Origin of the sequence: Ideonella sp. (genome assembly GCF_041287625.1) — a bacterium.
GTDB lineage: Bacteria > Pseudomonadota > Gammaproteobacteria > Burkholderiales > Burkholderiaceae_C > Ideonella.
On record NZ_JBGGNH010000068.1, the window covers coordinates 112,116 to 205,498 of the forward strand.

The 93,383-nt window shown below is 68.8% G+C and carries 82 protein-coding genes; 36 read left to right on the forward strand and 46 right to left on the reverse strand.

Features of this window, described 5'->3' with window-relative positions; translation table 11 throughout:
- Window positions 1–82: 82 nt before the first annotated feature.
- From ACAH41_RS25435 to ACAH41_RS25445, 3 genes are read right to left on the reverse strand one after another with little or no spacing between them, the layout of a single operon-like run.
- Window positions 83–1,534 carry an efflux transporter outer membrane subunit gene (locus ACAH41_RS25435; protein ID WP_325650833.1) on the reverse strand — a complete coding sequence of 484 codons (1,452 nt, stop codon included), beginning with the start codon at window positions 1,532–1,534 and terminating at the stop codon, window positions 83–85.
- Between the two features lie 23 nt (window positions 1,535–1,557).
- Window positions 1,558–3,150, reverse strand: coding sequence for an MDR family MFS transporter (locus tag ACAH41_RS25440; RefSeq protein WP_325650831.1), 1,593 nt, complete (start codon window positions 3,148–3,150; stop codon window positions 1,558–1,560).
- Complete coding sequence (locus ACAH41_RS25445; protein ID WP_325650829.1) at window positions 3,143–4,237, reverse strand: HlyD family secretion protein; 1,095 nt, start codon at window positions 4,235–4,237, stop codon at window positions 3,143–3,145. Before ACAH41_RS25445 ends, ACAH41_RS25440 begins: the two co-directional genes overlap by 8 nt.
- A 75-nt stretch (window positions 4,238–4,312) precedes the next feature.
- On the opposite strand from ACAH41_RS25445, the gene ACAH41_RS25450 reads away from it, so the two are divergent.
- Window positions 4,313–5,041, forward strand: a complete 729-nt coding sequence (locus tag ACAH41_RS25450) for a CerR family C-terminal domain-containing protein (RefSeq protein ID WP_325650828.1) — start codon at window positions 4,313–4,315, stop codon at window positions 5,039–5,041.
- On the opposite strand, the gene ACAH41_RS25455 is transcribed toward ACAH41_RS25450, so the two are convergent.
- On the reverse strand, window positions 5,038–6,087 hold the full coding sequence (locus ACAH41_RS25455; protein WP_325650827.1) for an aldo/keto reductase: 1,050 nt from the start codon (window positions 6,085–6,087) through the stop codon (window positions 5,038–5,040). The genes ACAH41_RS25450 and ACAH41_RS25455 overlap by 4 nt on opposite strands.
- A 34-nt stretch (window positions 6,088–6,121) precedes the next feature.
- Complete coding sequence (locus ACAH41_RS25460; RefSeq protein WP_370538591.1) at window positions 6,122–7,342, reverse strand: MFS transporter; 1,221 nt, start codon at window positions 7,340–7,342, stop codon at window positions 6,122–6,124.
- 88 nt (window positions 7,343–7,430) lie between these two features.
- On the opposite strand from ACAH41_RS25460, the gene ACAH41_RS25465 reads away from it, so the two are divergent.
- A complete protein-coding gene (locus tag ACAH41_RS25465; RefSeq protein ID WP_325650823.1) occupies window positions 7,431–8,372 on the forward strand; it encodes a LysR family transcriptional regulator in 942 nt (313 codons plus the stop codon).
- Here ACAH41_RS25465 and ACAH41_RS25470 read toward each other — a convergent pair.
- The gene (locus ACAH41_RS25470) at window positions 8,359–9,327 is read right to left on the reverse strand and encodes a tripartite tricarboxylate transporter substrate binding protein (RefSeq protein ID WP_325650822.1); all 969 of its coding nucleotides are present in this window, start codon (window positions 9,325–9,327) and stop codon (window positions 8,359–8,361) included. The genes ACAH41_RS25465 and ACAH41_RS25470 overlap by 14 nt on opposite strands.
- Window positions 9,328–9,370: 43 nt before the next feature.
- Window positions 9,371–10,528, reverse strand: a complete 1,158-nt coding sequence (locus ACAH41_RS25475) for a mandelate racemase/muconate lactonizing enzyme family protein (RefSeq protein ID WP_370538592.1) — start codon at window positions 10,526–10,528, stop codon at window positions 9,371–9,373.
- A 216-nt stretch (window positions 10,529–10,744) separates the two neighbouring features.
- Here ACAH41_RS25475 and ACAH41_RS25480 point away from each other — a divergent pair, with 216 nt between their 5' ends.
- Complete coding sequence (locus ACAH41_RS25480) at window positions 10,745–11,773, forward strand: LacI family DNA-binding transcriptional regulator (protein WP_325650820.1); 1,029 nt, start codon at window positions 10,745–10,747, stop codon at window positions 11,771–11,773.
- A 287-nt stretch (window positions 11,774–12,060) separates the two neighbouring features.
- Window positions 12,061–12,429 carry a hypothetical protein gene (locus tag ACAH41_RS25485; protein WP_325650818.1) on the forward strand — a complete coding sequence of 123 codons (369 nt, stop codon included), beginning with the start codon at window positions 12,061–12,063 and terminating at the stop codon, window positions 12,427–12,429.
- Here the strand turns inward: ACAH41_RS25485 and ACAH41_RS25490 are convergent.
- The 4 genes from ACAH41_RS25490 to ACAH41_RS25505 form a co-directional block, all read right to left on the reverse strand.
- On the reverse strand, window positions 12,426–12,707 hold the full coding sequence (locus ACAH41_RS25490; RefSeq protein WP_325650816.1) for a hypothetical protein: 282 nt from the start codon (window positions 12,705–12,707) through the stop codon (window positions 12,426–12,428). The genes ACAH41_RS25485 and ACAH41_RS25490 overlap by 4 nt on opposite strands.
- Before the next feature lie 134 nt (window positions 12,708–12,841).
- Complete coding sequence (locus ACAH41_RS25495) at window positions 12,842–13,141, reverse strand: hypothetical protein (protein ID WP_325650814.1); 300 nt, start codon at window positions 13,139–13,141, stop codon at window positions 12,842–12,844.
- 23 nt (window positions 13,142–13,164) lie between these two features.
- A complete protein-coding gene (locus ACAH41_RS25500) occupies window positions 13,165–13,689 on the reverse strand; it encodes a hemerythrin domain-containing protein (RefSeq protein ID WP_325650812.1) in 525 nt (174 codons plus the stop codon).
- A gap of 233 nt (window positions 13,690–13,922) precedes the next feature.
- Window positions 13,923–14,900: a LysR family transcriptional regulator gene (locus ACAH41_RS25505; RefSeq protein ID WP_325650810.1), complete on the reverse strand. Its 978-nt coding sequence runs from the start codon at window positions 14,898–14,900 to the stop codon at window positions 13,923–13,925.
- Window positions 14,901–14,989: 89 nt separating this feature from the next.
- Here ACAH41_RS25505 and ACAH41_RS25510 point away from each other — a divergent pair, with 89 nt between their 5' ends.
- The 7 genes from ACAH41_RS25510 (at window position 14,990) to ACAH41_RS25540 (ending at window position 23,940) form a co-directional block, all read left to right on the forward strand.
- On the forward strand, window positions 14,990–15,598 hold the full coding sequence (locus ACAH41_RS25510) for a short chain dehydrogenase (protein ID WP_325650808.1): 609 nt from the start codon (window positions 14,990–14,992) through the stop codon (window positions 15,596–15,598).
- Window positions 15,599–15,826: 228 nt separating this feature from the next.
- Entirely contained in the window at window positions 15,827–15,919 is a 93-nt protein-coding gene (gene kdpF / locus ACAH41_RS25515; protein ID WP_325650806.1) for a K(+)-transporting ATPase subunit F, read from the forward strand.
- Window positions 15,920–15,977: 58 nt separating this feature from the next.
- Window positions 15,978–17,768: a potassium-transporting ATPase subunit KdpA gene (gene kdpA / locus ACAH41_RS25520; RefSeq protein WP_325650804.1), complete on the forward strand. Its 1,791-nt coding sequence runs from the start codon at window positions 15,978–15,980 to the stop codon at window positions 17,766–17,768.
- 11 nt (window positions 17,769–17,779) lie between these two features.
- Complete coding sequence (kdpB, locus tag ACAH41_RS25525; RefSeq protein WP_325650803.1) at window positions 17,780–19,864, forward strand: potassium-transporting ATPase subunit KdpB; 2,085 nt, start codon at window positions 17,780–17,782, stop codon at window positions 19,862–19,864.
- 17 nt (window positions 19,865–19,881) lie between these two features.
- Window positions 19,882–20,463, forward strand: coding sequence for a potassium-transporting ATPase subunit KdpC (gene kdpC / locus ACAH41_RS25530; RefSeq protein WP_325650801.1), 582 nt, complete (start codon window positions 19,882–19,884; stop codon window positions 20,461–20,463).
- A gap of 49 nt (window positions 20,464–20,512) precedes the next feature.
- The gene (locus tag ACAH41_RS25535) at window positions 20,513–23,239 is read left to right on the forward strand and encodes a DUF4118 domain-containing protein (RefSeq protein ID WP_325650799.1); all 2,727 of its coding nucleotides are present in this window, start codon (window positions 20,513–20,515) and stop codon (window positions 23,237–23,239) included.
- Window positions 23,236–23,940: a response regulator gene (locus ACAH41_RS25540; RefSeq protein ID WP_325650797.1), complete on the forward strand. Its 705-nt coding sequence runs from the start codon at window positions 23,236–23,238 to the stop codon at window positions 23,938–23,940. Before ACAH41_RS25535 ends, ACAH41_RS25540 begins: the two co-directional genes overlap by 4 nt.
- 19 nt (window positions 23,941–23,959) lie before the next feature.
- On the opposite strand, the gene ACAH41_RS25545 is transcribed toward ACAH41_RS25540, so the two are convergent.
- Window positions 23,960–24,733: a DeoR/GlpR family DNA-binding transcription regulator gene (locus ACAH41_RS25545; protein ID WP_325650795.1), complete on the reverse strand. Its 774-nt coding sequence runs from the start codon at window positions 24,731–24,733 to the stop codon at window positions 23,960–23,962.
- Between the two features lie 99 nt (window positions 24,734–24,832).
- Between ACAH41_RS25545 and ACAH41_RS25550 the strand changes: the two genes are divergently transcribed.
- The 3 genes from ACAH41_RS25550 (at window position 24,833) to ACAH41_RS25560 (ending at window position 27,120) form a co-directional block, all read left to right on the forward strand.
- Window positions 24,833–26,011, forward strand: a complete 1,179-nt coding sequence (locus ACAH41_RS25550) for an MFS transporter (RefSeq protein ID WP_325650793.1) — start codon at window positions 24,833–24,835, stop codon at window positions 26,009–26,011.
- 95 nt (window positions 26,012–26,106) lie between these two features.
- The gene (locus ACAH41_RS25555; protein ID WP_325650791.1) at window positions 26,107–26,817 is read left to right on the forward strand and encodes a YebC/PmpR family DNA-binding transcriptional regulator; all 711 of its coding nucleotides are present in this window, start codon (window positions 26,107–26,109) and stop codon (window positions 26,815–26,817) included.
- A 27-nt stretch (window positions 26,818–26,844) separates the two neighbouring features.
- On the forward strand, window positions 26,845–27,120 hold the full coding sequence (locus ACAH41_RS25560) for a DUF3297 family protein (protein WP_325650789.1): 276 nt from the start codon (window positions 26,845–26,847) through the stop codon (window positions 27,118–27,120).
- 16 nt (window positions 27,121–27,136) lie between these two features.
- Here ACAH41_RS25560 and ACAH41_RS25565 read toward each other — a convergent pair whose 3' ends face one another.
- Together ACAH41_RS25565 and rtcR are read right to left on the reverse strand one after the other, a co-directional pair.
- A complete protein-coding gene (locus tag ACAH41_RS25565) occupies window positions 27,137–28,228 on the reverse strand; it encodes a lactonase family protein (RefSeq protein WP_325650787.1) in 1,092 nt (363 codons plus the stop codon).
- 122 nt (window positions 28,229–28,350) lie between these two features.
- Window positions 28,351–29,961 (reverse strand): RNA repair transcriptional activator RtcR, encoded by a 1,611-nt coding sequence (rtcR, locus tag ACAH41_RS25570; protein ID WP_325650785.1) that lies wholly within the window; start codon window positions 29,959–29,961, stop codon window positions 28,351–28,353.
- 215 nt (window positions 29,962–30,176) lie between these two features.
- Between rtcR and ACAH41_RS25575 the strand changes: the two genes are divergently transcribed.
- The 6 genes from ACAH41_RS25575 to ACAH41_RS25600 all read left to right on the forward strand — a co-directional run bounded on the left by ACAH41_RS25575 (window position 30,177) and on the right by ACAH41_RS25600 (window position 38,155).
- The gene (locus ACAH41_RS25575) at window positions 30,177–31,751 is read left to right on the forward strand and encodes an RNA-binding protein (RefSeq protein WP_325650783.1); all 1,575 of its coding nucleotides are present in this window, start codon (window positions 30,177–30,179) and stop codon (window positions 31,749–31,751) included.
- A gap of 464 nt (window positions 31,752–32,215) precedes the next feature.
- Window positions 32,216–33,433, forward strand: a complete 1,218-nt coding sequence (locus tag ACAH41_RS25580; RefSeq protein ID WP_325650781.1) for an RtcB family protein — start codon at window positions 32,216–32,218, stop codon at window positions 33,431–33,433.
- Window positions 33,434–33,487: 54 nt separating this feature from the next.
- Window positions 33,488–34,882 carry a hypothetical protein gene (locus tag ACAH41_RS25585; RefSeq protein ID WP_325650779.1) on the forward strand — a complete coding sequence of 465 codons (1,395 nt, stop codon included), beginning with the start codon at window positions 33,488–33,490 and terminating at the stop codon, window positions 34,880–34,882.
- A gap of 64 nt (window positions 34,883–34,946) precedes the next feature.
- The gene (gene rtcA / locus ACAH41_RS25590) at window positions 34,947–36,023 is read left to right on the forward strand and encodes an RNA 3'-terminal phosphate cyclase (RefSeq protein WP_325651389.1); all 1,077 of its coding nucleotides are present in this window, start codon (window positions 34,947–34,949) and stop codon (window positions 36,021–36,023) included.
- Between the two features lie 48 nt (window positions 36,024–36,071).
- Window positions 36,072–36,746 (forward strand): response regulator transcription factor, encoded by a 675-nt coding sequence (locus tag ACAH41_RS25595; RefSeq protein WP_325650777.1) that lies wholly within the window; start codon window positions 36,072–36,074, stop codon window positions 36,744–36,746.
- Window positions 36,743–38,155 (forward strand): sensor histidine kinase N-terminal domain-containing protein, encoded by a 1,413-nt coding sequence (locus tag ACAH41_RS25600; protein WP_325650775.1) that lies wholly within the window; start codon window positions 36,743–36,745, stop codon window positions 38,153–38,155. Before ACAH41_RS25595 ends, ACAH41_RS25600 begins: the two co-directional genes overlap by 4 nt.
- 75 nt (window positions 38,156–38,230) lie before the next feature.
- Here ACAH41_RS25600 and ACAH41_RS25605 read toward each other — a convergent pair whose 3' ends face one another.
- From ACAH41_RS25605 to ACAH41_RS25620, 4 genes are all read right to left on the reverse strand, one after another.
- On the reverse strand, window positions 38,231–39,769 hold the full coding sequence (locus tag ACAH41_RS25605; protein WP_325650773.1) for a tripartite tricarboxylate transporter permease: 1,539 nt from the start codon (window positions 39,767–39,769) through the stop codon (window positions 38,231–38,233).
- Window positions 39,769–40,194: a tripartite tricarboxylate transporter TctB family protein gene (locus ACAH41_RS25610; RefSeq protein WP_325650771.1), complete on the reverse strand. Its 426-nt coding sequence runs from the start codon at window positions 40,192–40,194 to the stop codon at window positions 39,769–39,771. Before ACAH41_RS25610 ends, ACAH41_RS25605 begins: the two co-directional genes overlap by 1 nt.
- 135 nt (window positions 40,195–40,329) lie before the next feature.
- Window positions 40,330–43,269 carry a serine/threonine-protein kinase gene (locus tag ACAH41_RS25615; protein WP_325650769.1) on the reverse strand — a complete coding sequence of 980 codons (2,940 nt, stop codon included), beginning with the start codon at window positions 43,267–43,269 and terminating at the stop codon, window positions 40,330–40,332.
- A gap of 13 nt (window positions 43,270–43,282) precedes the next feature.
- Window positions 43,283–43,663: a c-type cytochrome gene (locus ACAH41_RS25620; protein WP_325650768.1), complete on the reverse strand. Its 381-nt coding sequence runs from the start codon at window positions 43,661–43,663 to the stop codon at window positions 43,283–43,285.
- A 55-nt stretch (window positions 43,664–43,718) separates the two neighbouring features.
- Between ACAH41_RS25620 and ACAH41_RS25625 the strand changes: the two genes are divergently transcribed.
- Window positions 43,719–44,570: a YihY family inner membrane protein gene (locus ACAH41_RS25625; RefSeq protein WP_325650766.1), complete on the forward strand. Its 852-nt coding sequence runs from the start codon at window positions 43,719–43,721 to the stop codon at window positions 44,568–44,570.
- A 2-nt stretch (window positions 44,571–44,572) separates the two neighbouring features.
- Here ACAH41_RS25625 and ACAH41_RS25630 read toward each other — a convergent pair whose 3' ends face one another.
- Window positions 44,573–45,334: a glucose 1-dehydrogenase gene (locus ACAH41_RS25630; protein WP_325650764.1), complete on the reverse strand. Its 762-nt coding sequence runs from the start codon at window positions 45,332–45,334 to the stop codon at window positions 44,573–44,575.
- Window positions 45,335–45,438: 104 nt separating this feature from the next.
- On the opposite strand from ACAH41_RS25630, the gene ACAH41_RS25635 reads away from it, so the two are divergent.
- The gene (locus ACAH41_RS25635; RefSeq protein ID WP_325650763.1) at window positions 45,439–46,365 is read left to right on the forward strand and encodes a LysR family transcriptional regulator; all 927 of its coding nucleotides are present in this window, start codon (window positions 45,439–45,441) and stop codon (window positions 46,363–46,365) included.
- Here ACAH41_RS25635 and ACAH41_RS25640 read toward each other — a convergent pair.
- Window positions 46,362–47,309, reverse strand: coding sequence for a class I SAM-dependent methyltransferase (locus tag ACAH41_RS25640; RefSeq protein WP_325650762.1), 948 nt, complete (start codon window positions 47,307–47,309; stop codon window positions 46,362–46,364). The two genes, ACAH41_RS25635 and ACAH41_RS25640, sit on opposite strands and share 4 nt — an antisense overlap.
- Before the next feature lie 57 nt (window positions 47,310–47,366).
- Window positions 47,367–48,113: an SDR family oxidoreductase gene (locus tag ACAH41_RS25645; RefSeq protein ID WP_325650761.1), complete on the reverse strand. Its 747-nt coding sequence runs from the start codon at window positions 48,111–48,113 to the stop codon at window positions 47,367–47,369.
- 108 nt (window positions 48,114–48,221) lie between these two features.
- Between ACAH41_RS25645 and ACAH41_RS25650 the strand changes: the two genes are divergently transcribed.
- Entirely contained in the window at window positions 48,222–49,136 is a 915-nt protein-coding gene (locus ACAH41_RS25650) for an AraC family transcriptional regulator (RefSeq protein ID WP_325650760.1), read from the forward strand.
- 12 nt (window positions 49,137–49,148) lie between these two features.
- Here the strand turns inward: ACAH41_RS25650 and ACAH41_RS25655 are convergent, their stop codons facing one another.
- Window positions 49,149–51,161 carry an AAA domain-containing protein gene (locus ACAH41_RS25655; RefSeq protein ID WP_325650758.1) on the reverse strand — a complete coding sequence of 671 codons (2,013 nt, stop codon included), beginning with the start codon at window positions 51,159–51,161 and terminating at the stop codon, window positions 49,149–49,151.
- Between the two features lie 198 nt (window positions 51,162–51,359).
- Between ACAH41_RS25655 and ACAH41_RS25660 the strand changes: the two genes are divergently transcribed.
- Window positions 51,360–51,596, forward strand: a complete 237-nt coding sequence (locus ACAH41_RS25660) for a hypothetical protein (protein ID WP_325650756.1) — start codon at window positions 51,360–51,362, stop codon at window positions 51,594–51,596.
- Window positions 51,597–51,739: 143 nt separating this feature from the next.
- Here the strand turns inward: ACAH41_RS25660 and ACAH41_RS25665 are convergent, their stop codons facing one another.
- Window positions 51,740–53,272 (reverse strand): methyl-accepting chemotaxis protein, encoded by a 1,533-nt coding sequence (locus ACAH41_RS25665; protein WP_325650755.1) that lies wholly within the window; start codon window positions 53,270–53,272, stop codon window positions 51,740–51,742.
- A gap of 277 nt (window positions 53,273–53,549) precedes the next feature.
- On the opposite strand from ACAH41_RS25665, the gene ACAH41_RS25670 reads away from it, so the two are divergent.
- The 4 genes from ACAH41_RS25670 (at window position 53,550) to ACAH41_RS25685 (ending at window position 57,700) form a co-directional block, all read left to right on the forward strand.
- A complete protein-coding gene (locus tag ACAH41_RS25670; RefSeq protein WP_325650753.1) occupies window positions 53,550–53,786 on the forward strand; it encodes a hypothetical protein in 237 nt (78 codons plus the stop codon).
- A gap of 193 nt (window positions 53,787–53,979) precedes the next feature.
- Complete coding sequence (locus tag ACAH41_RS25675) at window positions 53,980–55,476, forward strand: serine hydrolase domain-containing protein (RefSeq protein ID WP_325650751.1); 1,497 nt, start codon at window positions 53,980–53,982, stop codon at window positions 55,474–55,476.
- Window positions 55,477–55,703: 227 nt separating this feature from the next.
- Complete coding sequence (locus ACAH41_RS25680) at window positions 55,704–55,940, forward strand: hypothetical protein (protein ID WP_325650749.1); 237 nt, start codon at window positions 55,704–55,706, stop codon at window positions 55,938–55,940.
- A gap of 386 nt (window positions 55,941–56,326) precedes the next feature.
- Window positions 56,327–57,700: an ATP-binding protein gene (locus ACAH41_RS25685; protein ID WP_325650747.1), complete on the forward strand. Its 1,374-nt coding sequence runs from the start codon at window positions 56,327–56,329 to the stop codon at window positions 57,698–57,700.
- Here the strand turns inward: ACAH41_RS25685 and ACAH41_RS25690 are convergent.
- The 8 genes from ACAH41_RS25690 to ACAH41_RS25725 form a co-directional block, all read right to left on the reverse strand.
- Complete coding sequence (locus ACAH41_RS25690; RefSeq protein ID WP_325650745.1) at window positions 57,697–59,079, reverse strand: FGGY family carbohydrate kinase; 1,383 nt, start codon at window positions 59,077–59,079, stop codon at window positions 57,697–57,699. The genes ACAH41_RS25685 and ACAH41_RS25690 overlap by 4 nt on opposite strands.
- A 327-nt stretch (window positions 59,080–59,406) precedes the next feature.
- Entirely contained in the window at window positions 59,407–59,730 is a 324-nt protein-coding gene (locus tag ACAH41_RS25695; RefSeq protein ID WP_325650743.1) for an L-rhamnose mutarotase, read from the reverse strand.
- 4 nt (window positions 59,731–59,734) lie between these two features.
- The gene (locus ACAH41_RS25700) at window positions 59,735–60,718 is read right to left on the reverse strand and encodes an ABC transporter permease (protein WP_325650742.1); all 984 of its coding nucleotides are present in this window, start codon (window positions 60,716–60,718) and stop codon (window positions 59,735–59,737) included.
- Entirely contained in the window at window positions 60,715–61,722 is a 1,008-nt protein-coding gene (locus ACAH41_RS25705; RefSeq protein WP_325650739.1) for an ABC transporter permease, read from the reverse strand. The genes ACAH41_RS25700 and ACAH41_RS25705 overlap by 4 nt, the downstream gene beginning before the upstream one ends.
- Window positions 61,719–63,308: a sugar ABC transporter ATP-binding protein gene (locus ACAH41_RS25710; protein WP_325650737.1), complete on the reverse strand. Its 1,590-nt coding sequence runs from the start codon at window positions 63,306–63,308 to the stop codon at window positions 61,719–61,721. The genes ACAH41_RS25705 and ACAH41_RS25710 overlap by 4 nt, the downstream gene beginning before the upstream one ends.
- A 291-nt stretch (window positions 63,309–63,599) precedes the next feature.
- Window positions 63,600–64,589 (reverse strand): rhamnose ABC transporter substrate-binding protein, encoded by a 990-nt coding sequence (rhaS, locus tag ACAH41_RS25715; protein WP_325650735.1) that lies wholly within the window; start codon window positions 64,587–64,589, stop codon window positions 63,600–63,602.
- Between the two features lie 289 nt (window positions 64,590–64,878).
- Window positions 64,879–66,168: an L-rhamnose catabolism isomerase gene (gene rhaI, locus ACAH41_RS25720; RefSeq protein ID WP_325650733.1), complete on the reverse strand. Its 1,290-nt coding sequence runs from the start codon at window positions 66,166–66,168 to the stop codon at window positions 64,879–64,881.
- 34 nt (window positions 66,169–66,202) lie between these two features.
- The gene (locus ACAH41_RS25725; RefSeq protein ID WP_325650731.1) at window positions 66,203–68,308 is read right to left on the reverse strand and encodes a bifunctional rhamnulose-1-phosphate aldolase/short-chain dehydrogenase; all 2,106 of its coding nucleotides are present in this window, start codon (window positions 68,306–68,308) and stop codon (window positions 66,203–66,205) included.
- Between the two features lie 214 nt (window positions 68,309–68,522).
- Here ACAH41_RS25725 and ACAH41_RS25730 point away from each other — a divergent pair, with 214 nt between their 5' ends.
- Window positions 68,523–69,452: a LysR family transcriptional regulator gene (locus ACAH41_RS25730; RefSeq protein ID WP_325650730.1), complete on the forward strand. Its 930-nt coding sequence runs from the start codon at window positions 68,523–68,525 to the stop codon at window positions 69,450–69,452.
- An 18-nt stretch (window positions 69,453–69,470) separates the two neighbouring features.
- Here ACAH41_RS25730 and ACAH41_RS25735 read toward each other — a convergent pair whose 3' ends face one another.
- From ACAH41_RS25735 to ACAH41_RS25750, 4 genes are all read right to left on the reverse strand, one after another.
- The gene (locus tag ACAH41_RS25735; protein WP_325650729.1) at window positions 69,471–71,045 is read right to left on the reverse strand and encodes a peroxidase; all 1,575 of its coding nucleotides are present in this window, start codon (window positions 71,043–71,045) and stop codon (window positions 69,471–69,473) included.
- A gap of 39 nt (window positions 71,046–71,084) precedes the next feature.
- Entirely contained in the window at window positions 71,085–71,786 is a 702-nt protein-coding gene (locus ACAH41_RS25740) for a hypothetical protein (protein ID WP_325650728.1), read from the reverse strand.
- Entirely contained in the window at window positions 71,776–72,450 is a 675-nt protein-coding gene (locus ACAH41_RS25745) for a hypothetical protein (protein ID WP_325650727.1), read from the reverse strand. Before ACAH41_RS25745 ends, ACAH41_RS25740 begins: the two co-directional genes overlap by 11 nt.
- Window positions 72,451–72,675: 225 nt before the next feature.
- Window positions 72,676–73,536 (reverse strand): methyltransferase, encoded by an 861-nt coding sequence (locus tag ACAH41_RS25750; RefSeq protein WP_325650725.1) that lies wholly within the window; start codon window positions 73,534–73,536, stop codon window positions 72,676–72,678.
- 134 nt (window positions 73,537–73,670) lie between these two features.
- Here ACAH41_RS25750 and ACAH41_RS25755 point away from each other — a divergent pair, with 134 nt between their 5' ends.
- Complete coding sequence (locus ACAH41_RS25755) at window positions 73,671–74,756, forward strand: RNA methyltransferase (protein ID WP_325650724.1); 1,086 nt, start codon at window positions 73,671–73,673, stop codon at window positions 74,754–74,756.
- On the opposite strand, the gene ftrA is transcribed toward ACAH41_RS25755, so the two are convergent.
- Window positions 74,753–75,712, reverse strand: a complete 960-nt coding sequence (gene ftrA, locus ACAH41_RS25760; protein ID WP_325650722.1) for a transcriptional regulator FtrA — start codon at window positions 75,710–75,712, stop codon at window positions 74,753–74,755. The genes ACAH41_RS25755 and ftrA overlap by 4 nt on opposite strands.
- A gap of 97 nt (window positions 75,713–75,809) precedes the next feature.
- Here ftrA and ACAH41_RS25765 point away from each other — a divergent pair, with 97 nt between their 5' ends.
- The gene (locus tag ACAH41_RS25765) at window positions 75,810–76,223 is read left to right on the forward strand and encodes a rhodanese-like domain-containing protein (RefSeq protein ID WP_325650720.1); all 414 of its coding nucleotides are present in this window, start codon (window positions 75,810–75,812) and stop codon (window positions 76,221–76,223) included.
- On the opposite strand, the gene ACAH41_RS25770 is transcribed toward ACAH41_RS25765, so the two are convergent.
- The 4 genes from ACAH41_RS25770 to ACAH41_RS25785 form a co-directional block, all read right to left on the reverse strand.
- The gene (locus tag ACAH41_RS25770) at window positions 76,211–77,395 is read right to left on the reverse strand and encodes a lipid-transfer protein (protein ID WP_325650718.1); all 1,185 of its coding nucleotides are present in this window, start codon (window positions 77,393–77,395) and stop codon (window positions 76,211–76,213) included. The two genes, ACAH41_RS25765 and ACAH41_RS25770, sit on opposite strands and share 13 nt — an antisense overlap.
- A gap of 8 nt (window positions 77,396–77,403) precedes the next feature.
- Entirely contained in the window at window positions 77,404–78,951 is a 1,548-nt protein-coding gene (locus ACAH41_RS25775) for an AMP-binding protein (protein ID WP_325650716.1), read from the reverse strand.
- 97 nt (window positions 78,952–79,048) lie between these two features.
- Window positions 79,049–80,182: a DUF5938 domain-containing protein gene (locus ACAH41_RS25780; protein WP_325650714.1), complete on the reverse strand. Its 1,134-nt coding sequence runs from the start codon at window positions 80,180–80,182 to the stop codon at window positions 79,049–79,051.
- Between the two features lie 27 nt (window positions 80,183–80,209).
- Window positions 80,210–81,013 (reverse strand): SDR family NAD(P)-dependent oxidoreductase, encoded by an 804-nt coding sequence (locus tag ACAH41_RS25785; RefSeq protein WP_325650712.1) that lies wholly within the window; start codon window positions 81,011–81,013, stop codon window positions 80,210–80,212.
- A gap of 165 nt (window positions 81,014–81,178) precedes the next feature.
- On the opposite strand from ACAH41_RS25785, the gene ACAH41_RS25790 reads away from it, so the two are divergent.
- Entirely contained in the window at window positions 81,179–81,829 is a 651-nt protein-coding gene (locus ACAH41_RS25790) for a TetR/AcrR family transcriptional regulator (protein WP_325650711.1), read from the forward strand.
- Here ACAH41_RS25790 and ACAH41_RS25795 read toward each other — a convergent pair.
- A complete protein-coding gene (locus tag ACAH41_RS25795) occupies window positions 81,714–82,754 on the reverse strand; it encodes a DMT family transporter (protein WP_325650710.1) in 1,041 nt (346 codons plus the stop codon). The genes ACAH41_RS25790 and ACAH41_RS25795 overlap by 116 nt on opposite strands.
- A gap of 93 nt (window positions 82,755–82,847) precedes the next feature.
- On the opposite strand from ACAH41_RS25795, the gene ACAH41_RS25800 reads away from it, so the two are divergent.
- The 3 genes from ACAH41_RS25800 (at window position 82,848) to ACAH41_RS25810 (ending at window position 87,918) form a co-directional block, all read left to right on the forward strand.
- Complete coding sequence (locus tag ACAH41_RS25800; RefSeq protein ID WP_325650708.1) at window positions 82,848–83,711, forward strand: LysR substrate-binding domain-containing protein; 864 nt, start codon at window positions 82,848–82,850, stop codon at window positions 83,709–83,711.
- 48 nt (window positions 83,712–83,759) lie between these two features.
- Window positions 83,760–84,884: a LacI family DNA-binding transcriptional regulator gene (locus ACAH41_RS25805; protein WP_325650706.1), complete on the forward strand. Its 1,125-nt coding sequence runs from the start codon at window positions 83,760–83,762 to the stop codon at window positions 84,882–84,884.
- Between the two features lie 205 nt (window positions 84,885–85,089).
- A complete protein-coding gene (locus tag ACAH41_RS25810; protein WP_325650704.1) occupies window positions 85,090–87,918 on the forward strand; it encodes an AbfB domain-containing protein in 2,829 nt (942 codons plus the stop codon).
- A 74-nt stretch (window positions 87,919–87,992) separates the two neighbouring features.
- On the opposite strand, the gene ACAH41_RS25815 is transcribed toward ACAH41_RS25810, so the two are convergent.
- Both ACAH41_RS25815 and ACAH41_RS25820 read right to left on the reverse strand, forming a co-directional pair.
- Window positions 87,993–88,442, reverse strand: a complete 450-nt coding sequence (locus ACAH41_RS25815) for a hypothetical protein (RefSeq protein ID WP_325650702.1) — start codon at window positions 88,440–88,442, stop codon at window positions 87,993–87,995.
- Window positions 88,443–88,494: 52 nt separating this feature from the next.
- Window positions 88,495–89,373: a lysostaphin resistance A-like protein gene (locus ACAH41_RS25820; protein ID WP_370538593.1), complete on the reverse strand. Its 879-nt coding sequence runs from the start codon at window positions 89,371–89,373 to the stop codon at window positions 88,495–88,497.
- 149 nt (window positions 89,374–89,522) lie between these two features.
- Here ACAH41_RS25820 and ACAH41_RS25825 point away from each other — a divergent pair, with 149 nt between their 5' ends.
- Window positions 89,523–91,610 carry a S46 family peptidase gene (locus tag ACAH41_RS25825; RefSeq protein WP_325650698.1) on the forward strand — a complete coding sequence of 696 codons (2,088 nt, stop codon included), beginning with the start codon at window positions 89,523–89,525 and terminating at the stop codon, window positions 91,608–91,610.
- Between the two features lie 118 nt (window positions 91,611–91,728).
- Here the strand turns inward: ACAH41_RS25825 and ACAH41_RS25830 are convergent, their stop codons facing one another.
- From ACAH41_RS25830 to ACAH41_RS25840, 3 genes are all read right to left on the reverse strand, one after another.
- A complete protein-coding gene (locus tag ACAH41_RS25830; protein WP_325650696.1) occupies window positions 91,729–91,914 on the reverse strand; it encodes a CsbD family protein in 186 nt (61 codons plus the stop codon).
- Between the two features lie 129 nt (window positions 91,915–92,043).
- The gene (locus ACAH41_RS25835; protein ID WP_325650694.1) at window positions 92,044–92,529 is read right to left on the reverse strand and encodes a hypothetical protein; all 486 of its coding nucleotides are present in this window, start codon (window positions 92,527–92,529) and stop codon (window positions 92,044–92,046) included.
- Between the two features lie 138 nt (window positions 92,530–92,667).
- The coding region (locus ACAH41_RS25840) for a Cj0069 family protein (RefSeq protein ID WP_370538594.1) at window positions 92,668–93,383 on the reverse strand (716 nt) is incomplete at its 5' end.

Below are 93,383 nucleotides of genomic sequence, written 5' to 3' on the forward strand. Positions count from 1 at the left end.
TCGTTCCAAGTCCTCGGGGTGAAGGTTCGCCCGTCGGCGCCCGGGACTTGCGATGGCGAGTGCCAGGCCGTTGAGAATCAAGTCAGTCGATGGCGTTTGCGATGGCTGCAGGCGCCGCGTCCCACCCCAACCCCAAACTCTTGTGCAAGGCTGCAAAGTCCTGCAGCAGCGCGGCTTCAGCGGCCAGGCTGTCGCGGCGGGCGTCGATCTGGGTGCGTTGGGCGTCCTGCAAGTCCAACTGGCTGGCGGTGCCGGCCTGGCGGCGTTGGGTGGTGAGTTTCAGGCTGCGTTCGGCGGAGGCCTGCTGGGCCAGCAGGCTGCGCAGGGAGTTGCGCTGGTGGCCGTAGCGGGTGAGGGCGAGGTTGGCGTCGCGCAGGGCTTGCAGCACGGTGGACTCGTATTTGGCCAGGGCTTCATCGCGGCCGGCTTCGGCCTTGCGCACGGCGGCTGCGGTGCGGCCGAAGTCCAGCACGTTCCAGGACAGGTAGGGCGCACCCAGCAGCACCAGGCTGTTTTGCTTGAGCAACTGGCCGGGCTCGGTGGCGCCCAGGCCAATGTCGCCCAGCAAGCTCAGCTTGGGGAAGTAGCCGGCCTGCTGTTGGCCGATCTGCGCGGTGCTGGCGGCCAGGCGGCGCTCGGCGGCGCGGATGTCCGGGCGGTGTTGCAGCAGGGCGGTGACGTCGCCGACTGCCAGCTCGCGCGGCACCTGCGGCAGCGTGGCCGGCACAGACAGCTGCGCGTCCAGCGTGCCCGGCGCCTGGCCGCACAGCAGCGCCAGCCGGTCCAGCGTTTCTGTGACGGCGCCTTCGGCTTCCTGCACGCCGCGCCGCGTGGCCTGCTCGCGGCCGAGCTGGCGCTCCACGTCCAGCATGTTGGCCACGCCGCGTTCCTGGCGTTGGCGGGTCAGTGCCAGCGACTGCCCGTCCAATGCGGCGGCCTCGCGCGAGAGAAGCACGCGTTGCTGGCCGGCGCGCAGCTCGGCGTAGGCCTGTACCACTTCGGCGGCGAGCGAGACCTGGGCATCGGCGAACTCGGCCTGCACCTGGCCGGACTGCGCCTCGGCGGCTTCCACCGCGCGGCGCGTGCCGCCGAACAGGTCGATCTCCCAGCTGGCATCGAAGCCCACGTTGTAGAAGTGCAGGTCTTGCGCGGCCGAGGTGTTCGGCGCGCTGCTCAGGCCGAGTGCGAGTGCGCTGGCCGAGCCCTTGGGCTGGGCGTTGGCCTGCTGCTGGTTCAGGCTGGCGCGAGCCTGGCGCAGCCGGGCTTGGGCGGCGCGCAGGTCAGGGCTGTTGGCCAGTGCCTGGTCGACCAGCGTGTCCAGCGTCGCGTCGCCCAGGCTGCGCCACCAGGGCGCGGCTGCGGGCGTGGTGCCGCTGGCGCCTGCCTGCGCGGCGCGCACCAGCGGGCCGGGCCTGGCGGACGGCAACGCCGGCGCGCCGGCATAGTCCGGGCCAACTGTGGCGCAGGCGGTGAGCAGCAACGCGGCGGCCAGGGCCACGCTGCGCGGAGGGAAAGGCAGAGGTCGAAGCGACATCGCGTTCTTTCTGAAAAGGTGCCTCAATGTGCGGCCTCCGCGGCCGGCGCCGGCGTGCGGGGCGTCTTGATCAGCAGCGCCAGCGGCACGCACAGCAGCATCACCAGGCCCAGCGCGTAGAAGGTCTCGGAGTAGGTCATGACCAGCGCTTCCAGCCGGATCTGGCCGGCCAGCTCGGCCAGGGCCTGCAGCTGGGCGTGGGCGAAGTCGCCGACCTGGGCCAGGTGGCCGGCGGTGCTGGCGGCGATGCGTGACTGCGTGATCTCGGCATTGGCACTCACCGAGCTGTTGATCACGTCGACATGGAAGGCATCGCGCCGGTCGATGAAGGTGCCGATCAAGGCCAGGCCGACCGAGCCGCCGAGGTTGCGCGCCATGTTGTACAGGCCTGCGGCGTCGCCCGATTCCTCGCGCGCTACCGAGGCCATCGCGGCCTGGTTCAGCGGCATCATCGCCAGGATCTGGCCCAGGCCGCGCAGCAGCTGCGACCAGGTGAACTCGCCCGCGGCGCTCTGGGCCGTGAGGCTGCTGTCCAGCCAGCAACTGCCGAAGATGAGCAGCAAGCCTGCGATGACCAGCACCGAGAAGCGCATGCGGCCCAGCAGGCGCGGCAGCATCGGCATCATCAGGATGGCCGGGATGCCGCTGAGCAGCATCACCGCACCGGCCTGCTGCGCGTTGTAGCCTGAGATCTGCGCCAGGAACTGCGGCACCAGGTAGGACACGCCGTAGAACGCCGCGCCCACGGTGAAGACGATGAAGATCACGCTGGCGTAGCTCTTGTTGCGCAGCAGGCTCAGCCGCAGGATGGGCCGCGCAGCCAGCCGCTGCGAGAGCGCCACCATCGCCATGCCGATGGCCGACGCCAGGCTGAGCACGATGATGAGGTCGGACTCGAACCAGCGCTCGCGCTGGCCTTCTTCCAGCACCGCGGTGAGCGTGCTCAGGCCCAGCGCCAGGCCGGCGATGCCCAGCCAGTCGGCGCCGACGAATTCGCCCAGGTGCGGCTTGTCGGCCGGCAGGCCCCACAGCAGCAGCCCGACCAGGCCCACGCAGATCGGCACGTTGATGAAAAAGCACCAATGCCAGCTGATGTTCTCGGTCAGCCAGCCGCCGATGACCGGGCCCAGCAGCGGCCCGAGCAGCACCGTGAGACCGAACAGCGTCATGCCGGCCGGCAGCTGGTGGCGCGGCAGCCGGGTGCGCACGATGGTCTGTGCCGTGGGGATCATCGCGCCACCGGTCAGCCCCTGGCCGATGCGCGCGGCGATCAGCATGCCCAGGCTGGTCGACAGGCCGCACAGCGCCGAGAACAGCGTGAACAGCAGCGCCACGCCGACCAGGAAGTTGCGCAGGCCAAAGACCCGCGTGAGCCAGGCCGAGAGCGGGATCACGACGATCTCGGCCATCAGGTAGCCGGTCGAGATCCAGGTGCCTTCGGTGCCGGTGGCGCCGATGGAGCCCTGCACCTGCGGCAGCGCCGAGTTGGTGATGGAAATGTCCAGCACGGCCATCAGCGCGCCCAAAGCGCCGGCCGTCACCGCGATCCAGTCGTTCAGGCTGGCGTTGGGTTCACGGGCTGGCGCGGGCGGCGCCGCCACGGCCTCTTCAGCCATGGTCTGCGGCTCCGCGGGTGTCCACGTCGGCCGTCACCGACAGGCCGGGCAGCAGGCGGGCGCGCTGCCTGGTGTCCAGGTCCAGCCGGATGCGCACCGGCACGCGCTGCACGATCTTGGTGAAGTTGCCGGTGGCGTTTTCTGGTGGCAGCAGCGCGAACTGCGCGCCGGTGCCGGGCGAGAAGCTTTCCACCACGCCGCGCAGCGTCTCGCCAGGCCAGGCGTCCACATGCAGCTGCACCGGCTGGCCGGCCTGCATGCGGCCGATCTGGGTTTCCTTGAAATTCGCCACCAGGTAGGTCTGCTGCACCGGCACGATGCTCATCAGCCGCGTGCCGGGCTGCGCGAACTGGCCCACGCGCACCGACAGGTCGCCCACGCGGCCGGCCTGCGCGCTGCGCAGCAGCGTGTCGTCCACGTCCAGCGTGCTCTGCCGGCGCGAGGCCTCGGCCGCGCGGGACTGGGCCTCGGCCTGCGCGACCTGGGCCTGGCTGGTGCCGAGCTTGCTGCGCGCGGCTTTCAGCGCGGCGCTGGCCGAGACGAGGTTGGCCTGGGCCTGCGCCAGCGTGTTGCGCAGCTCGGCCAGGCGTTCGTCGGTGGCGGCGCCGGTGGTGACCAGCGGGGCGTAGCGCTCGACCTCGTCGTGCGCATGGTGTTCGGCCAGCCGCGCCACGGTCTCCTGGGCCTGCGCCTGCTCGATCTGTGCCTGCTGCTGCACCAGCTCGGCCTTCACGCGCTGCAGGTCGGCCTCGCGGGCTTCGAGCTGGGCCTTGGCCTGGTCGAACAGCGCCTCGTACTGGCGCCGGTCCAGCCTCACCAGCGGCGTGCCCTGCTGCACCACCTGGTTGGCCTGCACCAGCACCTCGGCCACGTAGCCGCCGACCTTGGGCGTGACGACCACCGCGTCAGCCTTCAGGTAGGCGTCGTCGGTGCTTTCGATGAATCGGCCGACCTGCCACCAGTGCAGGCCCCAGGCACCGCCGGCCAGCAGCGCGCCCAGGCCGAACACCCAGGCCACAACGCGGCCGCGCATCTTTCTTGGCGGTTTCGAGGCGGCGGCCGGCTTGGGCTGGTCAGGCGTGGACATGCGGAACTCCAAATTCGTACGGTTGATAGATTTTTTCCAGATGGAAGAAATCTGTCAACTGCTATATTTTTGGAAATGGCCAAGCCAGACGTTCCCGCCACCCCAGAACCGGCCCGACCGCGCCACCGCGCCGACGGGGGCTACGCGCGCGGCGAGGAAACGCGCCAGCGCTTGATCGAAGCGGCCATCCGGTTGTTCGGCGAGCGGGGTTATGAAGGCGCGTCCACGCGCGACATCGCGCGCATGGCCGGCGTCAATGCGCCGGCGCTGCAGTACTACTTCGACAGCAAGGAAGGCCTGTACAAGGCCTGCATGGCGGACCTGTCCTGCAGCGCAGAGGCGCATTTCGCACCCGCTCTGGCGGCGATGGAGGCCGCGCTGGCGGACCCTAAGGCATCACGCGAGACGCTGATGGAAGCCTTCTTCCTGATGCAGGACGCGACGGCCGACCGGCTGCTGCTGAGCGACGAAGCCCAGCACCGCCGCCTGTTCATCGCCCAGGACCAGGCCGGGCGCGGTGCGCTGGCCGAAGTGCAGGAAAGCCCGGGCAAGCAGCGCCTGAAGCGGGCTGTGGCCGAGGTGGTGGCCCGCCTCAGCGGCCGGCCTGCCAACGATCCGCTGACCCTGCTGCGCATGATGACGGCGCAGGGGCAGCTGCTGGTCTTCCACGTGGTGCCGAAGACCGCACTGCAGTCGCTCGGCTGGGTGCAACTGGACGGCGAGCACCTCGCGCTGCTCAAGCAAACGGTGCGCGACCAGACGCGGGCGCTGATCGACAGCTGGGCGCCGCCGCGCGGCGATTAACCCGCGGCGCGTTGCAGCGCCAGCACCGGCGCGCGCTCGGCGAACATGCCGTTCCAGTATGGATAGTGCGGATAAGGTGGTGTGGTCGCACTGGCGGTGGTCAGCTTGTCCATCTGCGCCGCGCTCAACTGCCAGCCCAGCGCGCCCAGGTTCTGCTTCAGCTGTTCCTCGGTGCGTGCACCGATCAGCACGCTGCTGACGGTGGGCCGCTGCAGCAGCCAGTTCAAGGCGATCTGCGGCAGCGTCTTGCCGGTTTCCTCTGCCACCTCGCTCATCGCGTCGATCACGCGGTAGAGCCGCTCGTCCTCCACCGGCGGCGCGAAGCCGGCGGTCTCGTGCAGGCGGCTGCCTTCGGGCAAGGGCTGGCCGCGGCGGATCTTGCCGGTCAGGCGGCCCCAGCCCAGCGGGCTCCAGACGATGGCGCCCACGCCCTGGTCCTGGCCCAGCGGCATCAGCTCGTGCTCGTAGTCGCGGCCAATCAGCGAGTAGTACGCCTGGTTGGCCACGTAGCGCTGCAGGCCCAGGCGCTCGGACGCGGCGAGGGACTTCATCAGCTGCCAGCCCGCGAAGTTGGACACGCCGAGGTAGCGCACCTTGCCGCTGCGCACCAGGTCGTCCAGCGTGCGCAGCACCTGCTCGACTGGGGTCATCGCGTCGAAGGCATGCAGTTGCAGGATGTCGATGTGATCGGTGTCCAGCCGCTTCAGCGCGGCGTTCACGCCTTCGATCAAATGGTGGCGCGACGAGCCGGCGTCGTTCGGGCCGTCGCCACTGCGCAGCGACAGCTTGGTCGACAGGATGGCCTGGTGGCGCCGGCCTTTCAGCGCGGCGCCGAGGATGGTTTCGGACGCGCCGTTGGAATACACGTCAGCCGTGTCGAACAGGTTCACGCCGGCGTCCAGGCAGATGTCGATGATGCGGCGGGCGCCGTCCACGTCGGTGTTGCCCCAGGCGCTGAACAGCGGGCCCTGGCCGCCGAAGGTGCCGGCGCCAAAACCGAGGGCCGGCACCTTGAAGCCGGAGTTGCCGAGAAAGCGGTGTTCCATTTGAGATTCCTGAATGAGAGAGAAAAGATGGGACTCAGGCCGCGCGCGAGAGCCGCGCCGGAACCGGCCGGCCGCGCTGTTCCAGCCGGCGGCTGATGAGCGCCAGACCCAGCCCGGCCAGCGTCAGCAGCGCGGCCACGCCGCCCAGCGAGCGCAGGCCGGGGCCGTGCGTCAGCGCCACGCCGCCCAGCCAGGCGCCCAGCGCGTTGCCGAGGTTGAAGGCGGCGATGTTCAGGCTGGCGGCCAGGTTCTGCCCGGCGCCTGCGGCCTGCTCCAGCACGCGCATTTGCAGCGGCGCCACCGTGGCGAAAGCGGCCACGCCAAACACTGCGATGAAGCCGGTCACCGCGATGGGGTTGTCGATGAACAGCGGCGTGGCGAGCAGCACCACCGCCAGCGCTGCCAAGCTGCCCAGCACCGCAGGCATCAGCGCCCGGTCGGCTAGCTTGCCGCCCAGCAGGTTGCCGGCGGCCAGGCCGCCGCCGAAGACCAGCAGCAGGGCCGAGACGGTGGTGTCCGACACGCCGGTGACCTGCGTCAGCAGCGGCTGGATGTAGGTGAACAGCGCAAACACGCCGGCAAAGCCCAGCACCGTCATCGCCAGGCCCAACAGCACCTGCGGGCGGGCCAGCACAGCGACCTCGTCACGCAGCTTCACCGGCTCGGCATTGGCGTCTTCACCCGCCTTGGCCGGCACGAAGAGCGCGATGACGGCGAAGGCCAGCATGCCGATCACGGTCACGGCCCAGCAGGTGGCGCGCCCGCCGAACTGCAGGCCCAGCCAGGCACCGGCCGGCACGCCCAGCAGCGTGGCGGCGGTGAGGCCGGTGAACATGATGGCGATGGCCGAGGCGCGGCGCTGCGGCGGCACCAGGCCGGTGGCCACCACCGAGCCGACGCCGAAGAAGGTGCCGTGCGCCAGCGCGGTGAGCACCCGCGCGGCCATCAGCCAGCCGTAGCCGGGCGCCAGCGCGCAGGCCAGGTTGCCCAGCGTGAAGATGGCCATCAGCGCCAGCAGCACGGTCTTGCGCGGCAGGCTGCGGGTGGCCAGCGTGAGCAGCGGCGCGCCAACGGCCACGCCCAGCGCATAGCCGGAGATGAGCAGGCCGGCGCCGGCGACGGTGACATGCAGGTCCGCCGAGACCTGCAGCAGCAGGCCCATGATGACGAACTCGGTGGTGCCGATGCCAAAGGCGCCGGCTGTCAATGCCAGCAAGGCAATCGGCAGGCGAGGGGAGGTGGAAGCGGTTTTCATGGTGAGGCAACTTTGCTGCATCGCCGCATCGTTGACTAGAATGCCGCTCGGACAATCACCTGTGATTTGAATTCACATCACTCGCCCGATGCCACGCCTCGATGTCAACCGCTCCGGCGAAATGGAAGCCTTTGTGCAGGTGGTCGAGCGCGGCGGCTTTTCGGCCGCGGCGCGCGTGCTGGGCATGACGCCTTCGGCCATCAGCAAGCTGGTCGGCCGGCTCGAAGCGCGGCTGGGCACGCAGCTGGTGCATCGCTCCACGCGCAAGCTGCAGCTCAGCGCCGAGGGTCAGCAGTTCTACGAGCGCGCGGTGCAGGTGCTGGCCGACCTGGACGAGGCCGAGCGCGCGGCCGGGGCCGACGCCGAGCCGCGTGGCCGCGTCACGCTGAACACCAGCGTGTCCTTCGGCACCCATGTGCTGGTGCCGCTGGTGCCCAGGTTCCTGGCGCAGCATCCGCAGCTCTCGCTGGACGTGGCGTTGACCGACCGCGTGATCGACCTGATGGACGAGCGGGCCGACATCGCGATCCGCTGGGGCCCGCTGCCGGCGTCCGACCTGGTGGCGCGCCGCCTGGGCGAAACCGGCCAGGTCATCGTCGGCTCGCCGGCCTACCTGGCCGAGCGCGGCACGCCGCAACAACCCGCCGATCTGGCCGCGCACCACTTGCTGGACTTCAGCTACCGCCGCCGCATGCCGGACTGGCCGCTGCTGCTGGGCAGCAAGCCGCTGGATGTGCCGGTGCGCGGCCGCATCCGCGCCAGCGACGGTGAAACCCTGCGCAACCTGGCGCTGGCCGGTGCCGGCCTGGCGCGGCTGTCCCGGTACCACATCCAGCACGACCTGGATGCCGGCCGCCTCATCCCCGTGCTGGAGCGCTTCAACCCCGACGAGCGTGCGCCCATCCACGCCGTCTACCTGGGCCGCAGCGAGCGCCTGCCTGCGCGGGTGCGCGCGGTGCTGGCCTTCCTGGTCGAGCACGTCGGCTGCGACCCTCGCTTCACGACCAAGCCGCCGCTCAATCCGCGGTGATGTGCCCGGTGTCGATGACCTTCTTCCAGCGCGCGAACTCGGTCGCCTGGAAGGCGGTGAACTGCTCGGGCGTGTTGGCGACGATCTCGAAGCCCAGGTCCAGCAGGCCGGCCTTGACCTGCGGATCGTTCAGCGCCTTGACGATGCCGTCGCGCAGCCTGGCCTTGATGTCTGCCGGCAGGCCTTTGGGCGCGGCCACGGCCTGCCAGGAATAGACGGTGACGCCGGGCAGGCCCAGCTCGGTCATCGTCGGCACCTGGGGCAGCACCGGCGAGCGCTGGTTGCTGGTGATGGCCAGGGCGCGCAGCTTGCCGGCCTTGATGTGCGGCACGGCGGTGTTGACGTTCATGAAGGTTGCGTCCACCTGGCCGCCGATCAGGTCAGACATGGCCGGCGCGCCGCCCTTGTAGGGCACGTGCACCGCTTCGGTGGCCGTCTGCTGCCAGAACAGCTCGGCGGTGAGGTGGTCGCTGGTGCCGTTGCCGGCCGAGGCGAAGCTCATCTTGCCGGGGTGGGCCTTCTCGTAGGCGATGACTTCGGCCACGCTCTTGAACGGCGAGTTCGCCGGCACGGCCAGCACGTTGGGCGACTGCACGGCAACGGTGACGTAGTCGAAGTCCTTCAGCGCGTCGTAGCTCACGCCTTTCTGCAGGTGCGGCGCGATCACGAACGGCCCCAGCGACGCGACCAGCAGCGTGTAGCCGTCCGGCGCCGCGCGCTTGGCCTGGCCGGCACCGATGGTGCCGGCGGCACCGGCCTTGTTGTCGACCACGAAGGTCGCGCCCAGGCTTTGCTGCAGCTGGGCGCCGAGCAGGCGCGCGATGTTGTCGGTCGAGCCGCCGGGCGGGAAGGGCACCAGCAGCGTGACGGGCTTGTCCGGCCAGGCGGCCGAGGCGGGAGCGATGCCGGCGGCCAGGCCGAGCAGCAAGCCGGCGAAGGTGTGCTTGAGGTTCATGAGGCTTGTCTCCGTTGATGTGTTTTGTGAAGGAAGAGCTCGCTCAATGGCGCTGGCCGAGCTCGACCCTCTCCCGCGTCCAGGCCCGTGCCTGCTCGCTCAGGCTGATGCCCAGGCCGGGCCGCTTGGGCACCCGCATGCGGCCGCGCGCTATCTCCAGCCGTTCGTTGAACAGCGGCTCCAGCCAGTCGAAGTGCTCGACCCAGGGCTCGCGCGGGTAGGCCGCGGCCAGGTGCACGTGCAGCTCCATCGCGAAGTGCGGCGCCAGCATCAGGCCTGCGTGTTCGGCTTGCGCCGCCACCTTCAGGAAGGGCGTGATGCCGCCCACGCGCGGCGCGTCCGGCATCAGGTAGTCGGCCGCGCGGTGGCGGATCAGGTCGCCGTGCTCGGCGGCGCTGGTCAGCATCTCGCCGGGTGCAATCGGCGTGTCGAACGCGGCGGCCAGCGCGGTGTGGCCTTCGTGGTCGTAGGCATCATGAGGCTCCTCAATCCACACCAGGTCGAAGGACTCGAAGATGCGGCACATGCGCTGCGCGGTCGGCCGGTCCCATTGCTGGTTGGCGTCCACCATGATGGGCACGCCGTCGCCCAGGTGCTTGCGCACGGCTTCCACGCGGCGGATGTCCAGCGCACGGTCCGGCTGGCCGACCTTCAGCTTGATGCCGCCGATGCCGCGTTCCACCGAGGCCGCGGCGTTCACCAGCAGCTGTTCCAGGGGGGTGTGCAGGAAGCCGCCCGAGGTGTTGTAGCAGCGCACCGAGTCGCGGTGCGCGCCCAGCAGCTTGGCCAGCGGCAGGCCGGCACGGCGGGCCTTCAGGTCCCACAGCGCCACGTCGAACGCGCCGATGGCTTGCGTGGACAGGCCGCTGCGGCCGACCGACGCGCCGGCCCAGCAAAGCTTGTCCCACAGCTTGCCGATGTCGCTCGGGTCTTCGCCGAGCAGCGCCGGGGCGATCTCGCAGGCATGGGCGAACTGGCCCGGCCCGCCAGCCCGCTTCGAGTAGCTGAAGCCCAGGCCTTCGGCGCCCTGTTCGGTCTGCAGCTCGACGAACAGCATCGCCACCTCGGTCATCGGTTTTTGCCGGCCGGTCAGCACCTTGGCGTCGCTGATGGGCGTGGCCAGCGGCAGGTAGCAGGAGGAGATGCGCAGCCAGGCGATGCGGTCGTCGGCGGCCAGGACGGGGAGTGCAGAAGCGTTCATGGGCGGGAAGTGAATCAAATTGGTAACGTTGTCATTTCGAGCGGTAAGATTTCGACATTCCGGTCGCTGCCATCGCCATCTGGTCAACAGTCATGGCAAGGTCGGGCCAAGACCGAAGATTGAAGCGCTCGCTTGGCAAAATGGTAACGTTGTCATTTAGGCGAGTCAAGCGACCCATCGGAGGTGTCGGACAATGCGCAGGCTCACGCCGCCGCCATGCCCAACGCCTTTTCCGCTTCCGACACCACGCCCGCCTCGCCACGTGCCGCCACGCTGCACGACGTGGCGCGCTCGGCAGGTGTGTCGCTGATCACCGCGTCCCGCGCGCTGGGCAACCCGGACCTGGTCTCCGAGAAGACCATCGCGAAGGTGCGCCAGGCCGTCGAGGCGACCGGCTACATCCCCAACTTGCTGGCCGGCGGCCTGAAGTCGCGCCGCAGCATGACGGTCGCGGCACTGGTGCCGGCGATCTCGGTCGCGCAGTTCCTGCCCACGGTGCAGACGCTCACCGAAACCCTGGCCGCCGCGGGCTACCAGCTGATCCTCGGCCAGAGCGGCTACGACCATGCGCGCGAAGAAGCGCTGGTGAACACGCTGGCCAGCCGCCGGCCGGACGGCATCGTCTTCGCCGGCCTGGTGCATTCGCCCAAGGCGCGCGAGCAACTGCGCCGGCTGGGCACGCCGGTGGTCGAGATCTGGGACCTGAGCGAGCGGCCGGTCGACATGATGGTCGGCTTCTCGCACCTCAAGGTGGGGGCCGCGGTCGCCGGCTATTTCCTCGCCAGGGGCTGGCAGCAGGTCGGCATCGCGACCGGGGACGACCAGCGCGCTTCGGTGCGGCGCGAAGGTTTTCTCTCCGTCATCGGGCGCGAGGTGCCCACGGTGGTGGTGCCGGCGCCCAGCAGCCTGGCGCTGGGGCGGCGCGCGCTGGGCGAGCTGTTGCAGCAGTCGCCCGGCGTGCGCGCCATCTACTGCAGTTCGGACCAGCTCGCGCAAGGCGTGTTGACCGAAGCCGCCGTGCGCGGCCTGCGCGTGCCGCGGGACCTGGCCGTCTGCGGCTTTGGCGACGCTGACTTCGCCGCCCACATGGCGCCTTCGTTGACCACCGTGCAGGTCGACGGCCCGGCCATCGGCCGCCAGGCCGCCGAGCTGCTGCTGGCCCGTTGCCGCGGCGAAACCCCGGCCCGGCCGGTGGTGGACGTGGGCTTCCGCATCGTCGAGCGCGAGTCCACCGGCGGCGCTTGAAAGCAAGGCTGCGGGAGCGGGCCGGTGGCAGCTGACGGCCGCAGCTAAATAAATTGGGGCTGGCAGCGCCTGGGCTTTGGCGTGATGGAAGCCGCCGTAGGACCAGAGCCGGTGAAGCCGATGCGCGCCGGGTCCTGCGCGGGCACGCCACCTGCCCGGCTGAAACAAGCCCACTGTTGACGGAGACTCCCATGAGGATGCCTGGCCGGAAGATCCGCACCCATTCGCCCCTGCCGCCCCATCTGCAGGCTCCTCTCCACGCGCACTTGCCGCCAACCGAGCCGACGATGCCCCCGCCGCCCGAAATCCCGCCCGCGCCGCCACCCATCGGCGACCCGCCACCTTACGGTGTGCCACCCATTGCGCCGCCGCCGCCCATGCCGAGTCCGCCGGCCCAGCCGCCGATGCTGGTGCTGGACGGGGACGCGGGCGTGCGCGGCTGCGACGGCACAAGCTGCGGCACGAATTGCCGCGCCGGCCAGCCGGTGCAAGCGCCCGGATCGGCCGCGCCCAAGGGCTTGCCGCGGCGCATGGCGCTGATGGCGATTGCGCTGGCCGGCTGCGATCCGAAGCAGCCGAAGACCGACCCTCGCGGCACCGCGGGTCAAAGCCGGGAAGGCCTTGCCACCGGCAAGGCGCATGCCTGGAGGTCCTAGACCAGGCCTTGCGCGCTGCCTTCGTGGCGCGTGTCGTGGCCTGCCGCGTCGTCCACGCGGCGCAGGCCGTAGGCGTTGGCGTCGTCAGGCACCACGTGGCGGCTGTCCCAGGGCTCGGTGTCGCGCGACATGCACAGCCGGCCCTCCGTCTGGACCTGTTCGTTGCAGGTCATGCAGGGCGCCTGCCGGGCCTGCGTGGCCTGCGCCGCGTCCGGTACAGCGACTGGCGCGGCAAATGGCGTCGGCGCGATGGGCGCGGACGGGGGGCGCTGCATCATGGGACGGTCTCCTGTCTGATGACCAAAGAGATAGCCGAAGATGGCCGGACACGGGCCGGACGGCCTTGACTCTACGCCGCCCGGCACCGCTTGGGCAGCGTTGGCCCGTCCGGCGACGGGTCTTGTGCGGCCCTTCAGTAGGCGCCGCGCTTGGACTCCACCGCCTCGCCCTTTTCGGCCTGGCGGCGCCCGGTCTGGCCCAGCGGGGGCGTGAACCGGTCCGGATCCTGGCTGGCCAGCGGCACGCCTTGCGGCTGGCCTTTGTCGCCGGCTGGCTTCTGAGTGCGTTCGTCCAGCCATTCGCGCGGGCTTTCGCTGTCGGGCAGCGTGGTGGTCGCCGGGTCCGGGCCGACCGAGGTGCTGGTGCCGGGGCCGCCAGCGCCTGCGTGGTCCGAGCCGCCGGGGGCGTGGCAGCGGGGAGGCAATCGGTTCATGGGCAACTCCTTCGGTGCCGGCGTCAGTGCGAAGCCATCAGCTCGGCCTTGCGGGCAGCCAGCTGGGCGCCCACGGCCTTGGTGTCCATGCCGGCCTTCTTGACCTTGGGGAACATCTCGTCCTGCTCTTCCTTGACATGGTGGTCGATCAGCTCGCCCAGCACCTTGACCTTGGCGTCGTACAGCGCGTCGTCCGGCTTGCCGGCCTCGATCTGCGCGATCAGGTCCTTGGCGCTGGCATGTTCCACGGTGGCTTCGTCCACCAGATCGCCTTCGGGCAGCACTTCGCGGGCGGCGGGATAAAAGATCTCTTCTTCGATCTGGGCGTGCACCGTCAGCATCTCGCAGATGCTCAGCGCCATGCTGCTGCGATCCTCGGCCGGGGCTTCGGCCTTGGCCAGCTTCTCGTATTCCTTGAACAGCTTCTTGACCTCGGCGTGGTCAGCACGCAGCAGCGTGATCGCGTCAGGCGCGCGGCCAGTGGTCTTGCCGGCAGCGGGTGAGCGCGACTTGGCGGGGCTGGCAGTGTGGCTGGCGGTGGTGCGCATGGGAAGAACTCCAGTTGGCGGAACTTGCATCGCGGTTCCTGGGTTGATGAGAGTGCCCCCAGACCTGCCGCTGAGCGTCAGGCCCCCCGAGGGGTGAGGAAACTCGGGACGGCCCGGCGTTTCCTCATGAGGCAGTGGGGCCACTCTAGGGCGCATTGGCAGGCCATGGCGCGATTGGGGCCACGGTTGCGACACCGGCTGACGCGGGCGCTTCGCCTGGGCCTACAGGAGGCTCAGGCGCGAGCTCGCCGCCTCGGGGCAGCGGATGCGGCCGCCGCATCCAGCAGGGCAGCGGCACTGCGCTGCAGCAGCTCGCGCAGCCAGCGCAGCGCAGGGTCGCCATCGTGGCGGGCGTGCCAGACGCAGGACAGCGTGTAGTCAGGCAGCTTCAGCGGCGGCGCTGCCGCCTGCAGCCCGAAGCGCTGGCGCCAGCCCGGCACCAGCAGCTCCGGCACCGTGGCCACCACCGGCAGGCGGGCCAGCAGCCCCGGCAGCGAGCCGAAGTGCGGGGTGGAATACAGCACCCTGCGTTGCGCGCCGAGGGCCGCCAGCGCGGTGTCGACCTGGCCTTCGAAGTCCCCCTGGTAGGAGATGAACAGGTGCGGCAGCCGCAGGAAGTGCGCCAGCGTCAGCCGGCCCGAGAGCGGCAACTTCACCTGATCGGGGTGGTAGACGCAGCGGTAGTTGCGCGTGGCCAGTGCGGCCATGCGTTGCCAGGCCGGGCCGGGGTCGAACACCGACAGGCCCAGGTCCATCTCGCCGGCTTCCAGCATGCGGCTGGCGCGGGAGCGGTCCGACGCGCGCACCGCCAGCCGCACGCCCGGGGCCTGCTGCGCCACCTCGGCCAGCACGCCGGGCATCAGCCAGGCCTCCATCCAGTCGGGCATGCCCAGGCGGAAGCTGCGCTCGCCGCGGGAAGGGTCAAAGCCGCCAGATTCGGTCAAGGCGCCGCGCACGCTTTCCAGCGCCGGCGCCAGTTGGTCCGCCAGCGCCAGCGCGCGGGGTGTGGGCACCATGCCTCGCGCGGTGCGCACCAGCAGCTCGTCACCGGTCAGCTCGCGCAGCCTGGCCAGCGCGCCGCTGACGGCCGGCTGGCCGAGGAACAGCTTGGCCGCCGCGCGCGAGACGCTGCGCTCGCGCACCAGCACCAGGAAGCTGACCAGCAGGTTCAGGTCCACGCCCCTGAAATCGCGTTCGATGATGTGGCTCATGAATCCAATCGATTTGCCTGATGCGGTATTGGCGGGAATTATGACGACCCATGCCAGCAGCTTTGCGGGCACTTCAGGAGAGAAACATCATGGGCAAGAAAAAAGTGTTGATCGTCGGGGCCAACGGCACCGTGGGACAGGCCGTGGCGCAGGCCGGCGATGGCCTCTGGCAGCTGGTCACGGCCGGCCGCAGCAGCGGCGAGCATCGCGTGGACCTGACCCAGGGCCGCAGCATCCATGCGCTGTTCGAGGCCGTCGGCCGGGTCGACGCGATCATCGCGACCGCGGGCAAGGTGCACTTCGGCCCGCTGGCCGAAATGAGCGCCGAGCAGTTCAACGTCGGCCTGCAGGACAAGCTGCTGGGCCAGGTCAACCTGGCGCTGATCGGCCAGCACCAGCTGAACGACGGCGGCTCCATCACGCTGACCAGCGGCATCCTGTCGGAAGCGCCGATCCGCCTGGGCGCGAATGCCACTGCGGTGAACGCCGCGGTCGAAGGTTTCGTGCGCGCGGCGGCCTGCGAGCTGCAGCGCGGCCTGCGCATCAACGTGGTCAGCCCGACGGTGCTGACCGAATCGCTGGGCGCCTATGGGGCGTTTTTCCAGGGCTTCGAGCCGGTGTCCGCTGCGCGTGCTGCCCAGGCCTACCTGCGCAGTGTCGAAGGCGTGCAGACCGGGCAGGTGTTCAAGGTCTGGTGATCTCTGCCGGGCGTGAGACGGGGCGACCGGGAGGCCCCCCGTCTTGATGTCTTCTTGATGCCCACCGGCGCAGTCTTGGCACCGTCTTGAGGCGGCGATTCCTAGGATGACCTCCATGTTTGAAGGAGGGCGTCCCATGGATGTCGTTTACATCGCCTTGAGCCTCGCTTGCTGGCTGTTGCTGGTCGGCATGGCGCGCGGCTGCGCGAAGCTGGAAGGGGCCAAGTCATGACTGGCCTCGTCATCCTGAGTGGCCTGGTTGCCGCCGGCCTGCTGGTCTACCTGGTGGCAGTGCTGCTGCAACCGGAGAAGTTTTCATGAGCGCGCCGGGCCGTTCCCAAGCGCTCATGCCGGAGCGCGCAGCGCGGAGGGTCGTCCAATGACCGCGCATGGCTGGACTTTGCTGGCGGTCTACAGCGCCGTGCTGTGGCTGCTGGCCATGCCGATGGGGCGCTACATCGCCGCGGTGATGGAGGGGCGGCTGCGCTGGGCCGGCCGCATCGAGGCCGGGCTGTACCGGCTGTGCGGCGTGAAGCCCGAGGCCGAGATGGGCTGGCTGCAATACGCGCTTGCGCTGCTGCTGTTCAACGGCCTGGGCGTGCTGGCGGTGTATGTGCTGCAGCGGCTGCAACTGTGGCTGCCGCTGAACCCGCAGGGCATGGCCAACGTGTCGCCCGACTCGTCTTTCAACACCGCGATCAGCTTCGCCACCAACACCAACTGGCAGGGCTACGCGGGCGAGACCACGATGAGCGACCTGACCCAGATGCTGGGCCTGGCGGTGCAGAACTTCTTCTCTGCCGCGACCGGCATCGTGGTGGTGATTGCCTTGATCCGCGGCTTTGCACGGCACTCGGCCAAGGCCATCGGCAACCTGTGGGTGGACCTGACGCGGGCCACGCTGTGGCTGCTGCTGCCGCTGTGCATCGTCTACGCGGTGTTCCTGGCGCAACAAGGCGTGGTGCAGAACTTCGACGCGTATCCGGTGGTGCAGACCGTCGAGACGCAGCACTACGAAACGCCGAAGCTGGACGCCGATGGCCAGCCCATCAAGGGCGCTGATGGCCAGCCGGTGACGGAGCCGCAGCAGACCCGCGAGCAGACGCTGGCGATGGGCCCGATTGCCTCGCAGGAGGCGATCAAGATGCTGGGCACCAATGGCGGCGGCTTCCTGAATGCCAACTCGGCGCATCCGTTCGAGAACCCGACGCCGCTGACCAACTTCGTTCAGATGCTGTCGATTTTCCTGATCCCGGCCGGGCTGTGCTTTGCGTTCGGTCGCATGGTGCAGGACAGGCGCCAGGGCTGGACGGTGGCCGCGGCAATGGGCGTGCTGTTCCTGATCGGCGCTGTGGCCGCGATGAGCTTCGAGCAGCAGGGCAACCCGTTGCTGGTACCGCTGGGTGTGGACCAGGGCACGAGCCTGGCCCAGGCCGGCGGGAACATGGAAGGCAAGGAGGCGCGCTTCGGCATTGCCGACACCGCCTTGTTCGCCACCATCACGACCGACGCCTCCTGCGGCGCGGTCAACGGCTGGCACGACTCGTTCACGCCGCTGGGCGGGCTGGTGCCGCTGGTCAACATGCAGCTGGGCGAGGTGGTGTTCGGCGGCGTGGGCACGGGGCTGTACGGCATGCTGGTCTTCGCGATCCTGGCGGTCTTCATCGCCGGGCTGATGATCGGCCGCACGCCGGAATACCTGGGCAAGAAGATCGAGGCGCACGAGATGAAGATGAGCTCGATTGCCATCCTCGTCACGCCGCTGCTGGTGCTGCTGGGCACCGCCATCGCGGTGCTGAGCCCTGCCGGGCAGGCGGGCGTGGCCAACCCTGGCGCGCACGGCTTCTCCGAGATCCTCTACGCCTTCACCTCGGCGGCCAACAACAACGGCAGCGCGTTCGGCGGTCTGTCGGCCAACACGCCGTTCTACAACGTGCTGCTGGGCATTGCGATGTGGTTCGGCCGCTTCGGCGTGATCGTGCCGGTGCTGGCAATCGCCGGCTCGCTGGCAGCGAAAAAGCGCATCGCCACGACATCCGGCACCTTGCCCACGCATGGCCTGCTGTTCGGCGGGCTGCTGATCGGCATCGTGCTGCTGGTGGGCTTGCTGAACTACGTGCCGGCGCTGGCACTCGGCCCGGTCGTCGAGCACCTGGTGCTCTGGAAGTGAGTGAGTTCCCCATGACACGCAAGAGCTTTTCATTGTTCGACCCTGCGCTGGCCAGGCCGGCCGTGGTCGACGCCTTTCGCAAGCTGAGCCCGCGGGTGCAGTGGCGCAACCCGGTGATGTTCGTGGTCTACGTCGGCAGCATCCTGACCACCGGCCTGTGGCTGCAAGCCGCGTTTGGTGGCGGCGCAGCCCAAGGATCGCCGGGCTTCACGCTGGCTGTCGCCCTGTGGCTCTGGTTCACGGTGCTGTTCGCCAACTTCGCCGAGGCCTTGGCCGAAGGCCGCAGCAAGGCCCAGGCGGCTTCGCTGCGCGGGCTGAAGAAGCAGACCTGGGCGAAGAAGTTGGAGGAACCGCGCCATGGGTCGTCGTGGCACCCGTTGGAGTCGACCGAGCTGCGCAAGGGCGCGGTGGTGCTGGTCGAGGCGGGTGACGTGGTCCCGGCAGATGGCGAGGTCATCGAAGGCGTGGCCTCGGTGGACGAGAGCGCCATCACCGGCGAATCGGCCCCGGTGATCCGCGAGTCTGGCGGGGACTTCAGCGCGGTGACCGGCGGCACCCGCGTGCTGTCGGACTGGATCGTGGTGCGCGTGAGCGCCAACCCCGGCGAAACCTTCATCGACCGCATGATCGCGATGGTCGAAGGCGCCAAGCGCCAGAAGACGCCCAACGAGATCGCGCTGACGATTCTGCTGGTCGCGCTGACCATCGTCTTCCTGGCGGTCACCGTCACGCTGCTGCCTTTTTCGGTGTTCAGCGTGCAGGTGGCCGGCGCCGGCACGCCCATCAGCGTGACCGTGCTGATCGCGCTGCTGGTCTGCCTGATCCCGACGACCATCGCCGGCCTGCTCTCGGCCATCGGCGTGGCCGGCATGAGCCGCATGATGCAGGCCAACGTGATCGCCACCTCCGGCCGCGCGGTCGAAGCCGCGGGCGACGTGGACGTGCTGCTGCTGGACAAGACCGGCACCATCACGCTGGGCAACCGCCAGGCCTCGGCCTTCATCCCGGCGCCTGGCGTGAGCGACGTGGAGCTGGCCGATGCGGCCCAGCTCGCGTCGCTGGCCGACGAGACGCCCGAGGGCCGCAGCATCGTGGTGCTGGCGAAGCAACTGCACCCGATGCGCGATCCCGGCGCCCAGGCCGAAGGCGCGAGCTTTGTGCAGTTCAGCGCGCAGACCCGCATGAGCGGCGTGGACCTCCCGGGCGTTGGAAGCACACGCCAGATCCGCAAGGGCGCGGCCGATGCGCTGCGCCGCCACGTCGAGGCGCTCGGCGGCAGCTTCCCGCCCAACCTGGCGGCCACGGTGGAAGACGTGGCGCGCCGCGGCAGCACGCCCTTGGCTGTTTCAGACGGCGCCCGCGTGCTCGGCATCATCGAGCTGAAGGACGTGGTCAAGAGCGGCATCAAGGAGCGTTTTGCCGAGCTGCGCCGCATGGGCATCAAGACCATCATGGTGACCGGCGACAACCGGCTCACTGCCGCGGCGATTGCCGCCGAAGCCGGCGTGGACGACTTCCTCTCCGAGGCCACGCCGGAGCAGAAGCTGGCGCTGATCCGCCAGCACCAGGCCGAGGGCCGGCTGGTGGCGATGACCGGAGACGGCACCAACGACGCGCCCGCGCTGGCCCAGGCCGACGTGGCGGTGGCGATGAATTCCGGCACCCAGGCGGCCAAGGAGGCCGGCAACATGGTGGACCTGGACAGCAACCCGACCAAGCTGATCGAGGTGGTGGAAACCGGCAAGCAGATGCTGATGACCCGCGGCTCGCTGACCACCTTCAGCATTGCCAACGACCTGGCCAAGTACTTCGCCATCATCCCGGCGGCTTTCGTCAGCACCTACCCGCAGCTGGGCGCGCTGAACGTGATGCAGCTGGCCAGCCCGAACTCTGCCGTGATGTCGGCCGTGATCTTCAACGCGCTGATCATCGTCTTCCTGATCCCGCTGGCGCTCAAGGGCGTGCGCTACCGGCCGCTCGGTGCCGCGGTGCTGCTGCGCCGCAACCTCGCGGTCTACGGCCTGGGCGGCGTCATCGTGCCCTTCATCGGCATCAAGGCCATTGACCTGCTGCTCAGTGCCGCCGGTTGGGTCTGAACTCGAAAGCGAACATCATGAAGAACCTCCTCCGCCCCGCCGTCAGCCTGTTCGTGGTGCTCACCGCGATCACCGGCCTGGCCTATCCGCTGGTCGTCACCGCCGTCGCGCAGACGGCCTTTCCCGAACAGTCCCACGGCAGCCTGCTGCGCAATGCTGCCGGCCAGACTGTGGGCTCCAAGCTGATCGGCCAGGCCTTCAGCGAGCCGAAATACTTCTGGGGCAGGCCCTCTGCCACCAGCCCGATGGCCAACAACGCCGCCAACTCCGGCGGCAGCAACGTCGGCCCGCTGAACCCGGCGCTGGTGGACGCGGTGAAGGCCCGCGTGGCCGCGCTGCAGGCCGCCGACCCGGGCAACACGCAGCCCGTGCCGGTGGACCTGGTGACCACCTCGGCCAGCGGCGTGGACCCGCACATCAGCCCGGCCGCGGCCGAGTACCAGTCGGCCCGCGTGGCGCGAGAACGCAAGCTGCCGCTGGCGGCTGTGCAGGCCCTGATCGCCGCGCACACCGAAGGCCGCACGCTGGGCCTGCTCGGTGAGCCGCGGGTCAATGTGCTGCTGCTGAACCTGGCACTGGACCAGCAGGCTGCGTCCTGACGCAGGCCCCCTGATGCGATCCTGATGCGTGGTCTCCTATGCTCTTGCTGTGACTGACACCCGGCCCGACCCTGACCAGCTGCTGGCCCGCCTGCAGGCCGACGAGGCACAAGCCGCGCGCGGCAAGCTGAAGATCTTCTTCGGCGCCAGCGCCGGCGTGGGCAAGACCTTCGCGATGCTGCAGCGTGCGCAGGACCTGCGCCGCCAGGGCGTGGCGGTGCTGCTGGGCCTGGTCGAAACCCACGGCCGGGCCGACACCGAAGCGCTGGTGCAGGGGCTGGACCGGCTGCCGTTGCGCAGCGTCGAGCACAAGGGCCGCAGCCTGCAGGAGTTCGACCTGGACGGCGCGCTGAAACGCCGGCCGGCCCTGCTGCTGCTGGACGAGCTGGCGCATTCCAACGTGCCCGGCTCGCGCCACCCCAAGCGCTGGCACGACGTGGAGGAACTGCTGGACGCCGGCATCGACGTCTGGACGACGATGAACGTCCAGCACCTCGAAAGCCTCAACGACGTGGTCACCGGCATCACCGGCATCCGCGTCTGGGAGACGGTGCCGGACCGCATCTTCGACGAGGCCGACGAGGTCGTCATCGTCGACCTGCCGCCGGACGAATTGCTGCTGCGCCTGAAGCAGGGCAAGGTCTACCTGCCGCAGCAGGCCGCCACGGCGGTGCGCAACTTCTTTCGCAAGGGCAACCTGATCGCGCTGCGCGAACTGGCGCTGCGCCGCACGGCGGACCGGGTCGACGACGAGATGCTGCAGTACCGCCGCACCCGTTCGGTCGCGCCGGTCTGGCAGACCCGCGAGGCGCTGCTGCTGTGCATCGGCCCCGGCGACGGGGCCGACAAGCTGGTGCGCGCCGCTTCGCGCATGGCCGCGCAGCTGGGCGTGCCCTGGCACTGCCTGTACGTGGAGACGCCGCGCCTGCAGCGCCTGCCGGACGCCGTGCGCCAGCGCACGCTGCGCCTGCTGACGCTGGCCGAAGAAGCCGGCGCGACGACCGCCACGCTGTCCGGCCGCTCTTTGCCGGAAGAGGTCGTGCGCTATGCCCAGGCGCACAACCTTTCGCGTGTGCTGCTGGGCCGCGACACGCGGCATTGGCCGCGGCCGTGGCGGCTGACGCTGGCCGAGGCCGTGGGCGCAATGGGGCCGGACCTGGATGTCATCCAGATCGCCTTGCCCGCGCGCCAGGACGAGCGCGCGGCGCGTCCCTGGTGGGCCTGGGGGGCGCCTGCGCCCGAGATGCAGGGCTGGCGGCCGTATGCGATGGCGGCGCTGTGCTGCGCGGCCGCTGCGGCCCTGGCCGCGCCACTGCACTCGGTCTTCGAACTGACCAACATCGTGATGCTGTTCCTGCTGGCCGTGGTGGTGGCGGCCGTGCGCTACGGGCGTGGCCCGGCCGTGATGGCGGCCTTCCTCAGCGTGGCGGCGTTCGACTTCCTGTACGTGGAGCCCCGCTATTCGTTCAGCGTGAGCGACGCGCAGTACCTGCTGACCTTTTCCGTGATGCTGGTGGTGGCCTTGGTCATCGGGCAGATGACGGCCGGCCTGAAGTTCCAGGCCCTGGTGGCCACGCGGCGCGAGGCGCGGGTGGGTGCGCTGTACGCGATGTCGCGGGACCTCTCGGGCGCCTTGATGGCCGAGCAGGTGGCCGAGATCGCCGCGAATTTCCTGGCCTCGCAGTTCGACGCGCGCAGCACGCTGCTGGTGGCGGACGCGAATGACCGGCTGGTCGCCTCGCATGGGGCGGAGGCCGAAAAGGCGGTCGACCTTGGTGTCGCCCAGTGGGCCTACGACCATGCCGAAGCGGCCGGGCAGGGCACCAATACCTTGCCCGCAGCGGCCATGCTGTACCTGCCGCTGAAGGCGCCAATGCGCATGCGCGGCGTGCTGGCGGTCGCGCCGCAGCAGCCGGCGCGGCTGGTCGGCCCGGAGCAGCAGCGGCTGCTGGCGACCTGCGCTTCGCTGCTGGCGCTGTCGCTGGAGCGCATCCATTACGTGGAAGTGGCGCAGCAGACGACGGTGCAGGTCGAGTCCGAGCGCCTGCGCAATTCGCTGCTGGCGGCCATCTCGCATGACCTGCGCACGCCGCTGGCAGCCATGGTCGGCATGGCCGAGTCGCTGACCATGCAACCTCTCGCTGAGCCCGCGCGGCAGGCCGAGTTGGCGCATGCAATGCGCGAGTCCGCGCTGCGCATGCGCTCGCAGGTGCACAACCTGCTGGACATGGCGCGGCTGCAGTCCGGCCAAGTGCATTTGCACCGCCAGTGGCTGCCGCTGGAAGAAGCGCTGGGCAGCGCCTTGCGGGCGATGGATGGCACGCTGGAAGCCGGCCGCGTGAAGACCCGGCTGCCGGCCGACCTGCCACTGCTGCAGGTGGACCCGGCGCTGTTCGAGCGCGTGTTGTGCAACTTGCTGGAAAACGCCGCCAAGTACACGCCGCCAGGCAGCCCGCTGAGCTTTGGCGCCGAGGTGGCGGGGGAGTGGGTGCGCATCACGCTGGACGATGAAGGCCCCGGCTTGCCGCTTGGCCGCGAGCAGGCCATCTTCGAGATGTTCGAGCGTGGCCGGCGCGAGAGCGCCACGCCGGGCGTGGGCCTGGGGCTGGCGATCTGCCGTGCCATCGTCGAGGCGCATGGCGGCCGCATCCGCGCCGAGAATCGGCCCGCGGGCGGTGCGCGCTTCATCATCGAGCTGCCGCGCGGCGAGCCACCGGCGATGGTGGCCGACGAGGCCTGGCCCGCTGAAGACATTACAGAAGGACCCAGCGCATGAGTGAACCGGTGCCCCGCGTGCTGATCGTCGAAGACGAGGCCGAGATCCGCCGCTTTGTCAGCCAGTCGCTGGCGCGCGAAGGCTTCGAGGTGCACCAGGCCGAGACGCTGGAACGCGGCCTGATCGAGGCCGGCACGCGCCGGCCCGACATGGTGGTGCTGGACCTGGGCCTGCCGGACGGCGACGGCGTGGCCCTGATCCGCGAACTGCGCGGCTGGTCCGACGTGCCGGTGCTGGTGCTCTCGGCCCGCACCGGCGAGACCGACAAGATCGAGGCGCTGGACGCCGGTGCCGACGACTACCTCGTCAAGCCCTTCAGCACCGGCGAGCTGCTGGCGCGGGTGCGCGCCCACCTGCGCCGCCGCGCCACGCCGGCTGCGGCAGGCGCGAACGCGGTCGGCAGCGCGATCGAGTTCGGCGAGGTGCGCATCGACCTGGGCCGCCGCACGGTGGAGCGAAGCGGCGAGGCCTTGCACATCACGCCCATCGAGTACCGGCTGCTGACGCACCTGGCCGCGCACCCGCACTGCGTGCTGACGCACCGCCAGCTGCTGCGCTCGGTCTGGGGCCCCAGCCATGCGGACGACACGCACTACCTGCGCGTCTACATGGCGCAGCTGCGCAAGAAGCTGGAAGCCGACCCGGCGCAGCCGCGGCATTTGCTGACCGAAACAGGCATTGGCTACCGCTTCGTGCCTTGAAGCGGAGCGAGCGGGTTGATCAGTCCGCTGGCGTGACCAGCACCTGCACGCCCAGCGCGGCCAGCTCGGGCCATGGGCGGTCGCTCACCAGCGTGTGCACCTGGTGCCACTGCGCCACGCCAAAGGGCGAGACCTTGTCCAGCTTGGTGTGGTCGGCCAGGATCAGCGTGCGGGTGGCTGCGGCGATCATCGCCTGCTTGGTGGCAGCATCCGCCTCGTCGGTCACGGTGGTGCCCATGCGCAGGTCCACCGCGCAGGCGCCGGGCACGGCCCAGTCGGCCCGGCAGCGGGCCAGCATCTCGCAGGCGGCCGGGCCCCACAGCGCGCGCGACTGCGGCTGCCAGCTGCCGCCGGTCAGCACCAGCTGTACCTGTGGGTCGCGGTCGAACAGCGCGGCCACGTCCAGCGCGTTGGTGATGATGGTCAGCGGGCGGGCGACGAGGGCGCGGGCCAGGCTGAGCGAGGTGGAGCCGGCGTCGATGATGACGGTCTGGCCCGGCTCGATCAGCGTGGCGGCCAGTTGGCCGATGGCCAGCTTGGCACTGACCTGCACGCTGCTGCGCGCGGCGAAGTCCAGCCGGGCGGTGTCCAGCGTCACGGCGCCGCCGTGGGTCTTGTGCAGCTTGCCCTGGGCCTGCAGGTCCAGCAGGTCGCGGCGGATGGTGTGCTCGGACACTTCCAGCAGGCGCGCCAGCCCCGGCACTTCGACGCGGCCTTTGGCCTGCAACTCTTCCAGGATGCGGGCGCGGCGTTCTTCGCTGAACTGAGGCGAGGCGGAAGTCTTGCGGTCCATGGGGCGATTCTAGGCAGCTTGCGGTGGCTTGCTTGCTCAAGTATGCTCGTTTAATTGTGAATTTGCTCGATTGAGCGCAGATCTGGAGCTTCTGACCGAATGGCCGCTACCCTTGAAGCTGGCGCTGCGGCGCCCCGTACCGAACACCTGGCGATGGCCGCGGTCTTCTTCGCCAACGGCGCGGCTTTTGCCAGCTGGGTCTCGCGCATTCCTGCCGTGCGGGACAGCTTGCACCTGAACGAAGGGCAGCTGGGCTTGGCACTGCTGGCCATGGGTGCGGGTGCGCTGGTGGCCTTCCAGCTGGCCGGCCGCGGCATTGCCCACCTGGGCGCGCGGGCGCTGACGCTGGCCACCGGCCTGATGTGCTTTTACGTGCTGCCGCACCCGGTCATCGTCGGTTCACTGCTGGCACTGGCGTTTTCGCTGTTCATGCTGGGCGCGGCCAACGGGGCGATGGACGTGGCGATGAACGCGCTGGCGGTGGAGGTCGAGACGCGCCAGCGCAAGCCCATCATGTCCGGCCTGCACGGGCTGTGGAGCGCGGGTGGCCTGTGCGGCGCGGCGTTGGGCGGCGCGATGGCGCATGCAGACGTCTCGCCGTTCTGGCACCTGACCGGCGTGGCGGTGGTGCTGGCGCTGGTCACCTTGCTGGCGCGCCGCTGGCTGCCGGCCACGCCGCCTGCGCCGATGCCCGAAGGCCCGCGTTTCGCGCGCCCGGAGCCCGGCATGCTGGGCCTGGGCGCCATCGTCTTCTGCGCTTTCCTGGTCGAAGGCGCCATGGCCGACTGGAGCGCCGTCTACCTGACCGGCACGCTGGGCACCACGGCGGCCGTGGGCGCGTTCGGCTACGCGGCGTTTGCGTTCGCAATGATGGCCATGCGCCTGGCGGGCGACAAGCTGCTGCTGCGCTGGCAGGCGACCAGCTTGCTGCGCTTGGCCAATGCGCTGGGCGCGGCGGTGCTGACCATGGCGCTGGCGGCCCAGCAGCTGGGGCTGACGATGGTGGCTTTTGTCGCGGTGGCGCTGGGCGTGGCCACGGTGGCGCCGCTGGCCTTCGGCGCCGCGGCCCGGCGCTCGCGCCGCGGCCCTGGCCACGGCATTGCCGCGATGGCCACCATGGGCTACGGTGGCTTCCTGCTCGGCCCGCCGCTGATCGGCTGGCTGGCGCACGCCACCAGCCTGCGCTTCGGGCTGCTGGTGCTCGCGGTGTTGGCGGCCGTCATCTCGGTGCTGGCGCCGCAGTTGGCGGAGCCCGCGCCAGAGGTGCAAGCCGCCTGAAGTGGGGTGAAGCACCGGCGCCCTGGGCTGCGCCTAAAATCCGCCCCCTTCGCGTGCGCCGCTGGCCTGCGCGGCAACTCAATGAAAGAGCAGCGATGGGCGCGCAGTGGAAAGCAAAGCACAAGGACCTGGCGTCCAACGCCAAGGGGCGCTTGTTCGGCAAGTTGGCCAAGGACATCATGATTGCCGCCCGCCACGGCGCCGACCCTGCCGCCAATTCGCGGCTGCGCCTGGTGGTGGAGCAGGCCCGCAAGGTTTCGATGCCCAAGGACACGCTGGAGCGCGCGATCAAGAAGGGCGCCGGCCTGACCGGTGAAACCGTGCACTTCGACTACGCGCTCTACGAGGGTTTCGCGCCGCACCGCGTGCCGGTGATGGTCGAGTGCCTGACCGACAACGTGAACCGCGCCGCTTCCGACATGCGGGTGCTGTTCCGCAAGGGCCAGCTCGGCACCTCCGGCTCGGTCGCCTGGGACTTCGACCATGTCGGCATGATCGAGGCCGAACCGGTGGCCCCGGGCGCCGACCCCGAGATGGCCGCCATCGAAGCCGGCGCACAGGACCTGGAGCCCGGCGAAGACGGCACCACCGTGTTCCTCACCGACCCGACCGACCTGGACCTGGTCAGCCGCGCGCTGCAGGGCCAGGGCTTCAATGTGCTGTCGGCCAAGCTGGGTTACAAGCCCAAGAACCCGGTCGACCCGGCGACGCTGAATGCCGAGCAGCTCGAAGAAGTCGAAACCTTCCTCGCCGCGCTGGACGCCAACGAAGACGTGCAGAACGTCTTCGCCGGCCTGGCCGGCTGAACTTCACCACTGAATCAACAAGCGCCCATGACCGACGACACCACGACCGCTGCCACCCCGACGCCCGCCGAGCGTCCCGCGCTGCCCGATCACCTCTCCACCGACCCGCGCAGCCCGCACCACAACGCCAAGGTCTTCGAGCACGACATCGGCATCCGCTTCAACGACAAGGAGCGTTTCGACGTCGAGGAATACTGCATCAGCGAAGGCTGGATCGCGGTGGCCGCCGGCAAGGCCAAGGACCGCAAGGGCCAGCCGCTGAAGATCAAGCTGAAGGGCAGGGTCGAGGCGTTCTACCGCTGAGCCGGCCCCGGGGCTGTCAAGGCAGCTCGACGATCTCCACCCAGTTCGGGTTCTTGCCCAGCGCGTAGCGCTGGACCTGGCTCAGCGTGCCGTTGGCCGGGTCGATGGCATGCACCGCCACGCCGTGTGACTCCTGTCCGGTGGACAGCAGCCAGCGGCCCGAAGGGTCGATCGCGAAACCACGCGGGGTCTTTTCGGTCGGCACGTGGTTGACCAGTTGCACCAGGCCGGTGGCCGGGTTGACCTGGAAGGTGGCCAGCGTGCTGGTGGTGCGCTCCGAGGCGTAGAGGAAACGGCCGTCGTTGCCGAGGTGCAGGTCCGCTGCCCAGGGCTTGCCGCTGAAACCGGGCGGCAGCACCGTGCTGCGCTGCAGCTGGCGCAGCGTGCCGGCCGCGGCGTCATAGGCATAGACGTAGAGCGAAGCGTCCAGCTCGCAGAGCACGTACATGAACTTCTGCGCCTTGTCCCAGACGAAGTGGCGCGGGCCGGTCTTGGGGTCAGTGAGCGTCAGCGGCTGGCTGTTGGCGCTGAGCTGGCCGGTGGCTTCGTCGAAGCGCCAGGCCGAGAGTTGGTCGCCGCCCAGGCTGGTGGCGAAGACGCTGCGGTTGGTGGCGTCCGCATGGATTGCATGCGCGTTCGGCGCGGTCGGAATCAGCTGCTGGATCGCGCCGACGGCGCCGTCCTTGCCGATGCTGTTGACGGTGATCTTGTGGCCCGGGTACGAGGCCGCGAACAGCCACTTGCCGCTGCGGTCGGTGTCGATGTTGGCCATGCTGTCGGCCAGCGGCGCTTCGCCCAGCTTGCGCAGCTTGCCGCTGGTCGGGTCGATGGCAAAGCTCAGCACCCGGAACGGCTGCGAACGCAGCGCCGCGTAAAGCACCTTCTTGTCCGGACTGACGGCCAGCGGCATCACGGTGCCGCCCACCGGCACGGTTTCGATGGTGCTCAGCGTGCCCTTGGCCGGGTCCAGCGCCAGCACGGAAATCTCCTGGCTGTCTGCGTTGGCGATGTAGGCGTATTCGGCTGCGTGCGCCGCAGAGAGCGACAGGAGTGCCAAAGCGGCGACACCGGCCACTTTGCGGGAACGAACGGGGTGGGCAGGCATCATGGCGGTGTTGGGTTGTATGTTGTCTGTTGTCGTACAACAAAGCACCGAATGTCCGACAGATGGCCAGTGTGTGGCCTTGGTGCTTTCCCGCAAAGGGCGGCTGCGACAGCTTCCCGATGGCTTCAGCGGACCTGATCCCAGCCCAGCCCGAACTTCTGCAGGTACTTGCGCAGCCGGTCTGCGTCGTTGACCACGCTGCGCTGCGTGCGGCTGACGTGGAACAGCTGCCGGCCGGCGTCTGACAGGGTCTTGGCGCTGCGGCACACGCGCAGCACGGCCTGCAACTGCAGCCGGTCGAACAGGTCCAGCGCCTCAGCCGCTTCGTCGCCCAGCAGGGCGTGCAGGTCGACCTCGGTTTCCGTGCCTTGGCTGGGCGCATCCTGCCGCTTCCACAGCCAGCGCAGCCGCGCGATCTCTGCGTCCACCAGGTCCACGCCAATGCGCCCGCCTTCGGCCAGCGTCGCCAGCCGGGTGACCGAGGCGCTGAGGTCGCGGAAGTTGCCGTTCCAGGTGGCTTCGGGCGACTGGGCAAAGCGCAGGTAGCGGGCCTTGGCTTCGGCGTTGAAGCGCACCGCGCGGCCGGTGTCCTGCGCGCTCAAGGCCAGCAGGTGTTCGGTGTTGGGCTCGATGTCCTCGGTGCGCTGCGCCAGGCCGGGCAGGTCGTAGGTCCAGAGGTTGATGCGGGCGAACAGGTCGTCGCGGAAGCGGCCGGCGGCCACTTCGGCGCGCAGGTCGCGGTTGGTGCCGGCCAGCAGCTGGAAGTCGCTCGCCACCTCGCGGTCGCTGCCCATCGGGAAAAAGCGCTTCTCTTCGATGGCCTTCAGCAGCATGGCCTGCTCGTCCAGGCCGAGTTCACCAATCTCGTCGAGGAACAGCAGCCCGCCGTCTGCCGTGCGCAGCAGGCCCGCGCGCTCGGCCGCGGCGCCGGTGAAGGCGCCTTTCTTGTGGCCGAACAGTGCCGAGGCCGCCCCGTCGCCGCGCAGCGTGGCGCAGTTCACTTCGACGAAGCTGCCTTCGAGCTGGTGCCGCGCCTTCTTCAGCTCGTACATGCGCCGCGCCAGGAAGGACTTGCCGGCGCCCGTGGGGCCGACCAGCAGGATGGGCGCCTTCGAGCGCACCGCCACCCGCTCGATCTCGGCGATCAGCGTGTTGAAGCGTGGGTTGCGCGTGGCAATGCCGCTCTTCAGGAACGCCACCGCATCGCTCTGCTCCTGGTGGAAGCGCTTGGCAATGCCGTCGTAGCGGGACAGGTCCAGGTCGATCAGCGCGATGTTGCCGGGCTCACCCGCGCGCTGCTTGCGCGGCGGCGAGCTTTGCAACAACACGCCCGGCAACTGGCGCGACTCGACCAGCAGGAACATGCAGATCTGCGCGACGTGCGTGCCGGTGGTGATGTGCGCCCAGTAGCGCTCGCGCTCGGCATCGAAGCGGTAGCCCTTGGCCCAGTCGTACAGCGCGGTGTAGACCTCGCCGAAGTCCCAGGGGTCGGCCAGGTCCAGCGCCACCAGGTTGACCGTGGTTTCGGGCGAGACATTGGCAATGTCTGCCTTCATCAGCTGCGCCAGCGCCAGGTGCTGCTTCGTGTAGAGCAGCTCCAGCCGGTGGACCACCGTGTCCTCGCGCTGCACCAGCGAAATCGTCGGCCGCCATTTTTCCCAGCGGCCGGCGCCCTGGCCCGAGTCCAGCTGCGTGCCGAGGAATCCGATGACGACAGTTTTCTGGCTGGTTTTCATTTTTGCTAGATGGCTAGCTTATATTCTAGCAATCCATAAATCGATGATCGGATCTGATTGCCGATCGGTAGTCCGTATCGAGAATATTTCCTTTCATATCAATCACTTAATGAATGATTGAAGTTCTTCAGCAAGGCTTGGCACACCCGTTGCAATAAGAAAGCAAGCAAGACGAACTGACGAACAAGACACAAGAAAGCCCGAGGAGAGAAGCCATGTTGAAGACGCTCTTCACCACTGCCCGCGGCCTGCAACTGCCGGCCGCCACCGCGCTGAACCAGGCCCAGGCCCCCGCCTATGCCTACAGCGCCAAGCACCGCCTGGCGCAGCTGGCGGCCACCGGCTCCCTGGGCCAGACCTACTACGCCTCGGCCGATGCGCAACTGGACGCCGTGCAGCAACTGGCTGCCGAGCTGCCGTCGCTGTTCGTGGCCAAGGCAGCCATCTACGCCCGCCAGGCCGGTTACATGAAAGACATGCCGGCGCTGCTGGCGGCGGTGCTGGCGCAGCGTGACGTGGCCTTGTTGCGGGCGGTGTTCCCGCGGGTGATCGACAACGGCAAGATGCTGCGCAACTTCGTGCAGATCGTGCGCAGTGGCGCGGTGGGCCGCAAGTCGCTGGGTTCGCGTCCGAAGAAGCTGGTGCAGCAATGGCTGCTGGCGGCTTCCGAAGCGCAGCTGCTGCATGCGGCCGTGGGCACCACGCCTTCGCTGGCGGACGTGGTGAAGATGGTTCACCCGAAGCCGGTGGAGGCTTGGCGCGGTGCCTGGTTCGCTTGGCTGATTGGCCGTGCGCACGACGAAGCGGCTTTGCCGCCCGCCACGCAAGCCTTCGAGCGCTTCAAGCGTGCGTTGGCTTCCGGCGAGGTGGTGAACGAGCTGCCCGACGTGCCGTTCCAGATGTTGACGGCCTTGCCGCTGACGACCGCTCACTGGTGCGCGATTGCCCGCCAGGGGTCGTGGCAGATGGTGCGGCAGAACCTGGCCACGTTTGCGCGGCATGGTGTCTTCGAGGAACCCGGCATGGTCGAAGCTGTGGCTGCGAAGCTGCGCGACGTGCAGGCCATTGCCAAGGCACGTGTGCTGCCGTACCAGCTGATGGCGGCCTACAAGGCTGCAAGCGGTCTGGCGGGCGAACTGAGCGAGGCGCTGCAAGACGCGATGGAAGCTGCGTTGGCCAATGTGCCGGCGCTGCCAGGTCGTGTTGTCATCTGCCCGGACGTGTCCGGTTCGATGGCTTCGCCGGTGACCGGGCATCGCGGCTCGGCGACCAGCACTGTGCGCTGCATCGACGTGGCCGCGCTGGTGGCAGCGGCGCTGGTGCGCAAGAACAGTGGCGCCGTGGTGCTGCCGTTCGAGCAGAAGGTCGTGTCGCTGCAGTTGAATCCACGGGATTCGGTGATGAGCAACGCGGCCAGGCTGGCGGGCGTTGGCGGTGGCGGGACCAACGTGAGCGCACCGCTGGCGCTGTTGAACCAGCAGCGCGCCGAGGTGGACCTGGTGGTGATCGTGTCGGACAACGAGTCGTGGATCGACGCGCGCCGCCACGGTGCCACCGAGACCATGCGCCAATGGGCCGCGCTGAAGCAGCGTTGCCCGCAGGCGCGCCTGGTGTGCGTGGACCTGCAGCCGGGTGCGACCACCCAGGCCGCGGAGCAGTCCGACGTGATGAACGTTGGCGGTTTCTCGGACGCGGTGTTCGGCTTGATCGCGGCCTTCGCGCATGGCGCCACCGGTGCTGAGCACTGGGTGCGCGTGATCGAGGACGTGGCGCTGCCGCAGAAGGATTGAAGCAATCAACCCGAGGGAGGGAGTCGTCGCGTGGCGAATGCAGGAAGGACTACATCCAATCAGTCTTTCCGGCTGTTGGTCGCCACGCGGGGAGGCCCGACCTCACCCGCAACGAATTGAATTGTTTTTTTGGCGAATGCCGGTGGAACTACAGACTCTTAATCTCGTGGTCGCGGGTTCGAATCCCGCCGGTCAGCTTCCGGGTTGACCGTAGCTCAGTCTGGTAGAGCACGACGTTTCACCAACCCTTGTCGCCAATTTTTTCGCGGTGAATGCAGATGGAATTACTGGTAGACGCACGTGGCGAAAAAGCTGCGTGTCTCAAGCGTGATCTTGAGACGCCCGGGTTCAATTCCCGGTCCAGAAATGGATGGCGGAGTGAAGATTCCATCGACCCTTGTCACCGCACCTTTGCTAGCGTCTGGCATCGCGCCGGGCCCAGATGAACGAATGAAGAGAACACCATGAACTACAACGAAGAACAAGTCGAAGGCGGCGTGCCCATCAAGATGTGGACCCGCGGCGTGCCGGTGGAACCCGAGGCGCATGCGCAGCTGAGCAATGCCGCGCGCCTGCCCATCGTCTTCAAGCACGTGGCGGCGATGCCGGACGTGCACCTGGGCATCGGCGCCACCGTGGGCTCCGTGATCCCGACGCTGAAGGCCATCATTCCCGCTGCGGTGGGGGTGGACATTGGCTGCGGGATGATGGCTTGCAAGACCACGCTGCGTGCCGAGGACCTGCCGGACAACCTGGGGCCGCTGCGTTCGGCCATCGAGAAGGCCGTGCCGCATGGCCGTTCGCCCAAGGGCTGGCGCCGTGACGAAGGCGCCTGGGAGAACCCGCCCAACCTGGTGGACCAGGCCTGGGCGGGATTGGTGGACGAGTTCGAAGCGCTGTGCGAAGACCACCCGCGCCTGAAGAACACCAACAACCGCAAGCACCTGGGAACGCTGGGCACCGGGAACCACTTCATCGAGGTCTGCCTGGATGAAGCGGGGGCCGTGTGGTTCATGCTGCACTCCGGTTCGCGTGGGGTGGGGAACGCCATCGGCACCCACTTCATCGAGCTGGCGAAGAAGGACGCGGAAGTCCACCAGCGCAACCTGCCGGACCAGGACCTGGCGTACTTCGAGGAAGGCGCGCAGTACTTCGGCGACTACGTGCGTGCAGTCGGCTGGGCGCAGAAGTTCGCGGCGAAGAACCGCGAGGTGATGATGGCCAACCTGATCGCCACCGTGCGCCACGTGATCACCAAGCCTTTCGAGGCCCATGTGGAAGCGGTGAACTGCCACCACAACTACGTGCAGCAGGAGCGCCACTTCGGTGAAGACGTGTTCGTGACCCGCAAGGGCGCGGTGAGCGCGAAGAAGGGCCAGCTGGGGATCATCCCCGGCTCGATGGGTGCGCGCAGCTTCATCGTGCGCGGCCTGGGGAACCCGGAAAGCTTCGAGAGCTGCAGCCACGGCGCCGGCCGCGTGATGAGCCGCACCAAGGCCAAGAAGCTGTTCACCGTGGCCGACCAGATCAAGGCGACCGAAGGCGTGGAATGCCGGAAGGACGAAGCCGTCATCGACGAGATCCCGATGGCCTACAAGGACATCGACGCGGTGATGGCCGCGCAGAAGGACTTGGTGGAAGTGGTCTACACCTTGAAGCAGGTGGTGTGCGTGAAGGGGTAGAAGACCGGGCCGGCATGATCGGCCGGGTCGCCAAAGGCAAGAAAGGAGGGCGGCATGTCGTTCGCCGAGTTCATGAACAAGGTGCTGGGCCGTCAGGTTGATTCCGCCACCGGTGCTGTAGCGCCTGATCAGGGCCCGGCCAGCAGGGCGCTGGCCTTGCTCGACCAGTTGACCTCGTACAGCGGCTGGGAGCGGGAGGCTGCGCTCAAGACGCTGACGCGGGAGCCGCAGGCAGCGGCCTTGCCGCTACTGCTGGTGCGGGTCAACGACTGGGTGCCGCAGGTTCGCGCCGCGGCGCGCGAGGCCGTGCGTGCGATGCTGCGTCCGGCCGACAGTGCCGCCTGGGCACGGGCGCTGCCGGAGGTCGTGGCGCTCACGCGCGCCGGTCGGGCAGACCATGCCGAGCTGTTGAACGAGATCGACACCTTCCTCTCGTCGCCCGCCGTCCTGCCGGCCCTGCAGTCCGCGGTATCGCCAGACATGCCGCTGACGGTGCGGCGCCATGTGCGCCGCCTTGAATGGCAGGCTGCGCGCGATGCTCTCGACCGCATGGCATGGCTGCACGCCGCACTGGTCGGGCGCGACATCCCGTTGGCGCACTGGGCCATGGCGAATGTTTCGTCGTTGGCGGAAGCAAGCGACCGAGCTCGCCTGTGGACGGCGGCGATGGCATCCCCGTTTTCGCGCATCCGGCTCGCGGCCTTGGCTTGCTTGCGCAAGGACGCGCCAGAAGGCTTGCCGAGTGAGCTGCTGCAGGATCTGGCGCTGAGCGCGCATGCGGCGCTGCGCCGCTCGGCGTGGGCACTGCTGCCTGCGGCGCAGCAGGCGCAGGTGAACGCCCGGGCCATGGCGCGCGTGGTCGACACAAGCGTGTCTGCGCGCCACCGGGTGGCTGCGCTGGGCCTGTTGGCGGAGACGGACTTCGAGCGCGTGCGCCCGCTGTGTCAGGCGTGGGGTGCCGAGCCCTTGCCCTCGGTGCGCGTGGCCTTGCTGGCCGCGCTGCGTGCGCACGCGGACGATGCACAAGTCGAGGCCTTGGTGTGGGCAGCCTGGGCCGACAGTGTGCCGCGGCTGCAGCAGTACGCGATGCGGCAGGTCCAGCAGGGCGTGTATCTCGCTGATCCGGCACGGGTGCTGGAACAGGCTTTTCAGCATCAGACCGCTCTGGCATTGCGCCGTGCGCGGGAGATCCTCCGGCGCGGTGAGCCGTGGGCGGTGCTGCTGCTCTGGCTGCAGGCGATGCGCCTGTCATTGGAGGCTGACCGCGAGGCGGAGGTCGCTGATGCAGTGGCCTGCTGGCAGCGGGACATGCAGCACATCTGCATGCCGCCAAAGCCTGCGCAGGCGCAAGCCATCAAGGCGGCCTGGCTCCAGGTGGTGGCGCGCCTGCCGCGTGGGCTGCAGTCGTCATTGGGCTTTGTGCTGGCGACAGCGGGAGCGCTGAACTGAGGCGGGCCATGCCGCGACAAGAACAAGAATGAAGAGAACAACAATGCAAGACGTGATGGACAAGATGATTGAACTGGATGGCGCCGCGGGTGAGGGTGGCGGGCAGATCCTGCGCAGCGCGTTGGCGCTGGCGATGTGCACGGGCCAGGCGTTTGCGCTGCATGACATTCGCGGGCGCCGGCCCAAGCCGGGGCTGATGCGGCAGCACCTGGCTTGCGTGAATGCGGCGCAGGCGGTGAGCGGGGCGACCGTGCACGGTGCGGAGCTGGGCTCGCGGGAACTGGTGTTCGAGCCGGGTACGGTGAAGGCGGGCGAGTACCGTTTTGCGGTCGGCTCGGCAGGCAGCTGCATGCTGGTGCTGCAGACGGTGTTGCCGGCGTTGATGCTGGCGGACGGGCCCAGCCGGTTGGCGCTGCAGGGTGGCACGCACAACCCGATGGCGCCGAACTTCCATTTCATCGAGCGCTCGTTTGCGCCGCTGTTGCGCCGCATGGGCGTGGGGCTGGATGTGGCGCTGCGGCGCCATGGCTTCTACCCGGCTGGCGGCGGCGAGTTGACCGCCGACGTGACCCCTGCCGCACCGGGTGCGTTGCAACCGTTCGAGCTGCTGCAGCGCGGGCCCTTGCAGGAAGCCTACGCCGAATGCCTGGCGCCTGGCCTGGCACGCAGCGTGGCCACGCGCGAGCTGGAGCTGCTGGGCGAAGCGATGGGCTGGGAAGGCGCGCAGTTGCGCACGCCGCCGGCGAGGCAGAACGAAGGCCCGGGCAATGCGCTGATGGCGACACTGGTGCATGCGCATGTCACCGAGGTCTTCACCAGCTTCGGCGAGCGCAGCCTGGCAGCCGAGCAGGTGGTCAAGAAGCTGGTGCAGCAGGTGCGTGGCTACCAGGCCAGCCGGCAGGGTGACGAAGCGGCCGCCGCCGGCCCGTACCTGGCGGACCAGCTGACCTTGCCACTGGCGCTCGCGGTGCAGGCCAGCGGCCATGCGGGCCGCTACACCGCCACCGAACTGACGCTGCACGCGCAGACCAACTTCGAGGTCATCCAGCGTTTCCTGCCGGTGCGCTGCGGCAGTGAGCGGGCCGGCCTTGGCTGGCGCGTGACTGTCGAGCCGGATTTGGATGGCGCGCCGGCCGTCTGACCGGGCCAGGATGTGGCATCGTGTCGGCCTGTTCTCCGGGTCACACGCATGCACATCCTCCTGGTCGAAGACGACAGCCCCCTGGCCGCATCCATCGCGGCGGCCATGCGCGCCCAAGGCTGGCGCGCCGACGTGAGCGACCGCGGCGAGCCGGTGCCCGCTTCGCTGCTGCAGGACGCCTACGACGTGCTGGTGCTGGACATCGAGCTGCCCGGCATCGACGGGCTGGAGACGCTGCGCCGCGTGCGCGAGCAGGGCTCCAGCCTGCCGGTGCTGATGCTCACCGCACGCGACGGCGTGGACGACCGCGTGCGCGGGCTGGAAGGCGGCGCGGACGACTACCTCGTCAAGCCGTTTGCCTTGAGCGAGCTGCTGGCCCGCTTGCGCGCGCTGGTGCGGCGCCACGAGCTGCGGCGCAGCGAGATGCTGGTGCTGTCCATGCTGAGCTTCGACGCAGGCGCCCGGCGGGCCCAGGTGGACGGTCAGCCGGTGCACCTGTCGGCGCGCGAATGCATCGTGCTGCAGTACCTGATGCTGAAGACCGGCCAGATCGTGCCGCGCGACCAGCTGGCCGCGCTGGTGCCTGGCTGGGATGCGGCCACCTCGGCCAATGCGCTGGAGCTGCTGATCTCGCGCCTGCGGACCAAGATCGAGCCCGGCGGGGTGCGGCTGCGTACCGTGCGCGGCCTGGGCTACCTGCTGGACGCTGCGCCGTCGCCATGACCCAGGGCAACGGCACGGCGCCGCCCAGCCTGCGCCGCACCCTGCTGATCTGGCTGCTGGCGCCGCTGGTGGGGCTGGTGCCGCTGACGGCCGCGCTGATCTACCTTCTGGCCCGCAGCCCGGCGCTGGACGCGCTGGACCGCGCGCTGACCGGCACCACGGTGGCACTGGCCGAGATCATCGAGTTCAAGGACGGGCAGGTGACGCTGCCGCTGAGCCCGCAGACGGCGCGCGCGCTGTCGGCCGACGTGGTCGACGAAACCGTCTTCGCGGTCAAGGCGCCGGATGGCCGGCTGCTGGGCGGCAGCTTTGACCTGGCCGCGTTGGCGCCGCCGATGCAGGCCGACGAGTGGCGCTTCCAGCTCGCCTGGCTGACCGGCAAGCCGGTGCGCCTGGCGGTGCACGGCGCGGCCTGTGGCGCCCGAATGGCCCAGGTCTGCGTCGTCGTCGTGGCCGAAACACTGGGCAAGCGCAACGCCGCGCAGCGTGCCGCCCTGCTCGCCGCTGGCGTGGGCGCCGCCGTGCTGGCGCTGCCGCTGGTCCTGTTCTCGATGCTGGCGATCCGCCGCACGCTGCGGCCGCTCAGCCGTGCCGTGGCGGACGTCGAGTCCTTGATGCCCCACCGCCTGGCCCCCATCGACGCGCAAGGCATGCCGCTCGAAGTGCTGGGCTTTGTGAATGCGCTGAACCGGCTGCTGGCCCGCCTGCACGAGGCGGCCGCGGCCCAGCGCGCCTTCGTCGCCGACGCGGCGCACCAGTTGCGCACCCCTTTGAGCGTGATGCGAGTGGAGACTGCGCAGGCATTGGCCACGCCGCATTCGCCGGACCTGCACCCGGTGCTGGAGCGCCTGCATGCCGGTGCCGAGCGCGGCTCGCGCCTCGCGCAGCAACTGCTGGCGCTGGCGCGCGCCGAGGGCGCCGCGCTGGACCCGGGGCTGAAGGCGCAACGGCTGGACCTGTCCGCCCTGGTCGCCGGCATGGCCGAGCGCTGGCTGCGGCCTGCGCTGGAGGCCGGGCAGGACCTGGGCTTCGAGCTGCAGCCGGCCTGGGTCGAAGGCCACGCCATGCTGCTCGAAGAAGCCATTGGCAACCTGATCGACAACGCCATCAGCCACGCAGGCACCGGCACCAGCATCACCGTGCGCACCGAAACCCGCGAGGGCCGCAGCTGGCTCAGCGTGGAGGACGACGGCCGCGGCGTGCCGCAGGACAACCTGGACGCGCTGTGGCAGCGCTTCCGGCGCGGGCGGGACGCCAGCAGCCCCGGCAGCGGCCTGGGCCTGGCCATCGTGGCCGACATTGCGCGCCTGCATGGCGCCCAGGCCAAGATCGAACCGGCGCCGCATGGGCGGCAGGGTGTGCGTTTCCTGCTCGTGTTCCCGCCTGCGCCGGTGCCATTGGCGCCCTGACGATGAAAAACGCCCGCGGATGCGGGCGTCTGGGAAGACCTCCGGAAAGAGGTCTCTCAATCAGCAGGGCTTCGCTCAGGCCGGCTTGGTCTCTTCGACGGGGCCGAGCGCCGCCGGCACCGCCAGGGCCGGCTTGCCGGCCCGTGAGCTGCGGAAGAACACCACCAGCTGCCAGATGATGAAAGCACCGATCAGCCCGATCAGCGTGCCGCTGATGGGCCGCTCGACGAACACCCCGAAGTGCCCGCGGCTGATCAGCATCGCGCGGCGGAAGTTCTCTTCGAGCATCGGGCCGAGGATGAAGCCCAGCATCAGCGGCGCGGCGTCCATGCCCAGTCGCATGAAGATGTAGCCGCCCAGGCCGAAGGCTGCCGTGGTGAAGATGTCGTCCAGGTTGTTGTTGACGCTGTAGGTGCCGATGCAGCAGAAGAACAGGATGGCCGGGAACAGCGCGTAGTACGGGATCTTGAAGACCGACAGCCAGTAGCGCACCAGCGGCACGTTCAGCACCAGCAGGAAGCAGTTGCCGATCCACATGCTGGCCACCAGGCCCCAGAACAGGTCGGCATGCTCGGTGATCATGTTCGGGCCCGGCTGGATGCCCTTGATGATGAACGCGGCCATCATCAGCGCCATCACCGGGTTCTCCGGAATGCCGATGCTCATCAGCGGGATGAAGCTGGTGCGGGCTGCCGCTTCGTCTGCCGCGGCCTGGCCGGCCACGCCTTCGATCGCGCCGTCGCCAATCTCGTGGCGGTACTTGCTGACCTTCTTGTCCAGCGCGTAGGCCGCGAACTGGGCGATCACCGGGCCACCGCCGGGCAGGATGCCCAGCGCCGAACCCACGATGCTGCCGCGCAGCGCGCTGGGGATGATGCGCTTGAACTCCGCCCAGGTCGGCATCAGCTTGATCGCGCCGTTGAAGGGCGTGCGCTGCTGCTTCTCGTCCAGGTTCTTGGTGATCTCGGCAATGCCGAAGCAGCCCAGCGCCACGCTGACCAGGCCCACGCCGTCGGCCAGCTGCGGCAGGTCGAAGGTGTAGCGCGGCATGCCGCTGGTCACGTCGGTGCCGACCTGGCCGAGCAGCACGCCGATCAGGCACATCGCCAGGCCGTTGAGCAGGCTGCCGGTGGTCACGAAGCTCACGCAGACAAAGCCCACCAGCATCAGCGCGCAGTAGTCGGCCGGCCCGAACAGCAGCGCCACCTCACCCAGCGCCGGCGCCAGGCAGGAGATGACGATGATGGACACGGTGCCGCCGATGAAGCTCGACACGCCGGCCGTGAACAGCGCCAGGCCGGTCTTGCCCTTGAGCGTCATCGCGTAGCCGTCGATGCAGGCCACGATGCTGCTGGCATGCGGGATCTTCATCGTGATCGCGCTCACGCTGTCCCCGTACTGGGCCCCGTAGTAGATGCCGGCCAGCATGATCAGCGCGCCGCCGGTGGGGATGGAATAGGTCAGCGGCAGCAGCAGGCTGATGGTGGCCAGCGGGCCGAGGCCGGGCAGCAGGCCGACCAGCGTGCCGACCGTGCACCCGATGGCGCAATACATCAGGTTCTGGAAGGTCAGCGCCTGGCCGAAGCCAAAAGCGAGGTTGTGCAGGATGTCCATCAGAACAGCGGAAGGTTGAGGCCGAGCAGGTGCTGGAACCCGAACGCGACGGCGATCAGGCTGGCGGAAATGATGCAGTTGCGCTTGAAGGAATACGAGGTGGCCGCGAAGCCCGCCACGAAGACCATGAAGGTGATGCCCACCGCCATGTCCAGCAGCTTGGAGAGGGCGGCAAAGCCGCACAGCGCCACCATCAGCAGGCCGATGTTCTTCATGTTGAAGTGCATCGGGACCTGCGCGACGAAACGCGAGCGCACGATCATTGCCAGCGCGATGAGCAGCAGCAGGCTGCTCACCATCAGCGGGAACAGCCCGGGGCCCGCGCGGTTGAAAGTGCCAAGGGGGTAGTCGATGTACGCCCCCAGCCCGAAGGCGAGTGAAACGGCGGCCAGGAACACGCCGCGGGCAAGGTTTTGGTCTGTCATGGGTTGGGTCCGCATGGAATGCTGAATTGCGGTACGCCAATGTAGGAATGCCCCCTCCGCAGCGTGCGTCGGTTTCCACCTACGACAGGCTTTCGACAGCTTGCGGCGGCCCGCTCGAAGCCGTCGCGCGCTGGCCTACGGTGCCGTGGGCGACACGCCGTCGGCGTGCGTCGCGCGGATGCGGCGCGCCTGCTCGGCCGAGGCCCTGGCGCCCGCGGTATCGCCGGTGCGGGCCTGCGCCAGCGCCAGTGCGGCGAGCGTGTCGGCCACGGCCGGGCTGCGCTGCGGGTCACGCACCTGCTGCGCCAGCACCAGCGCGCGCGCCAGGTTTTCGCGCGCCGGGCCGGCCTCGCCTTGTTGCAACAAGGCCTCGCCCAGCGTGCGCGTGGCATCGGCCTCCAGCTCCGCGCGCCAGGCCCGCTGCGGGTCTTGCGTGACCTGCTGCAGCGCCGCCTGGGCCAGCGCTGCGCTGCGCGCCCCGTCGCCCGCCGCCAGGTGCAGCCGGGCCGCTTCGGTGAGCAGGCCGGGCGCGGCAGACAGCTCGGGATCGGCCGGCTGCTGCCGGGTCACGCGCGCGGCCTGCCAGGCCCGCAACACGGCCGCGGCATGGCCGGCGCGCAGCTCGATGCCGCGGTCCAGCGCCGCCAGCGCGGGCGGCGTGCCGGACTTGCCGAGGTCGAAATACGCATGCGCCTGGCGCGACTCGGCACGCGCCTCGTCCAGCCGGCCCAGGTCCAGCAGCGCCTGGCCGCGGAACAGCCGGATCGAGGCCACCGTTTCGGGCGCGTTGCCACCCGAGCGCTGCTGCAGCGTCAGGCCTTCGTCGTACACCGCCAGGCCCTGCTCCGGCCGGCCGTAGGCCGCGAGCGCGCGGCCGTATTCGACCACCAGCATCGGCGCGATGGTGCCGTAGCCGGCCGGGTTGGCGCGCGCCCAGGCATAGCCCGGCTGGTGCATGGCCACGGCTTCGCGCAGCCGGCCGTAGCGGCGCAGGAAGCTGCCGTAGCGGCGCTCGGCGGTGTGGCGGTAGATCGGCGCGATGCGGTTGCGTTGGTCGGCAATCGCGATGGCGCGCTGGAAGCTCGCGTCGGCCTCGTCCAGCGCGTTCAGGCCCACCTGCGCATCGGCCAGCGACACGTACAGCGCCGAGAGCTGGTTGCCGCCTTGCTTCAGGTCCTGCTCGGCGATGGCGATGGCCTCCTGCGCGCTGTCCCGCGCCAGCGCTTGCTCGCCGGTGCTGGCCGCGATCTCGCTGCGCACCTGCAGCGCGCGCACCAGGTCGCCCCGTGCATGGCGCTGGCGGGCGATGGCCACCGCGCGTTCGGCGGCCGCAAGCCCGGCCGGGTAGTCGGCGCGCTGGCCGATCAATGCACGCGTCATCTCGATGCTGAAGCGCGCGCTGCTGGCGCTGTCGCCCAGCCTATCGAGCAGGCCCGCCGCCTCGTTCACGGCCGCACTGGCTTCGCGCCGCCGGTCCAGCAAGGCCAGCGCGGCGCCTTGCGCGGCCAGCGCCTCGGCGGCTTCGCGGCTGTCGGCACCAAAGCGTGTGCGGGCCAGCGCCACGCGGCGCTGCTGCAGTTCGGCGGCCTTTTCGAGTGCCGCCATGCCGCTGTACATTGCGGCCATGGTGCCCAACAGCCGCAGGTGCGCCTCGGGTGCGTCGGCCAGCGAACTGTCTATGCGGGCTTCGCCGCGCGCCAGCAACTCGCTTGCCGTGGTCTGCCGGGCGCTGTCGGGGTCGTCGGCATCGCCGCCGTTGAGCTGGAAGATGTCTTCGAGGAAGTCCTGAACCGCCTTGGCGGTGGCCGCCTCGGCCAGTGCCTTGTGGGCTTGCAGCCCGGCCTGCCGTGCCTGCCAGAGCGCCACGGTGGCACCCACGGCCAGTGCCAGCACCACGGCCGTGCCGGCGGCCACCGGCACGCGGTGGCGCAGCACGAACTTGGCCGTGCGGTAGCGCCAACCATCGGGCCGCGCCTCCACCGGCTCGCCGGCCAGCCAGCGGCGCAGGTCGCGGGCGAAGGCGTCCATGGTCGGGTAGCGCTCGGCGGTCGCCTTCTTCAGCGCCGTGCCCAGCACCGCGTCCAGGTCGCCGCGCAGTGCGCGGGCGGTGGCGCGGTCCGGCGCTACGTCACTGGCACGCAGTTCCTGCTGCGAGACGATGGCCTCTTCCAGCTCGGCCCGGCTGGCGTGGCGAGTGCGGTAGGGGCGGCCGCCGGCCAGCAGTTCGCAGGCGACCACGCCCAGCGAGTAAATGTCGCTCGCCGTGCCCAGGGGCTCGCCGCGCACCTGCTCCGGGCTGGCATAGGCCAGCGTCATCGCGCGACCGGTCAGCTCGGTCAGTGCGGTCGCGTCGGCCGGGCCGTCGTCCTCCAGCAGCTTGGCAATGCCGAAGTCCAGCAGCTTGGTCTGGCCGGCCGGCGTGACCAGGATGTTGGCCGGCTTCAGGTCGCGGTGCACCACCAGCCGCGCATGCGCATGGGCCACCGCGTCGGCCACCTGCAGCACCAGCGCCACGCGCTCGCGCAGCGTCAGCGCATGCTGGCGGCACCAGGTGTCGATGGCTTCGCCCTCGACGTGCTCCATCGCCAGCCAGGGCCGGCCCGCGTCGTCCTGGCCCACGTCGTAGAGCCGCGCGATGTGGGGGTGCTCCAGCCCGGCGAGGATGCGGCGCTCGCGCGCCAGCCGTTCAGTGAAGGCGTCGTGCCAGGTCACGCGCGGCAGCTTCAGCGCCACGCGGCGGTCCATCAGCCCGTCGGCCCGCTCGGCCAGCCACACGCTGCCCATGCCGCCGCGGCCAATCTCCAAGACCAGCCGCCACGGGCCGACCCGCAGGCCGGGCGCCGGCTCGCCACTGCTGCGGGTGTCGGGCAGCTGCGGCAGCGCCTGCAGGAAATCGCCGCCTTCGAGTTCGGCCTGCGTGGCGAGCAGTTGGCGCAGGGGCTCGCGGTGGGCGGCGTCCGGCCCCGCCAGTGCCGCCAGCCAGGCCTCGCGCTGCGCCAGCGGGAGGGCCAGCGCCTGGTCCAGCAGCGCGCTGATGTGGGGCCAGTCGGCCGAGAGCCGGGACAGCGGCGTCAAGACCGGGTCGCTTTCATCGGGCCTGGAAGGTGCGAAGGTAGGCCAGCAGGTCGGCGATCTTCTGGTCGCCATAACCCCAGCTGGCAAAGCGCATCCTGGTGCCGGGCACCACGCTGTTCTGGTCCTTGATGAAGGCGGCCAGCGTCTGCTCGGTCCAGACGATCTTCGAGTTTTTCATCGCGGCCGAATAGGTGTAGTCCGCCGTGGCGCCTGCCGGCCGGCCGATGATGCCGTTGAGCTGCGGCCCGAAGCCGGCGCGTGCAGAGGGGCCGACCTGGTGGCAGGAGGCGCAGGGCGCAAAGGCCGCCTTGCCGGCAACGGCGTCGCCGGCCGCGTGCGCACGGCACGCGGCCAGGCCGAGTAGCGCCAAGACCCAAAACTTCAGATGCTGCATGGGCGGCATTCTGGCTCGCCCCGCACAATCACATGTCCGCTTCCCTCCGCCCCGCATGTTCAGCCTGATCCGACTCACGATTCAACGCGCCCGCAAGGAGCGCCTGGTGCAGGTCGCTGGCAGCCTGACCTTCACCAGCCTGCTGTCCGCCGTGCCGCTGCTAGCGGTGAGCTTCGCGCTGTTCACGCGGGTGCCGATGTTCAGCCGGCTCGAAGGCGTGATCGACGACTACGTGCTCAAGGGCCTGCTGCCGGCGGACATTTCGCGCACGGTGTTGAAGTACCTGAATCAGTTCGCCGCGAATGCGGACGGCCTGACCTGGCTGGGCTCGCTGTTCCTGCTGGTGACGGCCGTGGCGATGCTGCTCACGGTGGAAAACGCGCTCAACCAGATGTGGCAGGTCAAGCGCAACCGGCCGTTCTTCAAGCGTGTGGGCCTGTACCTGCTGATGCTGGCCGTGGGCCCGCCGGTGCTGGCCTTGAGCCTGTGGGCCAGCTCCTACCTGCTGGGCGCGTCCATGGGCCTGATCGGCGCGCTGCCGCCTTCGCTGCATTTCGTGCTGGACCTGGGGCCGGCGCTGCTGTTCCTGGCCGCGCTGACGGCGCTGTTCCGCTTCGTGCCCAACGCCCAGGTGCCGCTGGGCCACGCATTCTTCGGCGCGCTGCTGGCCAGCGCCGCGCTGGAACTGGGCAAGCGCGGCTTCGCGGCCTACCTGGTCAAGCTGCCGACCTACAAGGCCGTGTACGGCGCCTTCGCGGCCTTCCCGCTGTTCCTGCTGTGGCTGTACTTCTCGTGGCTGGTGCTGCTGCTGGCCGCGATGATCGCGGCCAACCTGTCCGGCGGCGGCGGGCGGGGCGGCAGCAAGGCCGCCCGCGGCGCCGCGCCGGCCAGGGCGCGCCGCGGCTGAACTCACTGCGCCGTGTAGCCGCCGTCCACCGCCACCGACTGGCCCGTCAGGTAGCGCGCCTTGTCGCTGGCCAGGAAGACGATGGTCTGCGCGATCTCCTCGGGCTGCGCCGCGCGGCGGGCCGGGATGGTCGCCAGGAAGCCGGCCTTGTTGGACTCGTTGTTGCCGACGAAGCGGTCCAGCATCTGCGTGGCGACCGGGCCCGGGGCGACTGCGTTGACCCGCACGCCGGCTCCGGCGCCTTCCAGCGCAGCGCTCTTGGTCAGGCCTTCCACCGCATGCTTGCTGGCCACGTAGACCGAAGCGCCTGGGATGCCGACCTGGCCGGCCATGGACGAGACATTGACGATGGCGCCCGCGCCCTGCTTGAGCATCACGCGCATCTGGTGCTTCAGCGCCAGCAAGGTGCCCAGCACATTGGTGCTGAAGGTGGCTTCGTAGTTCTCGGCCGTCTGCTCGGTGACGGCGCCCAGCGTGCCTTCGGTGCCGGCGTTGTTGACGGCCACGTCGAGCCGGCCGAAGCGTTCGACGACCTGGTCGACCAGGCCGCGCACGTCGGCTTCCATGCGCACGTCGGCCCGCAGGTATTCGGCCTGCACGCCCAGCGCGCGCAGCTCCGTGGCCAGCGCCTGGCCGGCTTCGTCGCGGCGGCCGGAGACGACCACGCTGGCGCCTTCGCGGGCAAAGGCCAGCGCCGTGGCGCGGCCAATGCCGGTGAGCGCGCCGGTGATCAGCACGACGGGGGTGTGGGTTGCGGTGTTCATCTGGGTTTCCTTCAAGGGGTGAATCGATGGGTTGGACTGTGATTCGCGCCCGCCAAACGCACTAGCCAGCCAATCCGCCTAACATCCAGTCCTATCTGGAATGAATGAAGGCGAACGACATGGACCGGCTGGCAGCCATGCAGACCTTTGTGCGCGTGGTCGAGAGCGGCAGCTTCTCGGCCGTGGCGCGCGAGACGCAGTCCACGCAGAGCGCGGTGAGCAAGCAGGTGGCGGCGCTGGAGCACGCGCTGGGCGCCAGGCTGCTCAGCCGCACCACGCGCTCGCTGGCGCTGACGGAAGCCGGCAGCCGCTACTTCGAGCAGGCGCGCCGGCTGGTCGGCGAAATCGCCGAGGCCGAAGGCGCGGCACGCGAAGGCGAGCAGCAGCTCAGCGGCTGGCTGCGCGTGGCCTCGTCGGTCGCCTATGGCCGGCTGAAGCTGCTGCCGCTGGTGAAGAGCTTCCTGGCCGCGCATCCGGCGGTGAAGATCGACCTGCGGCTGGACGACGGCTTCGTGGACCTGGTGGAGCAGGGCATCGACGTGGCGGTGCGCATTGGCGAGCTGGCCGACAGTTCGCTGGTGGCGCGTCGCGTGGGCAGCACCCATCGCGTGCTGCTGGCCAGCCGCGAGTACCTGCGCGCGCTACCGCCCGGCCTGCAGGCGCCGCGCCTGCCGGAAGACGTGCTGCAGCACAACTGCATCGTCTACTCCGAACTGAACAGCGCCATCAGCTGGACCTTCACTGCCGGCCCGGGCGCGCCAGTGGCCGTGGGCACCCAGGTCACGTTGCGGGCTCAGGGCAATCTGCAGACCGACAGCAGCGAGGTCATCCGTGCCTCGGTGCTGTCCGGCATGGGCATCGGCCAGGCGCCCACCTGGCTGTTCGAGGCAGAACTGGCTTCCGGCGAGGTGCAGCGGCTGCTGCCGGACTGGCCCGCGCCGCCGCTGCCCATCCACCTGGTGAGCCCGCCGCAGCGCCGCCAGTCGGCCAAGGTGCAGGCTTTTGCGGCGCATGTCGCCGCAGGCAGTTAATCGGCCTTCATCAGCGGCGGCGCGCGGTACACCAGCACCTTCAGTGAGCGCTGGTCAGACACGTCGGCAAACGCCGGCGGGTTGGCCACGCGTTCCACGAACGTCAGCTCCGGCGCCAGTTCACGCATCGGGTCCTGCAGGAAAGCCGGCCCCAGTTCCGGCGCATTGAGGCACAGCAAGACGTGGCCGTCTGGTTCCAGCAGGTCCGGCAGGCGTTTGATGAGCCGGGCGTAGTCCTTGGTCGCGACGAAGCTGCCTTTCTGGTAGCTGGGCGGGTCCACGATGATCAGCCCGTAAGGCCCGCTGCGCGTCACCTTGCCCCAGGAGCTGAACAGGTCGTGCGGCAGGAAACTGGCGTTGGCGGACACGTCATTGAAGCGGTGGTTCTGCTGGCCGATGCCCAGCGCGCCCTGGCTCATGTCCAGGTTCACCACCTGCCGCGCGCCGGCCTGCAGGGCCACCACCGAAAACGCGCAGGTGTAGGCGAACAGGTTCAGCACCCGCACGCGATGGTCTTCGGTGGTGTGTTCGGCCACATGCTTGCGCACCCAGCGCCGGCCCTCGGCCATGTCCAGGAACAGGCCGTGGTTCTGCCCCTTGCCCACGTGCACCCGAAAGCGTGCCCCGTCTTCGCTGACCCAGTGCGGGTCCGGCACCGCGCCGGCCATCAGCTGCGTGCTGCTCTTGCCTTCGTGCCGGCACTGGAAGACCCAGTTCAGCGGCTGGCCCGGCGCCAGCTGTGCCCAGCGCTGCGCCAGCGCTTCGCCCACGGCGGCCAGTTCCTCGTCCGCCACAGGCTGGAAGCTGGTCAGCACCCACACGGGCGGGAAGAAGTCCAGCGACAGGTGTTCGCAACCGGGATGCAGGCCACCGCGGCCGTGGAAGATGCGCTGGGCGTCGGTGGAGAGGGCCATCGTGCGGATGGCGTCGAGCAGGGCTTGCATGAAGGCGTGTGGCGAGGCGGCGAGCGCCAGATTCTCGCTGCTGCCGGCGAGGCAGCTTCAGCGTACCCCCGCCAGCGCCACCGCGTCCGCGCCCGCCGGCAAGCGCACGGGGCACGACGGATCATTCGCCGCGCGCCAGATGGCCGCCACCACATCCTCCGCATGCGTCACCGGGCCTTGCGATTGGCCCATGGCCGTGAAGACGCCTTGCGCGAATTCGGCATACGCCTGCGGCACGCCGCCCTGCATGCGCGGCTGCGCGTTCTTGCCAAACGAGGTCTCGGGCGAGCGCCCTGGCAGCACCAGGTTGACCCGCACATTGAACGGCCTCAACTCCAGCGCAAGCGACTCGGTGAAGGCGTTGACCGCTGCCTTGCTCGCGGTGTAGACCGAGAGCAGCGGCAACGGCAGCAGCGTGGTGCTGGACGACACGTTGACGATGACACCGGACCGCCGCTGCCTGAACTGCGGCAACACCGCCTGCGTCAGCATCAAGGTGCCCATGGTGTTGGTCTCGAAGATCTCGCGGGCCAGGTCCATCGAACTGCCTTCGAAGACGCCCAGCAGGCCGATGCCGGCGTTGTTGACCAGCAGGTCGATCGGCCCTGCCGCCGCCACCGCCTGGCGAATGCTTTCGGGGTCCGCCACGTCCAGCGCCAGCATCCTCAGGCGCTCGGACTTCGGCAGCAGGTCTTCGCGCGGCGTGCGCATCGTGGCGATGACCTGCCAGTCGTTGGCAAGGAAATGCCTGGCGGTTGCCAGGCCAAAGCCGGACGAGCAGCCGGTGATCAGGATGGTTTTCATGAGGGGTCCTTTGAAGGATTGCGGGGACTTGCGATGAACAGACGATAGGTTCTACAGTCCGGACGGTCCACAATCAAAAGTCCGAATTCATTGTTCGGAAGTCCGACGATGGTCGATCCACTGACCGAGGTGGTTTCGCTGCTGCAGCCCGGCGCCCGGTTCTCCAAGATCGCCAGCGGCGCAGGCGCCTGGACCGTGCGCCGCTCGGAAGCCGGCCAGCCGTTCTATTGCGTGATCCTCGAAGGCGCGTGCCGTCTCGAAGCCGACGGCCACGCGCCGATCACGCTCGAACGGGATGACTTCGTGCTGATCCCGTCGGCTCACGGTTTCACGATGTCGGGCCTGGAGTCGCCCACGCCCGGTGGCAACGCCCCATCGACCGTCACGCTGCTGCCTGGCGAAACCCGGCACGGCCGGCCCGGTGGCCCTGCCGAGGTCCGCCTGCTGGTGGGCTACTGCGGCTTTGCCTCGCCAGACGCGGCGCTGCTGGTCACGCTGCTGCCCGAGCTTGTGCACGTGCGCGGCCAAGCCCGGCTGGCCACGCTGGTGCAGCTGGTGGTGGACGAATCGCGCGAGCAGCGGCCGGCGCGCGAGGTGGTGCTGGCGCGCCTGCTCGAAGTGCTGTTCATCGAGGCGCTGCGCTCAGGCGCCGGCAGCGCCAGCTCGCCTGGCCTTGCGCGTGGCCTGGCTGACGCGCGGGTCGCGGTCGCCTTGCGCCACATGCACGAAAGCCCGACCCGGCCGTGGACAGTCGCCTTGCTGGCCAAGGAAGCCGCACTGTCGCGCTCCACCTTCTTCGAGCGCTTCAGCCGCGCGGTGGGCATGGCGCCAATGGCCTACCTGTTGGCCTGGCGCATGGCCATGGCCAAGCAACTGCTGCGCGCCAGGCAAGCCGGCATTGCCGAGGTGGCGCAGCGCGTGGGCTACAGCTCGGCCAGCACCTTCAACGTGGCGTTCACGCGCCACGTGGGCCTGCCGCCCGGGCGCTATCTGCGCGAGCAGCTGGATGCGGCCGGTCCGTAGCGGTGGCGGTGTTCAGCCGCGCGCCTTGGCGCGCCAGAACTCGGCGTCGAACAGCTGCTCGGCGCCGCTGCGCTCGTTGACCAGCCAGAACTGCGTCCCGTCCGGGCTCAGCCGCGAGACCTCGCCGGTGTGGCGCCCGGCGCTCACGCGCAGGCCCAGCGCATTGGCCGGGAAGCCGGGCTGGCGCGCCAGGGCCAGCAGCGGCACGGCTTCGCGTGTGTCGCTGCCCAGCTTCAGGCGCTGCACCAGCGCGGCCAGCATCGGGTTCGTGACGTCTGCCGCCGACAGGTAGACCAGCACCTTGGCCTGCGCCCGGCTGAGCGCCACGTTCAGCAGGCGCTGCGCTTCTTCGGTCTGCAGGAAGGGCTGGGCGCCATCGGCGGGGTCGAACAGGACCGCCGGCGCCTCGCTGCCTTGCGCCCGGTGCACCGTGCTGACCTTCACCGTTTCCGGCACGCCGTGGGCCCACAGCCGCTGGCGGATCAGCGCCCGCTGCGCGCGGAACGGCGTCAGCACGATCAGCTCCTGCGGCTGCCATTTGCCGCTGGCCAGCGCGGCGGCTACTGTGGTGGCGATCAGCTCGGCCGACTCGCGGCGCACCGGCCCGCGCTCCGCGGCCGACCAGGCGCCATCGGTCTTCAGGCGGTGCACATGCACATGCGTGCTGGCGTCCGCGTCGCCCAGCGCGCGCTGGCGTGCCGCCAGCCAGGCAGGCGAGGCCAAGGCGTCGTCGGCCACGCGCTGCGCGCCGTCGTAGAACAGGTCGCTCACCAGCTCGCTGATCGGCCCCGCCATGCGCGACTGTTCGTCCAACAAAGCCACGGAAGCGCCGCGCGGTGGCATCTCACCAAACGCCGAGCGGCCCAGCCAGCGGCGCGCCAGCCGGTCGTCGCTGCGCAGCACCGGCGAGAGCTGCTGCGGGTCGCCGGCAAACAGCCGCGCACGGCCCAGCGGCATCAAGGCCAGCGCATGCGCCAGGCTCACCTGGCTGGCCTCGTCGAACACCAGCAGGTCGAACGGTGGTTCGTCGTCTCCAGGCGCCAGCTCGCGCAGCGTCTTCAGCGTGAAGGCTGCGCGCGTGGTGGTCATGCTCACCAGCCGGCAGCTGCGCAGCACCTTCAGCGACTGGGCGCGCAGCTCCTCGCGCAGCGCGGCCAGCCGGTCCGCCCAGGCTTTCAGCTTCGCGGCCTCCCGCGGGGACGGCCGCGCCGCCTCGGCCCGCGCCAGGCGGCCAATCAGGTCGTGGTCGTCCGTCGGCAGCAGGTGCTCGCGGCCGGCGTAGGCCGCCGCGTCGAAGCGCGTGCCGAGGCGGCGCACGGTCGACCGCAAGGTTTCCCTGCGACCTTTCTGCAGCGCCTTGTCCACCGCCAGCGTCGCCAGGTCCACCGCCTGGTTGGTGGTGGACAGCAGCAGCACGCGCGCCTGCGGCCGGCGCTCCAGGTACTCGGCCAGCATCACACCCAGCGTGGTCGTCTTGCCGGTGCCAGGCGGCCCCCACAGGAAGCCGCTGCTGGCCCTCGGCAGCGACAGCGCCTGCCGCTGCGCCGGCCGCAGCCAGCGAAACGGTTCGCCGGTCAGCACCGCTCCGTCGGCCAGCACTTCCGGCCGCGCCAGATCCGGCAAGCAGTCCAGCGCCCGTTCGGCCCAGGGCGTGTCCCACCAGGCATCCGCCACCGCATTCAGGAAGCGCGGCGGGTACAGGCGGATCAACAGGTCAGTCCCCGGCGGCGGCGAACTCGCGTTCTGCAGCACCAGCTGGTCGTCTTCCACCACCACCGCCAGCACGCTGGCGCCGCCTTTCTCCGGCGAGCCCCACCAGGCCGAAGCCCCATCCAGGCTGTCGTCCAGCAAGGCCTGCGCCGAAGCCTGCCCCGGCCGTTGCCCCTCCGCAAACACATACCCCGGCGCCAGGGTCACGCGCCACAGCGCACCTTCGCGCTCGGTGCGCAGTACCTTGAAGTCGTAGTACTCAGGCGTGGCCGCCAGCTCGGCGTTCAGGGCCGTGCGAAGGTCGGCGAGGCTCATGGGGAAAGCTGGATGAAAGGCCAGTCGGCGGGCAGGGGGCCGGACTATAGCGGGCTGGCCCACGCCACCGCTCATCCCGTCCTGGCAGCGCTCCGCGCCGCCTTCCCTGCAGTTCGTCGCAAGCCGCTCGCGGCGATCGGCCCGGCTTCATAAAGTACATCCATCGACACCCCAACAGCCACTGACTGGAGCCCGCAAATGACCACCACTAACACCCGCTTCTCTGCCGTTTCCAGCACCGCTCGCCTGAGCTTCGCCGGCTTGGCTGCGGTGGTCACGTTGGCTGTCCTGGGCAGCGTCACGCAGATCGCTGGCGCCCAGGTCAAGGAGGCCCAGCTGGCCCAGGCGCGCAGCGATGCAGCGCTGGTCGCGATGGCCCATCAGGCGGACGCGGCGCCGGTGCAGATCGTCGTCGTGACGGGCAAGCGTGCCTGATCTACGCGCCAGAACCCGATTCGCGCTCCCACTCAAAGCCCCGCATTGCGGGGCTTTGTTGTTTGCGCGACCCGCGTCCACTTTGGGGGGCGCATGGAGGCGGCCGACCCGGCGTCCAGACCGCCGGGACGTGAAAGCGTCGTTCAGGCCTTGGCGCGCAGCCTGAAAGTGCCGACCACGCCGGAAAGCCGCACCACCTGGTCTTTCATCGACTGCGCGGCGGCGGCCGATTCCTCCACCAGCGCAGCGTTCTGCTGCGTCATCTGGTCGAGCTGGTTCACCGCCATGTTGATCTGGCCGATGCCCGCTGACTGTTCGCCCGCGGCGCTGGTGATCTCGCCGACGATGTCGGCGACCCGCTGCACCGAGGTGACGATTTCCGTCATCGTGCGGCCGGCATCGGCCACCAGGCGCGAGCCACCTTCCACGTTGTCCACAGAGGCGCCGATCAAGGACTTGATCTCGCGCGCCGCGGTGGCGCTGCGCTGCGCCAGGCTGCGCACTTCGCTGGCAACCACGGCGAAACCGCGGCCCTGTTCACCGGCACGCGCCGCCTCCACTGCGGCGTTCAGCGCCAGGATGTTGGTCTGGAACGCAATGCCGTCGATGACGCCGATGATGTCGGCGATCTTCTTTGAGCTGGTGTTGATCTGGCCCATGGTCGAGACCACCTGCGCCACCACATTGCCACCACGCTGGGCCACCTCGGCCGCCGAAGTGGCCAACTGGTTGGCCTGGTGAGCTGCATCGGCCGCCTGTTTGACGTTGCTGGTGAGCTGCTCCATCGACGAGGCGGTTTCCTGCAGGCTGGAGGCCGTTTGTTCGGTGCGCAGGCTCAGGTCGTGGTTGCCGGTGGCGATTTCGCTGCTGGCGGTGTTGATGCTTTCGGTGCTGGCGTGGACTTGACTCACCAATTCCTGCAGTCGGTGCTGAGTGCGCAGCAGTTCGCCCATCAGGCTGCCGGCCGGGGGCACCACCGCAAGCTCGAAGCCGAGGTCGCCGTCGGCCATGCGGCGCAAGGCCTCGCGGGCCCCGGCGGGATCGCCGCCGAGTTCACGCGCCACCGTGCGGCGCATCGCCCAGCAAAGGCCAACCGCTACCGCAGCCGCCACCACCGCCAGCGCAAGCGTCAGCACCGTCGTCTGGTTGGCGCGCTGCTTGGTTTTGGCATGTGTCTCGATGGCGGTCTTGCGACCGGCGTCAATCTGCTCGAGCAGCTTGGCGCGCAGGCTGCGCCAGGCCGGTGTCTCGCCGGCAGTCAAGGCCTTGGCCGCCGCGGCTGGATCGGTGCTCACCAATCCCAGCACCACCTTCTGTTTGGCGGCCAGCCCCTCGCGCAAGGGCGCCAGGCTGTCCAGGCTGGCCTGGGCCGGCGTGCCACGCACGGCCTGCCCGGTCTCGGCCCTGGCCTTTTCATAGCCGGCTTCGGCGCTCGTGAAGTTGTCGTAAGCCTTCTTGTTGGCAGGGTCGAGCACGATGTTGCGCAGCGCCTGACCCATCTGCAGGCCCTGTGCATACATTTCCGACAGGCCGCTGGCGGCAGCCTGCTCGGTGCTGATGTATCGGTCGAACTCGTCCTGTGTGCGCACCAGGCTCCAGAGGCCGGTGGAGAGTGCGGCGATGAACAGGGCTGCCGGCACCGCGGCGCAGACGAACAATCGAGAGCTGAAGTTCATGCAATGCTTCCAGAAGTGCGGCGCCCATGGCGCCGCTGTGGTGGTTGCCGGGGCTCGGATGGCGCCGCAATGCAGGGATATCGGCTGCCCGGCCAGGTATTTGAGTGCGGCCGGCTCGCGGACCATGGCTGGCGTGCCCCACGCCACCGCTCATCCCGTCCTGGCAGCGCTCCGCGCCGCCTTCCCTGCAGTTCGTCGCAAGCCGCTCGCAGTGATCGGTTTGGTTTCATAAAGTGCATCCATCGACACCCGAACAGCCACTGACTGGAGCCCCTAAATGACCACCGCCAACACCCGCTTCGCCTCTGTTTCCAGCACCGCTCGCCTGAGCTTCGCCGGCCTGGCTGCGGTGGTCACGTTCGCGGTCCTGGGCAGCGTCACGCAGATCGCCAGTGCGCAGGTCAAGGACGCCCAACTGGCCCAGGCCCGCAGCGATGCCGCGCTGGTCGCGATGGCCCGGGTGGCTGATGCAGCCCCGATGCAGATCGTGGTTGTGACGGGCAAGCGTGCCTGAGCTGCCAGTCAGCATCCGATTTGCGCTCCGACTCAAAGCCCCGCATCGCGGGGCTTTGTCGTTTTTGGGTGCCACGGCCTGCATCGACGCTGTCTCTTGGTACAACCCACGGCGGCGGGGCGCTGTTCCCCGCCGGGCAAGTCGCCAAGGCGGACGCCGCCGCGCTTGCTGCCCATGACGAAACGCTCCTTCGATGAAACACCAACAACAACGCATGTCGTGCGGCGCGCTCCTTCTGTTGGCGCTGTGCCTGCAGGTTCACGCGGCCGAGCCCACGGTCTCCGAACCGCCCGCATCAACGGCCGACGAGGCGCGCATTTCACGGGTGGCGCAAGGCCTGTCCACGCGGGTCGTGGTCAAGGATTCGCCGAACCGCAAGATGGCCATCGCCGAGCGCATGGCGTTCCATCAAGTGCCGGCTGTCAGCATTGCCGTGATCGACCACGGCCAGGTCGCATGGGCACGTGCCTACGGCGTGCTCGATGCCGCGAGCCAACGACCCGCGACGACCACCACGCTGTTCCAGGCGGCGTCCGTCAGCAAGGCCGTCAGCGCCATCGGCGCGTTGCGCCTGGTCGAACGGGGCAAGCTCTCGCTGGACGGGGCGGCGAATCGGCAGCTGTCTGCTTGGCAGATTCCGGGCAATGCGTTCACCGCGGGCCATGAGGTCAGCCTGCGCATGCTGCTCAACCACAGCGCGGGCCTGTCGGTGCACGGCTTCGATGGCTATGAAACCGGCCAGAAGATCCCGACGCTGCCGCAGGTGCTCGATGGCCTGCCGCCTGCGAACTCCGCCCCGGTCCGTGTCGAGGCCGTGCCCGGCAGCGCGTGGCGCTATTCCGGCGGCGGCTTCAGCGTCGTCCAGCTGATGATGAGCGAGGCCAGCCAGCAGCCGTTCGAGCAGTACATGCAGGCGGCAGTGTTGAGCCCCTTGGGCATGGCCCACAGCACGTTTGCGCAGTCGCTGCCGCCCGGCTGGCGTGAACTGGCGGCGACCGGCCACAGCGCCGACGGCACGGCCGTCAAAGGCGGCTGGCACGTGTACCCGGAATCCGCCGCGGCCGGTTTGTGGACCACGCCCACTGACCTGGCGCGTGTCATCACCGAAGTCCAGCGTGCGGAGGCCGGCCAGTCCAACAAGCTGCTGTCGCGCGGCATGGCCTCGACCATGCTGACCCGCGGCCTGGGCGAATACGGCCTGGGCTTCTTCGTCGAAAACCTGGGCCAGACCACCAGCTTCAGCCACAGCGGCGGCACCGAAGGCTTTCGCTCGCAGGTCTACGGCTACACCCGCTCCGGCCAAGGCGCCGTGGTGATGACCAACGGCGCAAACGGCGCCGCGCTCATCGACGAAGTCCTCTGCAGCATCGCCGCCGAATACGGCTGGCCCGAATTCCAGGTGACCGAGAAACTGGCCGCCAAGCCGGACGCCGCCGCAAACAAGGCGGTGGCTGGCAGCTACCAACTGCTGGCCAAGCCCGCCCAGGTGATCGCCGAAGGCGAGCACCTTTACTTCCAGAGCGACCTGTTCGGCCCCAAGCGCATGGAACTCTTCCCAGAGTCCAAGACCGCCTACTTCATGACGGCGCAGGACATGTCGATTCGCTTCGAGTTGACGGGCGACGGAACGGCGGCTGGGTTCTCGCTCATTCGCGGGGCGAATTCGTACTCGGGGACGAAGCAGAAGTAGTCCGGGGCTGTCGTCCACCAACGCCTGCGCCGAAGCCTGCTCCAGCCGCTCGCCTGCCGCGTTGCGTACCCACGGGCAAGCCCATTCACCCTTGCCGCCGCTCATCTCCGCCGACAGCGCTCCGCGCCGCCGCCCCTGCAGTTCATCGCAAGTCGCTCGCGGTAGTTGGTCCGTCTTCATAAAGTACATCCATCGACACCCCAACAGCCACTGACTGGAGCCCGCAAATGACCACCGCCACCACCCGCTTCTCTGCCGTTTCCAGCACCGCTCGCCTGAGCTTCGCTGGCTTGGCTGCGGTGGTCACGTTTGCAGTCCTGGGCAGCGTCACGCAGATCGCAGGTGCTCAGGTCAAGGAAGCTCAGCTGGCCCAGGCTCGCAGCGATGCGGCCTTGGTCGCGATGGCCCGGGTGGCTGACGCAGCCCCGCTGCAGATCGTGGTGGTGACGGGCAAGCGTGTCTGAACTGCCAGTCAGCCAGCAACCGATCCGCGCTCTGACTCAAAGCCCCGCATTGCGGGGCTTTGGTGTTTCAGGGAGCGGTAGCCCAGGCGCTTGTCCGAATCTGCATTCCTTCACCGACGGCCTTCCCGCCACTTCACATTTGCACCAGCGGTGTTCGGCGGCGAAATTGAAGGACTGCGGGACGGCGAGGGGGGACCTAGCCCTCGGCGCGGAGGGGTGCAGGCCACGGCCACTCCATGCCGCCAATTCCAGCCTGCGCGCTTGGCGGATAAACGCTATTCGTTAGGCCTCACAGCCCACCCATCGGCAGTAGCTGCTGAGCCCCTTCCTGCAGCACACGGTAAGCTTGTGGGTTGCGGTCCCCACAGGGCCGTGAGGAAAGCTGAATGCAGACTGCAACATTGACGGCCCATGAGGTCGAGAAGCTCTTCGCTATGGTTGAGAGCCACTTCTTGGATTTCAAGGCGAAGGCGATCGCACCTGGAAAGCTGACGCGAAGCATCGCTGCCTTCGCCAACTCGGACGGCGGGGAGTTGTTCGTCGGCATACAAGAGCCCTCTGCAGGTGGACCGAAGACGTGGGACGGCTTTGATGACCAAGAGTCAGCAAACGGCCTCTTGCAAGTCATCAACGCGGTCTTGCCGCTCGGCCAAGGCTGCCGCGTGACGTGGCTCGAGGCTGAGGGGCGGCCGGGCGGTGTTGTTCAAATCGAGGTTCACAAGAACCGCGACATCATTCGCACGACCAACAACGAGGTGTACATCCGCCGAGGTGCCCAGAACCTGCCCATCTCGCAGCCCGAGGCGCTTGAGCGTCTTCGTCTGAACAAGGGACTCTCGTCCTTCGAGACTATGACGGTAGATGCTAAGGATGAGGCAGTCACTAACAGCGAAGAGACGATCAGCTTCATTCTCGAGATTGTTCCGCATCAAGAGCCAGACCGCTGGCTGCGAAAACAGCAACTCATCATTGACGACAAACCAACGGTCGCGGGAGTAGTCCTCTTTGCCGACGAGCCTCAGGCGCTGCTGCCAAAGCGGTGTGGCATCAAGGTGTACCGGTATCGAACCGCTGCCGACGAGGGAACGCGGGAGGCGTTGGACGGGGTTCCGCGTACGGTGGAAGGCTGCGCCTACCGACAAGTCTATGAGGCAGTCGCCATGACCAAGACGATCATCGAGGGCATCCGAAGGATGACCCCGCAGGGACTGGATTCAGTCGAGTATCCCGAAGAGACGCTGCACGAGATCATCACGAACGCTGTTCTTCACCGCGACTACAGCATTCCCGATGACATCCATATTCGGATCTACGACAACCGAGTCGAGGTTGAGAGTCCAGGTAGTCTGCCGGGCCACATTACGCCGCATAACATTCTCGATGAGCGATTCGCTCGTAATGGCAACATCGTTCGGGTCATCAACAAGTTCCCCAATCCCCCAAACAAGGACGTCGGTGAAGGGCTCAACACAGCCTTTCGCGCGATGAAGTTGCTTTATCTGAAAGAGCCAGAGATCGTTCAGAGAGAGTCGAGCGTGCTCGTCGTCATCCGGCATGAGCAGCTTGCATCACCGGAAGAACGAATCATGACGTTCTTGGAGTCGCACGACTCCATCAGCAATGGCGAGGCGCGCGAGATATGCGTGATCCGCGAAGACTGGCGCATCCGTTCGATATTCGCTCGTATGGTCGCCGCCGGGATGATCGAAAAGGTCCCGGGAAGCATGACCAGCAACACGGCCTATCGAAAGATTGGCTAACTAGGGTGGCGCCGATTAGGGCCTTTTTTCAGGGACTTCCTCGCGCGTAAATTCCCGCCGTCGGACTGTCCCAGGAGCCAGGCACCGCGTGCAGTGCCTTCCACATCGTCCTGGCTGATCACCAACCTCCGCGGTTCGATGAACCTGCCGAGTGCTTCGCAGAACGCCTTATTCGCCGCCAACGGTCCCTCAAGAATCAAACTGTCCGCGGCAGCCTGCGGGTCTAAACGCTGAACCATCGCTGCGGTCACCTCCGCACAGTAAAGCGAAGCCAACGCAGGCCGAAGCGCAAGCGGTACGGCATCAATCGAAATTTCGATACCTCGCCGCAGCACCCGCCCCCGCTGCCCCGGAAACGGCCCGCCAGTCTCCGTAAACGCCGGCACCGCCTTCCACCCCTCCCGCATCACCTCCGCCAGCGCCTCCACCGTCGCCAACTCCGGCGACGCCTCTCCACACAACACGGCGAACTCCCGCCCGCCCATGAACCGCGCAGTCGGCACCGGCCGGCCATCGACCGCGACGTTCACGAGTTCATCGCGCGTGGCATCCAGGCCTTCAACCGAAGCCCCCGGCGCCATCAGCACGCACCAGGTGCCGGTTGACAGCACCAGCGCGTTCGGGTCGCTGCGCAGGTAGCGGGCGAGGCAGGCGTTGCTGTCGTGGGAGCCGGCCATGACTTGGATGTCGGGGGGCAGGTCCAGGCGTTGGGCGAGGGCGGGGCGCAGGGTGCCGATGGCTTCCCAGGCGCGGCGGATGGGGGCGAAGCGGGCGGCCAGGCCTGCGCGGTAGGCCCAGGGGCTGAAGTCGGCTTGGGTGGGGGACCAGAGGCCGGTGTGGCAGCCGAGGGACGAGACTTCGCTGCAGGCCACGCCGCTGAACCACCAGGCCCAGTATTGGGGGTAGGGCAGCCAGTGCTGGACGCGGGCGCAGGCCTCGCCGTGGTGGCGCTGCAGCCAGTGCAGTTGCAGGCCGGCGTTCAGGCCCATGGGCAGGAAAGGGGTGCCTGTTTCTTCGAAGGGGTCGGCCAGGGCCTGCCATTCGGCTCGGGTGTCGCCGTAGCCGTCCCATTCGTAGTCCATGGGCGGCAGCACCAGGCCCTTGGCGTCATCAATGCCGCAGAAGGCGGCGCCGTGGGTGGTGATGGACAGGCGGCGGATGGCGCGGCGGCGGGGCAGCTCTGGGATGGTGGCCAACAGCCAAGCTTCCAGTGCAGGCACGCCGAGGGCGGTGTAGCCGGGGCCGGGGGTGCTCTGGTTGGGCTGGACCTGGCGGGCCACGACCTCGCCTGCGGCGTCGATCAGCACCAGCTTGGCGTGGCTCTTGCCGATGTCCAGGACCAGGGTCAGATCGTCGTCGGGGGGCAGGGGCTTGTTCATTTTGAGGTTTTCAGAGTGCCTGACACAGCTCCCCGTTCGGGCTGAGCCTGTCGAAGCCAGACCCTTCGACAAGCTCAGGGCGAACGGTTCAGGAACCTACCCTTCGACAGGCTCAGGGCGAACGGTACGGGAACCGACCCTTCGACGGGCTCAGGGCGAACGGTACTGGAACCGGCCCTTCGACAAGCTCAGGGCGAACGGTAGGGGAGCCGACCCTTCGACGGGCTCAGGGCGAACGGTACGGGAGCGAGACCCTTCGACAGGCTCAGGGCGAACGGATCTAAAACTCAGTTGAACGGATTCAATACGTCTCGGATAAGAGAAACCTCATTCGTCCATGTGGAACATGCAGGGCAGGGGCTCGACGACGGGGGAGCCGTCTTCGTTGGTGCGCATCAGGTCGGCCATGTGGGCCCACCAGCGGCGCATCACCGGGTGTTCGGGCAGGCTGGCTGTCGTGTGGCCGGGGCGCAGGCGTTGCACGGCGAACAGCAGGTGGTATTCGGCGTCCAGGTAGATGCTGTAGTCGTGCACGCCGCTCTCGCGCAGCAGCGCGGCCAGTTCGGGCCAGAGGGCGTCGTGCCGGCGGCGGTATTCGTCCGCCTGGCCGGGGTTCAGGAACATGCGGAAGGCGCGCTTTTCATCGGCCATTGCTTCACGCTCCTTGCACGCGCAGGCCAGTGGGCGCTTTCAGGCGGCGCAGCAGGCGCGGCAGCACCATCGAGACAATGAGCAGCGCGCCGACGATCATGGACATCACGATGCCGGGCACGTTCAGCATGCCCAGGGCGAAGGTGAAGCTGCCCAGCAGCACGGCGGCGAGGACTGTGCCCAGCACGCTGCCGCGCCCGCCTTCGATGGCCACGCCGCCGAGGATCACGATGGTCACCGCGTCCAGCTCCCAGCCCATGGCCAGGTTGGGGCGGGTGCTGCCAATGCGGCCGGTGAGCAGCACGGCGGCCAGCGCGGCCATGATGCCGACGAAGACAAACAGCGCGAAGCGGTAGCGGTTGACCGCCACGCCGGAGAAGCGCGCGGCCACGGCGTTGGCGCCAATCGCGTAGATGCGCCGGCCGTGCACCGTGCGGTGCAGCAGCAGGCCGACCGCGACGGCCGCGAGCAGCAGCACCGCGAACTCGATCGGCACGATCAGCTTCTCCACCCCCAGCAGGTCGCCCAGCGTGCCGTTGCCCCAGGTGCTCAGCGTTTCGGGATAGCCGGTGATGGCCTGGTCGCCCAGCAGCACCAGCGCGAGGCCGCGGTAAAGCGACAGCGTGCCGATGGTGACGACGATGGATGGCAGCTGCAGGCGCGTGACCAGCCAGCCGTTCAGCGCGCCGCAGGCGATGCCGGTGGCGAGGGCAGCCAGCAGCATCAGCGGCAGGCCGGCGCCGGCCTTCATCGCAAAGCCCATCGCCAGCGAACACAGCGCCATCGTGGCGGCAACGGAGAGGTCGATCTCGCCCGAGACGACCAGCAGCGCCATCGCCAGCGCGATCAGCCCCTTCTCGGAGAAGTTGTAGGTGCTGTCGGCCAGCGCAAAGGGCGAGAGGAAGTTGTCCACCGTGAGGCCGAACAGCAGGTAGACCAGCACGATGAGCGCGAGCAGCACGCGCTCCCAGGTGTCGAAAGCTTTCATGCGGCAACTCCTGCGGTGACCGCGGTGTGCTTCGTTTCGAGGATCTGCCGGCCGCCCTTGGCTTGGCTGCGTGCGTTCAGCGCCACCGAGAACAGGATGACGGCGCCGGCAATCGCCTGCTGCCAGAACGGCGAGACCTGGATCACCGGCAGCGCGCCATTGACCACGCCGATGAACAGCACGCCCAGCACCGCACCGGTCACGCTGCCAATGCCGCCGGCAATGCTCACGCCGCCGATGACGCAGGCGGCGATCACCGTCAGCTCGTAGCCCGCGGCGAGCTCGGTGAAGGCGATGGAATAGCGGCCCACCCACAACAGGCCGCTGATGCCGGCGAACAGGCCGGACAGCGTGTAGGCCATCATCACGCGGCGGTTGACCGGGATGCCGGCATAGGTGGCGGCGGAAGGGTTGCCGCCCAGCGCATACAGCTCGCGGCCCTCGCGCCGCCAGCGCAGCAGCCAGGCGGTGGCGGCCACGGCCAGCAGCGCCAGCCACAGCAGGGCCGGCAGGCCGAGCCAGGTTTCGCGCGGCAGGCCTTTGATGAGCGGGTGGATCTGGTGGTCCGAAATCCACGCGCCGCCGCTGGCCAGGAAGATGGCGCCGCGGTAGGCCGACAGCGTGCCCAGCGTGACGACGATGGGCGGCAGCGAAAACGCGGTGATCAGCACGCCGTTGACGGCGCCCAGCAGCGCGCCGATGACGGCTGCCAACAGCAGCAACATCGGCAGCGGCATGCCGGGCCAGGCGCGTGCGGCCAGCGCGCACAGCATGCCGGTGAGCGCCAGGTTGGACGCGGCGGACAGGTCCACGCCGCGTGTGAGCAGCACCAGCATCTGCCCCATCACCAGGATGGCGAGGATGGCCGAGTCGTTGGCAATGTCCAGCGCATTGCGCAGCGTGAGGAACACGGGGGCGCGCAGGCCGACCGCGATGGCGACGACCGCGATGATGGCGAGCAGCACGCCATCGCGCCGGGAGATCAGGGACGTGGCGAGTTTCATGCGGCCAGCTCCGGTGTGCAGGCCTTGGCAGGCACGGCGTCGCGTGGCGCGTGGCCGCCGTCCAGCCCGGAGGCCGCCGCAACGATGGCTTCGGCGTCCGCCTCGCCGCGTGCGAATTCGGCCACCTGCAGGCCGCGGCGCATGACGATGGTGCGGTGCGCCAGGTGCATCACCTCGGGCAGCTCGGACGACACCAGGATGACGGCCAGGCCTTGCGCCACCATCTCGGCAATCAGCTGGTAGACGGCCTGCTTGGCGCCCACGTCGATGCCCTTGGTCGGCTCGTCCAGGATCACGATGCGCGGGTTCAGACCCAGCCACTTGGCGATGACCACCTTCTGCTGGTTGCCGCCCGAGAGCCCGGACAGCGGCGTGTCCGCGCCGGCGCACTTGATGCGCAGCCGCTCGATCATGCGGGCGGCGAGGCTTTGCTCCCGCGCCTGCGAGAGCCACGGGCCGCGCGAGAGCCGCTCGTTGCCGGCCGCACGTGGACCGGCGAGTGCCGCCAGGCTGATGTTGTGCATCACCGAAAACGACAGGATGCCGCCCTGGCGCTGGCGTTCCTCCGGCACATAGGCCAGGCCGGCGCAGATCGCGTCGGCCGGCTCGTTGATCTTCAGCGTCTTGCCGTCCAGCTTGACGTTGCCGGTGACACCGGGGTTCAGCCCCATCAGCGCCAGCATCGCCTCGCTGCGGCCGGCGCCGACCAGGCCGTAGAAGCCCAGGATCTCGCCGCGGTGCAGCTCGAAGTCCAGCCCGTCGAACTCGGTGGGGTGGGACAGGCCCTTGACCTGCAGCAGCAGCTCGCCGCGCTGGTCCGGCACGTGCGGGTAGATGTCTTCGATCTTGCGGCCGGCCATCAGCGCGACCAGCTGCTGCTCGTTGGCCTTGTCCATCGCGCCGGTGCCGACCGAGGCGCCGTCCCGCAGCACCACGTAGCGGTCACACACGGCGAAGATCTCGTCGAACTTGTGGGTGATGAACAGGACGGCAACCCCGCGGCTTTTAAGGCCCTGCACGATGCCGTAGAAGTCGCGGATCTCCGCCTGCGAAAGCGCGGCCGTGGGTTCGTCCAGGATCACCACGCGGGCCTGCTGCGACAGCGCGCGGGCAATCTCGATCAAATGGCGCTGCGCCAGGCTGAGCTGGCGCACCGGCGTGGTGGCGGCAAAGCCTGCGCCCACCTGGTCCAGCGCCTGCTGGGCTTCGCGGTTCATGCGCGCCCAGTCGATCACCCGGAAGCCGCGCGGGCCTTTCATCGGCTGGCGGCCGATGAAGATGTTCTCGGCCGCACTCAGCTCGTCGAACATCACCGTTTCCTGGTGCACCGCGACGATGCCGGCCGCCTGCGCGGCCTGGGCATTGGCAAAGCGCAGTGGCTGGCCGTCCAGCAGGATCTGGCCTTCGTCAGGCGCGTACACGCCGGTCAGCAGCTTGACCAGCGTGGACTTGCCGGCGCCGTTTTCGCCGATCAGGGCCAGCGCCTGGCCGGGCACCAGCTCCAGGTCCACGCCGCGCAGCGCGTGCGTGGGCCCGAAGCGCTTGTGAAGGCCCCGCAGCGAGAGCAGGGGAGGAGATGCGTTCATGAGAAATGCTGTGTTCCGTAGCGGCTGAGCATCCGCCCCCCCGTTCGGGCTGACTACCCCCCCGTTCGCCCTGAGCTTGTCGAAGGGGGCTTCGACAGGCTCAGCCCGAACGGAATTCGGGTGGTCGAGTGTTCCAGGCGCGTGGCCCCACCATCCGTTCGGGCTGACTACCCCTCCGTTCGCCCTGAGCTTGTCGAAGGGGCTTCGACAGGCTCAGCCCGAACGGGGAGGGCGGCTCAGGGCCAACGGTTCAGGAACCCTTCGACAGGCTCAGGGAGAACGGGGAAGGGCTCAGAAAATCTTCGCGAAGCTGTCCACGTTGCTGGCGTCGTAGGTGAAGGGCTCGGCCATCGCGGCTTCGTTGTCCTTGTCCAGCGTGGCGGTGCCCACGCGGCCCATGCTGAGCTTGCCGCCTGGCTCGGCCTTGGCGCCCTTGACCAGCGCTTCGGCGATCTGCACGCTGGCATAGCCCAGGTCGATCGGGTTCCAGATGGCAAAGGACTTGACCGCGCCGCTGTGCACATGGCCGGCCATTTCCGAAGGCAGGCCCAGGCCGGTGACAAACACCTGGCCGACCTTCTTCTCGTCCTGCACGGCCTTGCCCGCGGCGGCCACGCCCACGGTGGTCGGCGCAACGATGGCCTTCAGATTGGGGTAGCTCTTGAACAGGCCTTGGGCCTCACGGTAGCTCTTGTCGGTCTGGTCGTCGCCATAGACGACGTTGACCAGCTTCAGCTTGGCGTGCGAGGGCTGGGCCAGCACCTTCTTCATCTCGGCGATCCAGACGTTCTGGTTGGTGGCCTGCGCGGTGGCGGACAGCACGGCGATCTCGCCGCCGCCGCTGCCGGTGACCTGCTCGGCCATCTTGACGAGCTTCTCGCCGATCAGCGCGTTGTTGGACGGCGCCAGGTGCATCAGCCGGCCGTCCTTGCGGATGCCGGAGTCGAACGAGATGACCTTGATGCCGCGCTGCATCGCCTTCTTGGTGATGGGCACCAGCGCGTCCGGGTCGTTGGCCGAGATGATGATGGCCTTGACGTTCTGGTTGATCAGCGAGTTGATGATCTCGATCTGGCCCTCGGCCGTGGGCTTGGCCGGGCCGGTGTAGATGATCTCGACGTCCTTCAGCTCCTTGGCGGCCTCCAGCGCGCCCTGGTGGGCCGCGTCGAAGAAGCCGATGCCCATGGACTTGACGACCAGTGCGATCTTGTCGACCGCGAAGGCCGGGGCCGTGAGGAACGCGGACAGCGCGACCGCGGCGAGCTTGAATTGAATCTCCATGTCTTGTCTCCTGCTTTCTTTCTCTGTGGTGGCCGGCCGTGGCTGCATGCCCATGACCGGCGGGAACGGGCCGACTGTTGCAGCGGCCTTTTCTTGTGTTTCGTATTCCGAATTCGGTGTTCCGCGTTCCGTTTTCTGTATTCCGTTCGCCCTGAGCCTGTCGAAGGGTTGGTTCCCGAACCGTTCGTCCTGAGCTTGTCGAAGGGGGCTTCGACAAGCTCAGCCTGAACGGGGAAGGGGCTCAGTCCCAATGAAAAGGGGGGCTTCGACAGGCTCAGCCCGAACGGACCTAGACGATCCCGCCGCTGCCACCCTTCACCGCTGGCCGCTCCTCGGCCACGCGCTGACGGTAGCCGCTGGCGCGGTAGGTGGCGATGGGGTCGATCGCGCCGCCGGCGTCCAGGCGCACGCGTTGCAGCAGCGGCGTCACGTCGGTCTGGAAGGCTTTTTGCAGCAGGCCGGTGGCGGTGAGCGCGTCGTTGGCCTGCTGGGCGGCGTCCAGCGCGTCGCGGTCCACCAGCAAAGCTTGGGCGCAGGTGCGCTGCACTTGCGCGGCGCTGCTGATCAGGCTTTCGATCGGGTCGGTCACGTTGTGGCTCTGGTCCAGCATGTAGGCCGGCTCGAAGCCCGCGGCCTTTTCGTGCTCGGCGGCGATCAGCTCGTTGAAGACCAGGAACAGCCGATAAGGCGAGACGCTGCCGGCGTCCAGGTCGTCGTCGCCGTACTTGCTGTCGTTGAAGTGGAAGCCCGCCAACTTGCCGGCGGCAATCAGCCGGGCGACGATCAGTTCGATGTTGACGTTGGGCGCGTGGTGGCCCAGGTCCACCAGGCACTGCGCCTGCGGGCCCAGCGCGCTGGCCGCCAGGAAGCTGGAGCCCCAGTCCTGGATGACGGTGGCGTAGAAAGCCGGCTCGCAGATCTTGTGTTCCAGGAACATGCGCCAGTCGCCCGGCAGCGCGGCGTAGATCTGGCGCGTGCTGTCCAGGTAGCGATCAAACGCGCGGCGGAAGTGCTGCTGGCCGGGGAAGTTGCTGCCGTCGCCAATCCACACGGTGAGCGCCTTCGAGCCCAGCTTGCGGCCGATTTCGATGCAGTCCAGGTTGTGCGCCACCGCCTGCTCGCGCACCGCAGCGTCCACATGCGTGAGGCTGCCGAACTTGTAGCTCAGCGGCTGGCCGGGCTGGTCCGAGAAGGTGTTGGAGTTCATCGCGTCGAAGGCGAGTCCTCCGGCTTCGGCCGCCTGGCGCAGCTCGCTCCAGTCGCTGCAGCGGTCCCAGGGAATGTGCAGCGAGACGGTGGGCGTGGCACGGCCCAGTTGCTGGATGACGGCGCAGTCCTGCAGCTTGTCGAACACATGCCGCGGCTCGCCCTGGCCCGGAAAGCGTGCGAAGCGTGTGCCGCCCGTGCCCACGCCCCAACTCGGAATGGCCACGCCAAACGCGGCCACCCGCGCCCGCACCGTCTCGATGTCGATGTCCCGCCGCGCCAACTGCTCGCCCAGGTGCTCGTAGTCGTGGTGCACATGCCGCGCCAGCTTGTCGTTCTGCGCTGCGATGAAAGCGCTGTCGATCGTCTTCATGTTCTGTGTCTCCTTCCAGTACTGCCGCGGTGGCTCATCTCGTGAACGCCGCCAGATTGCCGGCGTCGACGTTCAGGATGTTGCCGGTGCTCTTGGCCGACAGATGCTCGGCCGCGAAGAAATAAGCGGCCTCGGCAATGTCCTCGGGGTAGACGCTGCGCTTGAGCATCGACCGGTCGCGGTAGAAGGCTTCGAGGTCGGACTCGCTGATCTTGTTGGCCGCGGCGCGTTCTTCGCTCCACTTGCCGGTCCAGATCTTGGAGCCGCGGATCACGGCGTCCGGGTTGACCACGTTGGAGCGGATGCCCAGCGGCGCGCCTTCCAGTGCGAAGCTGCGGCTGAGCTGGATCTCGGCGGCCTTGGCGGCGCAGTAGGCGCTGGCCTGGTTGCTGGCCACCATGCCGTTCTTGCTGGCGATGATGATCATGCAGCCGCCGGTGCCTTGCGCCTTCATCTGCCGGAAGGCTTCGCGGCCGACCAGGAAGTAGCCGGTGGCCAGGATGTCCTGGTTGCGCTTCCACAGTGCGAGCGTCGTGTCTTCGATGGGCGCTGCCGATGCGATGCCGGCATTGCTGACGAGGATGTCCACGCCGCCGAATTCCAGCGCGGTGCGGTCCAGCGCAGCGATCACGCTGGCCTCGTCGGTCACGTCGCAGCGCAGGCCGCGCACGGCGTCCCGGCCGAAGCCCTTGGCCAGCGCGGCTTCCACCTCGTCCAGCGCTTCCTGGTCAATGTCGGCCAGCACCACGCAGGCACCTTCGGCCAGCATGCGCCGCGCAATCGCCTGGCCAATGCCGCCGGCGCCGCCGGTCACCAGCGCCACCTTGCCGACCAGCGGTTTGGGCTTGGGCATGCGCTGCAGCTTGGCTTCTTCGAGCAGCCAGTATTCGATGTCGAAGGCCTCCTGCTCGGGCAGGCCGACGTAGCGGTCCACCGCGTTGGCCTCGCGCATCACGTTGATGGCGTTGACGTAGAACTCGCCGGCAATGCGGGCGGTGGCCTTGTCCTTGGCAATCGTCACCATGCCGATGCGCGGCAGCAGGATCACGACCGGGTTCGGGTCGCGCAGCGGCGGGCTGCTGGGGCGCTTGCAGCGTTCGTAGTAGGCGGCGTAGTCGGCGCGGTAGTCGGCCAGCAGTTCGCCCAGGCGGTCGCGCAGCGCGTCGCCCTGCAGCGTGTAGACGGCCTCGGACACGACCAGCGGGCGGATCTTGGTGCGCAGGAAATGGTCGGGGCAGGAGGTGCCCAGGGCGGCCAGCGGCGCCAGGTCCACCGAGTTGACGAACTCCAGCACCTCGGGCGAGGTGTTCAGGTGCAGCAGCTTCGGCACGCCCTCGGCGCTGAGGCCGCGCAGCACCGGCAGCAGCCGTGCCAGCGCCTGGTTGCGCTGGTCCTCGGGCAGCGAGCTGAACTGCACGCCGCCAAAGGCCTTGGCCTGGCGCGACGAACGCTCGCGCGCCAGCCAGCCCTGGGCACGCTGGATCAGGTCCACCGTGTTTTCGTAGCAGCTCTTGGCGCTGTCGCCCCAGCTGAACAGGCCATGGCCGGCCAGCACGATGCCACGCAGGCCCGGGTGCCGGGCGTCGTATTCGGCCAGGCGCCGGCCCAGCTCGTAGCCGGGCCGCAGCCAGGGCAGCCAGCCGACGGTGCCCTCGAAGACCTGCTGGGTCAGCGCCTCGGAGTTGGCCATCGCCGCGATGGCGATCACCGCGTCCGGGTGCATGTGGTCCACGTGCTTGTAGGGCAGCAGCGAGTGCAGGGGCGTGTCGATGGACGCGGCGCGGCTGTTCAGGTTGAAGGTGCAGTGCGGCAGGTAGCCCACCATCTCGTCTTCATGTTCCAGGCCGCGGTACAGGCTGCTGAGGGCGCGCAGCTTGTCCATGTACAGGGTGGAGAAGCCGTCCAGCTTCATCGAGCCCACGTCGCCGCCGGAGCCTTTCACCCACAGCACCTCGACCGGCTGGCCGGTCAGCGGGTCTGGCTGGGTCAGCTTGGCCGAGGTGTTGCCGCCGCCGTAGTTGGTGATGCGCAGGTCCGAGCCCAGCAGGTTCGAGCGGTAGAGCAGCAGGCCGGGTTCGTCCAGTGTGGCGGCGCGGGTGTCGTCCCAGCGGGGGAAGGGCTTGATCGGCGTGGGGGCCATGGTGGTGTGTGCGGGGTGACCAGGAATGGAGCGAAGCGTAAAAGCCAAGTCCTTCAGCATCAATTGATGAAGCCTGATGGTGAACTTCACGCAATACTGATGTTGCGGTGCTTGGCACCCCGTGTCGGCCGCTTTGTCGGGGTTAGCCCGCGCAAAACCGCCCGATCTGGCTGCCGCCAGCACGGGAAACCCCCAACCGTCTTTTCGCTTGGACATGAAGACCTTCAACCTGCGCCACCTGCACCTGTTCGAGGCCATTGCCAGCGGCGGCAGCTTCTCGCGCGCGGCCGAGTCGCTGTCCATGACGCAGTCGGCCGTCTCGATGCAGATGCGCCAGCTGGAGACCGACCTGGGCCTGAAGCTGTTCGACGGCCCGCGCCGCCAGCGCCTGACCGACGCCGGCCAGGAACTGCTGCAGCATGCGCGCCTGCTGCTGGCCCAGGCGCGCGCGGCCGACCAGGCGCTGGCGCAGCTGCGCGCCGACCCGACGGAGCAGGGCAGCCCGCGCGGCCTGCTGCACCTGGGTGTGGTGTCCACCGCCCACTACTTCGCGCCGCGCCTGCTGCATGCCTTCTGCCAGCGCCACCCGCAGGTCCGGCTGAAGCTCACGGTGGCCAAGCGCAGCGAGGTGCTGGCGATGCTGCAGGAGCACCGCATGGACATTGCCATCGCTGGCCATCCGCCTTCGGAAGCGGACCTGGAAGCGACCCGCTTCGCGCGCCACCCGCACTGCATCGTCGCCGCGCCCAACCATCCGCTGGCAGGCCAGCGCGGGCTGAGCTGGGCCGAGCTGCGCGAGGAAAACTTCATCTTCCGCGAGCCCGGCTCCGCCACCCGCCAGTTCCTCGAACACCTGCTGCAGCAGCAGTCCATCCAGGTGCGCGCCGGCCTGGAGCTGGCCGGCAACGAGACCATCAAGCAGGCGGTGATGTGCGGCATGGGCATCAGCTTCCTGTCGGCCCACAGCTTCCAGGTCGAAGCCGAAACCGGCCGCCTGGCCGTGCTGGACGTGCGCGGCATGCCCAAGCACATCGACTGGTGTTTCCTGCAGCGCAGGGACAGCCAGCTCACCGGCGTGAACGCGGCGTTCCGGCAGTTCGTGCTGGATGAAGGGGCGGGGTATGCGGCTTGTCGCTATACCTGAGCAGGCGCCCAGTCTTCCCTACGTTGGATCGATCACGCCCGCCGCAATCATCCTCAGCGCCGTCAGGCTGGGCACGAAGAAATAGTCGCCGCCGCGGGTTTCGACGAAGCGGGGGATGCGGGGCAGGAAATGCGGGGCGTCCTGGCCGGCGGGGTCGGTCTGCAGCACGGCCTTGCTGGGCTGGGCCGGGTCTTCGCTGTGGTTACCCAGCAGGATGTCCTTGTCGTTGCCGGCCTTGAAGTCGTTGCCGTAGTTCATCCATTGCTGCTGGACGAATTCGAACTGGCGGTTGATGTCGGCATTGACCAGCATGATGACGATGCCGTGGTTGCCGTCGTCGCGGCTGCGGTCCTTCACCTGGCCGTAGGGCAGGCCGCGCCGCAGCATGCGGCGACGGTTGGACAGTGCGCCAGGGGTGTCGAAGGCGTCCACGCTTTGCTTCAGCGAGCCTGGCAGGTCGCCCGCCTCGTGGATCATCTGCAGCGAGCCGCGCGGGTTGCAGCGGCGGATGTGGGCGCTGAACGGGCACTTGGCGCCGCTCATGTCCTGGTTGTAGTCGAAGTCGCTCTGCAGGTCGTCGACCTTGGCCATGTCGCCGGCTTTCAGGGCCGCGTAGAAGTCTGCGTCGAAGCGCGCCTTGGCAGCGGCGTCGGGCGCGCGGGCCAGCGGCGCACCGTTGTCGCGCCAGCGGCCGGCGAACTTGGCGGCCAGCAGTTCCTTGCCGCCGGGGTAGGCGCGGCCCTGCTGTTCCAGGTAGGCCTCGAAGGTGCCGACGTTCTGGTGCAGCTTGCGGTAGATCAGGTAGCTGCCATTGCGCGCCAGCAGCACCGGCTCCGGGCCTGGCGGATATTCGTGCGCTTCGTCCGGATGGCCGAGCAGGAACTCGCCGGTGGCCAGCGGCGCCCAGGTGCCGCCTGGCATGGGCTTGCCACGGCCCTTGGTGCTTTGGGCCGACGGCGGCATGCCTTCGAACACCGGGTCGCTGATGCCGTCGGTGTAGCCGAAGTGTTCCTTGGCGACCGGTTGGCCGTCTTCCACCAGCGCGTGTGCGTCCTGGTAGTCCAGCAAGGCGCCATCGTCGCCCACGTTGCCGCCGAGGATCTGCGCGCCCTCGCCGTAGGTTTCGACGATGGCCTGGAGCTTCGCGTAGCCCTTTGCCAGCGCCTCGGGGCTGACGGCATTCAGCGAGGCGAACACATGCACGTCCTGCGTGTCGCGGTGCTTGCGCCAGATCGGGTCCCAGTGCTGCGGCGCGCTGCTGCCGGTGTCGCCGAGGATGTCCCTGCGCTCGCGCATGCCGGCCGCGAACTCCGGCGAGAAGCTCATCAGCGAGGCAGTGGGCAGGCCGAGCTGGGCCAGGCCGGGGTAGGTGAAGGCGAGGTTCAGGGTCCAGTCCGGGCGCGGCATCTGGCCGGGACCGGGGCCCCAGTCCAGCGAGCCGGTGACGTAGCGGGTCAGGTCGCCCACCAGGGCCCGGCCGGCGGCCGGGTGGTGAACGGCCAGGAACACGTAGCGGGCGACCGGGTAACCGAAGCGGCCGTAGGCCCGCACCACGTTGCCCTGGATGTCCAGCAAGTCCAACTGCTTTGTCATGGCGATGCTCCGGCGGCGATCAAAGGCATTCAAAGGCGATCAAAGGCGGTAGCGGCCGGGCGACCAGGTCGGCCCGGCGATGTTGGGCGGGTCCACGCGCTGCATGAACTCGGCCATGCGCAGGCGCAGCGTGGCCGGGTCCAGGCCCTGGCTGTCGACTGCGAAGCGGGTGAACTCCTGCTTCAGGTAGAGCGCCTTGAGCTGCTCGGCCAGCGGGTCGTCGTTGCTGCCATTGAAGAACAGCGCGGCCGGCAGCTGGCACTTGCGGATGTAGGCGGCAAAGCCTGCACCGTCGGTGACCTGCTCGAAGCCGTGGCACCAGCCCCAGACTTCGCGGATGCGGCTTTCGATGGCGCCCCACATGCCGCGCAGGTAGGCGTCGACATCACCGTCCACCCCGCCGTGCAGCTCCGAGGAAAAGACCAGGTAGCGGCTCTTCAGGTGATCCTCGGCCGGCAGCACGCTTTTGCGCAAGGCATTGGGCAGCACCGGCAGCAGGTCCGACAGCGTGTCCAGCACACCGGCACCGGGCAGCGACTGGTGGTAGACATCGTCGAGCACGAAGAAACGGCACAGGTAGGTGTTGGGCACACCGGTCATCGGGCTGTTGGGCTCGGTGTTCCAGCCCTGCAGCCGGTCCCGCACGACATCGGCGTAGGCAATGCCGTCCGAGGTCCAGCCGTCGCGGATGGGGGACAGGGCGGTCAGGGCGTAGGCCCGGCCGCTGACGTTAGCCGGCATGGCGGGCCTCCTTGCGTTCCTCTGGCAGGCTGGCATGCCAGCGTTCGCGGCGCTCCACCTGGTAGGCCGACATGCTGACGATGGGCGTCGGTGCCATGTCGCCGAGGTCATGCTGCAGCGAGCGCAGCAAGGCCTTGTAGCGTGTCATGAAAGCTTCGTCGCTCACGTCCTCGGCCTGCTGGAAGGCCAGCAGCGCGTTGCGCACCGCATGCGCGCTCTTGACGTCGTTGGAAGTCGCCAGCGGGTAGGCGTTGTAGTAGTGGATCGTCTCGATCTGGTTGAAGCGGATGTACTGGTGGAACGGCGTCAACGCAATCGAGCGTGGGTAGCGCACGTTCCACTTCCAGAACATGTCCAGGCCGGCCGGGATGGCGAAGGAGAAGGAGTCGACGTACTGGTCCCAGCTGCCATTGAAGTTGCTGAAGAACAGCATGTAGGCGTACTTCAGTTCCTCCTTGGGCTGCTGCGGCGACAAGTGCGGGAACTGCTTCGGGCCAATGATGACCCAGCGGGCATAGTGGATCAGCGACAGCGTGATCAGCCCCTTGAGGGTGGACGGGACCTTCAGCGCGACCCAGAAGATCAGCTTGTTCAGCCACGCCGTGTACCAGCGGATCGGCGTGATCACGTTCATCGCGTAGGCCTTGCCTGCCACGTTCGACATGCGTCCTCCCTCGGGTTGCGGGAATGAATGCCCCCTGAACCGCGGGACGGCGCTTGAGTTTCCTCAAGGGCGCGGCGATGGTACGGCCAGGGCCTTGCCGCCGATACCCCTGGTTTCGCGTGGTTTGCGCCGCAAAGAGGCGACGCAGCGGCCGCCCGTCCTCAAGGCAGAGGGGGCGGCGCGTCCATCTCATCAATGGGCCAGCTGATGCGAGCCCCGGCGACGTCAGCGCGGCTTGACGAACTTCAGCGTCATGCGGTCGGATTCGCCAATCGCCAGGAACTCGGCCTTGCCCACCTCGCCGCCCTGCAGCGTGGGCGGCAGGGACCAGACGCCGTTCGGGTGCTCGTGCGTGTCCTTGGCGTTGGCATTGACCTCGCTGGCGCCGGCCGGCTCGAAGCCGGCGGCGCGGGCGCGCGCGGTGAGGAAGTCGACCGGCACGTAGCCGGTGGCGATCACCTTGGCCAGTGGCGTGCCCGGCGTGGCCCGGTGTTCTTCAACGCCGAGCACGCCGCCCGGCTTCAGCACCGTGTAGAAGGCGCGCAGCGTGTCGTCCAGGTTGCCGGCTTCGATCCAGTTGTGGACGTTGCGGAAGGTCAGCACCAGGTCGGCGCCGCCGGGCGGGGCAATGTCGCTGAAACCGGCTTCGGTGGGCATGCTGCCGACCTTGGCATGGCCGTAGACCGCTGGTTCGGCGGCCAGCTTGGCCTCGAAGCGGGCGCGGCCCTTGCGCGCGCCTTCGCTGCCGCCGGTGGCGCTGTTGTGCGCCGCGTAGTAGTGCCCATGGTCGCGCAGATAGGGCGCCAGGATCTCGGTGTACCAGCCGCCGCCGGGGGAGATCTCGATGACGGTCTGCCCCGGCTTCAGGCCGAAGAAGCGCAGCGTCTCGAACGGGTGGCGATAGACGTCACGCGCGCGGTTGGCGGCGCTGCGCTGCGGGCCGGCGATCACGGCCTTCAGCAGCGCGCCATCGGCGTCGGCCGGCGGGGCGGTGGCAGCTCGCGCGGCCAAGGGCAGCGCGGTCAGCAGCGGGCTCAGCAGCAGTGCGCTGGCGGCACGGCGGTCGGGGCGAAAGCTCAGGGTCATGTCGGGGCGCCTTGGGTCGGGTGATCGGAGCGGAGGGCGGCGTGAGTGTCCGACAAGTGCTGCACGCCAGCCATGGCAGGGGCTTTTGGCGGCGCCTGCCTACACTTGCGGCTGTTCCTGCCTGCTTCGTTGTCATGTCTGCCCCTGCCGCCGCGCCGCCTCAGCCCCTGCCCAACACCATCGCTGCGCTGCGCCAGCAGTTCGCCGCTTTGGGTGCACAGCCGGCGCACGCCCAGGGCCTGTTGCGCCACTGGGCCCACGCCAGGCCACTGGACGCGGGCAAGCGCCGCGTGGAAGACTTCCTGCCCAAGCCGCTGCGCGAGGCGCTGCCGGCGCTGCAGCAGCAGCTCGACGGCCTCGTCAGCCTGCGCTCCAGCCACCCGGGCGAAGACGGCTCGGCAAGGCTGCTGGTGGACCTGGCGGACGGCCAGGCGGTCGAAAGCGTGCTGCTGCCGCGCGACGGGCTGTGCGTGTCCACGCAGGTGGGTTGCGCGGTGGGCTGCGTGTTCTGCATGACCGGCAAGGAAGGCTTGATCCGCCAGGTCGGCAGCGCCGAGATCGTGGCCCAGGTGGTGCTGGCGCGCCGCCAGCGCACCGTCAAGAAAGTGGTGTTCATGGGCATGGGCGAGCCGGCGCACAACCTGGACAACGTGATGGAAGCCATCGAGCTGCTGGGCACGGCGGGCGCCATTGGCCACAAGAACCTGGTGTTCTCGACGGTGGGCGATGCGCGTGCGTTCGAACGCCTGCCGCAAGGCCAGGTGAAGCCGGCGCTGGCGCTGTCGCTGCACAGCACGCGGGCCGACCTGCGCGCCGAGCTGCTGCCGCGCGCGCCCCGCATCACGCCGGACGAACTGGTGGAAGCCGGCGAGCGTTATGCCCGTGCCACGGGTTACCCCATCCAGTACCAATGGACGCTGATGGAAGGCATCAACGACAGCGAGGAAGAGATGGACGGCATCGTGCGGCTGCTGCAGGGCAAGTACGCGCTGATGAACCTGATCCCCTACAACACCGTGCCTGAACTGCCGTACCGCCGGCCCGCCTGGGACAAGGCCGCGGCGATGGCGCGCCAGCTGCACCAGCGCGGCGTGCTGACCAAGCTGCGCCAGTCCGCCGGGCAGGACGTGGACGGCGGCTGCGGCCAGCTGCGCGCCCGCGCGGCGGATGGCAGCCAGGCCCGGCCGGTGCGTGTGATGCGTCGCCGCGCGGCGCCTTAAGCCGTTCTGGTGAACTGCCGCCGGTATGCGGCCGGGCTGACCTGGGCCAGCCGGCGGAAGTGCCGGCGCATGGATTCTTCGGCGCCAAAGCCGGCCAGCTCCGCAACCTCGGCCAGTGCGCGTTCCGGGTGGGTCTCCAGCAACTCCTTGGCCAGGCCCACACGCTCGCGGATCAGCCAGTCCACCGGCCCCAGCCCGCTGGCCGCCTGGAACTGGCGCTGCAGGCTGCGTGGGCTCATCGCCGCCTCGGCCGCCATGCTGGCCAGCGTGTGCGGCAGGCGCGGGTTGGCGCGCAGCCAGTCCATCAGCCTGGCCACGCGGCTGCCTTCGTCACTTGGCAAGGGCCGCGGCACGAACTGGGCCTGGCCACCGTCGCGGTGCGGCGGCAGCACCAGCCGCTGCGCCACCTGGTTGGCCACGCGCACGCCGTGGTCGCGCCGCACCAGGTGCAGCAGCATGTCCAGCCCGGCCGCGGAACCGGCCGAGGTGAGGATCTGGCCCTGGCCCACGTACAGCGCGTTGGCGTCCACCTTCAGCGCCGGGTAGCGTGCGGCGAGCTTTTCGGCGTAGCGCCAATGGGTGCTGACGGTCAGCCCGTCCAGCAGGCCGGCGGCGGCCAGCACGAACACGCCCGAGCAGATGCTGCACAGCCGCGCGCCGCGTGCATGGGCCCGGCGCAGCGCGCGCAGCAGCGGCTCGGGTGGGGGCTCGTCCGCACCGCGCCAGCCGGGGATGACGATGGTGTCGGCGCGGGCCAGCGTGCGCAGGCCGTGCCGCGCCAGCACCTGGATGCCGCCAGCCGCACGCAGCGGGCCGGGCTCGGCCGCGCAGACCGCGAACTCGTACCAGGGCACGCCCAGCTCCGGCCGCTGCAGCGCAAACAGCTCCACCGTGCAGCCGAACTCGAAGGTGCACAGCTGGTCGTAGGCGAGGGCGGCGACGAGGTGGTCCTGCATTGGCGCATTGTTGCCGGAGACAGTCGCTAGCGCCACTGGGCCGGAAGCCATCTGCTGCGCACACTGCGGCTGTCTTCAACCCACCCGGAACCTGGCAATGACCAACCCTGTGACCGCCATCCCCGCAGCCGCTTCAGACGAAGCGCTGCGCCACTTCGAAGCCGCTTTCCGCTTCGAGACCGACTGCTGGGACGTGCACGATGCGCTCTCGCAGCCCGAGCCGGGCTTCGTGCTGCTGGACGTGCGCAACGCCGAGTTGTTTGCCGCCGGCCATGTGCCCGGCGCGCTGCACTGGCCACACGGCAAGCTGACCGAGGGCAAGCTGGCGAGCCATCCCGCTGACACGCTGTTCGTCACCTATTGCGCCGGCCCGCATTGCAATGGCGCCCACCGCGGCGCAGCCCGGCTGGCGAAGCTGGGGCGGCCCGTGAAGATGATGGTGGGTGGCATCACCGGCTGGCTGGACGAGGGTTTCGTGCTGGCCCGTGGCAGCGGGCATCACGCCGACTGATAGAGCGTGACGACGCAGGCCCCGCCCAGGCCCAGATTGTGTTGAAGCGCGGTGCGCGCCAGCGGCACCTGGCGCTGCTCGGCCGTGCCCCGCAGTTGGTGGGTCAGCTCGTAGCACTGGGCCAGTCCTGTCGCACCGAGCGGATGCCCCTTGGACAGCAGCCCACCCGACGGGTTGGTCACGACCTTGCCGCCGTAGGTGTTGTCGCCTGCGTCGATGAAGGCGGCGGCCTCGCCTTCGCGGCACAGGCCCAGCGCTTCGTAGGTGATCAGCTCGTTCTGCGCGAAACAGTCGTGCAGCTCGACCACGTCAAGGTCTTCGGCACCGATGCCGGCCTGTTCGTAGACCTGCCTGGCCGCCGCCTGGCTCATGCCGTAGCCGACCAGCTTCATCATGTCGTGGCTTTCGAACGAATCGGGCCGGTCGGTGGTCATGGCCTGCGCCGCGATGAACACGTCGGTGCGCAGGCCATTGCGCTTGGCGAAGGCTTCCGACACCAGCACGGCGGCCGCTGCGCCGCAGGTCGGCGGGCAGGCCATCAGGCGTGTCAGCACGCCGGGCCACAGCATCGGCGCATTCATCACGTCGTCCACCGAGAGTTCCTTGCGCAGCAGCGCGAGCGGGTTGCGCGCCGCATGGCGGCTGGCTTTTGCGCGCACCTTCGCGAAGGCTTCCAGCGGCGTGCCGTGCTTGCTCATGTGCGCCTGGCCGGCGCCGCCGAAGTAGCGCAGTGCGAGCGGCAGCTCGGGCATGCCGACGAGCTCGGCGGCCTCGCGGTCGAAGTCCTCGAATGGGCTGGGCCGGTCGTTGAACACGGTGCCGATGGCGCCGGGGTTCATCTGCTCGAAGCCCAGCGCCAGCACACATTCGGCCGCGCCCGACTCGATGGCCTGCCGCGCGAGGAACAGCGCGGTCGAACCGGTCGAGCAGTTGTTGTTGACGTTGAAGATCGGAATGCCGGTCATGCCCAGCGAATAGACCGCCTTCTGGCCGGCGGTGGAGTCGCCGTACACGTAGCCAACGTAGGCCTGCTGCAAGGCGCCGAACTCGACGCCGGCGTCGGCCAGCGCAAGCCGGCCTGCTTTTGCTGCCATGTGGGGATACGGCTCGTTCGCGCCGGGCTTGACGAACGGGATCATGCCGACCCCTGCGATGAATGCCTTGTTCGACATGGCGTCTTTCAGTGTGGCGCCGGCATGCGTTTCAGCATCTCGGCGCGAATGTCCTTCTTCATCACCTTGCCGACCTTGGAGCGCGGCAGGTCGGCCCAGATTTCGACCAGCTTCGGCGCCTTCACGCTGCCGATGCGGGCCTTCACGAACGCGACGATCTCTTCGGGCTGAACGCTGCGGCCTGCATGCAGCTGCAGCACCGCCACGACCTTCTCGCCCCACTTGTCGTCGGGCAGGCCGATCACCGCGCTGTCCTGCACATCGGGGTGTTGCATCAGCGCCTGCTCGACCTCGACCGAGTAGACGTTGAAGCCGCCGGTGATGATCATGTCCTTGGCGCGGTCGACGATGTAGAGAAAACCCTCGGCGTCGAGCCGGCCGATGTCGCCGGTGTGGTGCCAGCCGAAGCGTCCGGCCTCGTCGGTCGCCTTCGCATCCTTGTAATAGCCCCGCATCACCAGTGAGCTGCGGATCACGATCTCGCCGGTTTCGCCAGTCTTCAGCAGCTGGCCCTCGCTGTTCATGGTCGCCACCTGCACCAGCGGGCCGGGGCGCCCGGCCGACGACAGGCGCGCGCGCGCGACCGAACCATCGGCATTGAAGTGGTCCTTCGGCGCCATCATCGAGATCATCATCGGTGCCTCGGTCTGGCCAAAGAGCTGTGCCATCACCGGGCCGATCTTTGCCAGCGCTTCTTCGAGCCGCGCGGCCGAGATCGGCGCGGCGCCGTACCAGAAGCACTGCAGCGAATCCAGCCGGGTCGCCGCCAGCTTCTCGTGCTGCAGCAGCATGTAGATCAGCGTCGGCGGCAGGAAGGTGTGCGTCACGCGGTGCTTCTCCACCAGCGCGAGGAAGTCGGAAAGGTCCGGCTTGGGCATGATCACGACGCGGCCGCCCAGCGCCATCACCGGGAAGGTGAGCACGCCGGCCGCATGCGTCAGCGGCGCAAGCGCGAGGTAGGTCGGGCGGCCGTCGAACGGGTAGCCCATCAGCGTCAAAGCGCTCATGGTCTCCAGGTTGCGCCCCGAGAGCATCACGCCCTTGGGCTGGCCGGTGGTGCCGCCGGTGCCGGCGATCATCGCGACATCGTCGACCACCGGCACATCGAGCGCTTCGTCGTTCATGCCCTCCAGCCACTGCGCCATCGAGACCGCGAACGGGCTGGCCTGGTCGAGGCAGACGAACAGCTTCACCTTCGGCAGCTGCGCGCGCATCTGCTCGACCATGGGCGCGTACGCGCCGGCGAAGATCAGGCAGCTGCAGTCGAACGCGTCGAGCACGAAGCGGTTTTCGGAGGCCTCGTTGCGCGGGCTGACGGGGCACCACACCGCAGCGGCGCGCGAGATGCCGAACACGCAGGCGAACGCGGTGGCGTCGTTGCTGGCCAGCACGGCAACCTTGTCGCCTGCGTGAATGCCAGAGCGCTGCAGCGCCCGGGCGACGCGGTGGCTGAAGCGCTGCACCTCGCCGTACGAGAGCTCGGTGGTGCTCATCGTCAGGCACGGCGCGTCTTCGCCGAGCGACGCGCCCTTGTCCAGGTAGTCGATCAGTCTCAATGGAGCCCCTTGTCCGGTGAGTACGCCGGCCGATCCCCCGCGGGGATGCGGGCCGGCTTGGGGCGGCCCGGCACTCGGCCCGCCGCGACCTGATGCATCACTGGTGCACGGTCAGTATGGGTGCCTGCACCAGCCCGAAGCTGCGCAGCGCGCCCAGCAACTCGCGGTGCCCGAAGGCCTGGCAGCCCGACGCAAAACCGACCCGCTTCGGTGCCTGCTGCAGCAGCGAGGCGGCGGCGAAGGCCTGCAGCAGCCCCGTCTGCTTGTAGTTGCAGTTGCCGTAGATCACGCAGTGCGCGCGTGCCAGCGGCCCCTGTGCGTGCACTGAGTCGACCGACTTGTTGATGCGTGGGTTCTCGCGCGGCGGCATCGTGTTCATTACGCTCGCGGCGGTTTTCGAAAGGGCGATGTAGCGGTCCTCGTCGTTCATGCCTTCGGTCGCCTTCAACGCCGCCGCGACGATCTGCGGCACCCCCAGCATCAAGGGCTTGTTGAAGACGCCGCCGAGCACCTTGACGTTGGAGACGCGCGGATCCTTGCGGAACCAGACCGGGTGCGAGGTGCCACCCCACGGCAATGCGAGCGCCGCTTCGTGCTGACCGGGGATCGTGACGTGGTAGAGGCCCGCATCGGGTTGCCACTCGACGAACTTGTTCTGTTCGAGGTAGAAGGCCTTCGAGGTGGCCGCGTTGACGAGGATGGTCTGCGTCGACGCGATCGTCGGGCTGCCGCCCCAGAAGACCGCAATGTCCAAGGTGTCGAGGCCGGGCGTTTCGAGGCACAGTTGCGCGGCGATCTCGCCGGTCGTGTACATCTGGGCCAGGCCGGGCGACAGCAGCAGGCCGGCGGCGGCGAACCTGGCGCCGTATTCGTCGTCCAGCGTGATCAGCCAGTCCTGTTCGCCTGTCGTGTCGGTGTAGTGGCACTTCGCGGCCAGGCAGGCCTGCACGACCTCGTGGCCGTACTTCGAAAACGGGCCGACGGTGTTCAGCACGACGGAGGCGCCGCGGAACAGCTCGGTCAGTGCCTCGGTGGTGTGGATCACCTCGACGACTTCGTAGTCGGCCGTCTCGATGCCGGCGACGTTCGACTTCATTGCCGCCTGGATCTTCTCGCCGCTGCGCCCCGCTGCGATGAACGGCACGCCGTACTCGCGAAGGTACTCGCACACCAGCCGGCCGGTGTAGCCGGAAGCGCCGTACACGACCACCGGTTTCTTGTTCTTGCTCATGGTTTTTTCGTCCTTTGTTTGTGAGGCTTACATGCCCATGCCGCCGTCGACCGGCAGCCCTGCGCCGGTGATGAAACGCGCCGCATCCGAGCACAGGAACACGACCGCATCGGCCATGTCGGCAACCTCACCGAGGCGGCCCGAGGGCGTCTGCTCGATGATCGCGCCCACCGCCGCTTCGGGCGAAGAGAACAGGCCTGCCGCGACCACATCGGCGGCGAGCTTCATGCCCATCTCGGTGGGCACCAGTCCCGGATAAATGCAGTTCACGCGCACGCCGTAGCCCAGCTTGCCGGCCTCCATCGCGGCCACGCGCGTCAGGCGGTCAACGGCTGACTTGGTCGCCGAGTAGCCGGCGATGGCCGGGAACGCGATCGTCGCGGCGACCGACGAGAGGTTGACGACCGCGCCGCCCTTGCCAGCCGAGCCGTTCGGCCGCATCGCGCGGAACGCGTGTTTCAAGCCGAGCGCGGTGCCGACGATGTTCACGTCCAGCATCTTGCGCAGTTGATCCGGATCGATCTCCGAGACCAGCGCGGTGACCTCGATGCCTGCGTTGTTGATCAGGATGTCGAAGCCGCCGAGCGTCTCGATGGTGGCCTTCACGGCGGCTGCCCAGTCGGCCTCCTGTGTCACGTCGAGCTTCACGAAGCCGACCTTCGCGCCGTCCGCGGTCAGTCTGCCGGCGGTATCGCGGCCGAGCGAGGTGAGCACGTCACCGATCATCACCGAAGCACCGGCGGCGGCCAGTGCCTGGGCCATGCCTTCACCGAGGCCGCGCGCGCCCCCGGTGACCAGGGCCTTGCGGCCGGTCAAGTCGAACTTCGTCATTGCCTTGTCTCCTGCTGTTTTTTTGGACGCTCGTCAAAGAGCGCGATTCGATGCTAGGAGTGGCCTTGACGAGTGTCAAGATTTATCCTTGACAGTTGTCAAGATCGCGGGTTTGCACCGAGAGGTGCTGGCCTTCCGACGCGCTTCCTTCCTACAATTCATGGCATGGAGAAACTCGCAGCCCCCCGCGCGAAACCGCGCGACGAAAAGTTCACCGAACGCCGTGCGCAGCTCGGCGAGGCGGCGCTGCAGACGCTGGCCGAGCTCGGCTACGCGCGCACCAGCCTGCGCGAGATCGCGCAGAACTCCGAGTTCTCCCATGGCGTGCTGCACTACTACTTCACCGACAAGGTCGACCTGATCCTTTGCAGCGTGCGCCAATACAAGGCGCGCTGCGTGACCCGCTACGACGCGGTCACCACCACCTCGACCACCTTCGAGCAGTTGCTCGACGGCTTTGTCGCTGCGCTCGGCCAGACGGTGCGTGACGAGGCGCCGATGCACCGGCTTTGGTATGACCTGCGTTCGCAATCGCTGTTTGAAGAGGTCTTCCGCGCCGATGTGGCGGCGATTGAAGCGAGCCTGGAGAAGATGATCTGGCGCGTCCTCACGCGCATGTCGGGCCTTGCCGGCGCGCCGCTGCGCGCTCCCAGCAGCGTGGCCTACGCGATGTTCGACGGGATTTTCCAGCAGTGCCTGATCAAGCACCTGTCCGGCGACCGCAAGGCGATTGCCGCGATGCAGTCGAATGCGCGATTGCTTGTTTCTCAGCTGCTGGGCTTGCCGGTTCCGGTCGAGCGCAAAAGGCGCGCATGACGCCGGGCCGCGCAGCGGTCAACGCGGCCGCCATCAGCGCCACGCCCATCAGCTGCACGACGCTGAGCGCCCTGCCATATACCGCCCAGTCCATCACGATGGCCGCAGCCGGGTACACGAACTGCAGCAGTGCGATGCGGCTGGTGGCCAGGCGCGCCATGCCGGCGTAGAGCAGCACGTAGGCCAGCCCGGTGTGGATCACGCCGAGGCCGGCCAGCCAGGCCCAGCTGCTGCCCAACGCCGGCCAGCCGTGCAGGACGGGCCAAGCCAGGAGCGCCAACGTGCCCAGCGCACATTGCCACCATGCGAGCGCAAACGAGCTGACGCCACGCGCCTGCTTGGCGATCAGCGTCACACCGGCGTAGCAGAGCGAAGCGCCAAGGCACATCGCCAGGCCGGTCAGGTAGCCCGGCTGTTGCAGGTGACCGGGGCCTCCAGCGTCCAGCAGCCCGGTGGCCAGTGCCAGCCCGGCCAGTGCCGCCAGCGCGGCACCAGCCTGGCGCCATGACACCCGCTCGCGCAGCCACCATGCACCCAGCGCCAGCACCCACAGCGGCTGCACGTGGAACACCACGGTGGCCACACCGATGGAGGTGCGCGTGATGGCCGCGAAGAACAGCGCCCAGTTGGCCAGCATCAGCACACTGGCGGCCAGTGCCGCGGCGAGCGCCGTGCCCCGCAGCCGCAGCTCCGTCAGCCGCCCGCAGGCCGCGTCCCAGGCCAGCAGCGCCAGCATGCCAAACGCGCAGCGAAACCACACGGTGGTCAACGGGTCCTGGCCAGCCTCTTCGACAAAGCCGCCAATGCTGCCCAGCAGCAGGCCACCGGCCACCATCAGCAGCACCCCCTGGCGCTCGCGTGGCGAGGCCCGGGGAAGCTGCGGGTTCGGCGGCGGTGAAACGGCGCTGGGGGTCGATGTGTGCATGGTGAAGGCCATTGTTCGGATCGGCCCATCACCCGACAAGCGCATTGTGCTGACTGCTAGCATTCGAAAACCGAATACTGGAACAAGCCCCACATGCCTGCCGCCGACCTGCAACTCGACTGGATGCGCGCCTTTGTCGCGGTGGTGGATGCCGGCTCCCTGACCGCCGCTGCGCCGCTGGTGCACCGCTCGCAGTCGGCGCTGAGCATGCAGCTGAAGAAGCTGGAGGACGCGGTGGGCCGGCCGGTGCTGAACCGCGGGCCGCGCCACCTCGAACTCACGCCCACCGGCCTGGCGCTGCTGGGCCATGCGCGGCGGCTGCTGGAAGTGCATGCGCAGGCCCAGGCGGCGCTGCACGGCCCGGCGCTGAGCGGCCGCGTGAGCCTGGGCGTGCCCGACGACTACGCTGCCACCTACCTCACGCCGGTGTTGCGCAGCTTTGCCACGCGGCATGCCGGCGTGGAGATCACGCTTGTCTGCGAGCAGTCCACCTCGCTGCTGCCGAAGATTTCGCGCGGCGAGATCGACCTGGCGCTGGTCTCACGGGACCGGGCCAACCGCGGCACGCTGCTGTTCCGAGAGCCGCTGGTGTGGGTGGGCGCGCCGCAGCACGAGGCCTGGCGGCGCGACCCGCTGCCTGTGGCGACCTACGAGGCTGGCAGCCTGGTGCGCAAGCACGCCTTGGCCGCGCTGGACGCCCAGCGCCGCGCCTACCGCGTGGCCTACAACAGCGCCAGCCTGGCCGGGCAGCTGGCCGCCGTGGAAAGCGGGCTCGCGGTGGCCGTGCTCACGCGATGCTGCATGCCGCCCGGCCTGCAGTTGCTGCAGGAGAAGCACGGCCTGCCGGCGCTGCCTTCAGTGGAAGTGGCGCTGGTGCGCAGCCGCGCGTCGGCGGGTTCGGGCGCGGTGGACGCGCTGCATGCCGAGGTGCTGCGCACCTTGCGGCGGCCGGGCTGAGCGCGAGCTGCCCGTAACATACGCGCGGTCTCACCGCCCCACACCGCCATGCCAGCCAAAGCCGCCCGCGCTGGCGCGCCCCGTCCCGAAACGCCCGCCAAGCGCGTCACGATGACCGATGTCGCGACGCAGGCCGGCGTGTCGCAGTCCACCGTGTCGCTGGTGCTCAACGGCATGACCGGCACGCAGCTGGCCGAGGAAACCCGGGCCCGTGTTGCGCGCGTGGCCGTCGAGCTGGGCTACCAGTTGCCCGAGCGCAAGCCCGAGCGGCGGGCGGCTGCGGCCAAGCGTGTGCCGGCAAACGCGGGGGCCGGCACCGGGCTGATCCTCTACCTGGTCGACGAGGTCTCGACCAGCCCGCATGCGGCGCTGTCCATTGATGGCGCGAAGGACGAGGCCTGGCGCCAGGGCGCGCTGGTCTGCGTGTTCGCCACGCGCTCCAGCAGCGCGGTCGAGGCCGCGGTGCTGGCCACGATGCTGGCCAACCCGCAGTTGCTGGGCGTCGTCTACTCGACCATCTTCACCCGTGCGGTGACGCTGCCGGCGCCGTTGGCCGGCGTGCCCACGGTGCTGCTGAACTGCCACCCGGCCGACGAGGGTGCGGCGCCGGTGGCGCTGTCGATTTCATCGGTGGAGCCGTCGGAGGTGACCGGCGGCCAGGTGGCGACCGAATGCCTGATCGACGCCGGGCACCGCCGCATCGGCTTCGTCAACGGCGAGCCCTGGATGGACGCCGCGCACGACCGGCTGCTGGGCTACCGCCGTGCCCTGGCCAGCGCCGACATCGCCTTCGACCGCAAGCTGGTGCGCGAGGGCGACTGGCACGTGGCGTCCGGCCACGAATGCACGCTGCTGCTGATGCGCCAGGAGCCGCCGCCCACGGCGATCTTCTGCGCCAACGACCTGATGGCCGTGGGCTGCCTGGAGGCGCTGCACGAGCTGGGACTGCGCGTGCCGCAAGACATCTCGGTGATGGGCTACGACGACCAGGAGATCGCCCGCCACACCAGGCCGGCGCTCAGCACGCTGGTGCTGCCGGACTATGAAATGGGGCGGCTGGCGGTGGAGGTGCTGCTGGCCGAAGTGGCCGAGCCGGCGCGCCGCAAGCGCCGCCACAAGGTCGAAGGCAGCCTGGTGCCGCGCGCCACCGTGGCCCCGCCCAAGCCGCGCTGAGCGGCTGACTTCCGGCGCGTGCCAGCTGCCGCGCAGGTGATGCCAATGTCTGTGGCCGCAGGTTGCTGCCAGCAAAGCACCACACACCAACGCTTACATCCTTTCCCTGGTGTCGCCGCCATCCGTTTACTAATAATCTTCGTATTAGCAAATTATTAGTGACGACCGCATGGGGCGAGTCGTCCGGCACACGACAGGAGACACGATGGACCTGAGACTGAGACACTGGTTGGCAGCCTTGACGCTGCCGCTGCTGGCCGCCGGTTGTGGCGGCGGGGCAGGCGACGGCGGTGATGCCGCTGCCGCCGATGCGTCGCGCACGCAGGCGCTCGCTGCCAAGACCACCGCCGCGCCGCTGGCGCCCAGCGCACGCCTCACCACGCCGTGGACAGACGCCGCGCTGCAGGCCGAGGTGCCGCTGCCCGAATACCCCCGGCCGCAAGTGGCCCGCACCGACTGGCTGAACCTGAACGGGACCTGGCGCTATACCGGCGGCGCCGCAGCGCCCGATGCCGAGAACCCACCCGCCACCGCGCCGGCCTTCCCCGCGCAGCCCGAGCAGATCCGTGTGCCGTACCCGGTGGAGTCCTACCTGTCGGGCATCCAGCGCATGAACGAGCGCAACCTCTGGTACCGCCGCACATTCACGGTGCCGCCGGGTTGGAGCGGCAAGCATGTGAAGCTGAACTTCGGCGCGGTGGACCGCAAGGCCACCGTGTACGTCAATGGCCAGCAGGTCGGCCAGCACAGCGGCGGCTACGACGCCTTCAGCTTCGACATCACGCCCTACCTGAAGAGCGGCGACAACGAACTGGTGGTTGGCGCCTTCGACCCGACCACCGGCGACGACATGCTGGGCAAGCAGACGCTGAACCCCGGCGGCATCTTCTACACGCCCACTTCGGGCATCTGGCAGACGGTGTGGCTGGAGCCGGTGACCAAGGCTCACATCACCCGGCTGGACATGACGCCGGACCTGCCGAACAAGCAGCTTCGCATCACCGTGCGCGGCGACAACCTGGCCGGCCTGGTGGTCGACGCGGTTGCGTCAGCCGGCGGCAAGAAGGTCGGCACCGGCAGCGGCGTGGCCGATGTCGAGTTCACCGTGCCGGTGCCCAACGCACACCTCTGGTCGCCCAATGACCCGTTCCTCTACGACCTGAAGGTGCGGCTGCGCAAGAAGCCGGGCGCCAAGGTGCATGACGAGGTGAGCAGCTATTTCGGCATGCGTTCGATCAGCATCGGCACCGTGGACGGCGTGCCGCGGCCGTTGCTGAACGGGCAGTACGTCTTCCAGTACGGCCCGCTGGACCAGGGCTTCTGGCCGGACGGGCTCTACACCGCACCGACAGACGACGCGCTGAAGTCCGACCTGCAGGCCATCAAGGACCTCGGCATGAACATGGTGCGCAAGCACATCAAGGTCGAGCCGCAGCGCTGGTTCTACTGGGCCGACAAGCTGGGCCTGATGGTCTGGCAGGACATGCCGCACGCCTGGGACGCCGAGAGCAATGCGGAGGTGCAGGCCCGCGTGAAGGCCGAGGACAAGGAGATCGTCGACGAGCACCGCTCTTCGCCGGCCGTCGTCACCTGGGTCATCTTCAACGAAAGCTGGGGCGACTTCGACATGGTCGGCATGGCCAACCAGTTCAAGGCCTGGGACGCCAGCCGGCTGATCAACACCCACTCCGGCATCAACTTCGCGCCGGGCGACTCGGGCGCCGGCGACCTGATCGACCTGCACGACTACCCCGGCCCGTCCGCCCCGGCCTGGCAGCCCAACCGGATCTCGGTGCTGGGCGAGTTCGGCGGCAACGGGCTGCGCGTGGACGGCCACATGTGGAACCCGGATTCGACCTGCTGCTACAACCTCTACCCGGACTCGGCGACGCTGACCAATGTCTACACCGCACAGGTCGACAGCCTGCGTGAACTGTCCGCGTCCAAGGGACTGAGTGCGGCGGTCTACACCGAGATCTCCGACGTGGAGGACGAGCTCAACGGCTTCCTGACCTATGACCGCCAGGTCCAGAAGATGGACTTCGCGCGCGTCAAGGCAGCGCACCAGGCGCTGATCGATGGCGTGCCCTACCTGCGCAAGGGCAGCTCGTATTCGTTCCGCAGCGTGAGCCCCGGCGCGGAGGACCGCTACCTGCGCCACGGCGACGGCGGCCTGGGCGTGACCGACGTGGTCGACGCCGGCAGCCCGGCCGCGCTGAAGCAGGACAGCTCGTGGAAGGTCGTCAACGGCCTGGCCGACAGCAGCTGCCTGTCCTTCGAGGCGGTGAACCAGCCCGGCCAGTTCCTGCGCCACGCGGCCGACCGCATGCGCATCGACGCCAACGACAACAGCGATGGCTTCCGCGGCGACGCGACCTTCTGCCCGCGCAAGGCGCTGAACGGTGGCGGCGGGCTGTCGCTGGAAGCCAAGAACCTGCCGGGGCAGTACGTGCGGCACATGAACGCCGAGGTCTGGCTGAATGCCTTCGAGGACAGCAGCAGCTTCCGCGCCGATGCCTCGTGGGCGCAGTCCACCGGCTGGTGGCGCAGCAGCGTGCTGATCAATCCGGGCGACATGCGTTCGCTGCGGGTGCTGACGCCGGGCTACGACAACCGCTATGTGCGGCACCAGGACGGGCTGGCCTTCACCGAAGTGGTGACTGCCGACAGCAGCGACACGCTGAAGCTGGATGCGACCTGGCACATCGTGACCGGCCTGGCCGATGCGAGCTGTTACTCGTTCGAGTCCCGCAACTTCCCGGGCGAGTACCTGCGCCACGCCAACTCACGCGTGCACCGCGACCCGCTGGAAGACTCGGACCTGTACCGTGCCGACGCGACCTTCTGCGCCGAAGGCACGCCGGACGGCAGCAGCGGCACCCGCTTCTCGGCCAGCAACTTCCCGAACCGCTACCTGCGCCACTACGCATCCGAAGTCTGGATTGCCGATGGCACCGGCGGCAGCGACTGGAACACGTCCGGCAGCTACCTGAACGACACCCGCTGGGCGGTGGAGAACGCCTGGGCGCCTTGATCGTGCCGGCTTCGAGACGTTGAGGGCCGTCTCGCCGGAAGTCCCCGTTGGCCCGGTTCATCCCGGGCCTCTTTTCATTGCCAGCCGAAATGCTGGCGGATCAGCTGGGCCGAGCTGTTGACCGGCTGGTGCAGCACATTGGGAAACTGTGCCACGCCGCTCTTCAGGTCCAGCCGCAGCGGATGGGCGCCCAGCACCGCGACCTTGCTGATCTTCCAGCCGGCGCTGCGTAACGCCGCGAGGTAGGCCTGCGCATCCGGCAGGCGTTCGCTGTCGTGCGGATGCGCCTCCGGCCAGAGCGAAAACGCCACCTGCTGGCAGCGGCTGCGTGCCACTTCGTTGATGAACTCGGCTGGATCGGTGCGCGAGTCCTGCAGCGCCGCCACCCGCACATACAGCCTGACCTGGCCGCCGCCGTGCAGCGCGATGTCGCGCACGCTGCGGTTGAAACAGCCGGTCAGGCAGCGCAGCAGCGTCGCCTTGCGGGTGTGGGGATTTCCGACCAGCACATGCGCTTCCACCATCCACGGAGCTCCTTCAAGGGGTTGTCAGAACGGGGCAGCGCCGCCAGCGCGTTCACTGCGGCTTCGGACCATGCGACCCAGGGTCGCGAGCACGAGCCGTGCCCGATGGTGACAGCAGCCGCACCAGCCAGCGCAGGCCCACGCCCATCAGGATCAAGGACAGCACCCACCAGCCCATGCCGATCTGGCCATCGCTGCCAGGTGCAGGCGGCGTGCTGTCGCTGGCCAGCCAGGTGATCAGGCTGTTGTAGGCGATGTGCAGCAGCAGCCCGGGGCCGACCGAGCGGGTGCGCTCGTACAGCCAGCCGGTCAGCACGCCCAGCAGCAGGCCGACCATGAACTGGTAGATGTTCAGGTGCGCCACGCCAAACAGCACGGCCGAGCCGACGATGGCCGGCCAGGCGGCGTATTGCGCCAGGAAGCTGCGCAGGATCACCCCGCGGTACAGCAGTTCCTCGAGCACCGGCGCGATCAGGCAGGCCGTCAGCACGGTGGACAGCGAGGTGTCGCTCATGCGCTTGAACAGCTCGGTGTCATGGCTGGACAGCGGCACCAGGCGGACCAGGATGTCGTCCAGCGTCGAGATGCCCAGCACCAGGCCGGGCGTCATCAGCAGCAGCGGGGCCGCCGTGACGCCCAGCGTGGCCATTGCCGAGCTCGGCCCGGCATGGAACAGCGCGCCGTAGCCGATGCCCTTGCGGTACAGCAGCACGCTGAACAGCAACCCATAGGACAGGATCAGCACCAGCGCCGTGACGTCTGGCTCTGCCAGCCCGAGGTCCTGGCTGGCGCCGTACAGGGCCTCGCCCATCAGGGCCTGCAGCAGCATCAGCACCAACATCAGCCAGACCGCGCCGACGGCCGACGGAAAGCGTGCATCGCGCTCGGGCGGCGGTTCCAGCGGGGCAGGCGGGGGCAAGGGTTCGGACATGTCGGGTGGTCAGGGCGGCAGCGACGCCAGGGGTCTTCACCTGGCGGTCGTGATGCGGGGCAGCATGAGGATGCGCCAAGCTTATCCGCATCGGGCCGGGGCGTAGACTGCGCCGTTTTCGGATGTCCCCTGCAGGAGCTTTTTTGCGCATGTCCAGTCGCTTTTCTGCTACCCGTTTGTCGCCCCGTGCCATCGCTTGCGCGGCCGCTTCGCTGCTGGCGCTGGCCAGCCCGGCCGCCTTGGCCGACGAAGGCATGTGGACCTTCGACAGCCCGCCGCTCGCGGCGATCCAGCAACAGCACGGCGTGGCCCTCAGTGCCCGCTGGCTGCAGCAGCTGCAAAAGGCGGCGGTGAACTTCAGCGGCGCGTCGGCCTCCTTTGTCTCGGCGCAAGGCCTGGTGCTGACCAACCACCATGTGGCGCGCGGCTGCATCGCCCGGCTTTCCACCCCGGAGCGCGACCTGGATGGCCACGGCTTCCTGGCGCGCACGCAGGCCGAGGAGCTGCGCTGCCCGGGCACGGTGCTGAAGGTGCTGCAGTCCAGCGACGACGTGAGCGACAGCCTGCGCCTGGCCACCTCGGCCGTGGCCGACGACGACGCCACCCGCAACCAGGCCCGCAAGCGCGTCATCGCAAAGCTCGAGCATGACTGCCAGCAGAGCACGCGGCTGCACTGCCAGGTCGTGGCGCTGTACGGCGGCGCGCGCTACGCGCTGTACCGCTACAAGGAATGGGACGACGTGCGCCTGGTCTTCGCCCCCGACGCGCAGGCCGCGAACTTCGGCGGCGACGATGACAACTTCGTCTACCCGCGCTTCGCGCTCGATTTCGCGCTGGCCCGCGTCTACGAAAACGGCAAGCCCGCCAAGCCCACCGGCGTGCTGAAGCTGGCCGCCAAGCCGCTGGCCGAGGGCGACCTGGTCTTCGTGGCCGGCCACCCCGGCAGCACCGACCGGCTGCGCACGCTGGCCCAGCTGCGTTTTGCGCGTGACGTGGATTACCCGCGCACGCTGGCCCGGCTGGAGGCCCAGCAGGCGCTGCTGCACGCCTACGCCGGGCGCTCGCCCGAAGCCGCGCGCCAGGCGGCGGATGCGATTGCCGGCGTCGAGAACCGGCTCAAGGCCAAGCGCGGTGAATACGCCGCGTTGCGGGATCCGGAAGTCATGGCGCGCAAGGAGGCTGACGAAACCCGGCTGCGCACCGCCTGGACGCAGCGCAAGCTGCCTGGCGACCCGTGGGCCCTGGTGGAAGCCAGCGTGGCCCGCCATGCCGAGCGTTTCGATGAACTCACCGCCACCGAATACACCTACGGCAGCCTGCTGTCGCTGGCCGGCCTGTTGGTGGACCTGGCGCAGCAGCGCCCGCTGCCCGAGGACCAGCGCCTGGCCGCCTGGCGCGACAGCGAGCTGGTGCAGAACGAACGCCGGCTGCGCGCCAAGGCACCGTTCTACCCCGAGCTCGAAACCGTGCGCCTGGCCTGGGCGCTGGGCGAGGCAAAGAAGGTGCTGGGCGACAGCCATCCCTTCGTGACCGCCGCACTGGGCAGCGACACGCCCGAGGCCGCCGCCCAGCGCCTGGTGCGCGGCACCCAACTCGCCGACCCTGCCGTGCGCGAAGCGCTGATGCGTGGCGGCGAAGCGGCCATCCGGGCCTCGGCCGATCCCTTGGTCGTGCTGGCGCGCACGCTGGCGCCGCAGAAGCTGGCGCTGGCCCACTTCAAGGAAGAAGCGCTGGACACGCCGGCCGAAAAGGCCGCCGCCATGATCGGCCAGGCCCGCTACGCGATGGGCGGCGCCAACCTCCCGCCAGACGCCACCGGCACGCTGCGGCTGTCCTACGGCACGGTCAAGGGCTACAGCGAGCGCGGCGTCCGCACCCCCTGGAAGACCACCTGGGCCGGCCTGCTGGACCGTGCCGACAGTTTCGATAACCGCATGCCCTTCACGCTGTCCACCCCGGCGGCCACGGCCCGCGCCAAGCTCAACCCCCGCACTGCGCTCAACTTCGTCAGCACCGCGGACATCATCGGCGGCAATTCCGGCTCGCCGGTGGTCAACGCCAACGGCGAACTCGTTGGCCTGATCTTCGACGGCAACCTCGCGTCGCTGGGTGGCCGTTACCTCTACCGCGACGAAGCGGCCCGCGCCGTGGCGGTCCACATCGACGCCATCCTCCAGGCGCTGGAGACGGTGTACGGCGCGCCGCAGCTGGCGAAGGAGATGCGGGGCGGCAGGTAACGCAGGGCCCAATGCAACAGGGCCCCCAAGCCAATGGCCTGGGGACCCTGCGCTCGCTGCGGGGGCGAGTCCGTCAGGCGCCGGCCGGGGGCCAGCGACTGCGGATCAGGTCAATCGCTCAGATGCGATCGATCGCGTCCTTGACCTTTTCCTTGGCGTCACCCACGCTGGCCTGGGTCTTGCCGGCGACCTGGTCGACGCGGCCTTCGTTCTTCAGGCGTTCATTGCCCACGGCCTTGCCGGTGGCTTCCTTGATCTTGCCCTTGGCGTCTTCGACACGGCCTTGCACTTGGTCCTTGTTCATGATGATCTCCTTTGAGTCGGCGCTGCGGGGTTCGCAGCGCATGGGCTCACTGTGCCGCCGAGGTCGGGAGGCGTCTGTCGTCCCGGGTCTTGCGTGTCTGTAGGCCCAGTCTGGGGCCCGCAGGAACGCTCAGCTGCCCGCAATGAAGCAATCGACGCGTGCAGCTTCTGCCACCAGGTCGGCGCGGCCGTCCAGCAGGTCCACGGGCCGGCGGTGGCGCAGCCAGGCGTTGGGCGAGGCGAACCACTGGGTCCGGCCCCAACCGTCCAGCGCCCTGGGCAACTCGGCCAGGATGCGCTTCACTTCGGGCCGCAGGGCCAGGCCGCCAGGGCAGAACTGGAACAGCGGCAGCCAGTTCCAGCCGGACCAGTCGAAGCGGATGAGTTCGGCGCTGCCGGCCACCGCTGGCCGCAACTCGGTTGCCCGCGCCAGGCCGCCGGAGCGCCTGTATGCCGCCAGCAGCGCGATGAACTGGCTGTCCTCGCAAGTGCCGCTGGCGTCTTCCAGCCGCAGGGCCGGTCTCGGCCGGTGCGTGGGCAGGGGCGTGCCGCCAAAAGCCAGCAAGGCGTTGGGCAAGGCATTCGGAACGTTGACGGCAAGCGATGAGGCGATCACGGCGGGCTCCTGCAATCGAGTCGGTGGGCAGGCCCATGATCAGCGTCGAGCGGCCGGCGCGCACCCCTCAGGGTGCGGGGCAGCAGGCCCTACTTTCGGGTGAGGTGCGGCCGGCCCGGCCCGTGGCCCACGGCGGGCTCAGCCGCGCTGCTGCCCCAGCCGGGCCTTCACTGCCGCGACAAGCGGCCCGACCACGGACGGCGGAAACGGCGACACGCTGCTGACATTGATCTCGCACAAGACGTAGCCCGGCGTACCGTCCGGTGACGCCTCGCCTGGGATGAAGTCCATGTCCCACAGCAGCGGAAGCCGCTCCTGCGGCACATCCACGCATGCGCGCAGCTGCTCGATCCAACCCGATTCGAGCCGCGCTTTGAGATCCTGAAAGCGCGCATCGTCGGCGCCGTGATACAGGCGCGGGCTGGTGGCGGGTGCCGGCTGATCGCCGCGCGCCGGGTACAGCGCATTGACCGCCTGATGCCCGAACCCACCCACGCGGTCGGCCACCAGGTACGCGCGCACCATGCCGTCAACCAGCCGCGGCTGCCAGGCCTGATCGATCATGTGCCCACCGGCGCAAGCGTCGAAGTACGGCGCCATCGTTCGCGCCAAGGTGTCGAAAGAGACCACCGTCTCCTCGCTGCCACGCTGGGCATGGCGCAGGCGCACGGTGCCGGCGGCCTGGTCTGCGAGCTCGACTCGCCACACGCCTGCGCCGCTGTGGCCCCGATGCTGTTTGAGCACGCGCGCGCCATCGCGCAAGCGCAGCGGCAATTCCTCCTGCAGCTGCCGCAGCGAGTCGATCCGATGCACGTCGCTGCCGAATGGCAGATCGCGGGTCTCGACGAGCACGT

Bases quoted from the DNA above. Each gene is read 5' to 3' on its own strand.
- ACAH41_RS25435 (WP_325650833.1), bottom strand. From the start codon at position 1,534: ATGTCGCTTCGACCTCTGCCTTTCCCTCCGCGCAGCGTGGCCCTGGCC.
- ACAH41_RS25440 (WP_325650831.1), bottom strand. From the start codon at position 3,150: ATGGCTGAAGAGGCCGTGGCGGCGCCGCCCGCGCCAGCCCGTGAACCC.
- ACAH41_RS25445 (WP_325650829.1), bottom strand. From the start codon at position 4,237: ATGTCCACGCCTGACCAGCCCAAGCCGGCCGCCGCCTCGAAACCGCCA.
- ACAH41_RS25450 (WP_325650828.1), top strand. From the start codon at position 4,313: ATGGCCAAGCCAGACGTTCCCGCCACCCCAGAACCGGCCCGACCGCGC.
- ACAH41_RS25455 (WP_325650827.1), bottom strand. From the start codon at position 6,087: ATGGAACACCGCTTTCTCGGCAACTCCGGCTTCAAGGTGCCGGCCCTC.
- ACAH41_RS25460 (WP_370538591.1), bottom strand. From the start codon at position 7,342: ATGAAAACCGCTTCCACCTCCCCTCGCCTGCCGATTGCCTTGCTGGCA.
- ACAH41_RS25465 (WP_325650823.1), top strand. From the start codon at position 7,431: ATGCCACGCCTCGATGTCAACCGCTCCGGCGAAATGGAAGCCTTTGTG.
- ACAH41_RS25470 (WP_325650822.1), bottom strand. From the start codon at position 9,327: ATGAACCTCAAGCACACCTTCGCCGGCTTGCTGCTCGGCCTGGCCGCC.
- ACAH41_RS25475 (WP_370538592.1), bottom strand. From the start codon at position 10,528: ATGAACGCTTCTGCACTCCCCGTCCTGGCCGCCGACGACCGCATCGCC.
- ACAH41_RS25480 (WP_325650820.1), top strand. From the start codon at position 10,745: ATGCCCAACGCCTTTTCCGCTTCCGACACCACGCCCGCCTCGCCACGT.
- ACAH41_RS25485 (WP_325650818.1), top strand. From the start codon at position 12,061: ATGCCCCCGCCGCCCGAAATCCCGCCCGCGCCGCCACCCATCGGCGAC.
- ACAH41_RS25490 (WP_325650816.1), bottom strand. From the start codon at position 12,707: ATGATGCAGCGCCCCCCGTCCGCGCCCATCGCGCCGACGCCATTTGCC.
- ACAH41_RS25495 (WP_325650814.1), bottom strand. From the start codon at position 13,141: ATGAACCGATTGCCTCCCCGCTGCCACGCCCCCGGCGGCTCGGACCAC.
- ACAH41_RS25500 (WP_325650812.1), bottom strand. From the start codon at position 13,689: ATGCGCACCACCGCCAGCCACACTGCCAGCCCCGCCAAGTCGCGCTCA.
- ACAH41_RS25505 (WP_325650810.1), bottom strand. From the start codon at position 14,900: ATGAGCCACATCATCGAACGCGATTTCAGGGGCGTGGACCTGAACCTG.
- ACAH41_RS25510 (WP_325650808.1), top strand. From the start codon at position 14,990: ATGGGCAAGAAAAAAGTGTTGATCGTCGGGGCCAACGGCACCGTGGGA.
- kdpF (WP_325650806.1), top strand. From the start codon at position 15,827: ATGACTGGCCTCGTCATCCTGAGTGGCCTGGTTGCCGCCGGCCTGCTG.
- kdpA (WP_325650804.1), top strand. From the start codon at position 15,978: ATGACCGCGCATGGCTGGACTTTGCTGGCGGTCTACAGCGCCGTGCTG.
- kdpB (WP_325650803.1), top strand. From the start codon at position 17,780: ATGACACGCAAGAGCTTTTCATTGTTCGACCCTGCGCTGGCCAGGCCG.
- kdpC (WP_325650801.1), top strand. From the start codon at position 19,882: ATGAAGAACCTCCTCCGCCCCGCCGTCAGCCTGTTCGTGGTGCTCACC.
- ACAH41_RS25540 (WP_325650797.1), top strand. From the start codon at position 23,236: ATGAGTGAACCGGTGCCCCGCGTGCTGATCGTCGAAGACGAGGCCGAG.
- ACAH41_RS25545 (WP_325650795.1), bottom strand. From the start codon at position 24,733: ATGGACCGCAAGACTTCCGCCTCGCCTCAGTTCAGCGAAGAACGCCGC.
- ACAH41_RS25550 (WP_325650793.1), top strand. From the start codon at position 24,833: ATGGCCGCTACCCTTGAAGCTGGCGCTGCGGCGCCCCGTACCGAACAC.
- ACAH41_RS25555 (WP_325650791.1), top strand. From the start codon at position 26,107: ATGGGCGCGCAGTGGAAAGCAAAGCACAAGGACCTGGCGTCCAACGCC.
- ACAH41_RS25560 (WP_325650789.1), top strand. From the start codon at position 26,845: ATGACCGACGACACCACGACCGCTGCCACCCCGACGCCCGCCGAGCGT.
- ACAH41_RS25565 (WP_325650787.1), bottom strand. From the start codon at position 28,228: ATGATGCCTGCCCACCCCGTTCGTTCCCGCAAAGTGGCCGGTGTCGCC.
- rtcR (WP_325650785.1), bottom strand. From the start codon at position 29,961: ATGAAAACCAGCCAGAAAACTGTCGTCATCGGATTCCTCGGCACGCAG.
- ACAH41_RS25575 (WP_325650783.1), top strand. From the start codon at position 30,177: ATGTTGAAGACGCTCTTCACCACTGCCCGCGGCCTGCAACTGCCGGCC.
- ACAH41_RS25580 (WP_325650781.1), top strand. From the start codon at position 32,216: ATGAACTACAACGAAGAACAAGTCGAAGGCGGCGTGCCCATCAAGATG.
- ACAH41_RS25585 (WP_325650779.1), top strand. From the start codon at position 33,488: ATGTCGTTCGCCGAGTTCATGAACAAGGTGCTGGGCCGTCAGGTTGAT.
- rtcA (WP_325651389.1), top strand. From the start codon at position 34,947: ATGATTGAACTGGATGGCGCCGCGGGTGAGGGTGGCGGGCAGATCCTG.
- ACAH41_RS25595 (WP_325650777.1), top strand. From the start codon at position 36,072: ATGCACATCCTCCTGGTCGAAGACGACAGCCCCCTGGCCGCATCCATC.
- ACAH41_RS25600 (WP_325650775.1), top strand. From the start codon at position 36,743: ATGACCCAGGGCAACGGCACGGCGCCGCCCAGCCTGCGCCGCACCCTG.
- ACAH41_RS25605 (WP_325650773.1), bottom strand. From the start codon at position 39,769: ATGGACATCCTGCACAACCTCGCTTTTGGCTTCGGCCAGGCGCTGACC.
- ACAH41_RS25610 (WP_325650771.1), bottom strand. From the start codon at position 40,194: ATGACAGACCAAAACCTTGCCCGCGGCGTGTTCCTGGCCGCCGTTTCA.
- ACAH41_RS25620 (WP_325650768.1), bottom strand. From the start codon at position 43,663: ATGCAGCATCTGAAGTTTTGGGTCTTGGCGCTACTCGGCCTGGCCGCG.
- ACAH41_RS25625 (WP_325650766.1), top strand. From the start codon at position 43,719: ATGTTCAGCCTGATCCGACTCACGATTCAACGCGCCCGCAAGGAGCGC.
- ACAH41_RS25630 (WP_325650764.1), bottom strand. From the start codon at position 45,334: ATGAACACCGCAACCCACACCCCCGTCGTGCTGATCACCGGCGCGCTC.
- ACAH41_RS25635 (WP_325650763.1), top strand. From the start codon at position 45,439: ATGAAGGCGAACGACATGGACCGGCTGGCAGCCATGCAGACCTTTGTG.
- ACAH41_RS25640 (WP_325650762.1), bottom strand. From the start codon at position 47,309: ATGCAAGCCCTGCTCGACGCCATCCGCACGATGGCCCTCTCCACCGAC.
- ACAH41_RS25645 (WP_325650761.1), bottom strand. From the start codon at position 48,113: ATGAAAACCATCCTGATCACCGGCTGCTCGTCCGGCTTTGGCCTGGCA.
- ACAH41_RS25650 (WP_325650760.1), top strand. From the start codon at position 48,222: ATGGTCGATCCACTGACCGAGGTGGTTTCGCTGCTGCAGCCCGGCGCC.
- ACAH41_RS25655 (WP_325650758.1), bottom strand. From the start codon at position 51,161: ATGAGCCTCGCCGACCTTCGCACGGCCCTGAACGCCGAGCTGGCGGCC.
- ACAH41_RS25660 (WP_325650756.1), top strand. From the start codon at position 51,360: ATGACCACCACTAACACCCGCTTCTCTGCCGTTTCCAGCACCGCTCGC.
- ACAH41_RS25665 (WP_325650755.1), bottom strand. From the start codon at position 53,272: ATGAACTTCAGCTCTCGATTGTTCGTCTGCGCCGCGGTGCCGGCAGCC.
- ACAH41_RS25670 (WP_325650753.1), top strand. From the start codon at position 53,550: ATGACCACCGCCAACACCCGCTTCGCCTCTGTTTCCAGCACCGCTCGC.
- ACAH41_RS25675 (WP_325650751.1), top strand. From the start codon at position 53,980: ATGAAACACCAACAACAACGCATGTCGTGCGGCGCGCTCCTTCTGTTG.
- ACAH41_RS25680 (WP_325650749.1), top strand. From the start codon at position 55,704: ATGACCACCGCCACCACCCGCTTCTCTGCCGTTTCCAGCACCGCTCGC.
- ACAH41_RS25685 (WP_325650747.1), top strand. From the start codon at position 56,327: ATGCAGACTGCAACATTGACGGCCCATGAGGTCGAGAAGCTCTTCGCT.
- ACAH41_RS25690 (WP_325650745.1), bottom strand. From the start codon at position 59,079: ATGAACAAGCCCCTGCCCCCCGACGACGATCTGACCCTGGTCCTGGAC.
- ACAH41_RS25695 (WP_325650743.1), bottom strand. From the start codon at position 59,730: ATGGCCGATGAAAAGCGCGCCTTCCGCATGTTCCTGAACCCCGGCCAG.
- ACAH41_RS25700 (WP_325650742.1), bottom strand. From the start codon at position 60,718: ATGAAAGCTTTCGACACCTGGGAGCGCGTGCTGCTCGCGCTCATCGTG.
- ACAH41_RS25705 (WP_325650739.1), bottom strand. From the start codon at position 61,722: ATGAAACTCGCCACGTCCCTGATCTCCCGGCGCGATGGCGTGCTGCTC.
- ACAH41_RS25710 (WP_325650737.1), bottom strand. From the start codon at position 63,308: ATGAACGCATCTCCTCCCCTGCTCTCGCTGCGGGGCCTTCACAAGCGC.
- rhaS (WP_325650735.1), bottom strand. From the start codon at position 64,589: ATGGAGATTCAATTCAAGCTCGCCGCGGTCGCGCTGTCCGCGTTCCTC.
- rhaI (WP_325650733.1), bottom strand. From the start codon at position 66,168: ATGAAGACGATCGACAGCGCTTTCATCGCAGCGCAGAACGACAAGCTG.
- ACAH41_RS25725 (WP_325650731.1), bottom strand. From the start codon at position 68,308: ATGGCCCCCACGCCGATCAAGCCCTTCCCCCGCTGGGACGACACCCGC.
- ACAH41_RS25730 (WP_325650730.1), top strand. From the start codon at position 68,523: ATGAAGACCTTCAACCTGCGCCACCTGCACCTGTTCGAGGCCATTGCC.
- ACAH41_RS25735 (WP_325650729.1), bottom strand. From the start codon at position 71,045: ATGACAAAGCAGTTGGACTTGCTGGACATCCAGGGCAACGTGGTGCGG.
- ACAH41_RS25740 (WP_325650728.1), bottom strand. From the start codon at position 71,786: ATGCCGGCTAACGTCAGCGGCCGGGCCTACGCCCTGACCGCCCTGTCC.
- ACAH41_RS25745 (WP_325650727.1), bottom strand. From the start codon at position 72,450: ATGTCGAACGTGGCAGGCAAGGCCTACGCGATGAACGTGATCACGCCG.
- ACAH41_RS25750 (WP_325650725.1), bottom strand. From the start codon at position 73,536: ATGACCCTGAGCTTTCGCCCCGACCGCCGTGCCGCCAGCGCACTGCTG.
- ACAH41_RS25755 (WP_325650724.1), top strand. From the start codon at position 73,671: ATGTCTGCCCCTGCCGCCGCGCCGCCTCAGCCCCTGCCCAACACCATC.
- ftrA (WP_325650722.1), bottom strand. From the start codon at position 75,712: ATGCAGGACCACCTCGTCGCCGCCCTCGCCTACGACCAGCTGTGCACC.
- ACAH41_RS25765 (WP_325650720.1), top strand. From the start codon at position 75,810: ATGACCAACCCTGTGACCGCCATCCCCGCAGCCGCTTCAGACGAAGCG.
- ACAH41_RS25770 (WP_325650718.1), bottom strand. From the start codon at position 77,395: ATGTCGAACAAGGCATTCATCGCAGGGGTCGGCATGATCCCGTTCGTC.
- ACAH41_RS25780 (WP_325650714.1), bottom strand. From the start codon at position 80,182: ATGAGCAAGAACAAGAAACCGGTGGTCGTGTACGGCGCTTCCGGCTAC.
- ACAH41_RS25785 (WP_325650712.1), bottom strand. From the start codon at position 81,013: ATGACGAAGTTCGACTTGACCGGCCGCAAGGCCCTGGTCACCGGGGGC.
- ACAH41_RS25790 (WP_325650711.1), top strand. From the start codon at position 81,179: ATGGAGAAACTCGCAGCCCCCCGCGCGAAACCGCGCGACGAAAAGTTC.
- ACAH41_RS25795 (WP_325650710.1), bottom strand. From the start codon at position 82,754: ATGCACACATCGACCCCCAGCGCCGTTTCACCGCCGCCGAACCCGCAG.
- ACAH41_RS25800 (WP_325650708.1), top strand. From the start codon at position 82,848: ATGCCTGCCGCCGACCTGCAACTCGACTGGATGCGCGCCTTTGTCGCG.
- ACAH41_RS25805 (WP_325650706.1), top strand. From the start codon at position 83,760: ATGCCAGCCAAAGCCGCCCGCGCTGGCGCGCCCCGTCCCGAAACGCCC.
- ACAH41_RS25810 (WP_325650704.1), top strand. From the start codon at position 85,090: ATGGACCTGAGACTGAGACACTGGTTGGCAGCCTTGACGCTGCCGCTG.
- ACAH41_RS25815 (WP_325650702.1), bottom strand. From the start codon at position 88,442: ATGGTGGAAGCGCATGTGCTGGTCGGAAATCCCCACACCCGCAAGGCG.
- ACAH41_RS25820 (WP_370538593.1), bottom strand. From the start codon at position 89,373: ATGTCCGAACCCTTGCCCCCGCCTGCCCCGCTGGAACCGCCGCCCGAG.
- ACAH41_RS25825 (WP_325650698.1), top strand. From the start codon at position 89,523: ATGTCCAGTCGCTTTTCTGCTACCCGTTTGTCGCCCCGTGCCATCGCT.
- ACAH41_RS25830 (WP_325650696.1), bottom strand. From the start codon at position 91,914: ATGAACAAGGACCAAGTGCAAGGCCGTGTCGAAGACGCCAAGGGCAAG.